This is a genomic window from Pedobacter sp. R-06 (assembly GCF_049913135.1).
Classification (GTDB): Bacteria; Bacteroidota; Bacteroidia; order Sphingobacteriales; family Sphingobacteriaceae; genus Pedobacter.
This window is the reverse complement of sequence record NZ_CP183977.1, coordinates 2,018,304-2,133,646: the sequence shown is the minus strand read 5'-3', so window position 1 is coordinate 2,133,646 and position 115,343 is coordinate 2,018,304. Positions and strand designations below refer to the sequence as shown.

89 protein-coding genes, 1 tRNA gene and 1 pseudogene (2 of these 91 cut by a window edge) are annotated in these 115,343 nt (G+C 37.8%); 37 read left to right on the top strand and 54 right to left on the bottom strand.

Going from position 1 to position 115,343, the window contains the following annotated elements; genetic code table 11:
• Positions 1 to 437, bottom strand: partial view of an NUDIX domain-containing protein gene (locus ACN9MR_RS08700; protein WP_426329211.1) — the 5' portion only. The gene continues 16 nt to the left of window position 1, outside the view; 437 of the gene's 453 nt are visible here — the first part of the coding sequence; its start codon is at positions 435 to 437; its stop codon lies off the left edge, out of view.
• Positions 424 to 1,410 carry a cation diffusion facilitator family transporter gene (locus ACN9MR_RS08695; RefSeq protein WP_426329210.1) on the bottom strand — a complete coding sequence of 329 codons (987 nt, stop codon included), beginning with the start codon at positions 1,408 to 1,410 and terminating at the stop codon, positions 424 to 426. The genes ACN9MR_RS08700 and ACN9MR_RS08695 overlap by 14 nt, the downstream gene beginning before the upstream one ends.
• A gap of 113 nt (positions 1,411 to 1,523) precedes the next feature.
• Between ACN9MR_RS08695 and ACN9MR_RS08690 the strand changes: the two genes are divergently transcribed.
• Positions 1,524 to 2,720, top strand: a complete 1,197-nt coding sequence (locus ACN9MR_RS08690; protein ID WP_426329209.1) for a pyridoxal phosphate-dependent aminotransferase — start codon at positions 1,524 to 1,526, stop codon at positions 2,718 to 2,720.
• 419 nt (positions 2,721 to 3,139) lie between these two features.
• On the opposite strand, the gene ACN9MR_RS08685 is transcribed toward ACN9MR_RS08690, so the two are convergent.
• Positions 3,140 to 4,384 carry an ABC transporter permease gene (locus ACN9MR_RS08685; protein WP_426329208.1) on the bottom strand — a complete coding sequence of 415 codons (1,245 nt, stop codon included), beginning with the start codon at positions 4,382 to 4,384 and terminating at the stop codon, positions 3,140 to 3,142.
• A gap of 201 nt (positions 4,385 to 4,585) precedes the next feature.
• On the opposite strand from ACN9MR_RS08685, the gene queA reads away from it, so the two are divergent.
• Together queA and ACN9MR_RS08675 are read left to right on the top strand one after the other, a co-directional pair.
• Positions 4,586 to 5,635: a tRNA preQ1(34) S-adenosylmethionine ribosyltransferase-isomerase QueA gene (gene queA, locus ACN9MR_RS08680; protein ID WP_108199008.1), complete on the top strand. Its 1,050-nt coding sequence runs from the start codon at positions 4,586 to 4,588 to the stop codon at positions 5,633 to 5,635.
• Positions 5,636 to 5,693: 58 nt separating this feature from the next.
• The gene (locus ACN9MR_RS08675; protein WP_426329207.1) at positions 5,694 to 6,359 is read left to right on the top strand and encodes a 2-C-methyl-D-erythritol 4-phosphate cytidylyltransferase; all 666 of its coding nucleotides are present in this window, start codon (positions 5,694 to 5,696) and stop codon (positions 6,357 to 6,359) included.
• Between the two features lie 101 nt (positions 6,360 to 6,460).
• Here ACN9MR_RS08675 and ACN9MR_RS08670 read toward each other — a convergent pair whose 3' ends face one another.
• The 6 genes from ACN9MR_RS08670 to ACN9MR_RS08645 all read right to left on the bottom strand — a co-directional run bounded on the left by ACN9MR_RS08670 (position 6,461) and on the right by ACN9MR_RS08645 (position 9,682).
• On the bottom strand, positions 6,461 to 6,619 hold the full coding sequence (locus ACN9MR_RS08670; RefSeq protein ID WP_109924584.1) for a lmo0937 family membrane protein: 159 nt from the start codon (positions 6,617 to 6,619) through the stop codon (positions 6,461 to 6,463).
• 189 nt (positions 6,620 to 6,808) lie between these two features.
• Positions 6,809 to 7,030: a DUF2795 domain-containing protein gene (locus ACN9MR_RS08665; protein WP_010603503.1), complete on the bottom strand. Its 222-nt coding sequence runs from the start codon at positions 7,028 to 7,030 to the stop codon at positions 6,809 to 6,811.
• 85 nt (positions 7,031 to 7,115) lie between these two features.
• On the bottom strand, positions 7,116 to 7,664 hold the full coding sequence (locus ACN9MR_RS08660; RefSeq protein ID WP_426329206.1) for a cob(I)yrinic acid a,c-diamide adenosyltransferase: 549 nt from the start codon (positions 7,662 to 7,664) through the stop codon (positions 7,116 to 7,118).
• Positions 7,665 to 7,731: 67 nt separating this feature from the next.
• Positions 7,732 to 8,490: an ABC transporter ATP-binding protein gene (locus ACN9MR_RS08655; protein ID WP_057934548.1), complete on the bottom strand. Its 759-nt coding sequence runs from the start codon at positions 8,488 to 8,490 to the stop codon at positions 7,732 to 7,734.
• 173 nt (positions 8,491 to 8,663) lie between these two features.
• Positions 8,664 to 8,954, bottom strand: coding sequence for an Asp-tRNA(Asn)/Glu-tRNA(Gln) amidotransferase subunit GatC (gene gatC / locus ACN9MR_RS08650; protein WP_029278731.1), 291 nt, complete (start codon positions 8,952 to 8,954; stop codon positions 8,664 to 8,666).
• Between the two features lie 2 nt (positions 8,955 to 8,956).
• On the bottom strand, positions 8,957 to 9,682 hold the full coding sequence (locus ACN9MR_RS08645) for a lysophospholipid acyltransferase family protein (protein ID WP_426329205.1): 726 nt from the start codon (positions 9,680 to 9,682) through the stop codon (positions 8,957 to 8,959).
• A 219-nt stretch (positions 9,683 to 9,901) separates the two neighbouring features.
• Between ACN9MR_RS08645 and trpS the strand changes: the two genes are divergently transcribed.
• The 3 genes from trpS (at position 9,902) to kdsB (ending at position 12,667) form a co-directional block, all read left to right on the top strand.
• Positions 9,902 to 10,900: a tryptophan--tRNA ligase gene (gene trpS, locus ACN9MR_RS08640; protein ID WP_426329204.1), complete on the top strand. Its 999-nt coding sequence runs from the start codon at positions 9,902 to 9,904 to the stop codon at positions 10,898 to 10,900.
• A gap of 102 nt (positions 10,901 to 11,002) precedes the next feature.
• Positions 11,003 to 11,617, top strand: coding sequence for a deoxynucleoside kinase (locus ACN9MR_RS08635; protein WP_025144984.1), 615 nt, complete (start codon positions 11,003 to 11,005; stop codon positions 11,615 to 11,617).
• Positions 11,618 to 11,878: 261 nt separating this feature from the next.
• Positions 11,879 to 12,667 carry a 3-deoxy-manno-octulosonate cytidylyltransferase gene (gene kdsB, locus ACN9MR_RS08630; protein WP_426329202.1) on the top strand — a complete coding sequence of 263 codons (789 nt, stop codon included), beginning with the start codon at positions 11,879 to 11,881 and terminating at the stop codon, positions 12,665 to 12,667.
• Between the two features lie 95 nt (positions 12,668 to 12,762).
• On the opposite strand, the gene ACN9MR_RS08625 is transcribed toward kdsB, so the two are convergent.
• Positions 12,763 to 13,716 carry a bifunctional helix-turn-helix transcriptional regulator/GNAT family N-acetyltransferase gene (locus tag ACN9MR_RS08625; RefSeq protein ID WP_426329201.1) on the bottom strand — a complete coding sequence of 318 codons (954 nt, stop codon included), beginning with the start codon at positions 13,714 to 13,716 and terminating at the stop codon, positions 12,763 to 12,765.
• A 172-nt stretch (positions 13,717 to 13,888) separates the two neighbouring features.
• Between ACN9MR_RS08625 and ACN9MR_RS08620 the strand changes: the two genes are divergently transcribed.
• The 9 genes from ACN9MR_RS08620 (at position 13,889) to ACN9MR_RS08580 (ending at position 27,585) form a co-directional block, all read left to right on the top strand.
• Positions 13,889 to 14,383, top strand: a complete 495-nt coding sequence (locus tag ACN9MR_RS08620) for a hypothetical protein (protein WP_426329200.1) — start codon at positions 13,889 to 13,891, stop codon at positions 14,381 to 14,383.
• Positions 14,384 to 14,443: 60 nt separating this feature from the next.
• Positions 14,444 to 14,986: a hypothetical protein gene (locus ACN9MR_RS08615; protein WP_426329199.1), complete on the top strand. Its 543-nt coding sequence runs from the start codon at positions 14,444 to 14,446 to the stop codon at positions 14,984 to 14,986.
• Positions 14,987 to 15,016: 30 nt separating this feature from the next.
• A complete protein-coding gene (locus tag ACN9MR_RS08610; protein WP_426329198.1) occupies positions 15,017 to 15,493 on the top strand; it encodes a DinB family protein in 477 nt (158 codons plus the stop codon).
• 143 nt (positions 15,494 to 15,636) lie between these two features.
• Positions 15,637 to 18,414 carry an outer membrane beta-barrel protein gene (locus ACN9MR_RS08605; protein WP_426329197.1) on the top strand — a complete coding sequence of 926 codons (2,778 nt, stop codon included), beginning with the start codon at positions 15,637 to 15,639 and terminating at the stop codon, positions 18,412 to 18,414.
• Between the two features lie 6 nt (positions 18,415 to 18,420).
• Positions 18,421 to 19,182, top strand: coding sequence for a GLPGLI family protein (locus ACN9MR_RS08600; protein ID WP_426329196.1), 762 nt, complete (start codon positions 18,421 to 18,423; stop codon positions 19,180 to 19,182).
• A 159-nt stretch (positions 19,183 to 19,341) separates the two neighbouring features.
• Positions 19,342 to 20,958 carry a CTP synthase gene (locus ACN9MR_RS08595; RefSeq protein WP_057934539.1) on the top strand — a complete coding sequence of 539 codons (1,617 nt, stop codon included), beginning with the start codon at positions 19,342 to 19,344 and terminating at the stop codon, positions 20,956 to 20,958.
• A gap of 20 nt (positions 20,959 to 20,978) precedes the next feature.
• The gene (yidC, locus tag ACN9MR_RS08590) at positions 20,979 to 22,772 is read left to right on the top strand and encodes a membrane protein insertase YidC (RefSeq protein ID WP_426329195.1); all 1,794 of its coding nucleotides are present in this window, start codon (positions 20,979 to 20,981) and stop codon (positions 22,770 to 22,772) included.
• Positions 22,773 to 23,131: 359 nt separating this feature from the next.
• Entirely contained in the window at positions 23,132 to 25,990 is a 2,859-nt protein-coding gene (locus ACN9MR_RS08585) for an alpha/beta hydrolase family protein (RefSeq protein ID WP_426329194.1), read from the top strand.
• A 323-nt stretch (positions 25,991 to 26,313) separates the two neighbouring features.
• The gene (locus tag ACN9MR_RS08580; protein WP_426329193.1) at positions 26,314 to 27,585 is read left to right on the top strand and encodes a nucleoside recognition domain-containing protein; all 1,272 of its coding nucleotides are present in this window, start codon (positions 26,314 to 26,316) and stop codon (positions 27,583 to 27,585) included.
• A gap of 195 nt (positions 27,586 to 27,780) precedes the next feature.
• Here ACN9MR_RS08580 and ACN9MR_RS08575 read toward each other — a convergent pair.
• Positions 27,781 to 28,074, bottom strand: a pseudogene (locus ACN9MR_RS08575) (SusD/RagB family nutrient-binding outer membrane lipoprotein); the annotation flags it as partial.
• A 357-nt stretch (positions 28,075 to 28,431) separates the two neighbouring features.
• On the opposite strand from ACN9MR_RS08575, the gene ACN9MR_RS08570 reads away from it, so the two are divergent.
• On the top strand, positions 28,432 to 28,911 hold the full coding sequence (locus ACN9MR_RS08570; RefSeq protein ID WP_426329192.1) for a hypothetical protein: 480 nt from the start codon (positions 28,432 to 28,434) through the stop codon (positions 28,909 to 28,911).
• Positions 28,908 to 30,227, top strand: a complete 1,320-nt coding sequence (locus tag ACN9MR_RS08565; RefSeq protein ID WP_426329191.1) for a C10 family peptidase — start codon at positions 28,908 to 28,910, stop codon at positions 30,225 to 30,227. Before ACN9MR_RS08570 ends, ACN9MR_RS08565 begins: the two co-directional genes overlap by 4 nt.
• A gap of 991 nt (positions 30,228 to 31,218) precedes the next feature.
• On the opposite strand, the gene ACN9MR_RS08560 is transcribed toward ACN9MR_RS08565, so the two are convergent.
• The 5 genes from ACN9MR_RS08560 to ACN9MR_RS08540 form a co-directional block, all read right to left on the bottom strand.
• A complete protein-coding gene (locus ACN9MR_RS08560; protein WP_426329190.1) occupies positions 31,219 to 32,676 on the bottom strand; it encodes a RagB/SusD family nutrient uptake outer membrane protein in 1,458 nt (485 codons plus the stop codon).
• Positions 32,677 to 32,693: 17 nt separating this feature from the next.
• Positions 32,694 to 35,864, bottom strand: coding sequence for a SusC/RagA family TonB-linked outer membrane protein (locus ACN9MR_RS08555; RefSeq protein WP_426329189.1), 3,171 nt, complete (start codon positions 35,862 to 35,864; stop codon positions 32,694 to 32,696).
• Between the two features lie 186 nt (positions 35,865 to 36,050).
• Positions 36,051 to 36,230 carry a hypothetical protein gene (locus ACN9MR_RS08550; RefSeq protein ID WP_426329187.1) on the bottom strand — a complete coding sequence of 60 codons (180 nt, stop codon included), beginning with the start codon at positions 36,228 to 36,230 and terminating at the stop codon, positions 36,051 to 36,053.
• A gap of 163 nt (positions 36,231 to 36,393) precedes the next feature.
• Positions 36,394 to 36,834, bottom strand: coding sequence for a PaaI family thioesterase (locus ACN9MR_RS08545; protein WP_426329186.1), 441 nt, complete (start codon positions 36,832 to 36,834; stop codon positions 36,394 to 36,396).
• A gap of 326 nt (positions 36,835 to 37,160) precedes the next feature.
• Positions 37,161 to 39,617, bottom strand: a complete 2,457-nt coding sequence (locus ACN9MR_RS08540) for a TonB-dependent receptor (RefSeq protein ID WP_426329185.1) — start codon at positions 39,615 to 39,617, stop codon at positions 37,161 to 37,163.
• A gap of 552 nt (positions 39,618 to 40,169) precedes the next feature.
• Between ACN9MR_RS08540 and ACN9MR_RS08535 the strand changes: the two genes are divergently transcribed.
• Complete coding sequence (locus tag ACN9MR_RS08535; protein WP_029274701.1) at positions 40,170 to 40,628, top strand: MaoC family dehydratase; 459 nt, start codon at positions 40,170 to 40,172, stop codon at positions 40,626 to 40,628.
• Positions 40,629 to 40,630: 2 nt separating this feature from the next.
• On the opposite strand, the gene ACN9MR_RS08530 is transcribed toward ACN9MR_RS08535, so the two are convergent.
• Positions 40,631 to 41,260 (bottom strand): hypothetical protein, encoded by a 630-nt coding sequence (locus ACN9MR_RS08530; protein WP_426329184.1) that lies wholly within the window; start codon positions 41,258 to 41,260, stop codon positions 40,631 to 40,633.
• A 1,095-nt stretch (positions 41,261 to 42,355) separates the two neighbouring features.
• On the opposite strand from ACN9MR_RS08530, the gene ACN9MR_RS08525 reads away from it, so the two are divergent.
• A complete protein-coding gene (locus ACN9MR_RS08525) occupies positions 42,356 to 43,048 on the top strand; it encodes a phosphonatase-like hydrolase (protein ID WP_426329183.1) in 693 nt (230 codons plus the stop codon).
• Between the two features lie 292 nt (positions 43,049 to 43,340).
• Here ACN9MR_RS08525 and ACN9MR_RS08520 read toward each other — a convergent pair whose 3' ends face one another.
• The 4 genes from ACN9MR_RS08520 to ACN9MR_RS08505 form a co-directional block, all read right to left on the bottom strand.
• Positions 43,341 to 44,933 carry a RagB/SusD family nutrient uptake outer membrane protein gene (locus tag ACN9MR_RS08520; protein ID WP_426329182.1) on the bottom strand — a complete coding sequence of 531 codons (1,593 nt, stop codon included), beginning with the start codon at positions 44,931 to 44,933 and terminating at the stop codon, positions 43,341 to 43,343.
• A gap of 12 nt (positions 44,934 to 44,945) precedes the next feature.
• On the bottom strand, positions 44,946 to 48,155 hold the full coding sequence (locus tag ACN9MR_RS08515; protein ID WP_426329181.1) for a TonB-dependent receptor: 3,210 nt from the start codon (positions 48,153 to 48,155) through the stop codon (positions 44,946 to 44,948).
• A gap of 153 nt (positions 48,156 to 48,308) precedes the next feature.
• Entirely contained in the window at positions 48,309 to 49,391 is a 1,083-nt protein-coding gene (locus ACN9MR_RS08510; protein WP_426329180.1) for a FecR family protein, read from the bottom strand.
• A 91-nt stretch (positions 49,392 to 49,482) separates the two neighbouring features.
• Positions 49,483 to 50,049, bottom strand: a complete 567-nt coding sequence (locus ACN9MR_RS08505) for an RNA polymerase sigma factor (RefSeq protein WP_426329179.1) — start codon at positions 50,047 to 50,049, stop codon at positions 49,483 to 49,485.
• A 371-nt stretch (positions 50,050 to 50,420) separates the two neighbouring features.
• Here ACN9MR_RS08505 and ACN9MR_RS08500 point away from each other — a divergent pair, with 371 nt between their 5' ends.
• Together ACN9MR_RS08500 and ACN9MR_RS08495 are read left to right on the top strand one after the other, a co-directional pair.
• Positions 50,421 to 50,783 carry a SnoaL-like domain-containing protein gene (locus tag ACN9MR_RS08500; RefSeq protein WP_426329178.1) on the top strand — a complete coding sequence of 121 codons (363 nt, stop codon included), beginning with the start codon at positions 50,421 to 50,423 and terminating at the stop codon, positions 50,781 to 50,783.
• Positions 50,784 to 51,207: 424 nt separating this feature from the next.
• Positions 51,208 to 51,786 carry a hypothetical protein gene (locus ACN9MR_RS08495; protein WP_426329177.1) on the top strand — a complete coding sequence of 193 codons (579 nt, stop codon included), beginning with the start codon at positions 51,208 to 51,210 and terminating at the stop codon, positions 51,784 to 51,786.
• 142 nt (positions 51,787 to 51,928) lie between these two features.
• Here the strand turns inward: ACN9MR_RS08495 and ACN9MR_RS08490 are convergent, their stop codons facing one another.
• The 3 genes from ACN9MR_RS08490 to ACN9MR_RS08480 all read right to left on the bottom strand — a co-directional run bounded on the left by ACN9MR_RS08490 (position 51,929) and on the right by ACN9MR_RS08480 (position 57,919).
• Positions 51,929 to 54,127, bottom strand: a complete 2,199-nt coding sequence (locus ACN9MR_RS08490) for a beta-glucosidase (RefSeq protein WP_426329176.1) — start codon at positions 54,125 to 54,127, stop codon at positions 51,929 to 51,931.
• Positions 54,128 to 54,169: 42 nt separating this feature from the next.
• Complete coding sequence (locus ACN9MR_RS08485; protein WP_426329175.1) at positions 54,170 to 56,986, bottom strand: TIM-barrel domain-containing protein; 2,817 nt, start codon at positions 56,984 to 56,986, stop codon at positions 54,170 to 54,172.
• A 234-nt stretch (positions 56,987 to 57,220) separates the two neighbouring features.
• Positions 57,221 to 57,919 carry a DUF1826 domain-containing protein gene (locus ACN9MR_RS08480; protein ID WP_426329174.1) on the bottom strand — a complete coding sequence of 233 codons (699 nt, stop codon included), beginning with the start codon at positions 57,917 to 57,919 and terminating at the stop codon, positions 57,221 to 57,223.
• Between the two features lie 258 nt (positions 57,920 to 58,177).
• On the opposite strand from ACN9MR_RS08480, the gene ACN9MR_RS08475 reads away from it, so the two are divergent.
• Complete coding sequence (locus tag ACN9MR_RS08475; RefSeq protein ID WP_426329172.1) at positions 58,178 to 58,657, top strand: hypothetical protein; 480 nt, start codon at positions 58,178 to 58,180, stop codon at positions 58,655 to 58,657.
• 97 nt (positions 58,658 to 58,754) lie between these two features.
• Here the strand turns inward: ACN9MR_RS08475 and ACN9MR_RS08470 are convergent.
• The 5 genes from ACN9MR_RS08470 to ACN9MR_RS08450 all read right to left on the bottom strand — a co-directional run bounded on the left by ACN9MR_RS08470 (position 58,755) and on the right by ACN9MR_RS08450 (position 63,529).
• Positions 58,755 to 58,828: transfer RNA gene (locus ACN9MR_RS08470), tRNA-Arg, on the bottom strand.
• 231 nt (positions 58,829 to 59,059) lie between these two features.
• A complete protein-coding gene (locus tag ACN9MR_RS08465) occupies positions 59,060 to 59,293 on the bottom strand; it encodes a hypothetical protein (protein ID WP_426329171.1) in 234 nt (77 codons plus the stop codon).
• A gap of 271 nt (positions 59,294 to 59,564) precedes the next feature.
• Entirely contained in the window at positions 59,565 to 60,734 is a 1,170-nt protein-coding gene (gene uxuA / locus ACN9MR_RS08460) for a mannonate dehydratase (RefSeq protein ID WP_426329170.1), read from the bottom strand.
• Positions 60,735 to 60,785: 51 nt separating this feature from the next.
• A complete protein-coding gene (locus ACN9MR_RS08455) occupies positions 60,786 to 61,610 on the bottom strand; it encodes an SDR family oxidoreductase (RefSeq protein WP_426329169.1) in 825 nt (274 codons plus the stop codon).
• An 89-nt stretch (positions 61,611 to 61,699) separates the two neighbouring features.
• Entirely contained in the window at positions 61,700 to 63,529 is a 1,830-nt protein-coding gene (locus ACN9MR_RS08450) for a glycoside hydrolase family 2 protein (protein WP_426329168.1), read from the bottom strand.
• A 349-nt stretch (positions 63,530 to 63,878) separates the two neighbouring features.
• Here ACN9MR_RS08450 and ACN9MR_RS08445 point away from each other — a divergent pair, with 349 nt between their 5' ends.
• Positions 63,879 to 64,895, top strand: a complete 1,017-nt coding sequence (locus tag ACN9MR_RS08445) for a LacI family DNA-binding transcriptional regulator (protein WP_426329167.1) — start codon at positions 63,879 to 63,881, stop codon at positions 64,893 to 64,895.
• A 144-nt stretch (positions 64,896 to 65,039) separates the two neighbouring features.
• Here the strand turns inward: ACN9MR_RS08445 and ACN9MR_RS08440 are convergent, their stop codons facing one another.
• The gene (locus ACN9MR_RS08440) at positions 65,040 to 66,269 is read right to left on the bottom strand and encodes an MFS transporter (RefSeq protein WP_426329166.1); all 1,230 of its coding nucleotides are present in this window, start codon (positions 66,267 to 66,269) and stop codon (positions 65,040 to 65,042) included.
• A 170-nt stretch (positions 66,270 to 66,439) separates the two neighbouring features.
• On the opposite strand from ACN9MR_RS08440, the gene ACN9MR_RS08435 reads away from it, so the two are divergent.
• The 3 genes from ACN9MR_RS08435 (at position 66,440) to aqpZ (ending at position 68,817) form a co-directional block, all read left to right on the top strand.
• Positions 66,440 to 66,883, top strand: a complete 444-nt coding sequence (locus ACN9MR_RS08435; protein ID WP_426329165.1) for a MarR family winged helix-turn-helix transcriptional regulator — start codon at positions 66,440 to 66,442, stop codon at positions 66,881 to 66,883.
• A 46-nt stretch (positions 66,884 to 66,929) separates the two neighbouring features.
• The gene (locus ACN9MR_RS08430; protein ID WP_426329164.1) at positions 66,930 to 67,766 is read left to right on the top strand and encodes an MBL fold metallo-hydrolase; all 837 of its coding nucleotides are present in this window, start codon (positions 66,930 to 66,932) and stop codon (positions 67,764 to 67,766) included.
• 343 nt (positions 67,767 to 68,109) lie between these two features.
• Positions 68,110 to 68,817 carry an aquaporin Z gene (gene aqpZ, locus ACN9MR_RS08425; RefSeq protein WP_426329163.1) on the top strand — a complete coding sequence of 236 codons (708 nt, stop codon included), beginning with the start codon at positions 68,110 to 68,112 and terminating at the stop codon, positions 68,815 to 68,817.
• A gap of 71 nt (positions 68,818 to 68,888) precedes the next feature.
• Here the strand turns inward: aqpZ and ACN9MR_RS08420 are convergent, their stop codons facing one another.
• The gene (locus ACN9MR_RS08420) at positions 68,889 to 69,401 is read right to left on the bottom strand and encodes a glutathione peroxidase (protein WP_057934336.1); all 513 of its coding nucleotides are present in this window, start codon (positions 69,399 to 69,401) and stop codon (positions 68,889 to 68,891) included.
• A 578-nt stretch (positions 69,402 to 69,979) separates the two neighbouring features.
• Here ACN9MR_RS08420 and topA point away from each other — a divergent pair.
• Together topA and ACN9MR_RS08410 are read left to right on the top strand one after the other, a co-directional pair.
• A complete protein-coding gene (gene topA, locus ACN9MR_RS08415) occupies positions 69,980 to 72,541 on the top strand; it encodes a type I DNA topoisomerase (protein WP_426329162.1) in 2,562 nt (853 codons plus the stop codon).
• A 93-nt stretch (positions 72,542 to 72,634) separates the two neighbouring features.
• Positions 72,635 to 73,039 carry a hypothetical protein gene (locus tag ACN9MR_RS08410; RefSeq protein ID WP_131031021.1) on the top strand — a complete coding sequence of 135 codons (405 nt, stop codon included), beginning with the start codon at positions 72,635 to 72,637 and terminating at the stop codon, positions 73,037 to 73,039.
• Positions 73,040 to 73,107: 68 nt separating this feature from the next.
• On the opposite strand, the gene ACN9MR_RS08405 is transcribed toward ACN9MR_RS08410, so the two are convergent.
• Positions 73,108 to 73,530 (bottom strand): nuclear transport factor 2 family protein, encoded by a 423-nt coding sequence (locus tag ACN9MR_RS08405; protein ID WP_426329160.1) that lies wholly within the window; start codon positions 73,528 to 73,530, stop codon positions 73,108 to 73,110.
• 213 nt (positions 73,531 to 73,743) lie between these two features.
• Here ACN9MR_RS08405 and ACN9MR_RS08400 point away from each other — a divergent pair, with 213 nt between their 5' ends.
• The 3 genes from ACN9MR_RS08400 to pbpC all read left to right on the top strand — a co-directional run bounded on the left by ACN9MR_RS08400 (position 73,744) and on the right by pbpC (position 82,524).
• Positions 73,744 to 79,335 carry an alpha-2-macroglobulin family protein gene (locus ACN9MR_RS08400; RefSeq protein WP_426329159.1) on the top strand — a complete coding sequence of 1,864 codons (5,592 nt, stop codon included), beginning with the start codon at positions 73,744 to 73,746 and terminating at the stop codon, positions 79,333 to 79,335.
• A gap of 132 nt (positions 79,336 to 79,467) precedes the next feature.
• The gene (locus ACN9MR_RS08395; protein ID WP_426329158.1) at positions 79,468 to 80,022 is read left to right on the top strand and encodes an REP-associated tyrosine transposase; all 555 of its coding nucleotides are present in this window, start codon (positions 79,468 to 79,470) and stop codon (positions 80,020 to 80,022) included.
• A gap of 120 nt (positions 80,023 to 80,142) precedes the next feature.
• Positions 80,143 to 82,524 carry a penicillin-binding protein 1C gene (pbpC, locus tag ACN9MR_RS08390; RefSeq protein WP_426329157.1) on the top strand — a complete coding sequence of 794 codons (2,382 nt, stop codon included), beginning with the start codon at positions 80,143 to 80,145 and terminating at the stop codon, positions 82,522 to 82,524.
• Between the two features lie 239 nt (positions 82,525 to 82,763).
• Here pbpC and ACN9MR_RS08385 read toward each other — a convergent pair whose 3' ends face one another.
• Complete coding sequence (locus ACN9MR_RS08385) at positions 82,764 to 83,456, bottom strand: lysoplasmalogenase (protein WP_426329155.1); 693 nt, start codon at positions 83,454 to 83,456, stop codon at positions 82,764 to 82,766.
• On the bottom strand, positions 83,446 to 84,663 hold the full coding sequence (locus tag ACN9MR_RS08380) for a sterol desaturase family protein (protein WP_426329154.1): 1,218 nt from the start codon (positions 84,661 to 84,663) through the stop codon (positions 83,446 to 83,448). The genes ACN9MR_RS08385 and ACN9MR_RS08380 overlap by 11 nt, the downstream gene beginning before the upstream one ends.
• Before the next feature lie 198 nt (positions 84,664 to 84,861).
• On the opposite strand from ACN9MR_RS08380, the gene ACN9MR_RS08375 reads away from it, so the two are divergent.
• Positions 84,862 to 85,212, top strand: coding sequence for a hypothetical protein (locus tag ACN9MR_RS08375; protein WP_426329153.1), 351 nt, complete (start codon positions 84,862 to 84,864; stop codon positions 85,210 to 85,212).
• A 5-nt stretch (positions 85,213 to 85,217) separates the two neighbouring features.
• Here the strand turns inward: ACN9MR_RS08375 and ACN9MR_RS08370 are convergent, their stop codons facing one another.
• Positions 85,218 to 85,718, bottom strand: a complete 501-nt coding sequence (locus ACN9MR_RS08370; protein ID WP_426329152.1) for a very short patch repair endonuclease — start codon at positions 85,716 to 85,718, stop codon at positions 85,218 to 85,220.
• Between the two features lie 458 nt (positions 85,719 to 86,176).
• On the opposite strand from ACN9MR_RS08370, the gene ACN9MR_RS08365 reads away from it, so the two are divergent.
• Positions 86,177 to 86,809, top strand: coding sequence for a phosphatase PAP2 family protein (locus ACN9MR_RS08365; protein WP_426329151.1), 633 nt, complete (start codon positions 86,177 to 86,179; stop codon positions 86,807 to 86,809).
• On the opposite strand, the gene ACN9MR_RS08360 is transcribed toward ACN9MR_RS08365, so the two are convergent.
• Positions 86,806 to 87,414, bottom strand: coding sequence for a Crp/Fnr family transcriptional regulator (locus ACN9MR_RS08360; RefSeq protein WP_426329150.1), 609 nt, complete (start codon positions 87,412 to 87,414; stop codon positions 86,806 to 86,808). The genes ACN9MR_RS08365 and ACN9MR_RS08360 overlap by 4 nt on opposite strands.
• Before the next feature lie 221 nt (positions 87,415 to 87,635).
• On the opposite strand from ACN9MR_RS08360, the gene ACN9MR_RS08355 reads away from it, so the two are divergent.
• Entirely contained in the window at positions 87,636 to 88,301 is a 666-nt protein-coding gene (locus ACN9MR_RS08355; protein WP_426329149.1) for an HAD family hydrolase, read from the top strand.
• A gap of 73 nt (positions 88,302 to 88,374) precedes the next feature.
• On the opposite strand, the gene ACN9MR_RS08350 is transcribed toward ACN9MR_RS08355, so the two are convergent.
• Positions 88,375 to 89,547 carry an aldose epimerase family protein gene (locus ACN9MR_RS08350; RefSeq protein WP_426329148.1) on the bottom strand — a complete coding sequence of 391 codons (1,173 nt, stop codon included), beginning with the start codon at positions 89,545 to 89,547 and terminating at the stop codon, positions 88,375 to 88,377.
• A 410-nt stretch (positions 89,548 to 89,957) separates the two neighbouring features.
• Between ACN9MR_RS08350 and mgrA the strand changes: the two genes are divergently transcribed.
• Positions 89,958 to 90,947, top strand: coding sequence for an L-glyceraldehyde 3-phosphate reductase (mgrA, locus tag ACN9MR_RS08345; RefSeq protein WP_426329147.1), 990 nt, complete (start codon positions 89,958 to 89,960; stop codon positions 90,945 to 90,947).
• 210 nt (positions 90,948 to 91,157) lie between these two features.
• Here mgrA and ACN9MR_RS08340 read toward each other — a convergent pair whose 3' ends face one another.
• Both ACN9MR_RS08340 and ACN9MR_RS08335 read right to left on the bottom strand, forming a co-directional pair.
• Positions 91,158 to 92,330: an ATP-binding protein gene (locus tag ACN9MR_RS08340; RefSeq protein ID WP_426329146.1), complete on the bottom strand. Its 1,173-nt coding sequence runs from the start codon at positions 92,328 to 92,330 to the stop codon at positions 91,158 to 91,160.
• 110 nt (positions 92,331 to 92,440) lie between these two features.
• Positions 92,441 to 93,607 (bottom strand): DUF3095 domain-containing protein, encoded by a 1,167-nt coding sequence (locus ACN9MR_RS08335; protein ID WP_426329145.1) that lies wholly within the window; start codon positions 93,605 to 93,607, stop codon positions 92,441 to 92,443.
• Between the two features lie 158 nt (positions 93,608 to 93,765).
• Here ACN9MR_RS08335 and ACN9MR_RS08330 point away from each other — a divergent pair, with 158 nt between their 5' ends.
• Positions 93,766 to 96,168 (top strand): TonB-dependent siderophore receptor, encoded by a 2,403-nt coding sequence (locus ACN9MR_RS08330; protein WP_426329144.1) that lies wholly within the window; start codon positions 93,766 to 93,768, stop codon positions 96,166 to 96,168.
• Between the two features lie 188 nt (positions 96,169 to 96,356).
• Here the strand turns inward: ACN9MR_RS08330 and ACN9MR_RS08325 are convergent, their stop codons facing one another.
• From ACN9MR_RS08325 to ACN9MR_RS08300, 6 genes are all read right to left on the bottom strand, one after another.
• Positions 96,357 to 96,554 carry a hypothetical protein gene (locus ACN9MR_RS08325; protein WP_426329143.1) on the bottom strand — a complete coding sequence of 66 codons (198 nt, stop codon included), beginning with the start codon at positions 96,552 to 96,554 and terminating at the stop codon, positions 96,357 to 96,359.
• Between the two features lie 103 nt (positions 96,555 to 96,657).
• Positions 96,658 to 96,978, bottom strand: coding sequence for a DUF6686 family protein (locus tag ACN9MR_RS08320; RefSeq protein ID WP_426329142.1), 321 nt, complete (start codon positions 96,976 to 96,978; stop codon positions 96,658 to 96,660).
• 134 nt (positions 96,979 to 97,112) lie between these two features.
• Entirely contained in the window at positions 97,113 to 97,409 is a 297-nt protein-coding gene (locus ACN9MR_RS08315) for a Dabb family protein (RefSeq protein ID WP_057934316.1), read from the bottom strand.
• A gap of 47 nt (positions 97,410 to 97,456) precedes the next feature.
• Positions 97,457 to 100,153: a DNA ligase D gene (gene ligD, locus ACN9MR_RS08310; protein WP_426329141.1), complete on the bottom strand. Its 2,697-nt coding sequence runs from the start codon at positions 100,151 to 100,153 to the stop codon at positions 97,457 to 97,459.
• 10 nt (positions 100,154 to 100,163) lie between these two features.
• A complete protein-coding gene (locus ACN9MR_RS08305) occupies positions 100,164 to 100,337 on the bottom strand; it encodes a DUF3606 domain-containing protein (protein WP_426329140.1) in 174 nt (57 codons plus the stop codon).
• A 106-nt stretch (positions 100,338 to 100,443) separates the two neighbouring features.
• A complete protein-coding gene (locus ACN9MR_RS08300) occupies positions 100,444 to 101,652 on the bottom strand; it encodes a glycosyltransferase family 87 protein (protein ID WP_426329139.1) in 1,209 nt (402 codons plus the stop codon).
• Positions 101,653 to 101,951: 299 nt separating this feature from the next.
• On the opposite strand from ACN9MR_RS08300, the gene ACN9MR_RS08295 reads away from it, so the two are divergent.
• The gene (locus tag ACN9MR_RS08295; protein ID WP_029280094.1) at positions 101,952 to 102,176 is read left to right on the top strand and encodes a DUF3606 domain-containing protein; all 225 of its coding nucleotides are present in this window, start codon (positions 101,952 to 101,954) and stop codon (positions 102,174 to 102,176) included.
• Positions 102,177 to 102,197: 21 nt separating this feature from the next.
• Here ACN9MR_RS08295 and ACN9MR_RS08290 read toward each other — a convergent pair whose 3' ends face one another.
• From ACN9MR_RS08290 to ACN9MR_RS08250, 9 genes are all read right to left on the bottom strand, one after another.
• Positions 102,198 to 103,334: a serine hydrolase domain-containing protein gene (locus tag ACN9MR_RS08290; RefSeq protein WP_426329138.1), complete on the bottom strand. Its 1,137-nt coding sequence runs from the start codon at positions 103,332 to 103,334 to the stop codon at positions 102,198 to 102,200.
• Positions 103,335 to 103,400: 66 nt separating this feature from the next.
• On the bottom strand, positions 103,401 to 103,862 hold the full coding sequence (locus ACN9MR_RS08285) for a VOC family protein (RefSeq protein WP_426329137.1): 462 nt from the start codon (positions 103,860 to 103,862) through the stop codon (positions 103,401 to 103,403).
• A gap of 481 nt (positions 103,863 to 104,343) precedes the next feature.
• Positions 104,344 to 105,174: an aldo/keto reductase gene (locus ACN9MR_RS08280; RefSeq protein WP_426329136.1), complete on the bottom strand. Its 831-nt coding sequence runs from the start codon at positions 105,172 to 105,174 to the stop codon at positions 104,344 to 104,346.
• Positions 105,175 to 105,352: 178 nt separating this feature from the next.
• Entirely contained in the window at positions 105,353 to 106,786 is a 1,434-nt protein-coding gene (locus ACN9MR_RS08275; RefSeq protein ID WP_426329135.1) for a TolC family protein, read from the bottom strand.
• Entirely contained in the window at positions 106,779 to 109,949 is a 3,171-nt protein-coding gene (locus ACN9MR_RS08270; protein WP_426329134.1) for an efflux RND transporter permease subunit, read from the bottom strand. Before ACN9MR_RS08270 ends, ACN9MR_RS08275 begins: the two co-directional genes overlap by 8 nt.
• Positions 109,950 to 109,973: 24 nt before the next feature.
• Positions 109,974 to 111,056, bottom strand: coding sequence for an efflux RND transporter periplasmic adaptor subunit (locus tag ACN9MR_RS08265; protein ID WP_426329133.1), 1,083 nt, complete (start codon positions 111,054 to 111,056; stop codon positions 109,974 to 109,976).
• A gap of 918 nt (positions 111,057 to 111,974) precedes the next feature.
• On the bottom strand, positions 111,975 to 112,472 hold the full coding sequence (locus tag ACN9MR_RS08260; RefSeq protein ID WP_426329132.1) for a hypothetical protein: 498 nt from the start codon (positions 112,470 to 112,472) through the stop codon (positions 111,975 to 111,977).
• Positions 112,469 to 113,689 (bottom strand): hypothetical protein, encoded by a 1,221-nt coding sequence (locus tag ACN9MR_RS08255; RefSeq protein ID WP_426329131.1) that lies wholly within the window; start codon positions 113,687 to 113,689, stop codon positions 112,469 to 112,471. The genes ACN9MR_RS08260 and ACN9MR_RS08255 overlap by 4 nt, the downstream gene beginning before the upstream one ends.
• A gap of 490 nt (positions 113,690 to 114,179) precedes the next feature.
• Positions 114,180 to 115,343: the 3' portion of a PLP-dependent aminotransferase family protein gene (locus ACN9MR_RS08250; protein ID WP_426329130.1), read on the bottom strand. It continues 249 nt past the right edge of the window; 1,164 of the gene's 1,413 nt are visible here — the last part of the coding sequence; its start codon lies off the right edge, out of view; the stop codon is at positions 114,180 to 114,182.

Below are 115,343 nucleotides of genomic sequence, written 5' to 3'. Positions count from 1 at the left end.
TATTGTTTTTTTAAAAGCTGGCCTACGGTTTTATCTGTTTTAAAGGTGATATCATCTATATTTAAATCTTCAATTTTCACCCACCTGAAAGCCTGAAGAATTTCACCTTCTCCATCGAAATCATAAATAACATCTTTAAAGGCCAGCTGTAAAGGAGCTTTTTCTTTAACGATATAATACACGCTAATGACCTGACTATCGTTAAATGAAGATTTTTCAAAAAAATCTGTGGTATAAAAATGAGATAATACTTCAATTTCAGCATCACACTCTTCCATAAACTCACGTTTTAATCCATCGATTAAGCCTTCGCCAAGTTCTAAACCGCCACCCGGAAACTTACTGAAACGAAAGCCATATTCTTCCTCATCACTTATCAAAACCTCATTATTCGGGTTAATTAACAATCCATAAACCCTAACATTAAAGTAGCTCATTTTCGAAATGCTTTTTATTTTTGATTACTATTTCTGGCGTCCATACAATTTCCTTTTTAAAGGCCTCTGCCCTCACCGGACATTCACTCATATGGCAATAATGGCAGCACTCAGGCAAACATGGATCTGCATGAATAAAGAGTTCAGCTTTACGAACGCCGTTTTTATTGATCAGTTCATCAATCTGCGAAATTTCGCGGTGAACTTTATTTAAGTCAAAATAATAAGGCAACGTTACATGGCAATCGATATGAAATTCAGGGCCGTATTGCTGGGTACGCAGATTGTGCACATCAATCCATGGGTTATGCCTGTTCTTTTGTAAAACATCTACTACTTCTTCAACAAGTGTAAAATCACTTTCATCCATTAATCCACCCACCGAACCACGGGTAAGTTTATAACCAGAATAAACAATGTAAAAGCCTACTAAAAAGGAGAGTAAACTATCCAACCAAATAATATTTGTTAGCTGAATTAATATTAAACCAACAACAATTGCTCCGCTGGTATAAGTATCAGTTAATAAATGTTTACCATCAGCTTGCAATGTAACCGAATGCTCATCTTTACCTACATTTATGAGGTATAGGCCCACAATCAGATTAATCAAGCCCGTAATACCAATAATCAGCGTTCCTGTTAATAGTTCCCCCACCAAATGAGGATAAATAAGGTTGTACGATGATTTAAAAATAATAACCACCCCTGCAATCAAAATCAATATCCCCTCGACAAAGGCCGAGAAAAACTCAACTTTTCCATGTCCATAAGGATGGTTTTCATCGCGGGGTTGCGTGCTCAGGTAAATGCTGTAAAAGGCAAAACTCCCTGCTATTACGTTTACAATACTCTCTGCTGCATCAGTTAAAATCGCATTTGAACCTGTAATAAAATACGCGACAAACTTGGCCAACATCAGCACCACACTCACCACCAGAGAAATTATTATTGCTTTCTTTTTTACCGACACAAGGATATTTTTTTCAAAAATACGCTTATAGAATAAATTAAATGAGAAAAACTATGTCTTTTTTAGTGCAGAATAATATTTGGTTTATATATTTGCGCTCAAAGTAATTAACCATGAGCACCTTATCCAAAAGAATCAACAGTCTATCTGAATCTGCAACCCTTAAAATGACCAAACTTGGCCGCGAATTAGCATCTAAGGGCGTTAACATTATTAGTTTAAGCGTTGGTGAACCCGATTTCAATACACCCGATCACGTAAAAAATGCTGCTAAAAAGGCATTAGACGAAAATTATACACGCTATTCGCCAGTACCAGGCTACCCTGACCTGCGCCAGGCGATCGTAAACAAGCTAAAAACAGAAAACAATCTTGATTATGATATTTCTCAGATCGTGGTTTCAACGGGTGCAAAACAATCTTTATCGAATGTTATTTTAACTTTGATTGATCCTGATGATGAGGTAATCATCCCAACTCCTTACTGGGTTTCTTATTCAGAAATGGTAACCCTGGCAGAAGGAAAATCTGTTTTTATCGATACCGACATTGAAAGTGATTTCAAAATCACGCCTGCTCAATTAGAAGCAGCTATTACGCCAAAATCGAAATTATTTATGTTCTCTTCGCCATGTAACCCAACAGGTTCGGTTTACAGCAAAGAAGAATTAGCAGCGCTGGTTGCCGTTTTTGAAAAACATCCTAATATCTACATCTTATCTGATGAGATTTATGAGCACATTAACTTTGTTGATAAACATGAATCTATTGCTCAATTCGATAGCATTAAAGACCGTGTAATCATTGTTAATGGTTTCTCTAAGGCTTTCGCCATGACGGGCTGGAGATTAGGTTATATTGCCGCTAATAAAGAAATCGCAGCAGCTAACGATAAATTACAAGGGCAAACTACTTCTGGAACGTGTTCTATTGCACAAAGAGCCGGTATTGTAGCTTACAAGCAGGGTTTAGCCAGTGTTTTAGAAATGAAAGAGGCATTTTTACGCCGTAGAGAATTGGTTTACAATTTATTAAACGAAATCCCTGGTGTTAAAACAAATCTTCCTGATGGGGCATTTTACTTTTTCCCGGAAATCAGTTCTTTTTTTGGTAAAAAAGATGCTGATGGAAATGTAATTAAAGATTCATCAGACCTGGCTTTATATTTATTAAACGTTGGTCATGTAGCAACCGTTGGTGGCGATTCGTTTGGCAACAACAACTACATCCGTTTATCTTATGCAGCATCAGACGAGAGTTTGGTTGAAGCCTTAAGAAGAATTAAAGAGGCTTTAGGTAAATTAGCTTAATCAACTCTCAGTTAACCGTTTGCAGTTAGCAACATCATCATAAAACCCCATGTTAATTAAGTTAACATGGGGTTTTATATTTATATCACCGTTATCTCAAGAAAAAAAGGTTCGTCATCTCGACTGAAGCTCAGTCCCGAATTTTCGGGAGAGAGATCTATTGCAACAGATTTAGCTTCGCTGAGCCTTCGGGTTCTCGACTACGTTGCACTCCGCTCGAATGACGATATGGTGTTTGGAAAATGAAAGTCAGTATTTCATCGGAGAATCCAGTCCTTCTTTCCGTTACAAGTCCTCGCCCGATAAAGGATCGGGCTTGCGGGCTTTCCACTTCAATAAGGTTTACCAGTAGTGGTTCAGCAATAGAAACCACAAACGCTGAATTTGCAAACTGAAAACTGTTAACCGTTAACTGGAAACTAGCTCCTAATCGCCTCTACCGGATCCAATCTTGATGCTGAATACGCTGGCCAAAAACCAGAGATAGTACCGATGATAATCGATATACCGATACCTAAGGCTATATTATTCAAGCCAAGTATAATGTGGAAGTCTGTAGCTGCACCAATGCCCAAGGCGAGCAGAAAGACCAGTAATAAACCCAGCAAACCGCCTAAAATACAAAGCGAAATCGATTCGAATATAAATTGAAGCAGGATAAAATAGTTTTTTGCACCCAATGATTTTTGGATCCCTATAATATTGGTACGTTCCTTAACCGATACGAACATGATATTGGCAATACTGAAACCACCCACCAGGATCGAAAACCCACCAATTACCCAACCGGCAATATTTACCATTTTAAACATCGAATCTAACTGGTTAGAAATAATGGTGGTTTTATTTAGTGCAAAATCTTCCTCCTGGCCAGGTCTGATCCTGTGGATAGAGCGCATTAAACCTTTTAATTCGCTTTCTACCTCTTCCAGGCTCACATTATCTTTACCACGGACAGTAATCTGAGGACCGTATCGCTCACTTTGAATATCTAGAATACCTTTCGCAAAAGTGATTGGAATATTTACATTTTTATCCAGAGAAACGCCTAACATATCTTCACCTTCTTTTTTGAAAACCCCAACTACTGTTAACCTTCTTCCTAAAATCTGTACTTGTTTGCCAACCGGTGCCTCTCCATCAAAAAGTCCATCAGCAATATCAGAACCTAAAATACAAACAGGTGAGCCATTTTTACTCTCATTTTCGGTAAAATACCGACCGTCCTGAAGCTCGAAATTCCAGGTTTTATTAAAATCGTGTGATGCAGCCCATACCGAAATCCCTTCTACTGAGCTACTTCTGTATTTGATCGTCCTATCGTTGGTCGATATTTCGAATGTAACGCCTTCTGCATTTTCAATTCTTTCGCGAAGGGCCTCAAAATCGCGCAATGAAGGCTGAGGGCGGTTCATATATTTCCACCAAGGGTAATTATCGCCAAAACTCCATGGCCATTTTTGAATATAAATAGTGTTAGAGCCCAGTTTATCTACACTGGCCTGCAATTTACCGCGGAAGGTATCTACTGCAGAGAATACAGCAATAATGGTAAAAATACCGATTGTTATAGCCAAAAGCGATAACATGGTGCGTAATTTATTCTGGCGCAACGCATCAAATGCAAAACGGAAACTCTCGCCTATTAGCCTAAAGATTATCATAATTAAAGGTTAGATGCAAAGCTTTTCAAAAGGTTACAGCTTATCTTCAAAACTAATTATTTTTTATGTCTACAATGCATTAATCGCTCTGTATTATTTGATTTAAAATGATTAAAACATAATATACATAAATTGCGTTTGATAAAATACGAAAAAGAAAAATTAAATTCGTATTTTTGCACCTCAAAAAATTCATCAAGAATGAAATTATCACAATTCAAATTCAACTTACCTGAATCATTAGTAGCCAACAATCCGGCAGAGCAACGCGACGAAGCTCGCCTAATGGTTTTACACAAAGACAGCGGTAAAATTGAACATAAAATTTTTAAAGACGTTTTAGGTTATTTCGATGACAAAGACGTAATGATATTAAATAACACTAAGGTTTTCCCTGCCCGTTTATATGGCAATAAAGAGAAAACCGGTGCAACCATCGAGGTTTTCTTGCTACGTGAATTAAACAAGGAATTACGTTTATGGGATGTTTTAGTAGATCCGGCACGTAAAATCCGTGTAGGTAATAAATTATACTTTGGCGACGACGATTTATTGGTTGCTGAGGTTGTAGATAACACCACATCACGTGGCCGTACCATCCGTTTCTTATTTGAAGGTACTGACGAAGAATTTAGAAAAAACGTTGAAATTTTAGGTGAAACTCCACTCCCTAAATACATCAAACGTAAAGCTACCGCTGAAGATAAAGAACGTTATCAAACTATTTTTGCTAAGCACGAAGGTGCCGTAGCTGCTCCAACTGCAGGTTTACACTTCAGTCGTGAGTTGATGAAACGCCTTGAACTTAAAGGCATAGAATTTGCAGAAGTAACTTTGCATGTTGGTTTAGGAACATTCAGAACTGTTGAGGTTGAAGACTTAACCAAACACAAAATGGATTCTGAGCAGTTTATCATTGAGCAAAAAGATGCGAACATTGTAAACAAAGCTTTAGAGGAAAAAAGAAAAATCTGTGCAGTAGGTACTACTTCCATGCGTGCTATTGAATCGGCTGTTTCTGCTAACAGAACATTAAAAGCGGCTAACGATTGGACCAGTAAGTTTATCTTCCCTCCTTATGATTTCAGTATTGCAAATTCAATGATTACCAATTTCCACACGCCAGAATCTACTTTATTGATGATGGTAAGTGCATTTGGCGGATATGAAAACGTAATGAATGCTTACGAAGTTGCAGTAAAAGAAAAATATAAATTTTACAGCTATGGCGATGCCATGCTAATTATATAAGTTTTGCGGTTGGCGTTTGGCGGTTTAACGCTAAACGCCACACCCTAAACGCTCAACTATGAAATACTACGCTATAATTGTAGCAGGCGGTTCTGGCAATCGGATGCAAACAGAAACCCCAAAACAATTTCTACTGCTTAAAAACCTTCCGGTTTTGATGCATACCATAAAAGCTTTTGCGCAAAGCGATACTCAACCTAAAATCTTATTGGTTTTAAACACAGATCAACAAGCATACTGGACACGGCTATGTGAGGAATTTAATTTCCATGTACCGCACCAGGTTATCGATGGCGGCACGGAACGTTTTCACTCTGTGAAAAATGCAATCCGTGTTATCGAAGAAGAAAGTTATGTTGCCATTCACGATGCCGTTCGTCCTCTCGTTTCCAAATCCCTTATAGATAACTGTTTTAAAGAAGCTAAGCTCCAGGGAAACGTTATTGCGGCCGTACAATCAAGCGATAGCGTACGCTTGCTTAGAGACGATAAAACGACGGCATTAAAACGCGATGAGATCTATTTGGTACAAACACCACAAACTTTTAACCTTAGCATTCTTAAAGAAGCTTACAATCAAGAGTTCAATGCTCAGTTTACAGATGACGCAAGTGTGGTAGAATCAATTGGTTATGAGATCAATATTATCGAAGGAGAAAGAGGGAATATTAAAATTACTTATCCAATCGATCTGGAGCTTGCCGAATTATTGTTAAAAAATTAAAATGTAAAAAAGGAGCTTCATTTTTGAAGCTCCTTTTTTAATCCATCTATTTCAGAGTACTCTTACTTCTAAAACCAATGAATATCGGTGCGATATATTTTTTACGCTGCCCGGCCAATTACTTTAAGCAGAATTGCAATAACTGCGATTACCAATAAAACGTGGATTATACCGCCTACGTCTCCGAAGCCGTGAAACACAAATCCTATTACCCATAGTATTACCAATACTACTGCGACTAAATACAATAAATTTCCCATAGTGTTAATTTTTTAGCAATGTTATATTATTGTTCTATTAACACCCAACTTTTCTCTTTTGTTTAAAAAATGTAAATTTTATTTCCCCAAGCTCATCAATCCTCATCGAAATATAATATATTAAACAAAAAATGTATGACAAAAAAAACCTCCCAGTTTAGCTGGAAGGTTTTTTATAGTTTCTAATGTTTAGTATTCATCCTCGTTAAAGAAGAAATCTTCTTTAGTTGGATAATCCGGCCAAATTTCCTCAATGGTTTCATAAGGTTCGCCATCATCTTCTAATGCCTGTAAGTTTTCAATTACTTCTACTGGGGCACCAGAGCGGATACCATAATCAATTAATTCGTCTTTAGTTGCAGGCCATGGTGCGTCTTCCAAGTGCGATGCTAATTCTAATGTCCAATACATATCGTCAATTCAATTAAATTCTTGTTCTTATTATTGCGCAAAGTATATTAAAATTTTTGAGCAAAACAAACTTATTTTTCCACTATTAAACCCGCGGAATCCAAATATTTTCTTCCGCCTTAAAATACACGGTCAGTTTTCGTGCCAAAACGAATAAATAATCGCTTAAACGATTCAAATAAACTGTTACACGCTCATCTACAAAGCTATTTTCTGCAAGTTCAACCGTAAGTCGTTCTGCCCTCCTACATACACATCTAGCAATATGGCAGTAAGAAACTACAGTATTCCCGCCAGGTAAAATAAAATGTTTTAAAGCAGGCAGCTTTTCGTTCATCAGATCCATCTCATTTTCCAACAAAGTAATATCAGTATCGTGTAGATCGGGGATCTTCATTTTAGAAGTTTCCGGGTCTGCCGCAAGCGATGAGCCAATAGTAAATAACCTATCCTGAATTTCTTTTAGCAGTTTCTGGTCGTGCACCTCAATATCCTGGCACATAATTAAACCTATGTACGAATTTAACTCGTCAACAGTTCCATAGGTTTCGATCCGTAAATGATATTTAGGTACACGGGTACCTCCTATGAGTGATGTTTGGCCCTTATCGCCGGTTTTAGTGTAGATTTTCATACCCCCTGCCCCCTTAAGGGGGAATAATATGGTTAGTCCTAAAAGTCCCCTTTAGGGGATTTAGGGGTTAATTAATTTTCTCCCAATCGCTGCCAGTATCTTTCAAAGCCTGCAAACGTGGAGATACATTTTTTATATCTGTATTTAAATAATCGTTTTCAATCAAACCATCACGCATACGTACAATACGGTGGGCGTGCTGCGCAATATCTTCCTCGTGTGTAACCAGAATAATGGTATTCCCTTTACTATGGATTTCTTCAAGTAGGCCCATTATTTCAATTGATGTTTTGGTATCTAAGTTACCTGTTGGCTCATCGGCCAAAATAATGGATGGATTATTGATCAAAGCCCTGGCTACGGCCACACGTTGGCGTTGACCACCCGATAATTCATTTGGCTTATGATCCATACGATTGCCTAAGCCTACGTTTTCTAATGCTTTAGCTGCTCTTGCATCCCTGTCCTTTTTACTTGTTCCTGCATAAATTAAAGGTAAGGCAACATTATCTAAAGATGTTGAACGTGGCAACAAGTTAAAGGTTTGAAAAACGAAACCGATTTCCTGGTTGCGCACCTCTGCCAAGGCATCATCACTCATGTGGCTCACATTGGTTCCATTTAAAACATATGTTCCGCTAGAAGGTGTATCTAAACAACCTAAAATATTCATCAGGGTTGATTTACCAGAACCAGATGGCCCCATCAATGCTACGAATTCGCCTTTATTGATATCTAAAGAAACTGATTTTAAAGCGTGAATCACTTCAGATCCAATAACATATTTACGGCCAATTTCTTTTATAGTAATGAGTGGTTTCTCCATGTTTTTTCTTTTTTAGACAAGCGTAAAGGGTAAGATGTTACAAGAGGATTAAAAATTACTGCACAAATGTTAATCTCGTAGGTGCTGATTAAATTACCTTCGGTGAGCTCGCTTAGGGCTCGGTTACTGCGTAGCTTTCCGCTGAACTACAGGTCAGCATTAAGATTACACCATTATTTTTCAATAATTTTTGGCACCATAAAAAATTGGTCGGTATGTTTTGCTGCATTTTTCAAGCCATCAGCTGTAGCTATTTCCTGCTTAACCACATCTTCTCTCCAAACATTTACCGATTCGTTCATGTAAACCAATGGTTTCACATTTGAAGTATCCAGTTCATTTAACTTTTCCATGAATGACAAAATTTTGTTCATTTCAGGGATCAGTGTATCCACCTGTTTTTCATCAATATGAATTCTGGCCAGATCGGCTATTTTATGGATGGTCTTTGCGTCTAAATTCATATTTATACTAACTTACTATCAATCAATCTGTAAACCTTTTCTTTCAATACATCCGAATCAACATCAGCCAAAGTTGATGTATTTATGGGTTTGTGGACGTAAATATCGCAAATTCCTGGCTTACTTCCATACTTTGCTCCATCATCCCAATTAATTTTCCAAACATCGGTAATACTCACAGGTACCAGCGGTATATTTTTATCGATAGCCAAACGGAACGGACCATTTTTAAACTCACCTAACTTTGGTGGGTAATGATCGTCTATCTTACCTTCCGGAAAAATAATCAAGCTCATCCCCTTTTCCAGGTTTTCGCCAGCCTTTTTAAATGCTTTAAAAGCCGAAATCTTACTGTCGCGGTTTACTGAAATATCGATGGTTTTAAAAAAAAGACCCAATACGGGATTATTCAACAATTCGTCCTTTCCCATAAAGTGAAATTTTCCATGTCCCATGATACAGAAAATCATGATATCCAGGTTAGAAGTGTGGTTTGCACAATAGATGTAAGTTTGTTTGGGATTTAGCTTTTCTTCATATTGATAACGAAAAAAAACACCAGAAAACAGACTGCACAAAAAACTGTTGGCTTTTCTGAAAAAATTGAGCGTACTGTAATACTTCTCATTACGTGAGGTAATGTAATATATTGGATAAAACAGAGCGAAAAAAAACAGTATCCAGAATAGAAACCATATCCGGTGTACTTGTCTTAGAAAATAAATCATAGATAACCAAAAATATAAAATAGTTTGATATTTCAAACAACTGATTGCATTGGGCTAAGGTTATGGTTGTATAATACCAATTACTGGCGAAACCCATTCTAAAGATCTCTCCGCTACGGTCAGGATGACGACCATAAGCATTACGTGTTAAAAAATCTTACCATTAAAAATGAAGCGATTTATGATTTGCTTGTATTTTATTTTTAATTTCGTGCCATTATGAAAGAAACAGTGGTGAGCGGTATCCGCTCAACAGGAAAATTACATTTGGGTAATTATTATGGTGCAGTTAAAAACTTCGTTCAAATGCAGAACGACTACAATTGCTACTTTTTTATCGCCGATTTACACTCCTTAACTACACACCCTACTCCAGCCGATTTGCATGGAAATATTAAACATGTTTTGGTTGAATATCTGGCTAGTGGAATTGATCCAGAAAATAGTACCATTTATATACAAAGTGATGTTCCGGAAATTGCTGAGCTTTATCTATACTTAAATATGAACGCTTATATGGGTGAATTAGAGCGTAGTACTTCTTTTAAAGATAAAGTGCGTGCCAACCCGGATAACGTAAATGCGGGTTTATTAACCTACCCGGTATTAATGGCTGCCGATATTTTAATCCATAAGGCTACCAAAGTACCTGTAGGAAAAGATCAGGAACAACATTTAGAAATGGCCCGTACTTTCGGAAACCGTTTCAACAGGTTATACAATACAGAATATTTCCCTGAACCTTACGCTTTTAGCTACTCTGACAAACTGATTAAAGTACCTGGTTTAGATGGTAAAGGTAAAATGGGTAAATCAGAAGGCGAAGCCAATGCAGTATACCTATCTGATGATCCTGAAACCATTCGAAAAAAAGTAATGAGAGCGGTTAGTGATGGTGGTCCGACAGAAGAAAACCAGCCAAAACCTGAGCCTATCCAGAATCTTTTTGATTTAATGAAAGTGGTTTCGAGTGCCGATACACTTGCGCATTTTGAAGATTTGTATAGCAAAATGCAGATCCGTTATGGCGATTTCAAAAAACAACTGGCAGAAGATATGATTATTACGACCGCACCTATGCGTGAGCGCATTTTGGATATTGCCAAAAATGATTCATATTTAAGGCAAGTGGCTAAACATGGTGCATTAAAAGCCCGCGAAAGCGCGCAAAAAACCATCAGAGAGGTTCGCAGTTTAATCGGGTTTAAAAGTTTTTAATAATTTTAATAGATTTGAGAAGTGAGACATTAGATTTGAGATATTTAGTCAAATACATCTTATGCCTCCAGTCTCACATCTCTAATCTCATAGCTAAAGAAAATGCACATAGCAATTGTAGGAAATATAGGTGCCGGTAAAACTACCTTAACAGGCTTATTGGCCAAGAATTATGGATGGGAAGCTTTATACGAAGCTGTGGACAATAACCCTTATCTGGAAGATTTTTACAGCGACATGAAACGATGGAGTTTTAACCTCCAGATTTATTTCCTGAATAGCCGTTTTCAGCAAATTACCGATATTGAGGTTAATAAACGTAACGTAATTCAGGATAGAACCATTTACGAGGACGCACATATTTTTGCGGAAAACCTGCACGATATGGCTTTAATGACTACCCGCGATCATGATAATTACAGGGCTATTTTTGATAATATTACCTCTTTTATTAAACCGCCAGATTTATTAGTTTACCTGCGTGCATCTGTACCTACATTGGTGAATAATATTCAACGCCGTGGCCGTGAGTACGAAGCAGGCATCCGTATCGATTACCTGTCTAAACTGAACGAAAAATACGAAGCCTGGATTAAGGGTTATAACCTGGGTAAATTATTAATTTTAGATAAAGATAAATTAGATTTCACCAACAATCCAGAAGATTTGGGTACGGTAATCCAGTCTATTGAGGCTGAAATAAATGGATTATTTTAACCCCTCGCTCCTAAAGGGGAGATGAAATCGTAATAAATGGTTTAAATATTTAATGTGATAAATGGAAAAAGATTTCGAACATGATCATCCAGAGAACTGGAAATGGGGTACTTTTTATTTCAATAAAAAAGATTCGACATTAATTGTTCCGAAGCGCGTAAAATTGCTCGGTTGGACATTCAATTTTGCATATCCGATATCTTATATTATCATCGCATTGATCTTCATATTTGTTTTTTATCAATTCTATCGAAATAATATATGAGTGATAGAGATTTAAACCCTTCTTTAGGAAATCAAAAAATTATCGGAATTATTCCAGCACGATATGCCTCTACCCGTTTTCCGGGAAAGCCATTAGTAGATATTGCCGGAAAAACAATGATCCAAAGGGTTTACGAGCAGGCATCGAAAGCTGAAAGTTTATCAAAAGTGGTTGTTGCCACTGATGATGTACGGATTGCAGATGAAGTAAAACGGTTTGGTGGAGAATTTATCTTTACCTCAACCAATCACCAAAGCGGAACAGATAGATGCGCTGAAGTAATTGAAACTTTACCTGGGTACGAGATTGTGATCAACATCCAGGGTGATGAACCATTTATAGAACCTGCTCAGATTGAATTATTGGCAAGCTGTTTTACTGAAGAAAAAGTACAACTGGCAACATTAATCAAATCTATTCAGAGTCAGGAAAGTGTGTACAATCCCAATAGTCCTAAAGTGGTGATCGATGTAAACGGTCGCGCCATGTATTTTAGCCGTAGCCCAATTCCTTTTATCAGAAATGGCGAACCAGGTGTATGGGCAGAAAAGCACCAGTTTTACAAGCACATCGGAATTTACGGTTACCGCACAGAATCGTTAAAAGCCATTACCAAATTACCTCCATCTTCTTTAGAAATTGCCGAAAGTTTAGAGCAGCTTCGCTGGATTGAAAATGGATTTTATATCCAAACAAAAGCAACTGATTTAGAAACAGTTGCAATAGATACACCAGAGGATTTACTGAAGCTTAATAAATTGCTTAAGGCACTGAAGTTACCTTAACTATTATATAAATTAAAAATACGTCACCCTGAATTTATTTCAGGGTCCTAAATTAAGATGCTGAAATGAATTCAGCATGACGTATCAAATAGCACCTATCTAATCACCAGTTCCATCTGAATATTACATCGCGTATACGGTGTTGGTTTACCTGCCACTTTTTGGAAACCTAGTTTATGGTAAAGGTTTATGGCTGGTTTTAAGATGGTATTGCTTTCTAAATAAATTTTAGATGCACCTAGTGACTTTGCTTTTTCAACAATAGCAGTTGCCAATAAAAACCCAACGTTTTTTCCCTGTGCTTTTGGCGATACTGCCATCTTGGCCAGTTCAAAATCATATTCGCCGTCATTCATTTTGATTAATGCACAAACACCTAATGGCTCGCCTTCGTAAAGCGCAACGAGAATAAAACCTCCATTATCTAAAATATAGCCCTGCGGATCGTCTAAGGCCTTATAGTCAGAATCCTCCATGGTAAAATACTTCGAAATCCACTCTACATTTAGCGACCTGAATATTTCCTGATATTTAGGCTGATAATCTACAATCTCAACCTTTAAGCTATCTCTTTCTTTTTTCTTTTCCATTACCCTTCTCAACAAGGTTTTTTGCTCCAATAAAAACTCCCACTCGCCTATTGCTTCCCAGAGTTTATTCTGCGACTGAGCCGAAATCTCTTCAATGGCAGCATTTACATCAATCAGCTGATCTTCAATTTTTTTAGAGATCTTTATCCCTGCCGGAGAAAGGCTCACCACATTCCTTCGACCATCGGTTTTATCCTTTCCCTCTTTAACGTAGCCCTTTTTTAGCATTTCGCTAATGATTTTACTCACCGATGGATGAGAATGACCAATATCTTTAGCCAGTTCGGTAATTGTTTTTTCTTTCTCTTGTGCCAGCGCATAAAACACAGGAAACCACTTTGGTTGCATATCAATATCATACAACTTATAAATCTGCGCTGCGTCTTCGGTTACTTTATCGGTTAGCATCCTTAACCTGCTACCTATGGCTATTTTACCAGTTTTTTCGAAAAAATTCATAAAAAAAATCAATTACGTAATTAGTTACGCAAATATAAGGAGTAAATTTTGTTTTGCAATAGTTTTAATTGTTGGCGTTTAGTATTTTAGCCCTTATATGAAGAAGAAAACGCTCCTATTTATATTCATTTTATTTGCACATCTCAGCTTTGCACAAGATGAGCCCAGTTTAATGATAAAGACAAATATTTTGAATTTAGTAGCTAAAAGACCTACAATAGCCATAGAAAAGACTTTTTCAAACCTATATGGTTTAGAGCTCGCATACACATCTGGCGAAATTAAAAATCTGGGCTACCGTGATTATCTCCATTACGAAGGCTTCTTGCTTCGTGCAAAGAAATACATCCGCCCGATGAAGAAAAGAGAAGCTAACGCTTTCTACGGTGGCTATTTTGGAAACCTGAATAAAACAATAGTTTCACATGGTACGATAGACAATACGGGCTTTTTTAGCTTTGGTCAAGATCGGGATTTTAAAGCCGGTTCTTTGCGTTATGGTGGAACTCTTGGCATATCCTTTATTCCAGCAAAACATTTTCTTTTAGAGGGCTTGACAGGCGTAGGCTATGGAGATTACTATCACGTTCAAAATAATTTAAAGAATAAGCTCCCAGGTGGTTATTTCGACTTTCATTTGTGGTTATCTATCGGGTATTCCTTTTAAATTTAAGGGATATCATTAAATATGGACATGAACTAAAACATAAAATTTGTAGTTTTGAATATGAGAAATATACTGCTCTTCGTTACTATCTGCCTGTTAACGCTTGTTGCATGCAATTCAAACAACAAAAAGGAAACCAATGCCATTGAGTTTAAAAACGTTAACCAAAGCCTTGCCAAGTCTTTTTCCGATTTAAAACGTTTGGATACTTTTAAGATCGAACTTATCGGCAGAAAACCGGAAGAAATGGTATTGAATTTCACGATCAAAAATGCCGACGGAAAAGAAATTTACAATACCAAAATAAAAGGAACTGAGTTATTGGGCAGCACCGATCCAAATGTTGATCTTTCAAAAGAAAAAGACCAGATTATTTTCTTAAAAACCATTGCTGATGATTTTTTCAGCGAAGATAACTTTCTTGAGCCGGCTGTAATGCCCGAAGATAAAGCCGATAATTACACCCCTGACAAAGCACTTTACGAAGAATTAAAAAAATCAGGATTAAATGGTTTTAAGTATCGCTTAGGAAAAGAAAACAACATTTATATTGCCTGGAGCCAAAAAGAGCAGAAAGTTAAGATTTATTATAACTGTTGCTAATAGATATAAATCACTGTCAAGATTTTAGAAATGAACAGATCTGAATTTATTGCCAACCGATTAAGGGAGGTTTTTCTAAATGGGTACTGGATTGCCAATACCAACTACAAGGATCAATTATTGAACATTACGTGGCGACAGGCTATACATCAGATAGCAGATTTAAATACAATTGCCGCTTTAACCTATCACATCAATTATTATCTGGTTGGTATTTTAAATGTATTTAAAGGTGGCCCTTTGGAAATTAAAGATCAATATAGTTTCGACATGGCGCCAATACAATCAGAAGAAGATTGGAAAAAACTGGTGGAAGAATTTTTGGCAAATTCAGCAGCTTTCGCTGATGACGTAGCGCATATGCCAGATGAAAAGTTAGATGAGGTATTTGTAGATGAAAAGTATGGCACCTATCTGCGTAACATAGAAGGTGTAATTGAGCACAGCTACTACCATTTTGGGCAGATTGTTCTCCTCAAAAAATTGATTTTGGCAGCAGAAAAATAAAATACCATCATTCTCTGTGTTAAGCTATCCCTCCTCCTTCCTTTATAAAAAATATTTTAATATTTATTTTTAAACTAAATAAATAGTTGTATTTTAGAGCACGTAACCACACACAAATTATTTAACGTTTCTCTACAACATACATGCTCAAGCAACTCTTCCCGGTTTTTATTCTTTCATTACTATTTTTTCCTGCATTGGCACAAAACGCAAGCATAAAAGGCGTTGTTGTTGATACCGTTGAAAAAACAAAATTACAGAACAGCTCTATCCTGCTAATAAGAAGCAAAGATTCCATTTTAGTTAAAGATGCACGGACCAAGGCTAACGGAGAATTCGAATTATCGAATTTAAAAAAAGGAAACTATACCCTGGTGGTCACTTTCCCCAGAATGGCAGATTATATAAGAGACATCCGATTGTCTGATTCATCAAAATTCAACCTGGGTAATATCGCGATGGATAGCAAAGCCACGCTTTTAAACGAAGTGGTAATTAAAGCCCAAAAGCAGGCCATTAGTATGAAAGGTGATACCATAACTTATCAGGCAGATAGTTTTGCGGTAAAACCACATGCTAATCTACAGGATTTATTAAGACGCTTACCTGGAATTGAGGTTGACAAAGATGGCGCAATAAAAGCGGGCGGAAAAGATGTAAATACGCTTTTGGTTGACGGAGAAGAATTTTTTGGCGATGATCCACTTCTGGCACAAAAATACCTGAAAGCCAATGCAGTGAGCGAAGTTCAGGTTTACGACAAAAAAACCAAAGAGGAAGAATTATCCGGAATAAAAGAGGGCGATGCCAAGGAAAAGGTAATGAACATCAAACTCAAGGAAAACGCTAAAAACGGGTACCTCAGTACCCTGGATGCCAACAGTGATCTTAAACATTATAAAAATATAGGTGGCATGGCGGGCATTTATAAAAACAAATTGAAGGCCGCTATATTTGGATCCAACTCTAACACCAATCAGGATTCGAAGGCAAGTGCGGCCATGAGCAAGCTAAAAGGCAATGATTATGATGTGATTGAAGTTGGCGATGACGGCAGTACGGTGATGATCAGCTATAGCGGCGGCCGTGATGAAGATGATTTTTCACCATCAAGCGGCCTACCAGATGTAACAGGATATGGTGCCCACTTTTCTGACAAATGGAACGAAAACAAAGTTGGTCTAAAACTCAATTACAAAGGTAGTGACAGAAACATATTGGACAGAACAACTTCGAAAAACCAATCATTACTGCCCAACGGAACGAATTTCTTTAGCGAAGGCAGCTCGAACAGCGAAACCCGAAACACTGGCCAGAGTTTAAAAGGCAGTGTCGATATTAAACTGGATTCGCTTTCTACCTTAAAAATATCCTTCGCAGGTAGCAAACGAAAAAACAGCAGTCAGTATATCAGCAAGAACGAAACTAAAAATGACGCAGGGATATTTGTAAATAATAGTGATCAGTCTAATGATAGCAATGGCGACAACGACTTGTTTAACGGAAATATAAACTACTCCAAAAAGTTTGTCAAAAAAGGAAGAACACTCTCTATCGACGTACAACCTGAAACCAAAAACAGCACCAGTTTAGGCACCAGTTTAAGTGTAACCAATTACTACGATGGGAATGGGACAATGAATAGAACTGTTAACCAAAACTTTCTGAACGATAATTCGGGTAGTGAAAGCTCTCTTGGTACCAGAATATCGTATACCGAACCTTTGGGCAGGCAATTTTCATTACAAACAGCCTACAGTTTTAAAACGGTAACATCAAATAGCCATAAACTGGTATTCGATAAATCATTAAATAATAAACGAATCGATTCACTGAGCAACAATTTCGATTTCAATAATTTTTCGAACATTGGTAAAATTGTGTTGCAATACAGATCAAAAAAGTTCACGCTATCTGGTGGTGCAGAAGCTACCGAAACTACATTCGAGCTGAATGATCTGGACCGAAACAATAAATTTAACCGAAACTATCTAAACTGGGCCCCACAGAGCAACTTTAACTATAAACTTGGCAAAAACACAAGTGTATCGTTAAACTACAATGGTAATACCCGACAGCCGAGTTTAGATCAGTTGCAACCTATCAGACAAATTAACAATCCACTTTACGAAATAAGAGGTAATCCAAATTTAAAACCATCTTTCAACAATAATTTTGGCTTTAATTTTAACACGTATCAGCAAAAATCGCAGATGTACGCGTATGTGTATGGTGGCTATAGCTTTACCAAAAATGCCGTTGTAAGCTCAAGAACAGTAGATGATGTGAATAAAACCGTTAGCAGTTATATCAATTTAAATGGTAATAATAATTTTTATGCGGGTGCGAGTTTTAATAAAAGTTTTAGCAAAATCGGTTTTAACACAGGATTAAATGCCAGTTTCAACCATTCGAACGCTGTATCGATCTTAAATAATAAATTGAATGAGAATGTGAACAATAGTATTAATATACGCCCTCGTTTTAGCTATTATGGCGATAAAGTTCAAATCCAGTATAATCCGTCGGTTACTTTTTCAAACAGCCGTTCATCAATCGGTTCGATAAATGATGGTAAAAACTTTAGCCACAACCATGATATTTCTGGAAACATAGAACTTCCATATAATACAGAATTTAACACGTCAATATCCTTGTCATATCAACCAGCAAATTCTTCGTTTAGCACACCAGTGAATATTGCCTTGTGGAATGCCTATTTATCAAAAAAGATGCTCAAATCACAAGAATTAGAGCTTAAAGTATCCATTTCTGATATTTTAGCTGAAAAAATCGGCTATAACCGTTACGTTGGTGGCAATAATATCAGTGAATACACTAACAGTTTTATTCCCAGGTATGTCCTAATTGGCATCACCTATAATTTAACCGGAAACTTTGTTAAACAAGACAAAAAATAATAGAAGATGAAAAATTTAGGACTAACCATAATCTTGTTTTTTGCCGTAATAATACTGCGTGCACAAACTGTTTTCATCAAAAGTGCTAAAATAACTTTCGAGAAAAAGATCAATCAAAAACAGCAATTGGCATCAAACACCTGGATATCAGACGATGCCAGGGATAAAATGAGCAAATACAGAATCTCCAATTGGGATTATAGTTTTAATGACAGTAGTTCCATTTATAAGATTAAACCTAAAGAGACCTTGAACGACAATAATTTCTTCTTTATTGCTGGTGATAATACGAATGAATTGTATACCGACTTTAGCAAAAAAGCAAGAGTAATAAGAAAACCAATAAGAGGTGAAGATTTTATTTTAAAAGACACTATCCCCCATCTGAATTGGAAAATCATGCACGATGTACGCCAGATTGCAGGTTACGAATGCCGTAAAGCAATAGCAGTAATAAACGATTCGGTTACCGTAGTGGCTTTCTATAGTGAAGAGATTTTATTAAGAGGCGGCCCTGAAGGATTTACGGGCTTACCTGGAATGATATTAGGCCTAGCCATACCTCGGTATAATACCACCTGGTTTGCCACTAAGGTTGAAGCTAAAAACGTTCCTATTTTAAACATTGTTCCTCCTGCAAAAGGAAAAAGAACCGATACGGAAAAAGATTTCAAAAAAATGATCGACCTCTATACCCGTTATGATGATAAAAAGAATCCCAGAAAGATAGAAGATATTAAAAAAGAACTTTATACGCTGATACTTTAAGTGGCATCTTACCTAAAACAGTCAATATCAAGTACATAAAACCATTAAAAAATATTCATGCAAAACCTGATCGAGTGATAATTTTTTGTACCTTTGTATCCCGTACAAAAACAATTAAACAGGCTTAAAACACCTGGTTAATTCCACAAATTATCAATCATGACAAAGTATATTTTTGTTACGGGCGGTGTTACTTCCTCTTTAGGTAAGGGCATCATTTCCGCATCTTTAGCTAAACTTTTACAGGCACGTGGCTACCGTGTAACCATTCAAAAATTCGATCCGTACATTAATATCGATCCAGGAACTTTAAATCCATACGAACATGGCGAATGCTTTGTTACTGAAGATGGTGCTGAAACCGACCTTGATCTTGGTCATTATGAGCGTTTCCTTAACGTTCCAACCTCTCAGGCAAACAACATTACTACCGGACGTATTTACCAGAACGTAATTAATAAAGAGCGTAAAGGTGAGTATCTGGGCAAAACGGTTCAGGTTGTACCCCACATTACTGACGAGATTAAACGCAACATGCGTATTTTAGGTGATAGCGGAGAGTATGATATTGTAATTACAGAACTTGGTGGAACTGTTGGTGATATTGAATCGTTACCATTTATTGAGGCTGTTCGTCAGTTTAAATGGGAAGAAGGCAGTACCAATGCTATTGTTATCCATTTAACCTTAGTACCTTATTTAGCTGCTGCAGGCGAGTTAAAAACCAAACCGACACAACACTCAGTTAAAGCTTTGTTGGAGTACGGAATACAGCCAGATATACTGGTTTGCAGAACAGAGCACCACATCAGCCCTGAGATCAGAAAAAAAATTGCTTTATTTTGTAACGTTAACATCAATGCGGTAGTCGAATCGATGGATGCATCTACTATTTATGATGTGCCATTGTTGATGTTAAAAGAACAATTGGATAAAACTGTTTTATCGAAATTAAAATTACCGACCAAAAGCGACCCTGATATGGAAAGCTGGAAAGATTTCCTGGGCCGTTTAAAAAACCCTACAGCAGAGGTTAAAATTGGTTTAATCGGTAAATATGTAGAATTACCTGATGCTTATAAATCAATTATCGAATCTTTTGTACACGCAGGTTCGAAAAATGAATGTAAGGTTAAGGTAGAATATATACACTCTGAAGGTCTTTTCCCTGATAATGTAAAAGATAAATTAGGTCACTTACAAGGCGTTTTAGTTGCACCAGGTTTTGGTAGCCGCGGCATTGAAGGTAAAATTGATGCCATAAAATATGTTCGTGAGAACAATATTCCTTTCTTCGGAATCTGCCTGGGTATGCAGTGTGCTGTTATCGAATTTGGACGTAACGTTTTAGGTTTAAAAGACGCACATACTACAGAGATTGAAGAAAATGCTGCCAATCCGGTAATTAACATGATGGAAGAGCAGAAAAAAATAACAAATAAAGGTGGAACAATGCGTTTGGGCTCTTATCCTTGTGATATTAAGAAAGGAACAAAAGCTTTTTCTATTTACGGTAAATCGCACATCAATGAGCGCCACCGTCACCGTTACGAATTTAACAATGCTTATTTAAAGCAATATGAAGATGCAGGAATGATTGCATCAGGTATGAATCCGCAAACCAATTTAGTTGAAATTGTGGAGCTTAAAAATCATCCATTTTTCGTTGGCGGACAGTTTCACCCAGAATTAAAATCAACAGTTGCTAATCCTCACCCACTTTTTGTTAAATTTGTCGCCGCTGCGATGGAGTTTGCGAAAAAGAAAACGAATTAAAAGCAGTACATACATAAATAATGGATAGAAATACCTTTACAGGACTGTTCCTGATTATGATCATTTTGGCAGGATCATTCTACTTTTTGAAGCCGAACGAGGCTGAAATGAAAAAAGCCAAAGAAACAGAGCGTTTAGATTCTTTGAAAAAAGCTGGCGTTACACCAGTACAAAAAGATACCACTAAAACAGCGGCAATTGCTAACCCAGCTGTAGATTCTTTAGCCCTAAAAGGCCCTTTTGGTACCGCAATTACTGGCACTGAAGCCAATACAGTTCTAGAAAACGAGAATTTACTGATCACTTTAAGTAATAAAGGTGGTAAAATTACCTCAGTTGAAGTTAAAGGACAGAAAACCTTTACCGGTAAACCACTGATTTTATTTGATGGAAACCAAAATAAATTTGGTTTAAACCTTAATGCCGCAGGTAAAGTAATTAATACCAACGATTTATACTTTACACCGACAAAAACCGGAAATACAGTTACCATGCGTGCCAATTATGGCGCCAACGCATATGTAGAGTATGTATACGATTTAAAGGCGCTAAGTAACAAAGTAGCTTTCAACATCAATTTAGTTGGCTTACAGCAAGTAATTGCTGGTAATAACATTGGGTTAAACTGGCAGACTACCTTACTACAACAAGAAAAATCGATCGAAAGTGAGCACCGTTATTCTGCACCATATTACAAATATTTAGATGGCGATGTAAACCACCTTAGTGTTTCAAAAGATGAGAAAGAAGAATTATCAAAAGGTAAAATTCAATGGTTCTCCTTCAAGCAGCACTTTTTCTCAGCTTCTTTAATTTCGAAACAAGCTTTCGAAAAAGGAAGTTTAGAAGTTAAAATCCCAACAGCGCCTGGTCTGGTGAAGTTTTATGATGCCAATATGCAATTGCCATACGCGCATACCGCTAACCAGGTTTATGAGATGGAATTTTATTTCGGAACCAACAAATTCTCTACTTTAAAAGCACAGGGTTATGATTTAGAGCAACAGGTTGATATGGGTTACTGGCCATTGAAATACATTAACCGCTTTATTGTACTACCTGTATTTAATTTCTTAAATAACTTCAATTGGAACTTCGGTCTAATTATCCTGGTATTAACCATCTTATTAAAACTTGCTTTATCGCCACTTACTTACAAGTCATACCTATCAATGGCTAAAATGAGGGTATTGAAACCAGAGATGGACGAGATAAAAGCTAAAGTAGGTGAAGATAATCCAACATTGGTTCAACAGGAATATTTAAAACTATATAAGAAAGCGGGGGTAAATCCGCTGGGTGGATGTTTACCAATGGTATTACAGTTGCCTTTGGTAATGGCCTTCTTCTTCTTCTTCCCGAACTTATTCGAGTTACGTGGGGAGAGTTTCTTATGGATGAAAGATTTATCAACCTATGACGAGTTTATCAAATTTGGCGTAAAAATTCCTTTCATTGGCGATCACTTGAGTTTAATGTGTGTATTGATGACCATCTCTACATTGATTATGACTTATTTTAACAACCAGGTTTCTGGAGCTACAGGCCAAATGAAATACATCGGCTACATTATGCCAGTTATTTTCTTAGGTGTATTAAATAGCTACCCTGCCGGATTAAACTATTATTATTTCTTGGCCAACTTAATGACTTTCGGACAGCAGTTCTTAATCCGTAAAATGGTTGATGATGATAAAATCCACGCTTTGATCCAGCAAAACAAAGCCAGACCAGCTGATGAGAAAAAGAAAAAATCTAAATTCCAACAACGTTTAGATGATTATATGCGTCAGCAGCAACAAGCTAAAAAGTAATACTTTTAAATTACACGGAATCCCCGATTACTTCAAAGTGATCGGGGATTTTTGTTTAGAGCGGAGCTATAAACGCATGGCGTTAGGCGTTAGGCGTGAAGCGCGAGATCTAAAAGAAAGGGCGTCATCTCGACTGGAGTGCAACGGAACGGAGCGATCTATCTCGATAGATTTCTTTTGTCCATAATTGATCACTAGTAATTATTAGTTTCCATCATCCATTTTACATCTTACATTATCCATTTTGCTTCCTCAATTCCCTTTTTAATTGTAATATTTGACATACAAGTTTCCTAATAAGCTAAAAAATTCCAATTTTAGAAGATTAAATCTCAACCAACAAATTAATAAATCTAAAAATGCAAAATAGACTAACTATTATTCTGTTTTTTGTTGTCAGCTTTGCCTACGCACAAAAGAAACCCTTAGATCATTCGGTATATGATACTTGGGAATCAATAGGAACAAAGCAATTATCAAATAATGGTCAATGGGCGATGTACAGCATCTTACAACAAGAAGGAGATGCGCAATTGTACCTTACCAATATTAAAACGAATGCGAAGATTAATATACCAAGAGGGATGAACTCGCAGTTTAGTAACGATTCCAAGTTCGCTGCTTTTAACATCCGTCCCTTAAATAAAGATTTACGTCAGGCTAAAATTAAAAAGAAAAAGCCAGATGAATTACCAAAAGATTCGTTGGGTATTGCCAACCTCACCACCAGTGCCATTACAAAAGTGGCAAGGGTAAAATCTTTCAAATTCCCTGAAGAAGGTGCTGGTGTAATGGCTTACCTAACCGAAAAGCCAGATACAGCAAAGAAAACTGTAAAACCAGCTGAGAAAAAGGATGATGAAATGGATTTTGCAGATGATGAACCTGCCGGAAAAGGTAAAACCGATGAAGGAACTGATTTAGTGGTAAAAAATCTTTTAACGGGCACAGATAAAACTTATAAATTCGTTACCGATTATTATTTCAGTAAAGATGGCAAACAGTTGGTTTTTGCCTGTAGCGGATCTAAAAAGGATAAAACGGCCCCACAAGGTGTATTCTTGCTAAACACAGAAAAAGGCACATTAAAAACCCTAATTAAAGGTAAAGGAAGTTTTAAAAACTTCACTTTTGATGAGGAAAGCGAGCATGTGGCTTTTGTGGGCGAACAAAGTCCGGAGAAACAGGAAATTAAAGATTACAATATTTATTACAACTCCTTAACAATTGATACAGCGCAGATACTGGTTGATTTTGATATGCCAGGACTACCTGCAAAATGGTCGGTTAACGGCGATGGTAAAATAACTTTTAGTAAAGATGGCAAGAAATTGTTTTTTGGCATCTCCCCTATCAAAAAACCAAAAGACACCACTATTGTAGATTTCGAGGTGGCTAAAGTTGATGTTTGGAATTACAAAGACGATTACCTGCAGCCTATGCAGCTTAAAAATGCAGATAGGGACAGTAAAAAAAGTTATTTATCGGTGATTGATGTTTATAGCAGTGATCCAAAAGTAATTCCATTAACGGATTTAAAATTACCTGATGCCAATCTGATTGCTGAGGGTGATGCGAATCAGGTTTTAGCATCTACAGACTATGGCCGCAGGATCGAATCACAATGGAGTGGTTCTACCTCAAAAGATTATTACCTAGTTGATACTAAAAACGGCCAGAAAAAGAAAATCATTGATAATTTAAGCGGTTATGCAATGGCTTCTCCTGGCGGAAACTATGTTTTATATTTCGATAGAAAAGCAGGTAGCTGGAATACTTATAGTGTAACCACTGGAAAAATATCCATACTAACAGCAGGTTTAAGCGAAAAATTCGTTGATGAAGAAAATGATGTACCGGATTTACCTTCTGCTTATGGTTTAGCTACCTGGACTGAAGGTGATAAAGCTGTTTTAATTTACGATAAATACGACATCTGGTCGTTCTCACCAGATGGAAAATCGGCACCTAAAAATATTACAGCTGGTTTTGGAAGGGCCAATAACCTTACTTTCCGTTATGAGAGAGTACAACAGGATAATAGATTTGAACGGAATGCAGATAGCAAATTTGTTAAAGCGAATGAAACGGTTTGGTTAGATGGCTTTAACCATTTAACTAAAGAAAACGGATTTTACCGTACCAACGTAGGTTCAGCTAAAGCGCCAGAATTGGTAGTAATGGCTAAGTTTAAATATTCAAACCTGCTAAAAGCGAAAGATGCTGATGTTTATATTTACGATAAAGCCAATTATGTAGAATCGCCAAATGTTTATATCACTACCGATTTCAAAACTGAAACCAAATTAAGCAATACTAACCCTCAGCAAAAAAACTACAATTGGGGCACGGCTGAGCTGGTTAAGTGGACTACGCCGAAGGGCTACAAAGCTGAAGGTATACTGTACAAACCGGAAAATTTCGATCCAAATAAGAAATATCCGATGATTGCGTATTTCTACGAAAAACTAACGGATGGTTTGTACACTTATCAAGCGCCCGCACCTACTCCATCGCGCTTAAACATTTCTTATTTCGTGAGTAACGGATACCTGGTTTTTGCGCCAGATATTAGCTACGAAACTGGTCACCCAGGTAAATCTGCAGTTGAATTCATCAATTCGGGTGTAGAAAGCCTGAAGAAAAATAGCTGGGTAGATGGCAGTAAAATCGGTATTCAAGGTCAAAGCTGGGGTGGTTATCAAGTGGCTTATCTCATTACACAGAATAACATGTATGCCGCAGCGTGGGCCGGTGCACCTGTAGTCAACATGACTTCTGCTTATGGTGGTATCCGTTGGGAAACTGGTATGAACCGTCAGTTCCAATACGAAAAAACACAAAGCCGCATCGGTGCAACCCTTTGGGAAAAACCAGAATTATATATAGAGAACTCGCCACTATTTATGTTCCCTAAAGTAAATACCCCTGTTGTGGTAATGGCTAATGATGCAGATGGTGCTGTGCCATGGTATCAGGGAATTGAAATGTTTACCGGTCTGCGTCGTTTAGGTAAACCAGTTTGGATGTTGAACTATAACGGTGAAGCACATAATCTGGTTCAACGTCAGAACCGTAAGGATATTCAAATCCGTGAGCAACAATTTTTCGATTATTATTTAAAAGGTGCAAAAGCGCCAGCCTGGATGACAAGCGGAGTACCTGCAACTGAAAAAGGAAAAACCTGGGGTTTTGAACTAACAGATGATAAACCATAGTTAGTCGGAAGTCCAGAGTCAGAAGTCCATGGTTGATAGTGAATAAACTATTGGCGATGGACTTTTCTTTTGGTTAAAGGTTTGATAGTTCGTGGCTGACGGCCTAACAGTTTATAAATCTGATAGTTCATTCCAATACCCATAATCATGAAGATATTGCTTAAGGACCTTGGCAATCAACCATTAAACTATCGACCATAAACCATTTTTTAGTATGCAGCATCTGACTTCGGACTAAAGACTGCTGACACAGGGCTCTCCCACTATGAACTTTCGACTAAAAAAGGTATTTTAACCCCTTCAAATAAAACTAAACAACCCTAATGGCATTAAGCAGAATTTGGTCAGCATTTATTATCGTGGCTATTGTAGTAGCAAGTATTAAATGTTTCTTTTTCGGACATACCGATATCTTTAACTGGATGGTAATCGGTAAATCATCAGATCCATTAAACCCTTTAAAATTAGACGGCATTATCGAAACCTGCTGGATTGCGGTTGACCTTTGCATAAAATTAATTGGAACACTAGCTTTATTTATGGGTTTAATGAGCATTGCCGAAAAAGCAGGGGGTATCCGTTTATTATCGAGGATTATCGGCCCATTTTTCTCTAAACTTTTTCCCGAAATCCCAAAAGGACACCCATCTATGGGCCATATGATTATGAATTTTTCTGCCAATCTGTTAGGTTTAGATAATGCAGCCACTCCATTTGGTATCAAGGCCATGGAAAGTTTGCAGGAGCTCAATCCCAATAAGGATGTTGCCAGCAATTCGCAGATTATGTTTTTATGCTTGCACGCCGCAGGTTTATGTTTAATTCCGGTTAGTGTAATTGCCATTAGGTCAACTCAAAATGCACAAGACCCAACCGATATTTTCATCCCGTGTTTGATTGTAACTTTTGTTGGTACCATGGCTGCCATGCTCATTGTATCCTTTAAACAAAAGATAAACTTACTTCAACCCGTTATCATTACCTGGGTATTAAGTATCTCAGCAGTAGTTGGTTTACTGGTTTGGTACGTAAGTAAGTTAAATGCAGAAAGCATAAAATCATTTTCAGGCTTATTAAGCGGTGGAATAATTTTATTGATCTTTTTATTGATTGTATTGGGTGCACTATATAAAAAAATAGATGTTTTTGATGCGTTTATTGGTGGCGCCAAAGGTGGATTTGAAACGGCGCTTAAAATTATTCCTTATTTAGTTGGAATTTTAGTCGCTGTAAGTATGCTGAGAACCAGCGGAACTTTTGATGTGATCATGAGCGGGATTAAAAGCATGTTTGTATTTTTTGGAGCCGACACCAAATTTGTTGATGCGCTGCCCACAGCTTTAATCAGGCCATTAAGTGGTGGTGCCGCCCGAGGAATGATGGTAAGCACTATGATCTCGAGTGGACCAGATTCATTTGCCAGTAAATTATCGGGTGTTTTTCAGGGTGCTTCTGATACAACTTTTTATGTAGTAGCAGTTTACTTTGGATCTGTTGGAATAAAGAATACACGTTATGCTATTGGTTCGATGTTATTGGCTGATTTAGTTGGCGTTTGTACAGCTATAGCGCTCAGTTATATGTTTTTTGCGTAAATCGAGGTTCATTGGTCATTGGTTCATTAGTCAATAGTACGTTGATCCATCCATCGTTATTGCGAGACTGATTCACCCATTGCATTCAGAATAACCAAGAAAGCGCTGAACAGCTACAAAAAATCCCTGCCAGAAAATATCTGGAAGGGATTTTTAATAAAACAAGAGCCATAATTTACACCTTAACAATAATTCTTAAGGTTTATCCCACCAAACCCGGGCATTCAAATCATCGCTTCCAAGATAAGGAAAGGCTGCAATTGCAGCTTTGTAATTCTCGGTATTGTTAGCCTGTTCTTGTGTAGGATAACCTTCTCTTCTCGGTATCGGTTTGTTGTTGTTGTTTGGTGCTGGAACCAAAAAGCTAGGGAAACCAGTTCTACGCCATTCGGCCCAGCCTTCATAACCATGCATAAATAAATGAACCCAACGCTGATTTCCAATCTGCTCTAATGCAGTAAGTGGGTTGTATATTACTGAAGCATTTAATTTATAGGCAGCTAATCCTCAAATTATCACAAATAGCAAAACTTTTTATTGATCAATCTTAATATATCCCAAGGTATCGGACAACGTAGTCATTTACCGAAATAACATGTATGTTTAGTTACAAATAATTGACTTCTTAATCATTAATTTTGTTACATTATATTGTCATTTTATATTAAATAATATAATACTTTTATGTAATCGAAAACTTAAAACATCTCTTATGAAAATTAAAACCTCTCTTCTCAATTTAGTTTCAACTTAATCGTGATCGCATAAGTTTCTGTTAAGAAAAATATTCTTGTTATAATTCATAAATAAAAATCTTTTAATTTTTTTTTAAAATGTGAAGCCAATATGAAATATGTCTTATTTTCTTATCACATAGTAATAGCTATGGGATTAATGAATATAATTTCATGTAAAAAACAGGGCAGTAAAGACAGTCCAGTACTTGATTTACCTGTTTATTTTATATATTCCGATTCCATCGGCAGTCCTCTTCTTTCTGAAGCTTATATAGAAAACTTGACAGTAATATATAATTTAAACGGGCAGGAAGTTCGTCCTAGTAAAACCACTGGAAGTGAGAAAGGATATGAATTAATACTTGGTCCATCAAATGAAAAAATGTTAAAGGTTTATCCATTTCCTTTCCTTAATATGGATGAGGCAACGGTAATTTTAAGGTTCAAGAATAATACCGAAGATAAAATTGTTTATAAATATTTACATCCAAATCGCAATAGTGCCCTGACCGTTAGTGTAACTTATAATGACGTGGTGGTGTGGACAGATACGAATTCTTCAAATAAAATAATTAATATAATTAAATGATGAAAAAACAATTAACCACTCTCATTCTTCTTGTATTTCTGTTCGGATGTGCAAAAGAAAAAAACAACTTAGAAATAACAAACAAGATACTCAAAGATTCAAATTTTGTAGATCTTTCAACAGCAAAATCCATTGCTATTCAAGAATCATTCAATACATCGAAGGCAAAAATAATGGCATCTAAGAACACAAAGGCGTCGGCAAAGGCCAAAATAATTAAACAAGCATTTACAATCGACCCAAATAAATCTGAACCTAGCTTTTATATATTAAATTATGATGACGGCGGTTTTGCGATTGTTTCGGCTGATAAACGTGCGATTCCGATACTGGCATATGCAGACAAAGGAAACTTTGAAGTAAGTGAAAAAATAAATTATCCCCCTGGTTTGGTTGCATGGCTTCAGCAAACTAATGATGGTATCACAGAAATTAGAAAGAAAAATCTAAAGCCGACTGAAACTATCAAAAAGAGTTGGAAAAATCTTTTAGAGAAAGCTCCAATAGTTTCGAATCAAAAAAAACTAAGTCTTAACGGACGAAGAAATGAGTTATCGTCCGTGGATTTATGGAACTTCCCTTGTGATCGGTTTGAAGAAGGGAACCAGCTGTCTATGATAGTAGCCCAAGTTGGACCATTATTGCAAACGCAATGGGGTCAGGGTACCGGTTATAACGATCTTTGTCCGCATATGGGCTGTTCTAATTACTCAAATGGTCGTGCTCCGACTGGTTGTTATGCAACTGCCATAGCTCAAATCTTGAGATACCACGCAAAACCATCTATGTTTAATTTTAATTGGACTGGGATGAGTAACAACTATGGCAATGCGGATGTCCAATACCTAATGTCATTGGTCGGTCAAGCTTGCTCTATGGACTATGGCTGCGATGGTTCAGGTGCTACAGACGGGGAGGCGATAATGGGTTTACAAACCTTCGGATATGGCCAAAGTACCGCTGCAAACTACAACTATAGTAAAGTTAAATTCGATTTAAACCTAGGAAGACCGGTTATTTTAACGGGCGGAAAACAAGGTAAATGGTGGATTTTTAATAGTTACGAAGAAGGGCATGCATGGGTATGTGATGGGTATAAAGACACCTACATGTTTGAATGTATGTTAACAAATGACCCAAGACCAGAACCAGGAGCAAGCCCATGGATGTACATTTTTCAGGTAGGTTATGGTCATTTATCAATGAACTGGGGATGGAATGGTTCTTATAACGGTTGGTATGCATTTGATAATTGGAATCCAGCTCCTGGATATACCTTTAATTATAAAAAAGGAATGATCACAGATATATATTAAGATATCACCTTAAGCCTCTGCAGTGCCCCAAAAAGCTAGACACTTTAGGAGGTGGTTTGATCTGTCAATGCTTTTGATGGTACCCAATATGGCATGAAGCTCGTTTTATTACTATATGAAGCGTAATAAGGTGATTGGTACGTACGAAGTAATTGGAACACGCATCATTGCACTTGCCAAACAGCATAAGGATAGATGTAGATACGGCTATAGGCGGATGCTATTTCAACTAAAAAAGAAGGGCATGCCATCAATCACAAAACTGTCCTGAGACTAACCGCCGAGATGGTTGTCAAGCTTAAGAAATACAGAGCTTACAAAGGAGAAGAAGAGAAGAATACACCTAATATAGTAAAAGGCAGTTTAATGCAAATGGGCCGTTTGAAAAATGGGCTACCGATCTCGCTAAATTCAGTGTAGCGGGCAAAAAACTTTATCTCTCTCTCCCGTAATAGATTTATTCAATGGGGATATTATAAGCTATTCACTATTTCTAGTGCCGAATTTCGGGCATATTACCGATATGTTGTCCAGTAAACTTTTTTGTGTGAATTTTTACCGGACAGCCTAACCGCAAGCTGCTGCAATATTTATATATTAAGAGGATATTTTGCTGGATATTTGAGCCATAAATGGTTTAAATGATTAGAACTTCAACAAATGAATAGTTTTTTTACCTGACAACTGGATTTAGATAAGAATTTTTAAAATTGGAAAACAGGGGCTTGCCTTTTAGAAGCGGGACAAAATCCACTTTTTCAGCTTAATTTTAAAGATTTTCTTATTAGTTTAGACTTTAACCGGACAGCAGTGGAAGAGTTTCGGAATGATATTGACAAGTTACATCAATTACTAACATAATGATAGAATCGGGTTGAATCTAAAGGAATGAGCCCAGTGGAATACCGGGCTCACAGTCTAAGTAGTTAATTGTTACGTTTGTCCAAACTTTTATGGACGGTCTATTCAAATCGGTTTTTTTTAATAATAGCTAATAACCAGGATTCTGCTGTGCCTTTATTCCAGGGTTCGCATTTATTTCTGTTTGTGGGATCGGAAGAAGTGTTTTGTTAAATGTTCTATCAATTGTTTTCGGTCGGGTACTGATGGTTAACCCACCAAATTCATCATTGTACGTAATTGATTTATTGGTCCGGATTAAATCGAAGAAACGTTGGCCTTCGCCATACAGCTCTTTACTTTTTTCATCTAAAATCATGTCAAGAGTAACTGTAGCTGGCGTAGCCAGTACTGAAGAAGGATTTCTTTGACGTATTGCATTCAAATAATTAGCTGCCTTTGTAGTGTTGGTTGAAAGCGCTGCTTCTGCGGCAATTAAATAAACTTCAGACAGTCGAACTACTTTAATATTAACAGCAGTATTATTTGCAGTACTTTTATCACCAGCTAGTGTTGTACTGCCAGAATATTTATATAATGCGCCTAATCTTGTTGCCGAACTTTCGTCTCTAGCCATTATTCCACGACGTATATCACTGGTTCCTTGATTTAATCGGGTTAAAAAGTCTGTGCTGGAATAGAAAAAGCCTAAGGCAGCTGTAGTACCCACTCCCTTATTTCGCTGATAAACGCCTAGTGATGCGGCTCCCAGATCATTTTCTAAAGGATTAACACCCAATTCGAAAATAGATTCAGATCCATACTGACTTTTCCACGAATCAACCCAATTTGCATTAGTATACAAAGTATATAAAGCTGTAGCTCCAATAACTTCTTCAGCCGCTAAAAGCGATTTTGGCATATCGTTCATATATAAGTATACTCTCGCCTGAATCGCTTTATTTGAATAATAATTGATATAACCATTTGTTTTTGTTTTTGGCAACAACGGCGCCGCATCATTCAAATCTTTAACAATTTGATTGTAAACCTGTTCTACTGTCGATCGCAGTGGTTGTGCTTCGTATTCCTGCCTGGTTAATATTAAAGGAACACCAAAAGATTGACTATTATCCGTATATGCTTTACCGTATAGCCTAACCAGATCGAAATACATTAAAGCCCTAGCAGTTAAAGCCTGTCCCTTATATGCAGCAAAACCTGTAACTCCTATAGCCTCTTGTTTGGCTATTTCTTCGAGCAGATAATTGGTTTGCAGTATGCAATAATAAATTTGTGACCAAAAACCAGAAAAACTGTTTGTATTAGCATTTTGATTATAATTATATAATGCATCCAAGCCTCGGCCTTGGGAATAAACAGTCATATCTCCTCCTTTAACATCGCCATACAGGAAGAAATTTCTGCCATAATACGAGGCATCTGTCATTTGATTCATCACACCATTGATCACTATCTGTGCATCTCTAGGTGTTTGAATAGCTTTATTCGAATCGGCCGAATTACTCGGCGTCATATCTAAAAACTTTTTACATGATAGTACACTTAACATGAAGATACTGATCAGTAGTATATTTATTCTTTTCATATTTTGAATCTCCTATATTAAAAACTAACCTCTAAACCAAAAGTATAAGTCTTTCCAAATGGGGTTTCCCAACCTCTAGTACTATAATTTCCAACCTCAGGATCTGCTTCTTTGTATTTCGCGAAAGTAAGCAGATTAGAACCATTAAAATACGCTCTTATATTAGAGGCGCCGAGTTTAGCAACTATTTTTTCAGGTAAACGATATGCAAACAATACGTTTTTTAATCGCAAGAAACTCGCACTGTGTAATTGACGAGAGCTATACTGCATGGCATCGGTAAGGTCATTTCCATCAAGCTTTGGTTGTGTACCAGAGGTATTTTGCGGAGTCCACATATTGTCATAATAACTTTGCGACCTGATTCTTTCCCAGTAGTAACCATCGTCTGCTACATCTTTATAAGCTCCATCATAAATTTGTCCACCAAGTTTGTAGATAAAGTTTAAGCCTAAACTAAAACCTTTATATTCAACGTCTGTATTAATTCCACCAAAAACATCTGGATTACCATCGCCTATTACTACCCTAGCAGCATCATTGTAGTTGTAAGTTGCTTGCCTTCCATTAAAATTAAAACTACCTGATGCTGGAGCCGCACCATTTAAATACCAAACATTTTTACCATTTGCCGGATTTACACCAGCCCATTCGAAACCATAAAAACTAAGCATTGATAAGCCTTCACTATAGAGGAACTGAGCTCTTGCATCTGCACCTGTAGGATCGTTCCATATAATATCATTTCCACGTGCTGTTCCTTCAGGTTTATACAGCTTGGTTACTTTAGACCTTGTAAATGATCCATTAATACCTAAATCCCATTTAAATCCGTTTTTATTAATTAGATTAGCATTCAGATCAAATTCGAGACCTTTATTGTTAATTTCTCCAATGTTTCTTAGCGTTGAACTAAATCCCGTAGTCATTGACACTGGTACACCAAGTAATAAGTTTTTTGTATCGCGGTTAAAAAACTCGATTGTACCCGTAATTCTTTTGAAGAGACCAAACTCTAAGGCTATGTTTGTTGAATAACTATTTTCCCAGGTTAACAGAGGGTTAGAAAGCGAAGCATACAATGCTGCTGGTTGGCCTAAGTATTTACTGGAAAATGAAGTCAACTCACGCCAATCGTAGTTGTTTGATGGTAAAGTTCCATTTGTACCGTATGATCCTCTTAATCTTAAATTGTCAAGAAAAGATACATTTTTTAGAAAATTTTCGCTATTGATTTTCCATGATCCACCAACCGACCAAAATGTACCCCATCTATTAATATCCCCAAGCCTTGAAGATCCATCCCTTCTCAAGGAAGAAGTAACAAAATATTTCTGGTTGTAATTATATTCCAAACGAGATAAACCAGAAACAATGGAATTCCCCCAGTTATATGCAGAAGATGAAGTTGTACCGGCAGTTGAAACACTTTGCAGTTCACTGCTTCCTAAATCAACGCCTGTAGCTCTTTGAAAGTCCGTAACATTTTTTTCAGCTTCAAAACCTGCCAAGAAGCTTATAGAATGCAAGCCGAGCTGTTTGCTGTAGTTAATCGTACTAGAAGAAACCATTTTATTATAGTTTGTTGTGATTTCATTTACGCTTCCATTATTGGTTAAGCCATTAAAATGAAGTGCGCTATAATAAATATGATCGTTTACCTGTGAGTTATCATAAGAAAACACTGATTTTACAATTAGCTCTGGTAATATATTTACCTGAATATAAGGATTGGCAACAAATCTTTTTGTAATTGATTTATTATCCCATTGATTATCATAATAGATGTTATTCTGTGCTAAACTTCCGTACCTGGCCGTAAAAGGCTGACCGGTTTTATAATCGGTTGGCCAATATAGTGGCCATAATAGATTCCTAGTTTGGAAGTAGCTATTTGAGCCGGTATTGCGTGTATCATTATAGCCACTTTGTGCCGATCTGGTAATACTTACGTTCGAACCAATTTCAACATATTTACCCACTTTTTGGCTTAAATTTATCCTGCCCGAGTATCTGTCAAAATCATTTACTTTAATCCGACTTTGATCTCTGGTGTAAGAAAATGACGAATAATACTTCGTCTTATCGTCACCGCCACTTACTGACAGATCGTTAGTTTGGTATTTTGCTGTTCTAAAAAGTGCATCTTCCCAATCAAAATATCGCCCTTCGCGATTCTCTATTCCATCAGTCATACCAAGAATATTCACATTTGCATTTAAACCTGTCCCATCAGTAGTAAAGCGATAACCATGTCGGTTAAATTTTGTATTTAGCTGCGACAAGGCATAAGTATTTCCCGCTGCTTCACTCTGTCCAGAAGAGGTGCGTACATCATGAAAAATACGATATAACATATTGACTTGTTCTTGTACACCAGCTGTTTCATAATTATCTGTTGCCCAGCTCGGTGTTAAGCCTAAAGATGTTCTAAATTCAATTTTAGGTTTACCAGATTTACCACGTTTTGTATTGATCAATACTACCCCATTGGCTGCCCTTGAACCATACAACGAAGAAGCAGCAGCATCTTTGAGGATAGTAATACTCTCAATATCAGCGGGATTTATTGTATTCATGATATTGTTGGTAGAGAAAGTATAATCGCTTCCTTGGCCAATATTACCCGAAACAACAGGAACTCCATCAACCACATATAACGGATCGTTTGACGCATTTATCGATCCTATTCCCCTTATTCGGATGCTCGGAGTTGATCCTGCCTGACCAGAAGATGCAGTAACCTGCACACCAGCTGCCCTACCTGTTAAAGCATTTTGAAAGGAGGTAGATGGTGCATCCTTGATTTTGTTTTGATCGATTACGGCCGCCGATCCAGTGTAACTGCCCCGTTTAGCGGTACCATAAGCTACCACCATTACTTCATCTAGTTTGTTTTCTTCATTAGATAAGGTAACATCAACCTGAGAACGGCCGCCAATAGCTACTTCTTGGGTTACAAAGCCTATTGATTTAAAAACCAGCGTAACGTCATTTGAGGTGACAGAAATACTATAAGTACCATCACCAGCTGTAGAAGCACCATTTGTACTGCCATTAACCAGTACACTTACGCCTGGAATACCAACATTGTTTTCGTCTGTTACCTTACCCTTTACAATTGTTTGGGCATAGGAAAATACGTAACAAGTCAAAATTCCTAATAGCATTAGTAATTTTTTGTTCATAATGAAAGATTTAGGTTATTGATTAGTTAAGTTGTTTGTTAAAATACACAATTTAACCCATCAAAATCCATTATGAACTTTGTTTTAGAGGAAACTCAACGAGAAAAAGAGAAAATACCGCATAAAACAGCAAAATCCTGCAGGTTAGAACCGGAATTTATGCTGCAACATTTTTATTACGCAGTATTAGCAAGATGGTTGAGGGATAGATATCCTGTTGATGATTTCATCAATAGCATCCGGATCAATCGCTACGTTTTTGGAAGCACACCACTTTTCTGTTTTGTTATCTAACCAGATACAGAAAGAATGGTAACCATCTAAAACAACAGCATAAGTTTCGTGAAAATCATCTTGAATACGCATGCAAAATCCCTTAAAAATTTTGCCTCTAACAATGAATTGCAAGGTGGAATAATTTTCTAACATGGCTCATTATATTTTTGGTTAATTTACAACAAATTATAATCGAGAATGTTTCGTTAATTTAAAGGAATTAATAATTAATTCTTAAACTACCAGAAAAGACTTAACCTATGTTTAACATGTTCGAATAGCCTTTAGCTATTAAACGCTTTTTTGAAGGTAAAAATATTTCGCATTGCAGATTTAATATCGTGCGTCCTCTTTTTACAATCGAAGTTTCTGCAACAACTTCGTCGCCTTCGCTTGCAGTGGCAAAATAATCGATATAGTTATTTACAGTGGTATACCGTTCGTTTAATCCCATGGTAAAAACCGTTGCCCCAATTAGATCATCAATAATACCTGCTGTTACACCACCATGTAAGATTTGATAGGGATTGGTCATTTCTTTACGGATGGTATATCGGCATACCAATATGCCATGCTCTGCTTTAACTAAAACAGGAGCCAGCCAGTTCATAAAGTTAGATGGCGAATTGGTAATTACCTTGCCAATTGATTGCCTTAAAAAAGTTAAACGCTGTTCGCTTAAGGAAGGTTCCATATCGGATAAAAATAGGTAAAATAGTTTATTAGTCCATAGTCCATAGTCCATAGTCCATAAGATGGAAAGGTTGACAGAAAAAAGGTTTAATGGCAAAAAGGAAATGGAAGATATAAATACCCTCCATTTCCTAAACGAAACATTTAACCCTAAAACACGATTATATAATCTTGCTATAGTTCTATTAGAAGCTTATGGTCAATGTTTTTTTTGGTCAATAGTTTATAGCTTATGGTCCACATTTCTATCTGCAGATATTTTATTGATCATAAGCCATTAACTATCAACCATGATCCATCAACCATTTCATCTTACATTCTCCATCCTTAAATTGGAATAATAGCTTTAAAACTTAAGTTCCTGCCCATATTGTAAATTCCTGATCTGCCATTGGGCGAACGGTTATAATATTCGAAATATTTTAATCTGTTTAAATTTGATTGGTATGCGACATTGAAAATATTATCTGCCTGAAGAAAAATATCACATAAGGTTTTTCCTTTTTTGGTTTTTAGTGTCGATCCTACTCCTCCGTTAATTAAGGTATAACCTGGCGTAAAGGTTTCGGTATCATCTAAAGCATAAAATTTATCCTGATCAGCGAAAAAAGCAGCATCAACTTTAATATAAGGCTTATGAAAAATACCTATAACCTTTTGGGCGGTTGCCTTGATCTCTGTTCTCACCTGCAATGGCGGAATAAAGGGCAGATATTTAGCTTCTCTACCGTGCTTATTTAATAATTCCTGATTCTGGTTTAACCCAACTACATAAGCCAAGCTATTGTTGAAACTTAACCATTTCATAGCTGAAGGATGTAGATTTACCGAAATTTCTGCACCGTATAATCTTGCTTTCGATTGCTGATACTGATAAGTTAGGTTTCCAGGAACTATAACCACTGGATTTCCGTTGGCATCGGTTAAGCGCGATTGATAAATGTAGTTCTGAATATTGTTATTAAACAGTTCCACACTTATTTCAGCATCTTTTAAGTAGGCAATAACACCAATATCTTCCTGAAGGTTAAACTCTGGTTTAAAGGTCCTGTTGCCCAAATACACAATGTGTGCACCGGGATCTAATCCATTAGAACCGATTTCTGTAATGTTTGGTGCACGGTATCCCCTGGCAATATTGGCTTTAATGAGCAGTTTTTCAGAAACGTTATAGGTTAAACCCAAACTTCCTGACAAGCCATAATAGTTTTTATCAAAAGAAGGGAATTGCAATTTTCCAGTGGCATCAGTTGAGCTCACCTGTTTACCAAAACCTGTTTGTGCATCGGTACCGACATAAAAATCACTCCAATGTATATTTCTTCTGTCTATCCTGATTCCTCCCGAAACATCGATTTTACCCATCGATTTCTTTGCGAAATAAAAAGCACCGATATCGAAAAGATCATAATCGGGAATAGGAAAATCGGTAGCAGCCTTGCTCCTGTTTCCCTGGTACATGCCATTTACCCCGATGGTACTTTCGATACCGGCAAAATCTGGCAGGTTGTATTTGAGATCATAATTAAAAGTATTTAAAACTACATAAAGCCCAGCCTGACTTGGCAATGTTGGGTGGTTATATTCTCTCCTTACACTTTGCTGTCCGCCAATCAATAAATTTAAATCACTTGTTCCAAATTTAAACTGACTGGTGTTATAAAACCGATAATGTTGAATGTGCTGATGCAAGGGATTAATGGAATAGGTATTCAGATCACTTTCAGGCACAATAGGTCTGTTTTTAATATCATCTCCATCATCCAAAACCTGCCTGGTAAATCTTCTAGACAGAGAATCTCTGCTACCATCAGGGATTTCCATTAAATTATCATAGTAGGTAATGGCAGTTTTAGAAGAACCCCAGGCTTTATCTACCCTGGCACTTGCAGATAGATTGTATTCCCTAAAAGCTGTTCCGTAAACCAGTCCATCAATTTTGTTTTGGTAATTATGTGCTGTTTTCCCAGTTGCCCTAAACGTATATTTCCAATCGTTTTTAATATAGGCTAATCCGAGCGACGAACCGATCATCCCATTATTACTTTGGTAATTTGCAGTAAAATCGCCTTTCAATTTTCCATCTTCAAAATTCGGTGTATAAGGAATCATATTAATTACCCCAGCTAATGCATCAGAACCATAGGTTAAGCTGGCGGGACCTTTTACCACTTCGGCCCGGGTAATGCCATATTCATCCACCTCAATCCCATGTTCATCACCCCATTGTTGTCCTTCTTGCCTTAAGCCATCATACAAAGTTAATACGCGGTTATAACCTAAGCCTCTTATGAAGGGTTTAGAAACGTTTGGACCAGTGGTAACAGCTGTAATTCCGGGCACGCCTTTAACAATAGCTTCTATCAGGTTCGTATTTACATTTTGGTCCATTGATTTTTTGGAAAGCACGGCAATAGGCACAGGGCTTTTCCGTAATTGTGTGGCCCGGTTAACCCCTGTAATTACTACATCGCCTAAATCAGATGCTACGCTTAACAGATCAACGTTAAGCAGTGCCGTATCTCCTTTTAGCGTTACTTTAATTCTTTTGGATTGATAACCTATGCCTGAAAAAATGAGGTCATAATTTCCAGACGGAATACCATTTAATTGATAGGTACCAGAAACATTTGATTTGGTGGATCTATTAGATCCTAAAATTTTAATAGTGATATTTTCTAAAGGTTCATTTTGCGAGGTGACCAAACCCTTAACCATAACTTTTTGTGCGATGGCATTTAGCGATATAAAAAAACATAAACAGTATAGTAAGAAGGGTTTCATGAATATAAATGGTTTATCTAAATATAATTTTAGACAAATCTAAATTTTAATTTAAATATATCAAATAAAATATTTAGATAATATTTAACAAGCTTAAAATCAAAACATTTAAACAAAAAACAAAAGCTCTTAATATTGAGTGAAGCGCATTTTTTTCGAACTAGAATAATATTTAGGAAGACATTCCATTATCCATTTTATATCTCCCATCTTACGTTCTCTATCTCATGCACATTACTACAGTGCCATTTGTTAGTCCATGGGTCGGGTTAGCATCTTTCGTTTTCAGTTGCTTCTTTTTTGAAAAATTTAATCGATTTTGAACAAACGGCAACAATACTTATCTAGCTGATTATAAACAGCCTGCACTTGCTGTTCACAAATCAATACAAAATTGGCAGAAAAATCTTTTGAATATTTTCGGCCATATCCTGCAAATACACCGTTATTATGATTATCATTGAATACAAAAGACTGAATGAAACTATAATCCCTGAAGGATTGTTGTACCTAAAAGAGTTGTAAACAGTCCTAATCCTATAAACACAATATATGTTGGTGATCAATAATTTCGAAGAGTATGAATCGCATCTAGGTAAAGAACTAGGTGTTTCGCAATGGCATACCATAGACCAGGAACAGATTAATAAATTTGCCGATGCAACCTTAGATCATCAATGGATCCACACCGATCCTGAAAAAGCTAAAAATGAAGGGCCATTTAAGGCAACAATAGCACATGGATATTTAACCCTATCCTTAATTCCATATTTATGGAAGCAGATTGCAGATGTACGCAATATTAAAATGGAAATCAATTATGGTATTGAACGTTTTAAATTTGGTCAGGCAGTTTTAGTTGATAGCGAAGTGCAACTAAAAGCAAAATTAAATTGCATTAGCAATTTGAGGGGAATAACTAAAGTAACGATTCAAGCTACGCTTGTGATTAAAGACCAACCCAAACCAGCATATGTGGGTGATGTGGTATTCTTGTATCATTTCATCTGATATCATTCAATTTTGGCTATATAATTACGCTTAGTCACACCTAGATTCTTGATTTCGGGTAATTTGATTTTGGCTAGTAACATTTCTATCAATATAGATGCATTCCGTTTCTTGGCTTCGGTTGCTATGCTTGAGGTGATATTTTTTAAGGTATTTAGTGCGGCAAAATACTGACGATCCAGTGTTTTAATAGCATTCATATCGCGATTTTCCTGTTGGTATTCCAGGTTTGCTTTTTCACAACAATACTGCTGAATCTGATCTAAGTTTGCTAACTTTTCGGTTATTATGAATAGTGCTGATATAGACAGATTAAGTCCTTTAATATCAACAACTTTACCATCCTTAACTAAATAATTTAAGCCATTGAACGATATGGTTTTGAATGGAGTATTGTTAATGATTGTTGTGGGTTTTGGAAGCTGTTTTTTTGAATTAAAACCATCTTCAATCAGCGCTTTGTTGTAACTAAACCGATCGGCTAAAAGTGAATCAATTAACTTGTTGCCATCCTTTATTTGCTCAGATATAATTGTATCGATAGTATGTACAACTACCAGGTTCTTATTTGACTTGCAACTTATACAAATGAATAAAACAAACCATAAAAACGGCAAACTTTTATTTTTCATGTTCAACAATTAATCAAATGCAAATTATGGAATTAACGGTTTATTGTACTTCACATTTGCTGGACAATTTGTTTTACATTTTTTTAAACTCTATTGTAGAAAAGTACAGTCTTGTCTGCAATGATGTTGTTTTAATGGTTAATTTCATTTATAAACATTTAAACGCAATTTCAATTTTCACTTTGGTTATTTAGGTTACCGAACCTAAAAAACTGATTTTTTTTTAGATGACTATTTTACAGCACCAAACAAACAATTTTAATGTATGCGAAAAACTAGTATAACTTATGTCCTATGTGAATAAATAAAAGCTATACCGACAAATAGCGGGGTGAAACTTCCTGTTAAAAAGGGCGCTCTCTTTCAGCAATCCTTAATGTTGGTCTTCTTATAGAAGCCAGTTTATCGCAAACATGAGAATACAAAAATGGACCAGCCGTGCTGAGCTTCAAACGCTCCGGGAGGGTGATTATATTACATACGAATCATATTCGGGGCGGATAAAAAAAATAGAAGTGCATCACTTTAGAAACGAACAACACTTTTATATCAAGCTTTACAATTTAAAACAAACCATACTGATTATCGCATGATCAATATCTAAAAAAGCAAAGATCATTTTTAATGATCCACATATAAATTATTCTAATTCTCAAGTTAACCAAATCTTGCATAGACAGGCGTATCTTTTTTTCGCACATTTATGTCAGAACTACGAACAGTCTATCGTACTGGCGAATGCACAAGACGATCTGTGTAATTTTGATATTTTTGATTTTACAATTAACGCCCCGCCAACCTCTTAAGTTAAGTGGCTCTTCCGGATACTTTCTTTGAGCAACGTAAATTCGTAACTAATGAGGGTTGCATTTTTCATACTTATCTTTTTCTGTTAATAAAATCTAGCTATTCTGGTTCGCCCTCTCTTAATCACGAAACAATAATGCAAAAATGGATTTTTAATGTTTAGCTAAAGTAAACAAATGTTAACCTAAATGTTAACTATCACTAAACATTTGTTTAGTAAATTTACTGACAGTATATTTGGCGACGAAAGTTCAAAAAATTAATTTATCTAATTTAATAGAAAGCAAAATGTACCCTGAAATTAAAATGGTAGTATTCGATATGGCTGGCACTACAGTGAATGAAAATAACCTTGTTTATAAAACGCTGATGAACGCAATAAATGCCGCTGGTTTTTCTTATACTCTTGATCAGGTTCTTGCTGTTGCAGCCGGAAAGGAAAAGAAAGAAGCAATCAGATCGGTACTTAAAACTTACGAAGGTTCTTTTGATGAAGCAATGGTCTTCGATATATATGAAGAATTTATTGGAAAACTGAAACTGGCATATGAAACTGAGGAGATTTTACCTCAACCAGGTTCAATTGAACTTTTTGAAAAACTTCGAAAAGAAGGAATAATTTCTGCGCTTAATACAGGTTACGACAGGGTTACCGCAGAGGCTATTTTGAGCAGATTGGGTTGGAAAGCAGGTACAGAATTCGACACACTCGTTACTGCTTCGGAAGTTAGCCAGAATAGGCCTGAACCTGATATGATTTTATTGGCAATGAGACACCATGGTCTTACCGATGGTAAATCGGTTGTTAAGGTTGGAGATTCAAGTATTGATATTGAAGAAGGCAAAAATGCAGGTTGCGGCTTAAGCATTGGTATTACAACCGGGGCCCATACACAAAAACAATTAGAAGAAGCTAAACCTGATGTGGTAATAGATAATTTAATGGAGATCTTGGCCTTGGTAACCAACAGAACCAAATAATGGAAATCATTAAATAACAACAACCATATTTGCTAACATACAAATGAGAGGCAACGATTGGAATTAAACATAAAAGGCTTCTAGTATTATACCAGAAGCCTTTACTTTAGAAATTACAGTAAGCCCTCGAATGTAATTTCTGTATCCTTATTTCTTGAATACTCCAAAAATTTCTACACTGTGGTTGAGATGATAAGCTGTCGCCGGCACAACAATGTTTTTCTAAAAACGAAACCCTTCTGGATGAAAATCTTACCTTGTGATAGTGCTTCTTTTAAAATCCAAAAATCAACTAGTTGTAGTTAGGGTTCTGGGTCATCTGAGGGTTAGCTAGCAATTCCTTTTGTGGAATTGGCCATACCATATCCCGGTTGGCCTTTGCTGACCTAACCTCCACATTTACGGGTTGATTGGTTACAGGATCTATAGCACCGTAAACCTGACCGTTCATTACCTGTTCGAATATTTCCCATCTGCGGATATCATAATAACGCACACCTTCGAAAGCCAGTTCTACCCGCCGCTCTCTCCGCACCAATTCCCGGAGTTTTTCCTGGGTATTGTATACTGCTGTGTTAACATTTGGCATACCCGCCCTATTTCTGATCTCATTGAGGTATTTAACCACATCGGGGTTACTATAATCATTAAGTTCTACCAGACACTCCACATAGTTTAACAATACTTCAGCGTAACGCATAATCATATAATCCAAAGTTCTTGTGCCTGTCTTATCCTTTGGATCGAGATATTTATTTACCCAATAGCCTGTTGCAGTAGAGTTCTGATCTCCCAATTTATCAAGACCAGCTTCAAAAGGTTTCAGCACCACGCCAGTGTAAGTACTGCCTGGCAAGATAACTGAAGCGATAAGTCTAGGATCGCGATTGTTTTTATAGTTTGGCTCTTTGGCGTATATAGCCAATGAATCGGGACCAAGCTCTGCCAAAGTTTTTCCTTGTTTAGTTTCATAGGCATTAACCATTGACGCTGTTGGCGAGACAACGGTTTTACCACCTGTACCCTGTGGCGCAAAGGTATTCCATTGGTTACCTCCACTGGTAATTTCTCTAAAAAAGATGCGTTCGTTGTTAATCTCGCCAGTATAGAGAAACAAGTCTGCATAACTGGTTTTTATCGTGGTACTTTTGCGCAAGCTGTAATCTCCCATATCGATAATCTTTTTGGCAGCATTTTTCGCCAGTTCATAATCCTTGTTATACAATGCAAATTTAGATATCAAGCCCCAACAAGTGGCAGCTGAAATACGTTTAAGATCCACATTATCTATGTATTTATTAGGAAGAGCACCGCTGTTTGCGCATTCAGTAAGTTCAGAAACCACAAAATCGTATACTTCTTTGGCAGTACTCCTCGGAAGATAACTTCCTGCAGGGGTTACCGATTGTTTCATGATGGTAATTCCGCCAAAAAACATCGATAGTTCCATATGGTAATAAGCTCTCAATGCCCTGGCCTCTGCCAGATATTGATTTTTTAGTTTTTCAACCGGCATATAAGCCCTATCGATATTCTCCAAAAAGCGGTTTGCTCTTCTAATATCGCGATAATCGTCATCCCAGATTCCTGTTCCCACCGCCCAATTGGCACCTTGAAGGCCTTTTACATAAGATTCGTAATCGCCACGAAGGCTCTGTCTGGCTACAGCGTTATCGCTGAGTGCATCCAAAAACATCAATTGCCTGCCAGATGATCCGTCGGGAATTCCGGCATAGATCGAGTTCAATGCGGCAGTAATGTTTGCCTCGGTATTCCACCAGGTTTCATCATCTACATCTGTCGGATTATCGTGCGTTAGAAATTTTTCGCATCCACTGAAAATGATCAGCAGAAGAGAGAAGAATAAATAATATATCTTTTTCATGTTCTTTAAAGATTAGAATTTGATGCTAAGTCCAATAGTATAAAGTTTTACCAGTCCGTAGGTCCATTGGTATCCCCTGCTTTCGGGATCGGTAATCTTAACAGAAGTGAAGGTGAAAGGATTCTGGGCATTGAAATACGCCCTTATAGAATTTACTCCTAGTTTTTTTACTAGCGGAGCTTGAAAACTATAACCAAGCTGAAGATATTTTACCCTTAGATAAGAACCATTCTGGAACCAGAAATCGGAAGATACCTTGTTGTTGGCCGGTGCGATGTTAAGCCTCGGGAAACGGGCATCTGTATGCTGTGTTGTCCAGTAATTATCAGCATAATAAGTGGTTGGAACCCCGCCATCGGCACTAAAGTCGAATGGATAGGCAAACATGCCATATAGCACAGCGTCTGATTTTCCTGTTCCTTGAACAAGTGCTTCCAGATCGAAATTCTTGAAGGCGATACGGAAATTGGCAAAATAGGTAAGCTCGGGCACGGGGTTACCAATAAGCCCTTGATCGCCCAAACCGATTACTTTATCTCCGTCGATATCCAGATATCGGATATCACCTGGTTTTGAATTAGGCAGAACTGGTATTAAGGGTTTTCCGGTAGCGTCGAAATCACTAGCCTGCAACAAGCCGTTTGTGCGGTAGCCAAAAATACCATTAATAGGTCCACCCACTCTTGATATTGTTGTGGTGGTAATGATATCGCCGCCTTGAAGTTTGCGAACTTCGTTTTTGTTATAAGATAGTCCTGGTCTGAACGAAATATTAATGTCCTGCCCAAGCCTGTCATTGTAGTTCATTGATAATTCCCAACCGCTGTTCCTTACCTCCCCTGCATTTACAGGAACATCAGATTCGAAACCACCAACCAGCGGAAGGGTTGGATTAAGGATGATATCCTTAGTGAGTTTATCATAATAATCGAAGGTCAATTCGAGTTTATTGTTCTTAAAAAGTCCTACATCCAAACCAAGATCGAGCATGTTTACAGATTCCCAGGTAATATCTGGATTACCATAGGTTGTTTCTACACCGCTCGAATTATTGATCAGCGTTTGATAACGGTACAAACCTATGTTATCGTTACCAAGCCTACCGTATGAGGCCCGGATCTTGAAATTATTGATCAAGCTACTTTCTTTAAGGAAGTTCTCATTGTGGAGGTTCCAGCCGAGTGCAACAGAAGGAAATACACCAAATTTATTTCCGGGACCAAACCGAGAAGAGCCATCTGTACGGATTGTTCCTTCCAGCAAATACTTGTCTTTGTAAGAATAATTTAATTTTGCATAACCCGACATAATGGAGAATACCTCCCAGGCCCCGCTATTAGTTTCTTCCTGCGAATAGCCACCGAGTGCAAATAGCCTGTGATCACCCCAGTCAAGCGTATAATCTGCTGTTAAACCAGCATAATAGTAAGTAGTCCTTGCCATGGTGGTAGCCCGCTGCAAAGCCCACGTACGCAGCAGGTTGCCTGTAAAGTAATCAAAGTGATTAAAGTTCTCTCTGGTATCTCGTGTTACGTCGCTGTTCAGACGGAAACTAAACTGTCCTTTCAGGTTAAAGTTTCTGAACATCTCCCATCTAGGCTGAAGGTTAATACTGGTTTGTCCAAACTCTGCCGCCCGTTTACCGCCCACTTCGGCATAGGCCAGTGGATTTACGATATCAACATATTGGCCATAGAAAGTCCTTCCATCCTTTTCAGGGAATTTCGGTATAATGGTTGGTGGTACCCGGTACATATCTTCCAGAAGCCTGTTTCCGGTATTGCCGGTTGCACTGATTCTATTGGGCTGCTGGGTATCTCTTTTGATGGCAAGCAGGTCCAGGTTAACCTGAAACTTATCACTTAGCGAAATGGTAGTATTTGCGCGGATATTGAAACGCTTCATATTACTTAGCGGAATAATGCCTTTCTGATAAGTATAATTGCCGGTAAGGGCAAAACGGGCGATACTACTTCCTCCACTGAGCGATAGTGAGCTACTCGTAATGGGCGCTGCATCATCTATAAGCATCTCCAACCAATTAGTATTGGCAAAAGCCCTTCCATTATTAGCTACAGGATCCATCCCATTTCGGGTGTTATCAATCTGTTCCTGAGTAAAAGGCAATGCATTGGTGGGATTGTTATTATAACTTGCCTCATTATACATTCGCATATAAGTAGGCGCATCAACCGTGGCTGGTAGCGCTGAGGCATGTTGTACGCCGTAATAACCATCATAAACTAAGGATACTTTTCCGGGTACACCACGTTTAGTGGTCACTACGATTACCCCGTTTGCGCCACGAGAACCATAGCTTGATGCCGCAGCAGCATCTTTAAGTACCGTAACACTCTCAACAGTAACCGGATCGATATGATTCATATCCATCGGTATACCATCTACCAGCACCAATGGATCGGAGTTGCCCAATGTGCTTATTCCTCTGATTTTAATGGCTGCGGCATCTCCTCCAGGGAGGCCTGATGATTGGGTTACATTTATCCCGGTAACCCCGCCCTGTAACGATTGTGAGAGCGTGGTAATGGGTTTCCCTTCAATACTCGATTTAACATTTAGCGAAGCAATAGAGCTGGCAATATGTTTTTTCTGCTGCTCATTAAGACCAACTACTACCACTTCATTTAGGGCAGAAACATTTTCTTTTAGTGATAAGTTAAGACTTCGGTCTGCCTTTACCACCGTATATTCAAAACTAGAAAAACTAACCATTGAAAAGACCAAAACATCGCCTTTTCTGGCCCTTATGGTGAAATATCCATCTCCATCGGTGCTCGTTCCGCTTGATGAGCCTTTTATCCGGATGCTTACCCCAGGCAATACCCCTGGCGGTTCGTGGGTATCGTATACACGCCCCCTTAAGGTGAGTAAACTATCTTGAGGTACACTTTCACTTCTTTCTTTGGAGAGGATAACTACCTGCCTGCCTGATATTGCATACGTCAGGCCGCTATCTCTTAGCGCAAGGTCTAGGATTTCTTTTAAGGTCTTATTGTTCAGCTTCAGGTTAAGTTCTTCGTATCTGTTGAGTTTGATGAAATCGTCTTTATAGATAATCTGATAATTGCTCTGCTTCTGAATCTGCTGAAATAACTGTGGCAGATTGCCCTTAATGAGGTCTATATCTATCTTTTCCTGGGCACTGGTACTGGCATAAGCGCTCATCATTCCTATCCATAATAAAACCATCGTTACTTTCATAGTTCTTATTATTTTAGTTTTGAGCCTGAAATAGCGTGCATGAGGTTCACATACATGAAGTTTTTTCATATTTTTGTTAATGAGTTAAATAATAGCTTGAATTGGTTATTGTTTGAAGGAGATGTTGCCGCATCTCCTTTTTTATCAAATTGGTTAGCGTTTTTTCAGTTCCAACCTCCTTTCTCTGTCATTGTAAGTATATGGTGTACCTAAACATAAGGTTTGTATCACATCAGCCACGCTGCGCTGCAGGTCGAGTCTTCCAGAGAACCGCTCTCCCGAAAGGTCCAATCCGCTTGTACTGATTTCGATATGGTAGTATCTGGCTATGCGTTGTATAATTTCATCAAGGGGTTCGCTCTGCATATCCACATAACCTGCTTTCCAGGCTTCGAATTCGGTTGTTTTAACCTGCGAAACGTGAACATTGTTACTTTTAGCATCAATGCTAATCTGTTGTCCGGGCACCAATTTCTTTTCTACCCTGTTTAACCAGTTGCCTGTAGAAAAGGCGATACTGCCCTGAACCAATACAGCATAATTCTGATCGCTTTCTGTATTGGAACTCACGTAAAATTCTGTTCCCAAAACTTTTATTTCCATGTGTTTTGCCCTTACAAAGAAAGGATGTTGTTTATCGTGGCTAACATCAAAATAACCCTCGCCCTCCAGATATACTTCTCTTGTATCGCCTTGAAAGGTTATCGGGTAGATTAGTTTTGAGCCTGAGTTTAACCATACTTTTGTGCCATCGGGAAGACTAATAGCAGAACGCCTGCCCTCGCCAACCACCACCGTGTTATAATCATTTGTGGTAATGATATCATCGTCTAAGTATATATCGGTAACTTTACCCGTTTTACCTTTTCGGGCTTCTATTATCTGATCAGGGCTCTTTCGACTTAGATTCTGTGCCGCAAATTCCATTAGCTTATGGGTAGGTGTATTTTTGCTGTATTGCCAGAATCCGATCCCAAACGCTACCAACAGCACTGCGGCTGCCTTTAAATACGGTATAAGTGAGAATCTTTTAGTCTTAAGTGTTGTGCTTTCTGCTATTTTCTCCCAAAGCGCTGCCGTTTCCAATGGTTCCAGTTTTTCCTGCCCTGCACTTTTAACTGTTATCTTAATCTCATCTGCGAGTTCGCGTTCACTATCGGAAATGTGGTCTTCCTCTCCTTGGGGTATACGCCCTGAAAGTAAATCTTCAGCCCTGTATCTGTTCTTCGAATCCATGTATATACTATATAATAAATCACAGAGTGAAGAATCGGAATTTTATAGACGATAAATTGAAAATATTTTCAAAAAGGCTAAATAAAGCCCCTCAGGCCAGTATTTTATAGATATGGCTTACCACCATGCGCTCGCGTAGCTGCTTTATTCCGCGATATACCAAAGTTCTACAGGTTTCTAAAGAAACATTCATAATAGCTGAAATCTCTTCATAATCCAGTTCAGAATTGAACCGAAGGTAAAGTGCTTCTTTCTGTCTGCTAGGGAGCAGTTCAAGCTGCCTGCTGAGTTTTCCCAATAGCTCCGATTGGCGCTCATCATTTATTATTTGCTCTTCCGTACTACCAGATAACAAGAAAGGGATTTCAAAATGCTGGTTAATCTCGGCTGCTTCCTTTTTCAGCACCAAACATATCTTCCGTTTAAGCGAGGTGAAAAGATAGGATTTTACATTTACCTTTATAGCAAGTGTACGGCGATACTTAAAGAGGTCAACAAAAAGGTCTTGTATTGCATCCTTTACCAGTTCGCTATCTGTGGTAAACCTAAGTCCGAAAGAATAAAGCATATCAGCAAACTCCGTATACAACAGTTTCATGGCGCTATCGTCGCCGTTAATAAATGATGTCCATAAATCTCTATAGGTCTCTTTCGACATCGTTTGTTGTTTTTTCAGGTATATACATCCGGCCGATATACCAAGGATCTGAACGTTATGTCAATATTAAGAAAAAAAATTTAGACCCGGGATGTTTAAGCCGCAACCTACATTATCCGTTTAAATTTAAGGGCAAGCCAGGATTAACAATTTGTTAAACTCCGAAATGGGAAATTAAAAATATTTTGTTTGATGATATTTTACCAGTTTCTGTGATCGTAATCCTATTTACGTAAGACTAATTTTATCACGAATTTGGATGGCTGCAATCTTTTCGTTAACACTTCAAGTTAACTTAAACTTAAACCTTTTAACCAGGTAAAACGTTTATTTTTAGATAACTTAGATCACACATAACTAAATATAAGCATATGAATACTCAGGAAATAGCTGACAAACTGGTGCAGCTTTGCCGTGAAGGCAAACACGAGCAAGCCATTGATGAACTTTATGCCGATAACGTTGTAAGCAAAGAGCCTAAAGGCTCGCCAATGGAATTAACAGAAGGCAAAGATGCCGTTAAAAAGAAAACCATACAATGGGAAGAAAGTGTTGAAGAGATACACAGCTCTTCTTGCTCAGAACCAATTGTAGCAGAAAATCATTTTGCTATTGTAATGAACATTGATGCCACTTATAAAGCTCATGGAAGAATGGCCATGAGTGAAATCTGTGTTTATGAGGTTAAAGATGGAAAAATTGTAGCCGATGAGTTTTTCTACCGCATGGGTTAAAATATAAAAAGCCCAGATATCCATCTGGGCTTTTATAATCAACTAACCTAAACTTATAAATACTAACCAAATATTTATACCGCAAAACTAATGACCGATTATTAATTCAGTGTTAAATATTTATCACGTGTTATCTGAAATTGGTTACATCACAATAAATCATAAAACGCTTAAAATTGTTGACAATGCCCAATCAGCAAAACCTTTCAAAAAAACACCAACTCATTTCCGACCTGTTTAAATGGCCGACAAAAGCTTCTGGGTGTGAATAATACAACCTCAGTAAAGGTGATTTAAATATAAATTAACCAATAAGAAAAAAATTAAATACCTCATGGTGATCTCTTTACAACAAAAGTATCAATTCGTTTGCCTTTGACACTTTATATCACTTCAACGAAGCCGTACATTTGTAAAAAAAACAATGAACGATATTACAGATTACCCTGTCTTGGCATATGTTGTTAAACTCATTAAAAACACCATAACAGACATCAAAACAGAATATATTGCCCCAGCTAGCGTGGAACTTAAGGACGGCAATGACACAATACACCTCCAACAACGACCTGATGAAAATGGTAACCCTTCAACAATTTTCATTAACGACCCTAAGGATATCATCTTCAGTGAAGACTTGCTTCCCTCTTTGAAGAACCTACAGGAAGGAACTGAAGGAAAAATAGCACAAGAGCTATTGAATGCCAGGGTGATCATCAACGAATTGGATGTAGAAACACACCTGATCTTCCATGCAGTAAAGGATCATTTTGACGAGATTAGCAACAGCTATGAATTTTCTAAGGCAATTGAAAAACAGACAGACAAAATAAAAAGCAAATTTAAGTTCGGGAGTCATGCCTTTGAGCTTACTGTGACCAATCATACGCAGCTGATCTCAGTTACAGCAGCATTCCCCCCTTCATTTGACGAGTCAATCAAAAAAACTATCGAAAATGACGCAGCTAAGGTTCAACTTGCCGTCCAAAAAATATTTAGATAAAGTAACGATAGCAGCATATTAAAGATTGAAACTAAAAAGAAATGCCCTGACCTGTGGTAAGGGCATTTCTATCCAAATAACTGGTATTAAAAGCAGCAATACCGCAAACTACAATATTGCTCTAGCCTCCGACTAATGCCGGCTACTTAACAGTTATTTTCAGTTTCTGGGAAATATTACCCGATGAATTTCCAAGCTGCAGGATAAAGTCTCCAGATTCAACATTCCAATCCTTTTTACTTTCATCATAGAAGGCAAGCTCTGAAACTTTTACACCCATTTCTACAACTTTCGTTTCCCCTGGCTGCAGGAACACTTTTTCAAAGGCTTTCAGTTCCTTTACTGGCCGCGGAACACTGCAAACAGGATCGTTCACATACAACTGAGCAACCTCAGCGCCATAACGCGCTCCAGTGTTCTTAACAGTGAATCTGACCCTAATGATATCGTCTTTACTATAAGCCAATTTGTCTGCAGAAAGCGCGCCTAAATTAAAGCTGGTGTAAGAAAGGCCGTATCCGAAGGCGTATTGAGGTACGATTTTTTTAGTATCAAACCAACGGTACCCGACCAAAATATCTTCCTTGTAATATTGGTTAATGCTGTCTCCGGGATAGGAAATTTTACCATAAAAGTGTGCACCGTTATCTTCCAGCTTTTTTGGAAAAGAGAACGGCAGCTTACCTGAAGGGTTTACCTCGCCCGAAATAACATCAGCCAATGCAGATCCAGCCTCTGAACCAAGATACCATCCCTGAATAATAGCAGGCACCTTGTTTACCCAAGGCATTGACACTGCATTGCCGCTAAGCAGTACTACAGCTGTGTTTTTATTTACTTTCAATAATGCATCGATCAGTTTATCCTGGCCGAAAGGAAGGCTTAACGATTTACGGTCGCCACCTTCGCAATCCTGAAAGTGGTTTTTATTCAGTCCTCCGATAAAAAATACAATGTCTGCATGTTTAGCAACTTCGATCGCCGCATCCATCAAAGAGTCAGCATTTAGCTTAGATGGTTCTTCACGACCGTAAAGTGATGGCCCCGAAGCATATCCAAGACTGTAAACCACATGATCTTTCCCATATTTAGCAATCAATCCATCCAATGGCGATTTTTCATAAGCCACCTTCAGTGATGATGACCCACCACCGATTACCAGACTGCGATCGGCATTTTCACCGATAACAGCAATCTTTTTGAATTTACCATTTGTAACAGGAAAAAACTGTTTGTCATTCTTTAAAAGCACAATTCCTTCCTGAGCAATTTTACGCGCAGCTTCACTGTGTTCTGGAGAAACAAAACGGCCAAAGGGCCTGTTGGCGCTCATGGTGGTACGGAAAATCAAACGTAATATCCGGCGGGCTTTATCATTAAGCAAAGCAATATCATATTTTCCTTCTTTAATCCCTTTAAGAAACGGATTGGCCAGATAGTATTCAGAGTAAGGAAACTTTCCCTTCGTTGTTAAACCATCAGTGTAGGTACCCATTTCCAGATCCAGCCCGTTGTTAACCGCCTGATCGGTACTATGTACACCTCCCCAGTCGCTAATCACCACACCATCGAATTTCCAGTCTTTTTTTAGAATTTTATTCAAAAGCAGGTCATTGTGACAACAATGCTCGCCTCTAAACTGATTGTAAGAACCCATAATCGACCAGGCTTTCCCTTCTTGCACAGCTGCCTTAAAAGCAGGTAAATAAATTTCATACAGTGCACGGTCGCTCAGATCAACATTGATATGCCCACGCCATTCTTCCTGATTGTTCAGTGCAAAATGTTTTACACATGCCGCTACGCCGATGGATTGAACGCCTTGGATGTAAGGCACTACCATACGTGAACTGAGATAAGGGTCTTCACCCATATATTCAAAATTACGTCCGTTTAATGGTGTACGGTAAATGTTTATTCCAGGTCCTAATAATACGGTTTTATTGCGATAACGCGCTTCTTCTCCGATTGACTTGCCGTAAAGCAGCGATAATTTAGGATTGAAGGAAGCTGACAGACAGGTAAGTGCCGGAAAGGCTGTACAAGAATCGTTTGTCCAGTTAGCACCACCCCATTCATCCCATAAAACTTCCTCACGGATTCCGTGGGGGCCGTCATCGGTCCAAACTTCAGGAATTCCTAAGCGGGGTACGCCTTTTGAACTAAACTTAGACTGGGCATAACAAAGCGACACTTTTTCTTCGGTGGTCATTGCCGAAAGTGCATTTTCAACCCGCTCTTCTATGGGTTTGTTTATATCAAGGTAAACCGGCAGCTTTTGTTGCGCATTAACCATTAACCAGGCTCCTGTTGCTACTACAGTTAAAAATATCGATTTCATTTAATTATATTATTTTGGTTCCGTTTTTTTATTGCTTATTGATTAAAGTTTCACCACTGTTTTAGCACCATTGTATTGAACTACTTTGGCCTGTGTTGTTGTATTACCAATGGCAACCACGCGAAAAATCCGCTTAGTTAACATTCCTTCGTAACTACCCTCACGATTGCCAATAGTAAGTGTGCCGTTGGCATGGTTATATTCAAAATTGATCATTGAAAATGCACCCTTTTCGTAATTATAGTTGTTTCCTTCATCTTCGTATAAACTAAACTTGCCATCTTTACCTTTGTAAACCCTGATCTCGACATCATCAGCTTTCTTTTCTGAAGTATATTGCATCACATCACCAACTGGCAAAATAGTACCTGCAGGAACAAAAAGAGGAATACGCTCAAGCGGCGCTTCTACATCTATCTTTTGTCCGCCTTCAATCTGCTTGCCTGTATAGAAATCATACCATCTGTTTCCCGATGGGAAATAAACTTCGCGGCTACGCGCTTTGTAACTATAAACAGGACAAACCATCAATCCTGAACCTAAAAGGAACTGGTCGCTCACGCCGTAAGTTTGTTTATCGGTAGTATAATCCATTGCAAGCGATCTCATTAGTGTATAATCCTTATGATATGCCATTCCTGCCAACGAATAGATGTAAGGCATTAAACGGTAGCGTAGTTCATCGTAATAAACCAGACTTTTGTAAACCGGATGGCCTTCCGGAGCCAGGTTATAGATTTCGCGGTAGGGAAACTGGCCATGACTGCGGAACAGCGGACAAAATGCCCCAAACTGGAACCAACGTAGATTTAGTTCACGCCATTCTTTCAGGTCGGCATTCTCATTGCCTGTCTCGTCAAAAATAAGCTGGCCATCTCCATAACGTTTCTCCACACAGAAGCCACCAATATCCATTGTCCAGAACGGAATACCCGACATTGCAAAATTAAGCCCGGCAGGAATCTGCGCTTTTAGGTCTTCCCATCTTGATGCGATATCGCCACTCCAGGTAGCGGTAGAATACCTTTGTAAACCCGCAAAACCAGATCGCGTTAACAGAAATACCCGTTTGTTATTATCCGTTTCACGCTGCCCGTTATAAATAGCGTTGGCGTTCATCAGTGCATATGCATTAAAGTATTTTGTAGAAGAACCCAGCGCAGTAGGCCCGCACAGCTTCTTGCGATAGTCCATATCGGTACAATCGCGAATGTTGGGCTCAGAAGCGTCCATCCACCAGGCATCGAATCCCTTTACGTAAAGGTTTTCTTTCATCTGTTTCCAAAAAAGTTTTTGCGCATCAGGGCTATAGGCATCGTAGAAAGATCCTACATAACCCGTACCTATCCAATCGCGCACACTGTCCTGCACTGCCTGCATGTACATCCATCCTTTTCGGCTAAATTGTTTAAAATGATCTGTTGTGGTATAAAATTTTGGCCATACAGATATCATGATATTTGCATTTTCCTTATGCACGGTGTCTACCATTCCTTTGGCATCAGGAAACCGTTTGAGGTCAAACTGGTGGCTTCCCCAGGCATTTTCGGGCCAATAACTCCAATCAAGCACAATATTATCAAGCGGAATCTTACGCTTCCGGTATTCACTTACCACGTTTAATAGTTCATCCTGGGTTTTGTAACGCTCACGGCTCTGCCAAAAACCCATTGCCCATTTGGGCATAATGCTCGCCTTGCCAGTCAGCGTGCGGTAACCACTGATTACTTCGTCCATGTTTTTGCCGGCCACGAAATAATAATCCATCTTATCGCCCATTTCTGACCAAAAGGATATATTGCCATTTTTTTCTATCGGAGATGAAGAAAGTGCTTTAAGGCCAACATATGAAACACCTCCATCAGGTTTCCACTCCAGTCTGATTTTGGTGCGTTTTCCCTTTGTTAATGAGAAAGGAAACCTATAAGTATTCGGATTCCATGAAGTTCTCCAACGCTCAGGTACTACCAATTTTCCATCAAGCCATACTTTAGTATAACCTGCATAATAAAGACTAAATTTGTAAATATCAGTTTGGTTAGCAAGGATTTCTCCTTCCCAGACCACAGAACCATTGTTAAAATTAAAATCTGCAGGAAATTTCTTTACAGTTGTGAGGTTTTCATAGTCAATTGTTGACTCCTGACGGATAATGGTCGCGTTATTTTTTTGATTATATGTAGCGGTAAGGAAACCTTTTTTGCCTTGTTTATTAAAGAGGGTAAACTGGTTCAGGTCTTTATAATCTCGGGGATCGCCGTATTTGCTCTGCGAATAGTTATCCCACAATATACCATAGTTGTTTGTAGACATGATGAATGGCACAGCCACTTTCGTATTGTACTGGAAGAGGTCTTCGCTTTTATGTTTATAGTTAAAATCGTCAGACTGATGCTGCCCTAGCCCATAGATGGCCTCTCCAGGGGTACCCGAAAAGACCTGTTGTATGCTATATCCCTTATCGTTTTCGACATTAAAAGGACTAAAACTTCTTTTTGCCTCCTGTAACAATACTTTCCCAGATTTATCAGTAAATGAAACCTTACCTGTAACAAGGGAAACCCTGACAGTAAGTTCCTGAGTAGAGAGCTGGGCAAATTCTTTATTTCCTGTTACTTTGAAAGGAACTGTCGGATTCAATCCGGCTACTACGCAAAGGCTTGGAACCTGAGGAATTGTATTTTCAGGTGAAGCCTGCACCCTAACAATCCTGTTGTTGATCACATTTATTTCAATAGTTTTGGCAGCTCCTCCCTTTGGGTATACCTTCATCCCGTTCTGCAGCGTTTCAACAGCTTCAGCTGCTAGCAGTCTCCCGGCAACAAATAACAATATAATAAAGAAAGAGAATCGTTTCATAACGGAACAAAGTATTAATTGGTTAGAATATGGTGGTATGTTTTTATGACGCAAAACTACAATGCCATATGATGAGCACAGAGCAGTAATGTTAAATTAGTAAGCAGAAATGTTAACTAAGAAACTTTTCGAGGGGTATTTTTTAAACAGAAAGATTATCCCTTTAGCTAATTAAAAAGATATAACCTATCTGATTAACACCCGATAAAGGGATTTAGATTAAAAAAATTAATTTTAGCAGATCAAAAGTAACCTATACTCACCATCTTTTTCGTCGGGTGCCCTGTGCACGCATGGTAAAACCTGTTTATCAGGATAATCTACTGCCAACCTCCATAAATGACCCAATCCCAAATTGATGCCCCTTGCATCAGCCTTGGCCTGGTAATGCAGGTCAAAATAATGCTCCATCAAAAAATTTTCAAATTCCGATTCCGGACCGTTATGCAACTCTTTGAGCTTTTGCCGGATTTCAGGGACCAGGATTTTTTGTTTAGCCTGATGATTAGCTAAGATTTCACTGGCAGCACCATGATAGGTACATAAAAAAGTATCAGTACCAATGGGCGAACGGTCTATATGAAATGAATATACATCTGTTGAAATGAAACCAAGTTCCTCATCCCGCTCGTAACTTTTAATTAAATTGAGCGAAGGCGATGCTCCGAAATCTGCCAACAACTGAAAATCACTTGAAATAACATCCCTTGCCATACTACCTTGTTCCGATAGCTTAAGCGCATGAAGGTCTTCCATAGAAACTTCCGTGAGATCAGCTTTTAGTTCAAGTTTGGATACAATTTCCTTAAAGTTGCCAACCAGGTTTCTCTGCCAGCAAACTGCGTTTACATCTCCCTTAAAATCCGTATTTAAAAGATCAGAAAAAGTGGAAACCACCGCAATCTGTTTGTCGTTAGAAAATCTATTATCCATTACTTAATTAAACCATTTGGCCATAATCTCGGGCAAAAATAAGGATAGCTGAGCGGATAAATGAAAATGAAATCTATTTTTCAAAAACCATGGCTGATCGGAGTATCATTTTTACCTGTTAGTGATAGATGTAAAGCAATGATAAGTGCCTCATTTTCGGCTACTATGCATAAGGGCCGGTGAAAGGCAGTATAGCGAAACTGCAACCCTACAAGGCATGAAACAATACTAATCTATCCTAAATGTTTATCTTCACTTATGCAAACCAATCGCCCTCTACTTTATCTTTTTACTGCCCTAATTAGTTCAGTTTTAGTCTTACCAGCCTGTGGACAGTCCAACTCCAAAAAAACACTGGAACAGGGAGACCTAAAATCCATAGACAGTACCCAAACCACACCAAAGGATTTGAATAAACTGCTCGGCGATCTTAAGACATCAATGATATCTTATCTGCAGACTGCTAAACCTTCCTATACCATGGATGACATCAACAGCTGTGAAACGATACTCAAGCAATACTTAGCTGATATGCTTACTTCCAAAAACAAAAAAGCTGGTATGAAAATAGTCAAGAAAACCATACTAACCCTCAACAAACTCAATAGCAAAACGCAGGAAACGCTGATCGAAACAGGAGAACGGGAACAGATTGCAGAAATCATCATTCTCGCCGCAAGTCGCAAAGGCTACAACTCGGTGGATGAAGACATAACCGAAGAGTGGCGGCAGTGGTAAAAAGCAAACCTAATCTTTGAACTTACCCTACTGAAACAAAAAAAGGATTGCCCTAAACTGAACAATCCTTTGAATCTTTGACAAACATGTCTTTATGTACCCCGGAAGGGATTCGAACCCCTGACCCACGGTTTAGAAAACCGTTGCTCTATCCAACTGAGCTACCGAGGCTCATTTTTTAATGAGCTGCAAATATAGAAGTTCTATTTAATATGTAAAAATATATTTTAAACTATTTAAAACGTACTTTTTCTATTTCAAATAAGTATTTAGAAACGAAGCAATTAAAATCGAATTTGGGCGAAATAAATTTGACTTTTGATCACAAAAAACAACATAAAGATTCTTATACCATGCTAAAAACATAGAATAAGTTACAGAAAACATGATCGAAAGTTTAATTTATGCGTCTTCTCCGTTCCAAATATCATCATCAGCATGCCGAATTTTATCGTGGCTGGTGGTTACACTCTTTAATTCTTCATGGTGATAATTTCTTTCAGGATTTTCCGGCAATCCACTGTCATGATTTAGCGGCACCTTCCGTAAATGCTCAGGCTTCTTAACCTCAGGTAAATCATCATGTACAACAGAAGGCGTTAAGATCTTCTTCTTGGGGTTATTGCTGTTTTCCATAATTTTAAGAGACTCAAATTTCAAGCCACAAGCAAAGGTGAGTTAAAATTTCGGGAATTGATGTGTATTTATGGATAATAAGGACCCGTGATAAGTGTTTGGTGGTTGGCGAAAGACGGATACAAGTTCAGCCATTACAAAAAATGCGCACAAATAAAACAATGTTTATCTGTGCGCATTCTGGGAAGACCCTGAAATGAATTTACTGCGTAGCTTTCCGCTGTGCTACAGGTCAGGGTGACGGCCGCTTATTTAATTTCGATACACTGGGTTAATAATTCCCTGTAACGCCTATTTCTAAGCCTCTTAATTCGGCCAAACCTCTTAATCTGCCAATTGCAGAATAACCCGGATTAGTTACTTTTGCCAAATCATCCAACATTTGGTGACCATGGTCTGGACGGAAAGGAATTGATTTATCGCGTAAAGCATTTTCTTCTGATAAGGCTTTCATAATTTCGTACATATTCACATCTCCACCTAAATGATCTGCTTCGTAAAAACTACCGTCCTCATCTTTTTTAACATTACGTAAATGCGCAAAATAAACACGTTCCTTAACTGCATTGAAGATTTCTAAAGCATTATTCCCCATTCCGGCACCTAACGAGCCTGTGCAAAAGCAAACACCGTTAAAAGCCTGATCTACTTCTTTAATGATATAATTAAAATCTTCGAGCGTACTCGCAATTCTTGGCAAACCTAAAATAGCATAAGGAGGATCGTCAGGATGGATGGTCATTTTAATGCCTTCTTCTGTACAAACATCAGCAATAGATAACAAGAAAAACTTCAAATTTTCTTTTAAGCCCTGTGTTCCAATGGTTTTATATTCATTAATGCTATTACGTAAAGTCTCCAGCTCGATTTCTTTTTCGGTTGGAATACCCATCAATACATTTAAGCGGAGATCAACTAAATCCTGCGGTGTTAAAGTAGCGTATTTAACTGCAGCCCTATCTAAAATAGATTGCGAATAATCTGCTTCTGCACCTTCTCTCTTCAAAATATAAAGATCAAAAATGGCCAGATCGATCCAGTTAAAATAAAGGGCTTTCGATCCATCGGTCATTTCCAGATCCAATTGTGTACGTGTCCAATCTAAAACTGGCATAAAGTTATAGCACACAATCTTAATTCCGCAGGCCGATAGGTTACGCAAAGAGGTTTTATAGTTTTCGATATACTGCCCGGCATCTGCCCTACGCGTTTTAATCGCCTCGTGCACGGGAACACTTTCTACTACCGACCAGGTTAAACCCGCTGCCTCGATAATGGCTTTTCTTTCCTGAATATCATGTAATGGCCAAACTTCACCATGTGGAATATGATGCAGTGCGCTTACAACGCCCGTAGCTCCTGCTTGTTTAACATCCTGTAGACTAACTGGATCGTTCGGACCATACCAACGCCAGGTTTGTTCTAATTTTTTATATTTCATTTTGTATGGGATAATACAGTTTTAATGATTAAGCAACTTAATATTTAAATTTTAAACTCCAGAGAATGCAGTAAATCCACCATCTACTTTAATATTTGCACCGTTTACAAATTTAGAGGCATCGCTTAGCAAATATACCAAAGCACCAATTAGCTCTTCGGGATCACCAAAACGTTTAAATGGTGTTTTATAGATAATGGCCTGTCCCCTTGCGGTTAAACTACCATCTGCATTGGTGAGCAAAGCCCTGTTTTGGTTGGTGATAAAAAAGCCTGGAACAATTGAATTGATCCTGATTTTATCCTGATAGCGGTTTGCCAGTTCTACAGACATCCATTTGGTATAACAATCTATAGATGTTTTGGCCAATGAGTAACCCAGTACGCGTGTAATGGCCTGGTCAGCAGAAACTGATGAAATATTCACAATACTACCCCCATTTTTTGCAATTTCTTTACCGAAAATCTGTGTAGGCAAAATAGTTCCAAATAAGTTGAGGTCAAATGCCTGTTTTAGGGCTGGAATATTAAGATCAAAAATATCACTTCCGGGCTGAATAACGGCTTCCGCCACATTTCCACCTGCTGCATTAACCAAAGCATCTATACGGCCAAATTCTTTGATAATGATTTCATTCGCATTGAGCAGATTCTGCTCATCCAATACATCTGCAATAATATAAATAGCCTTTCCTCCTGCGTTTGTTACATCAGCAACCCTTTGTTTTGCAGCGTCTTCATTTCTTCCTATAACAACGATTAGAGCACCAGCTGCACATAATCCATTTACAAAAGCCTCGCCCAAAACACCTGTAGCACCTGTAACTACTACAACCTTGTTTTTCAGCGAAAACAGGCTTTCTACTTCTTTTACCATTTGTTTAGTTCTTTTTTAAGTTTATTCAACAGCACCATCGAAAGCATTATTTTAGAAACAAAACTAGTTTTCGGTAAGCTGTTCATATTTTATTTGTATTTGACCTGCATCTGGTCGTAAAAATCCTTCAGTACGAAGAAGGCTTTCTTTTTCTTACCTGTTTCGCTGATCAGGCCTTTACGGTTCCAGAAATTCTGATAAATAGGATGTTGTCTTCTTGGTGATCTGAAATCAGTTAAAATCCACGGTGTCATGCCGCGTAAAGCACCAATTTTGCTTAACATCGCGATCTGATTTTTGTACAGTGCCTCTTGGTATTCTTCGCTCCAACGTGTATTTTCATCGGCGTGGAAACCGCCCAAAGCATCGCCGCCAAACTCAGTAATTATCACAGGTTTCTTATATTTAATATCGAAATTATATTTGGTAATTTCGGATGGATTACCTCCCCAGTACCAGCCAGCATATTCATTAAAGCTAACCAGATCGATTTTTTCACCTAAAGGATCATTTAAAATGATATTATTTCCTTCGCGGTGTACTTCTAAGGCAGCAGCCACTAAACGGGTATCATCTAACGAGCGGGCAGTCTCTGCCAAATTGCTCATAAAACTTAAACGGGCATCGCTTAATGGGGTTTCGTTACCGATAGACCAAACGATTACACTTGCCCTGTTTTTATCGCGTACGATTAAATCCGTCAATTGTTTTTTTGCATTTGCATAAGTTGCCGGATTGGTCCAGCTGATGGTCCAGTAAACAGGAACTTCAGCCCAAACCAATAGGCCCATTTCATCAGCCAGGCGGATCATTTCTTCGTTATGCGGGTAATGTGCCAGGCGAACGTAGTTACAGTTCATATCTTTTGCCCATTGCAACATCATACGCATATCGCCTTCTGAGCGTAAACGGCCAGCTAAAAGCGGGTTTTCATCATGTAATGAGATTCCTCTTAAAAAAACAGATTTACCATTTAACAGAATGCTATCACCATCAACCTGGATGGTTCTAAAACCAATTTTATCGTTAATATTTTCTTTATCGGTTTTAATATTTATCGCATATAATTTTGGTGTTTCTGGCGACCATAAACTTAAATTGTTCCAGGTAAACTCATCTGCAATTTTACCCTCGCTATCTGTTTTGTATTTCTTTTCGAGCTTAAGCTCTGGAATAAAAAGCGTAATTTCCTGTCCAGCGGTTGCATCAGCAAGTTTTACCGAAAAATTTAACAGGTTGTTGTTTCCTTTAACGAGCTGAAGTTTATAATCGCTGATAAAATGTTCAGGGAATTCAGCTAAGTAAACATCACGGGTAATGCCGCCATAATTCCACCAATCGGTATTTACAGTTGGAATTTCATCCTGTTTACGGATATTATCAACTTTAAGCACAATGGAGTTTTCGCCGACTTTTAAGTTATTGGTTACATCGAACTGGAAAGGCGTAAAACCGCCTTTGTGTACACCCAGTTTTTTACCGTTGAGGTAAACATGGGCTTCGTAATTTACTGCACCGAAATAAACGAAGTATTTTTTCCCTTTTTCTGGTTTTGCATCAAACTTTTTGCGCAGCCAAACATTGCCTTCGTAAAGTTCTAATTTTTCTGATTGAGAGTTCCAATCGCCAGGAACATTCATTTGAGGCGAATGATCGAAATCATATTCAATCAGTTCTGACTTATCTTTCTGAATTTTATCATCGTAATAACCTCCGGTTCCGGTTTTCGACTGATCGAATGGATCGTGACGATAATCGTAATAACCGTTTTCGTAAGGATCAACAATATAATTCCATTTACCATTAAGGCTCTGCACTTTCCGGGCCTGAATGTTCTGTATAGCGGTAACCTGACCGTAACTGATTGATGAAAGGAGCGAAAAGCAGATTAAAAATACGCTATAGGTTGTTTTTAGCATAACTTAAGTTTTAATATTAATTAATTGATCGTTTCAAAACTAACAATTAATTAACAGACGGTGTTTCCGCCACCCTCCTAAATTTGAGCAAAATTTAGTTTTTCGACAATAACGAGGGATTTTCCCAAAAAGCATAAGTTAGGTTTTTGGCAGCATTTACTGGCAGCAGGTAATGATTTCATGTTGTTTATTTGGATAGTTTGTGCTAGTAATTACGAATTTAGAAAAGCTTAAAAAATTAAATGTTTTAAAATAGGCCGAAACGTAATAAAATCCACTGAGACTATATTTCAAACGTTTGAAATAATTGCATTTTTTTCTTAACTATGCATTGAGATTGGAAAAGATAATGAATAATACCCCTGTTACACTAAAATTCTTGGCTGAAAAGTTAAAGATGTCAGTATCAACAGTATCAAAAGCCCTTAATAACTACCCAACCATAAACGCGTACACGAAACAACGTGTTCAGGAAATGGCCCGCGATTTGCATTTTACGCCCAATAAATCAGCTATTAATTTAAAGGAAAAGAAATCGCACATTATTGGTATCATCTTACCCAATCTTTTAGATCACTTTTTTACCAGAAGTATTTACGGTGTAGAGCAATTTGCTACACAAAATGGATATAATGTAATCATCAGCCAATCTCACGATGATCTGAAAAAAGAAATCCAATCTGCAAATATGTTATTGCGTAGCCGGGTTGATGGTTTAATTGTGGCCATTTCGAAACACACACAAGATTTTGCTCATTTAGACCAGTTCGAAAATATGGGCATTCCGGTGGTGTATTATACCCGAAACCCGAGTTTTAACTTAAGCTGCCATAAAGTACTGGGCAATACTTTTCAGGGCTGTTACCAGGCCACAAAGTTTTTAATTGATAGAGGACATAAAAAAATTGCTTATTTAGGTGGACCTAAAATGATCAATTTTACGCACGATCGTTTTAATGGCTATATCAATGCTTTAAATGATAATCAAGTACCTTTTTCATCAGAATTAGTTGCTTATACCAATTTTGATAAAGAAAGTACCATCTCGGCAATTAAGAATTTATTTGCCAACCCAGAAAATACGCCTACTGCGCTTGTGGCTTTTAAAGAAACTATTTTGTTTGATGCGATAAAATACCTGAAATCGATAAACTATCCTTACTTTAACGAAATTGAATGTATAGGATTCGGGAACACCTCTTTCATCGCTTATCTCGATTCACCCCCCATTGCCTCTATCGAAGAAAACCCCGAATCAGTAGGTGAAAATGCAATTAAACTATTGATACAATTGATCAACAAAGAAATTGATATTCATAATTACCAAAAAGTAATGGTGGATTGTAAGTTGATCGTGCATGGGTAAGGGTTTAGCGTTTCGTGCACAATGTTGTATCCACTCGATCGCCATGCTGAATTTATTTCAGCATCTTTATCTATTTATTAAGACCCTGAAATAAATTCAGGGTGACGACCACTCATACCCAAATTAAAAAATCAATAATACATATTAATTTAACGACATTGCACTACTATTCAATTGATTCCTATGTTTTTCGTTATACACAAACGCCGCAACAATCAACAACCCCGCAACCCCTTCAAAAGCCACAACAATCTGTGTACCAAAAAGATGTGCCAAATACCCCATCAACAAACTGCCGATTGGCAATACACCCTGATAAGCCATAATATAATAACTTAAAGTCCTGCCCCGCATTACATCATCGGCGTGTGTTTGCAAGTAGGTATTAATAGATGAAGTTTGCGCCATTAAGCCTAAAGCAGCCATACTGGTACAGATTAAAGCCAGGATAAGTGAAGGTGATATAGCCAGTGCCACAACAGAAATAGCCAACAGTACACCCGACATCATTACGATTTTCTGTAGACTCTGACCTGCTTTCCGCGTAGCCATATAAATTGCTCCGAAGAAGGCGCCAAGTCCTGCAGCACTTTCAAACCAACTAAATGTTGTGGCATTTCCATTAAAAATATCTTTAGCAAAAACAGGCAATAAAGTAGTGAAAGGGATTACCAATAAACTTGATGCAGCCATCATCAATACCATAGAAGCCAAATCTGGTGATGATTTAAGGTAATCGTAACCTTTTTTCAGGTCGATCCAGATATTTTCCTTCGATTTTTGATGTGCGGTGAGTTTAAGCTTCATCATTACCATACAACCTAATACCGCAATAAAGCTCACAAAATTGATCAGGAAACAGATATCTTCACCCAAAGTACTCAAAATTACCCCTGCCAACGCCGGGCCGATTAACCTGGCTGCATTAAACATGGAAGAATTGAGTGCAATGGCATTTGGTAAATCTTCTTTATCATCAATTAAATTTACCATTAACGATTGACGGGCTGTAACATCAAAAGCATTTACCAAGCCCTGAACCAGCGAAAGTGCTGCAATCCAGAACATATCGTACACTTTAAACCAGATCATCAAGGCCAGCGCACCAGCCTGCAGCATCAGGATCACCTGGGTAATCACCAATATCTTATACTTATTATGCCTATCTACATAGCTCCCAGCATATGGTGCTAGTACCAGCGAAGGGATTAAACTCAAAAAAGTAATCAATCCCAGCAAAAAAGCCGATCCTGTTAAACGATATACCAACCAGCTGATGGCTACACGTTGCATCCATGTACCAATTAATGAAATAGCCTGACCTGTAAAAAATAACCTGTAATTGTAGTGCCTTAGCGAACGAAAAATACTCATGTTTAAAATAGTAAAGTAACTTTACAAAAGTACAAAACTAAACTCAAATCAAAAAACCAAAAACATAAAGTTTTATCATAACAGGATCACATTTCAAGCAAAACAAACCCACGAATTAGTTTATCTATAAAATTAAAAGCTTATATTTGTAAAGTTTATTTACCATTAAGATGCCTACGCAAACACAAGATATTGCTGCAAAACTAAGAAGCACTGTTACCCGCTTAACCAGACAGCTACGCAAACAGAACGTAAGTTCAGACTTTAGTAACGCTGAACTGTTAACCATGTCGCTCCTCGAACAACACGGCAAAATGTTATCTACAGAGCTGGCGGATATGGAAAGAGTATCAAAACAGGCTATTTCGCAGATCATCAACCGCTTGTTTGATGCCAAATGCGTGGAACGCTTTCCAAGCAAAGAAGATAAACGAAAGGTTTTTATCGGCTTAACCAAGCTTGGTGAAAAACACATTATTGCCAGCAGAAAAATAAAAGAAGAATGGCTGGCGCAAACGATGGAAAAAATCTTCTCTTCGGAAGAAATCAACTTAATCCAGGCTTTCCTGCCCCTCCTTTCGCGCCTGGTAGAACACAATGGCACAAGAGTATAGTTTTCCTTTTTCCTTCGCCAAATAAGCCTTATCTTGCAGGCTGAAAATGGCACTATATTTTACATCAATTAATTCGGGCAGTAATGGTAATTGTTACTATGTAGGTAATGACAATGAAGCAATTTTGATTGATGTTGGCCTAACCTGTAAAGAGATTGAAACACGGATGAATCGTTTGGGTTTATCAATTAGTAAAGTAAAAGCCATTTTTATCTCGCACGAACATAGCGACCACATTAAGGGGCTAGCGGTTTTTGCTAAAAAACATAAACTTCCAGTTTACATTAGCACAGCTACCCTAAAAAGTAGTCGGTTAGTTTTGGATGCAAACAACACCTTTTCATTAAATCATTTGCAACACATTCAGATTGGCAACTTAAAAATTTCTGCCTTTTCTAAATTTCACGATGCAGCTGATCCTTATAGTTTTACTATTGAATGTAACGAGGTGAGAGTAGGTGTTTTTACAGATATAGGCTCGGTATGTGATCGTTTAATTACCCATTTCAAAAATTGCCATGCCGCTTTCCTAGAAGCTAATTACGATACAGAGATGCTGGAAAATGGCCGATACCCTTATTTTTTAAAGAGGAGGATCACAAGTGGTCACGGTCACTTAAGTAACGCACAGGCGCTGGAGCTTTTCATCAACCATAAAGCACCGTACATGAGTCATTTGTTATTGAGCCACTTATCAAAAGATAATAACGACCCGGAGCTGGTTGAAAATCTTTTTAAAAATGTTGCTGGCAATACTTTTGTTAAAGTAGCTTCAAGATATGAGGAAACAGAGCTGTATTACGTAAGCAATGCTCAAAACATCCCCGAAACTTACAATTTCGACCCTAACCTATACCAGCCAGAACAACTCAACCTATTTTAACATCCTAAAGTCAAAAACAGCTGGCTGTTTTCTATTAATTTAGTTACAGTAGGGCTTATTATGATCAATAAATGGCAATTGACTTGACAAAACCATAATTATCCGCAAAAATTATAAATAATTTAATTTTCATAAAAACATTTTATTCAGATATGGGTTTTATATAAACTTCATAAATAGTTTGTTTGGTTTATTGGGGCTTATGGATTTAAGCCCCTTTCTCTTGTCTAAAATTTCGTAATTCAATCAGGCTAAAACACCAGCATTTTATATTCTAAATTTTAGTTATATTCGATTGACAATCATCCTGATATAATATTTAAACCTTTAAATAATAAATTATATGGAGACAAGTAAACTTTCTAAATTCAGTGCCGAATTTCTAGGCACGCTCGTGTTGGTTTTAATGGGTTGTGGTAGCGCGGTTATAGCTGGCGCAAATGGCACAACCGGCGTCGGCTTATTAGGCATATCTTTTGCCTTTGGCTTATCAGTTACGGCCATGGCTTATGCTATTGGGCACATTTCAGGCTGTCATATTAATCCTGCAATTTCAATCGGAATGGTAATCGCTGGCCGGATGAAAATTGCAGAAGCCGCTTATTACATTGTGGCACAGGTATTAGGTGGCATTGCAGGCGCATTTATTTTACTGCAAATCGCATCGGGGAAAGCTGAATATTCTTTGGCAACAAATGGATTAGGGCAAAATGGTTTTGGAGCACTATCTCCACAGCATTACAGCTTACACGCTGGCTTTATTGCCGAAATTGTACTCACCTTTATTTTCTTACTGGTCATTTTTGGCTCAACCTCTACTAAAAATATCAACGGCGGCTTTGCAGGACTTGCAATTGGCTTAAGTTTAACGCTGATCCATATTGTTGGCATTCCTGTAACTGGAGTATCCGTAAATCCGGCAAGAAGCATCGGCCCCGCACTTTTGGTTGGTGGAGAAGCCTTAAGCCAGGTTTGGCTGTTTATTGTAGCGCCGATTATTGGTGCCGCACTAAGTGCTTTAGTTTGGAAAACTGTTTTGGAGAAGAACTAGGTTAAAAAAAAGATGCAACAGTTTAGGGTTTAGAGGTTAGTATTTAAACGCTAACCCCTAAACGCTAAGCTTTATAAGTTCTTTACAATCGCTTCGTCAGTAGGTTTTGTTTTAGAACGGAAACGGTGTACCAATTCTCCTTTTTCGTTGATTAAGAATTTCTCAAAGTTCCATTTAATATCACCCTGCTCTTCCGTATTGGTCTGAGAAGTTAAGTACTTAAACAATGGACTGATATCATCACCTTTAACACTGCTTTTCTCGGCAAGCAAAAACGATACATTGTACTTTCCGGTACAAAACTCTTTAATCTCTGCATTGGTAGAAAACTCCTGTCCACCAAAGTTACCCGCAGGGAAACCAATTAATACTACCTTTTTGCCATATTGCTTTTGAAGTTTTTCTAAATCTTCATATTGTGGGGTAAAACCACATTTAGAAGCCGTGTTAACAATTAAGATTTTTTTGCCTTTAAATTTCGATAGTTTAATTTCTTTACCATCAATGGTTTTAAAGCTAAAATCGTAAACATTTTTTGGTGGGGATACCAATAAGTTTAATAGGATTAAAATTGTGCTGATCATCGTTGTTTTATTTTTATATACGAATATAGTCACAAATAGGTTGTGTTAACGTAACGTTGTTGTAAATTATGGGATATGGATAGTTAAAGCGCTTAAGGTTTTGAGTTTGAAAATGAAAGCAGGTATTTCATCGCTCAAATGAAAAGTCTTTTTTTTGATTGGGAAATGGAAGGCAGTGGTTCTTGGTGGTTTACCGCCCAGCTATCGCTTATAGTCCTCGCTACGCTGTGGGCTATTCCGCTCTATCTGGTTTAATTAACAAAGCCTGATGCCATTTTGCGCCTTCAGCTTGGCACAACGCCATTAAAACCTAAATAGCATTACTACACAAGCCACCTAAACCCGACCGAAGTGAGATGCTGATTTTCCATCGGCAGAAACGGGGGCGGGACCAACCTTAGCCTAATAGCATTATAGCATTGCTATTGCTTTTCAAAAACAAAACAATTAAAACCACATTAAAATTCTCCAGGAAATCAACATATTTTGACAACCTTTCAGAAAAAAAATGTATTAAATTCTCCTCAGGTTTGGATTTATGCTTTAATTATAGCTTTATTTGCACAAAAACGTATTTCATGGCCAAAAATTTATTAATCGTCGAGTCACCCGCAAAAGCTAAAACTATAGAAGGCTACCTAGGCAAAGATTTTCTTGTAAAATCTAGCTACGGTCACATCCGCGATTTAGTTAAAGGTGACATGGCCATTGATATAAAAAATAATTTTGCGCAGACATACGAGGTACCCGCCGACAAGAAAAACATTGTCGCCGAGTTAAAAAAACTAGCTAAAGAAGCCGAAATGGTATGGCTAGCATCCGATGAGGACCGTGAGGGGGAAGCTATTTCCTGGCACTTATTCGAAACTTTAGGCCTAAAAGTGGAGAAAACAAAACGCATCGTTTTTCATGAAATTACCAAACCAGCAATTTTAAAAGCTATCGATAGTCCACGGGGAATTGACTATAATCTGGTAAATGCCCAACAGGCACGCCGTGTATTAGATCGGTTGGTGGGTTTCGAACTTTCTCCTGTTTTATGGAAAAAGGTAAAACCATCATTATCTGCAGGCCGCGTACAATCAGTTGCCGTGCGTTTAATTGTTGATAGAGAAAGAGAAGTTTTAAACTTTAATGCAGCTGCTGCCTATAAAATCACTGCTCAATTCTCTACAGGTAAAGGAAGAGAAATTGTAAAGGCAGAATTGCCTCAGCGATTCGAAAATGAGGCTGATGCTGAAAAATTTCTTCAAGACTGTGTAAATGCTAAGTTCGACATTACCAGTTTAGAAACCAGGCCGGCAAAACGTAATCCTGCTGCCCCGTTCACCACCTCAACTTTACAACAAGAAGCTTCGAGAAAATTAGGATTTTCGGTAGCCAGAACCATGCAGGTTGCACAAAGACTGTACGAAGCAGGTAAGATTACCTACATGAGAACAGACTCTGTAAACTTATCAGAAACGGCATTAAATGCTGCTGCTGCTGAAATTAAATCTGCTTACGGCGATAAATACCACCAACACCGCGTTTATAAAACAAAATCGGCCGGCGCCCAGGAAGCGCACGAAGCCATCCGCCCTACTTATTTCGACAGACATAGTGTTGACGGCGATATTTCAGAAAAACGTTTATACGATTTAATCTGGAAACGATCTATTGCTTCACAAATGAGCGAAGCGTTATTCGAAAAAACAACCGCTCAGATTACTGCATCAACCCGAAAAGAACACTTGGTTGCTGAAGGTGAGGTATTAAAATTTGACGGTTTCTTAAAAGTTTATCTGGAATCCACTGATGATGAAGAAAACGAAGAAAAAGAAGGTGGTGCAATTTTACCTCCATTAAGCAAGGGACAAGAACTATTTTTAAAAGAAATGCAGGCAACCGAGCGTTATTCGCGTCCGCCGGCAAGATATACAGAGGCCAGTTTGGTTAAAAAACTAGAAGAACTGGGCATTGGCCGCCCGTCTACTTATGCACCAACCATTTCTACAGTACAAAACCGTGGTTATGTGGTTAAAGAAGATCGAGATGGCAAACAACGTAAGTTTACATCTATCATTTTAGCCGATGGACAAGTAAAAAAAGAAATAAAATCAGAAATTACCGGCGCTGAGAAATCAAAACTCTTCCCTACCGATATTGGTGAGGTAGTAAATGATTTCCTGGTAGAACATTTCAAAGGCATTGTCGATTTTAACTTCACCGCAAAGGTGGAGAAAGAATTTGATGAGATTGCGCAAGGTTTACAAGAGTGGACTAAAATGCTACACTCGTTCTATAATCCATTTCATACCGAAGTAGAAACGACACTTGAAACGGCAGAACGTGCCACTGGCGAGCGTTTATTGGGCTTAGACCCTGCTACTGGCAAAAATGTATATACCAAGGTTGGTAAATTTGGACCATTGGTTCAGATTGGAGAGCTTGATGAAGAGGAAAAACCTCGTTATGCCAGCTTAATGCGGACTCAATCTGTTGCAACCATTACTTTAGATGATGCCCTGGAGCTGTTTAAACTTCCTTTTCAACTTCCTGATTTTGAAGGAAAAGAAGTAATGATTGGTGTCGGCCGTTTTGGTCCATATGTTAAATGGGGCGAAAGTTTTATCTCACTTCCTAAAAACGAAGAACCTTTATCGGTAACTTATGAAAGAGCAGTTGAAATTATCAGGGAGAAAATGGATGCCGATGCGCCTATTGCTTTTTACGAAGGCTTAGGAGTAACCAAAGGCAAAGGCCGCTTTGGCCCGTTTATCAAATGGAACGATCTCTTCATCAATATTCCTGCAAAAGGATACGATTTCGACAATTTAACACAAGAAGATATTAATACCTTAATCGGCAAAAAAGTAGAAAAAGAGGCCAACAGATACATTAAAACCTGGGATGCTGAAAAAATTTCTATCGAAAATGGCCGTTGGGGACCATTTATCCGTTTCGGCAAGTTGATGCTTAAATTAAGGAATAACGAGTCTACCAAGCAAAAATATACACCAGAAGAATTGGTTGATATTGATCTGGAAGTAGTTAAAAAAATGATTGTAGAGCAGGTACCTAACGCTTTCGAAACGAAGAAAAAAGCACCGGCAAAGAAAAAAGCCCCAGCTAAAAAGGCTGTAGCGAAGAAAAAATAGGCCAGGATTAAATGATTTTAGGATGGTAGGATTCTATCATTCTAAAATAAATTATACAGTTAACCGATTAAGCAGTTTAAACAGTTAAACCAATTGAAAGCAGATTTACCAGAAAATACAGTCGAAGATATTGCAATGGCCGTGGTATTGATGGGCGAAACACCTGAAGTAAAAAGCTGGACGGTTTATCTCGTTAATTTAAAAAACGAACCGATAACCAATGTATTGATCAGCTCTAAAGGTTATGGAGAAAAAGATGGAAAGCAGGTAAAAACTTCTGTTTTAAGGCATTTTGTAGGCGACATGGAAGCAAATTCTTTTGCAGGAGTGGAAGCCATAGATCCTGAAGTTTTCGGCTTAACTAACGAATATTGGCTAAGCTATTACATTGGTAGCACTATTTACGATAAGAAATTCATTTTCTTGCCTGAAAGCATCATCGATTCTAATCTGATTAAAATTCCCTTGGTAAACAGACCTGGGGTGATGATAAAGTAGTCATGGGTCTTAAGTCCTTAGTCTAGAGTCTTTGACTACCGACTTAGAACTTAAGACTAGGGACTCAACTAAGGCACTTTAACCGCTTGTCTTCCAATTAATTTCCAGCCAGACTTTTCTTTACTCCAGATTAAAAGAATATACAATTTCACATTTCCTGGCACATTTTTATCATTTGTTTTGGCATTTAGAGTATGACGAACCAAAGCTGTTTTGTTTTGAACTACAACAGTCTGATCAGTTAAATTAATATCCACAAAATCAGATTCTCCAGAAAGTAATGAATGCATAAATTCCTGCTTGGTTTGAATCTTTCCACTCGAATGCCCGTAGCTCAGGTTATTCAAAATTATTTTATCAAGCGCCAAACTATCAGGTGTAACCATTAGTTTGGTTAGTTTGCTTACGGCATCTTCTACTTCAGTTTTTTGGGCAAAACAAAAACTGGCCGAAATTAACAGGCTCGAAAAAATCAAGAGTTTCTTTATCATATCTGGTTCTATTGGGGTTAATATTGTAAACTTATCCAAAACCATGCAAAGGAACAAACCCTAAGCGTTAATTTTCAACATAATTTATTTTAACGTGAATTTTAGTTAATTTTCGGATGAAATATAGGGTTTCGGTTGCAAAGGATAAATTGCGGCACATCTATTGCTTTTACCGCACCATTATATTTCCATTTATCTTAACGAATTTCAAACATGGAACAACCATCTACCTACCAATCCTCCTCTAAAAAGAAATTTATCTTTATCGGATTGCTTGCTATTTCTATAGCGGCAATTGTATTCATCTATTTCAATAGAAAGAAAAAAAATCATGAAGAAAATCAGGCTTATGCAAAATATATCGAAGCCTATACCTCTGGAACCATTTCCAAAAAGAGTTTTATCAGAGTTCATTTAGCCAATGCGGCAACAGGTATGCAGGACCTGGGCAAAGCAGATTCACGCGAACTTTTCGACTTCTCCCCTTCTATCTCGGGCAAAACCTATTGGATAGATCCGCAGACGGTTGAGTTTAGACCTGATGAAAATCTCAAACCTGGCAAAAACTACGAAGCCACATTCAAACTTTCGGAGGTTTCTGCCACAGAAAAAGGCCTTGAAGATTTCGACTTTGAATTTAAAGTAATTACCCCCGGAATGATGCTTTCTCAAAACGGATTGGTTTCGCAGAACAATACTGCGATGGATTACATGAAATTAACCGGCGAGGTGGCTACTGCTGATGTGGAAGAAACCAGTAAAATAGAGAAAACGATTTCTTTAGATTTTGACCAAAAGTTAAAAATCAAATGGCAGCACGATCCGGCAAAAAACACCTCGAAATTTACCATCGACAGCATAAAAAAGACTGGAAACGACCAAAATTTAAAAATAGATTGGGATGGCGATGCCATTGATGCAGAGCAAAAAGGAGAAGTAGAAATCCGTGTTCCGGCGATAAATAAATTCGAAATCCTGGACATGAAGGCTATTCAGGGCGAAGAAGACTATGCATTGGTACAGTTTTCTGAACCAATTGGAGTAGGACAGGATTTAACGGGTATGATTACGCTTGGCAATCTGAGCGACTTAAGGTATACCATTGATGCCAGTCAGGTTAAAGTTTATGCTGCCGAAGAACTTAAAGGCAATTATACTTTAAGTGTAAATGCAGGGGTTGAAAACATCAATGCGAAAACACTTCCAAACGGTAAAGTAGCCAATCTTGTTTTCGAGGATAAATTACCAGCGGTGACCATTGCAGGTGCGGGTACAATTTTACCGAACTCCGGAAAGCTGGTTTTACCTTTCGAAGCGATTAATTTAAAGGCTGTTGATGTTACTGTGATCAAAATTTATGAAAACAACATACCGCAGTTTTTTCAGACTAATAGTTATAAAGATGGTAACGAATTGCGTAGGGTGGCAAAACCTATTCTGCAAAAAACGGTAAGATTAGATGAAGATAAGGCACTTAACCTTCATAAAAAGAATCGTTTTACCCTCGATCTTGATAAAATGATCCGTACAGAACCAGGTGCCATGTACCGCGTTACGATTGCTTTCAGACAGGAATACAATGCCTACAACTGTAAAACCGGGGAAGAAAAAGCCGATGGTAGTGATGAAGAAGCCGAATATGGAGATTACGAAGGTTATGGTGAAAAAATTGATGAGGACGATGATTTTTGGCAGCGTTATAATAATTATTATCCGCAAAATTACAGGTGGAATGATAAAGACAATCCATGTACACCATCATTTTATACTAACCAGCGCTGGGCCAGTAGAAACTTAATTGCTTCGAATATTGGCTTGGTAGCCAAACGTGGTAACGATAACAGTATGCTTATTGTTGCAACAGATCTATTGACGGCAAAACCATTGAGTGGGGTAAACCTGGAGTTGATGGATTATCAGAAACAGATCATATTCACTACTAAAACTGATGGTGATGGTTTTGCAAGTTTTGACCTGAAACGTCAGCCTTTCTTATTGATCGCTAAAAATGGTTCAGAACGTGGCTACCTTAAATTAGACGATGGAAGTTCACTTCCGCTAAGCCGCTTCGATGTGGGCGGTGATGTAGTTCAAAGTGGCTTAAAAGGCTTTATTTATGGCGAGCGTGGCGTTTGGCGACCAGGCGACAGTTTATTTGTTTCTTTCGTGCTGGAAGACAAACTAAAAAAACTCCCTGCCAATTATCCGGTAACCATGGAGTTCTATAACCCGAAAGGTCAGCTTTATAAAAGATTGATTAATGGCAAACCTTTAAATGGGTTCTACACCTTTAAAACCGCCACTGAAAGTACAGCACCTACTGGTAACTGGATGGCGAAAGTTAAAGCAGGTGGTGCTACATTTACCAAAACCTTAAAAATTGAAACCGTAATGCCAAACCGTTTGAAAATTGATTTCAACGTTGGCAATAGAACATATTTAAGCGCTGGAACATCAGCCGCTACCCTATCGGCCAAATGGCTATTCGGTGCCGTTGCACAAAATTTAAAAGCTAAGGTTGATGTAAACTTAAACACTACGGAAACCAAATTTAAGGGTTTTGAGGGCTTTAGTTTCGATAACCCAACGGTTAACTTCGAATCGCAGGTTAAAACCATTTTCGAAGGTACTTTAAACCAGAACGGTACAGCTCAGATTAACACCAATCTCAATGAGAATAATACCGCTCCTGGCGTGTTGAGGGCAAACTTTACGACCAAAGTTTTCGAACGAGGAGGTAATTTCAGCATCGATAATTTTAGCATACCTTATCATGTATACAGCAGTTATTTGGGCATCCGACCAGAAAAAGGTGACCGTTTAAGTGGTATGCTGGTTACTGGTAAAGAGCATAAAATCGAAATTGTAAATGTAAATACCGATGGAAAACTGTTGAGCGGAACTAAAACCGTCCAGGTAGAATTATATAAAACACAATGGCGTTGGTGGTGGGAACAGGATGATCAATATACCTACGCCAACTTTACCCAAAACCAATACAACAAATTAGTTGAAAGCCATCAGGTAAACTTGTTCAACGGAAAAGGAAGTTGGAATTTACGCGTTGATGAACCAGAATGGGGCCGTTATTTGATTTTAGTACGCGATGTTAATGGTGGGCACGTTACCGGAACGTCTGTTTATGTAGATTGGCCGGGCTGGGCACAGCGCGAACAGGGCAGCAACCCAACTGAGGCATCTATGTTATCTTTCACTGCTAATAAGGAAAAATTTACCGTTGGAGAAGACATTACTTTAACCATCCCAACTGGTAAAAACGGTAGAGCATTAATCTCCATTGAAAATGGAAGCCGGGTATTAAAAACCTTCTGGGTAGATACCAAAGCCGGACAAACGCAATTTAAGTTTAAAGCCGAGAAAGAAATGGCGCCTAATGTTTTTGCCAATATTACTTTATTGCAACCGCATGCACAGACGGTTAACGATTTACCAATTAGAATGTATGGTGCTATTCCACTTTCGGTTGAAGATCCGCAAACGATCTTAAAACCAACCATAAAAATGTTGGATAAAATCAAGCCTGAAACCGAAAACACCATCACTGTTGGTGAGCAGAACGGCAAAGCAATGACCTATACCATCGCCCTCGTAGATGAAGGTTTATTAGACTTAACACGTTTTAAAACACCCGATCCACATGGTGCATTTTATGCCCGCGAAGGTTTAGGCGTAAAAACATGGGATTTATTCGACTATGTGTTAGGCGCATGGGGAGGAAATTTAGAGCGCATTTTAAGCATTGGTGGTGATGGTAGCATCAACAAGAACTTAAATCCTGCAAAAGCCAACCGTTTTAAAGCGGTGGTTAAATTTATGGGGCCATTTACCATTGGCAAAGGCGAAAGTAAAACACACAAATTTAAATTACCACAGTACATTGGTGCAGTAAGGGCTATGGTAGTTGCCGGACAGGATGCTGCGTATGGTTTTACCGAAAAATCGGTTCAGGTTAAAAAGCCGTTAATGGTTTTAGCTACTTTGCCAAGGGTTATCGGTCCGGGAGAAAGTTTCACCTTACCGGTAACTGTTTTTGCCACAGAGAATAACCTTAAAAATGTATCAGTACAACTCCAGGCAAGTAATTTAATTGTTCAAGGCAGTAACAAACAACAGCTTTACTACAAACAAACAGGCGAACAGATGACCTATTTCGAAGTGAAGGCGCCAAACACGGTGGGTATTGCCAAAGTAAAAGTGATTGCACAAAGTGGAGCTGAGAAAACAGTTTATGATGTGGAGATGGATATCAGAAATCCAAACCCATATGTAACCAATGTGGTATCTGCAACGGTTCAGCCGCATACTAAATGGGCTGTAAACTATTTGCCAATTGGTATGGCGGGTACAAATTCAGGTTCACTCGAGGTCTCTTCTATCCCCGCGATCAACCTTGGTAAAAGATTAAGTTACCTCATCCAATATCCGCATGGCTGTATCGAGCAAACTACTTCGGGTATATTTCCTCAGCTCTTCTTGGATAGATTAAGTCCGTTGAATGAACAACAAAAAGCCACAACAGAGAAAAACATTAAGGCTGGTATAAACAGGCTAAAAGGTTTCCAAACTACAGATGGAGGCTTGTCGTACTGGCCTGGCGAGGGTACTTCTGATGAATGGGGAAGCAATTATGCCGGACATTTCCTAATTGAAGCACAAAATGCTGGTTATACCCTTCCTGTTGGCCTTTTGGATGAACTGTTGCGTTACCAAAAATCAAAAGCGACAAATTGGGCACCAAACAGCAATAATTTTTACGGTGGAGATTTGTCTCAGGCCTATCGTTTGTACATGCTTGCATTAGCTAAAAAACCCGAAATGGCAGCAATGAACCGTTTAAAAGCTTTTGAATATTTATCAATTGCTGCAAAATGGCGATTGGCAGCTGCTTATAAACTGGCCGGACAAAATGATGTTGCTCAAAATATGATCAGAGGTTTAGATACATCCATTCAGGTTTACAAACAATTGGGTGGAACTTATGGCTCTGACGTACGTGATGAAGCCATGATTTTAGAAACGCTGACCTTACTTGGTCAGAAAGCAAAAGCCGCGGGTTTACTACAACCTTTAGCTGCTAAACTTGGCGAAAACACCTGGTACAGCACACAAACGACCGCTTATAGTTTGTTGGCTATTGCCAAATTCTGTGGTTCAAACCAATCGGCAAATAAACTGCAATATCAGTATGTGTTGGATGGAAAATCAGCACCTGTAAATTCAAATCAATACATCAACAGTACGCCTGTAAGCTTTAAAGGAAATACAGCTTCTGTTGCCAATAATGGCAATAATGTATTATTTGTTCGTTTGGTTTTAGAAGGACAGCCAATTGCTGGTCAGAACAATTTCTTACCAAACCGCCCAGAAGTATTGGATATGAGCGTGACTTACAAACGTTTAAACGGTAAAGTTTTAGATCCAACTACTTTAAAACAGGGAACAGATTTTTATGCAGAGGTAACCGTAAAAAATCCTGGCAGAATGGGTTATTATGAACAAATGGCGCTAACACAGATTTTCCCTTCAGGTTGGGAAATCATCAATACCCGCGTTAACGATAATCAGAGCATTTTAGCCTCATCTCCTTTTACTTACCAGGATATCAGAGATGACCGTGTTTTCACCTATTTTAATGTAAGGGAAGGTGAAAGTTTGGTTTATAAAGTGTTGCTTAACGCATCTTATCTGGGCAAATATTATCTATCGGCCGTTCAATGCGAAGCGATGTACAATAATGATATTTCGGCAACTGAAGCTGGCAAATGGGTACAGGTAGTGAAGTAAGGGATTGGTGTAAATTGCAGATACTGGTCGTAGCGTCTCGCTACGACCTATAAATACATTAATGTTGAGTAGATTAATACTGACGAGAGTCTTAGCGAGACGCTAAGACTAGATATTTTTTGTAAAATAAAAATGGGAAGAAAGTACAAATTTCATGATAATACTAAACTCCATTTTGTGACTTTCACCGTTGTAGATTGGATTGACGTATTTACAAGGCAAGAATACGTTGACATTATTTATGATAGTTTAAGGTTTTGTCAAAAACAAAAAGGATTAGAATTATATGCCTATTGCATTATGACAAATCACATTCATTTAATTATTGGAACTGAAGATGGTGGAATTTTATCTGACATTGTACGAGATTTTAAAAGTTTTACTTCGAGACATTTAAGAAAAGTAATTGAGAATAGCTATACTGAAAGCAGAAAATCATGGATGTTAGACATTATGAAAAAATTAGGAAATCAAAATGAAAGAAATAAAGATTTTCAATTTTGGCAACAGCACAGTCACCCCATAGAACTCGATATTAATGAAATTTTAGACCAGCGTTTAAATTATATCCACCAAAATCCTGTGAAGGCAGGCTTTGTAGAAAAAGAAGAAGATTGGATTAACAGTAGTGCAGGCGATTATTATCAAATTAGAAAGGGACAAATCGATCTTATTATTATTGAATAACTTTTTAATATTTTGAAATAATAAATGTCCAGTATCTAGTGATAGCGTCGTGCTACTACTTTCGGAAAAAATATATAATAAATGTCTTAGCGAGACGCTAAGACTAGAGTTAATAATTAAATGAACAAAATCCCAAAAGCTTTCCTCATTTCCGATCTCATCTGCTTTGTCCTGCTTTTGGCTTTTCTTTTTTCGTTACCCTCAAAACTGTTTAAAACACCTACATCATTTGTAATTGAGGCCCGCAATGGTAATTTATTAAGTGCGGCCATTGCCAGCGATGGACAATGGCGATTCCCTGTTGCAGATAGCGTACCCGTAAAATTTAAGGATTGTATTATTGCTTTCGAGGATAAGCGGTTCTATAGCCATTTTGGCATCGATTTTTTGGCCATGAGCAGGGCTATGCGGCAAAATTGGAAGGCAAAGAGTGTGGTAAGTGGCGGCAGCACATTAACCATGCAGGTAGTCCGTTTATCGCGAAAACAAGACCGAACCGTTTGGCAGAAGTTACTGGAAGTAATTTTAGCCATGCGCTTGGAAACAAAATATTCAAAAGAGGAAATTATAGGCCTTTACGCGGCAAATGCACCATTCGGCAGTAATGTTGTGGGTTTAGAAGCAGCAAGTTGGCGATATTATGGCCGCAATGCCAAAACCCTCTCGTGGGGTGAAATGGCAACATTGGCTGTATTGCCTAATAGCCCTTCTTTGGTTCATCCGGGTAAAAACTCGACAAGATTAATAAAAAAAAGAAACGATTTATTAGATAAGCTGGCTAAACTAAAATACATCGATCAGGCAACCGCTAATTTAGCTAAGCTAGAGCCGGTTCCAGGCAAACCTATGCCCCTGCCTCAGAATGCGCCGCATCTGTTGAACCGTTTTAAAGTAGAACGAGCAAGTCTTAAAATCCCCTCTACCAGAATTACTTCTACACTGGATGAAAATATCCAACTAAAAGTTAATTCTATATTAAAACGGTACAATAACCGTTACCGGGCAAACGACATCAATAATATTTCGGCGCTGGTACTCGATGCCAAAAGCGGTGAAGTAGTAAGTTATGTGGGTAATATCTATCAGCCGGAAAATGCCAACCTACAAAGTCACGTGGATATGATTAAAGCGCCACGAAGTCCTGGCAGTACCTTAAAACCTTTGCTTTATGCCAGTATGATGAATGATGGCTTTATATTACCACACACCTTAGTTCCCGATATTCCAACTCAAATAGCAGGTTATTCGCCTCAAAATTACGACTTGGGCTATGATGGTGCCATTGCTGCCGATAAAGCGCTGAGCCGCTCCTTAAACATCCCTGCAGTGAAAATGCTGCAGCAATACAAATACGAACGCTTTTACGATAAACTAAAAAAACTGGGAATAGGAACACTTAACCAACCAGCAGATCATTATGGTTTGTCGTTAATTTTAGGCGGTAGCGAAGTTACGATGTGGGATTTGGCCAACACCTACATGGGCATGGTGCGCACATTGAACCATTTCAATACCTATAAAGGTTTGTATAACCCTGAAGATTATAAACCTGCAAGCTATTTCAATAGCGAAAATAAAGATGAAAAAGATTATCAACGTACTTCCTTTTTAGACCATGGCTCGATTTGGGCTACTTTTAATGCAATGGAAGAGGTAATGCGACCTGGTGATGAAGGTTTATGGGAGCAATTTTCTTCATCGCAAAGAATTGCCTGGAAAACAGGAACGAGTTTTGGTTTTCGCGATGCCTGGGCCGTTGGCTTAACGCCAAATTATGTGGTTTGTGTTTGGGTAGGTAATGCCGATGGAGAAGGAAGACCTGGCCTGGTAGGGATTGAAGCAGCTGCTCCCGTTCTATTTGATATTTTTAGATTATTGCCTAATGGAAAATGGTTCACAACACCAGTCACCAAACTTAAAAAGATAAAAATATGCAAACAGAGCGGTTACAAAGCCGGAGAATACTGTACAAACGTGACAGAAGAACTAGTGCCGGTTGCAGGAGAGAAAACTGCCGTCTGTCCTTTCCATAAATTGGTCCATTTGGATAGAACAGGTACTTTTAGGGTTAGCGACCAATGTGAAAGCATAACCCATATGCAGCACAAAAGCTGGTTTATTTTACCGCCAGCAATGGAGTATTATTACAAAATAAAGAATAGCGACTATAAATCCCTCCCTCCTTTTAAAGATGGCTGCGACTTTGCGGGGGGAAATAGTGTAATGGAGGTAATTTACCCGAAAAACAATGCAATAGTTTACATTCCTTTAGAACTAGATGGAACAAGAGGCAAAATTGTGATTAATGCAGCCCACAGAAATTCAGCTTCTAAAATATATTGGCACATTGATAATGAATATGTTAGCACTACTACTAATTTTCATCAACTGGCCATTAGTCCACCGCCCGGTAAACATACTTTAACCCTGGTTGATGAAAACGGAGAAAGGCTGGTGCAAACTTTTACAGTTTTAGACAAGGAAAAGAAAGGTGGAAGGTAGAGGGTGATAAGGTGGAGGGTTTAAGCGCTCAAGCACTAACACCGTTTTATATTTTGCTTGTTTCAACTGTGCAAAGTTCTATAAAACCTGATCAAGTGGTAATCCTTTTTAATTTCCAGTAACTTACCTTTTTAGCGCAGCATTAAAAAGATTGGAACTAGAGCTAGACTGCTGCAACCTATTACCGTAGAAACCTACTTTTCTAAAACTTCAAAAATTAAATGGCTTATATAAATCTGTTATACTTCAGTTCTTGTAACCACTAACTGCCGCGAAATTGTTCCATAAACGATCAGATACTGCGCAATCATGTAGGTTGCCATAATTAAAGCTCCACTTTGTGGAATGGGCTGAGCAAATTTATTCACGGCCAACACACTATCAGACAATAAGAAAAACAACGCACCATATAGAATGAGTTTAAAGCTGAAAATATTCACTTTCCCATATCGGTTAACAGCCATAATAGCCATAACCGTGATAATAATGGCATACATTAAAACGGGGAATTGCATAGCTCCCAGTTTTGGCTGCAGATAAAAAAACAGACCTGAGCAAAAAATGGCAAAAGCGCCTACGGCCCACAAAAAATAAGGCGTTTTGTGGTTGGGATTCGATCTATGATCAAGTGTAAATGCCCTGATGTAAAAAATATGGCAGACCACAAAGGCGATTAACCCATATATAAAAAAACTTGGTTTACCGCTTTGAAACATCAGCAAAATATCACCAGTCCAAGCAAAAATTAATCCAATGAAAATTCTCTTGTGGAAACGCCCTTTCAAGTTTGTGCTGAGATAAAGCCATACCAAAAGTACCAGCACAATTAATGGCTTAGAGAAATTTCGGAGCTCAATATTATTGGCATATTCGGCATATAGCTGAATTACAAATACGAGGAAAAATATAAATGAAAATAGCTTAGTCTTCATCAGGATTAGGATTTGCCTTTTGCAAATTAAAAAACCAAATTACGGATATTAACTGGATAGCCGCAAAAATTACTTGATATCCAATCGGGAATTTCAAAAATAAAACGAGCAAAACACCAAACAGCAACCTAAAATACTCGAACCTAATTTGCCATGTCTGTTGTTCTAATAATGCACCACAGGTAATTAATGTAAATATGGTAAAAATAGATCCAGCAACTAAAGGAATGGTTTCCATTTCATGGTAAGAAAATAATATAGCAGAACCTGCAGTTAAAGCAATTAAAAACTGAATCAGAACATAACCCGTTAACTTTGATTGATAAACTGGATTATACTTTTTATAGGTTTCTACATTTATTTCGGGCGCATTTTGAAATCCACCCAGATGTGCTGGAAACCAGCCTGGAGGCTTAAGAAAAACTTTAACCTTATCACTTAATTTAGGTGATTGCTTTGCTGTTTTAACCAGGTCATCCCAATAATGAAGGTTTGCCCAAACGGGATTCCAGCTGGCCAAAGGTTTGGTGATACCATAATAAACCTCTTCTTCTTCTTTCTGAAAAGTACCAAAAAAGCGGTCCCAGATAATCAATGTACCAGCGTGGTTTTTATCGATATATTTTGGATTAGAGCCGTGGTGTACCCGATGATGTGAAGGTGTATTAAAAATATACTCTAAAAAACCCATGTTTTTAATGGCTCTGGTGTGAATCCAAAACTGATAAAGAGTATTGAAAGAACTTAATGTTAAAAACATAATCGGATCAAAACCAACAAATGCCAAAGGAAGGTAAAATACCCAGCTAAACCACCCCTGAAACCAGCTTTGCCGTAAAGCCACGGTTAAATTGTATTCTTCTGATTGGTGGTGTACAATATGTGCTGCCCATAAAACATTTACTTCGTGGCTCATCCGATGAAACCAATAGTAGAAAAAATCGACGCCAATAAATAGCAGTATCCAAACCCATATAGTTTTGGGTAATTCAAATAAGCGCCAGTGCTCAAAAATATACTTGTAACCAAAAAACAATGCGGTTTTCATAAAAATACCGGTGAGCTGCTGCCCTATACCCTGACTTAAATTGGCAATACTATCATTAAGTCTATAATAATTTAATTTTTTATAAAAATTATAGGCCAATTCTATTCCGATCAGAATAAAAAAAACGGGTACAGATAACGCAATGTAATCTACTTTCATATCAACGCGAAGAAAATATTTGGCTAGCAATATTTACCTTACAATTTAGAAAATTTTCAGGTTAACATAAAATCTAATTCATGTAATATTTATGCTTGTTTGGTTTTAATTATTGATTTCTATCAAATTCAGCTTAACTTTGAAAGGCTAAACTAATGCTTTTGGCGTTATTAAATTTTCATTTAAATCATCCCATCTATGAAAAAATTATCCCTCCTTTTGTTGCTAATTGCCTCGGCATTTTATGCAAAGAGCCAAACGCTAGTCTTAGCCAAAGATGCTGCTCAATATATTGGCAAAAATGTAACCATTTGCGATTCGGTGTACAGTGCAAAGGCTTTAGACAAATTAACTTTAATTAATTTAGGTGGCGCCTATCCAAAAGAGCTGATTACCGTAGTCATTAATAAAGAAGATGAGCGTAAATTCCCTTCAGAACCTTCGAGCATGTTTATGGGAAATAAAATCTGTGTTACCGGAATTATATCTGATTATAAAGGCAAAAAACAGATTTTAGTTACCGATCCGAAGCAGATTACTGTAAAATAAACAGCCTAATCATCGAACTGCGGTATTATTGCCGATTTAGCCGCCTCGATATAAAGTAAAACCTGATTAACACAAGCTGTTAAACTTTCTTTTATCTCGTGTTCCCAAAACCTCATTACCGTATAACCTTGAGCATGTAGTTGTTGGTTAATATGTTTGTCGCGTTGGATATTTCGTTCAATCTTCGGAATCCAAAAACCCGAATTTGTTTTTAAAGTTGATTTCTTTTCATCCCATTTGTAACCATGCCAAAAATCGCCATCCACAAATATGGCAAGCCTGTACTTATTGATAACCAGATCGGGTTTGCCAGGAAAATTTTTAGGGTGTATTCTGAACCTAACACGTTTGCGCCAAAGTGCCTTGCGTAGGTTCAGCTCGGGCTGGCTATTTTTTGCCCTAATTTTAGACATGTTCTTACTCCGTTGTACAGTGGTGTAAAAACCGGCACTTTCTTCAAAGCGGGGCACTTTAATATCCTCATCTTTATATGGCTTAGGCTCCATACCAAAGAAAACCACGAATAGTTGTAAATTGTTTAAAAAATTGGCGGCAGAAAGGGACAATGTTAATCAACCTAAGCACCTTCCTTATTTAAAGGAGGGGGCTTCGGCTGGAGCGTTAATACAAAACGTATAATTTTTGAGTAAATTGTCGAATGGAGTGCTTCTTCAGTCGGCAGGAAATTAATCCTGCCAACCTCGTAAGCATAGATATCCTTATTATCTGATTCGAAGATTAAAAATCATTTCAACATATCATAGCGGATTATACAGATAGGCGTATTTCCTTGATGAATCGTTTTATTTCCTTGATGAATATTTTTGGTCTTGTAGCTTTTCTTATACTTAAATTTACACTTTCAGAGATTTTGATCTCAAATTGCATCCATTTTAAAAAGCTGAAACTTTTTGCATCTATTGGTATAAAATCCATAGTTTTGGTTTTTGATCAACCTATACCTATGCTTTTAAAACGAAATACGCTAATTTTTATACTCATTTTACTAATTGCTTCATTTACTTGTTTAAGTTTTTTCATTGCGCAGCATCCAATACTTGATTTTGATATTAAAACTTCATTGTTTATGCAGCAATATCATGCAGATTGGTTAGATAAATTGATGTTGGCCATCAGTTTTTTTGGAGAGCTCCCTTATTCATTACTTTCGGTAGTAGTGGTAGCAACCATATTTTATCAACAAAAGTATAAACGCGAAGGCCTATTTGTTTCTACGGTGCTATTGTCTGGCTTAATTATCCTGGGTATAAAAAATGTGATTAACCGCCCACGCCCTACTGCATTTTATGTGCGACTGGTGGAAGTAAACCGGTTTCAGAGTTATCCCAGCGGGCATGTACTTTCTTATACCCTCTTTTTTGGCTTCTTAATTATTTTGATGAATACGCTGAAAGACGTGCCAAAGTTAACTAGAAATATAGTAACTTATTTATCAGCCTTTTTGATGATCACCATTGCACCATCCCGAATTTATCTGGGTGCACATTGGTTTACCGATACAGTTGGTGGTTTTCTGTTAGGCTTAATTTGCCTTTTCCCGCTTTGTTATTTTTATTTCAAAAGGAAAGCAAATTAATCCTTTTCTTCTACCTTTTCTTTCTTTCTGATCCTGCTTAGAGTTTCGATCCGCATCCCCAGGTAGCTGGCCAAAAATTTTAGAGGAACCCTAGACTTTATATTGGGGTACCCGATTTTAAACTGTTTATACCTTATTTCTGCTGAAGGGATTCGCGATAAAATAGATCGCTCTTGTGACATATGGTAATGTATGGCCAATAATTTTCTAGCCAAAATGTTGGTTTCAGGAAACTGTGCATATATATCATCAATTAAACGATATGGGAGTATAAGCAGTTCAGAATCTTCCAGTGCCTGATATTGTTCCTGATAAGTTGGGATAAGTGTTCCCGGGTTTCGAATACTACCAATAAGGTGATTTTCATCCGTTAACCAGGCGGTAATGTCTTTTCCTTCATCCATTATAAAAGCCCGTACTAAACCTTTAACAATAAAAAATAAACAATCGCTACCAACATCACCAAGGTTTGGCAAAACTTCATTCTTACGCACAAAGATTTTGAACGTTTCGGTTTTTATCCGTTCAATTATTTCTTTTCTTAATGGCTGCAGCTCATTTAAATACTTAATAAGGGGATCACTTTCATGATGGTCAGCAGTCATAATAATTTATCCGGGATTTTAAAACTATGCAAGCTATCGCTTGAATATCGGATTTCCAAATATGAAAACGCCTGTTACAACCAAAAAATTACAGTTGTGGAAAATTTATTTTTCACATTATCCATTCTTGGCACCACTTTAGGGAATAATATTCATTAAATTTTCTCTTTGAAAACTATATTTTAACTTAATCATAAAAAAAATCTGATAATTTTGCCGCCATGACGAATAATAAACCCAAAGCTTTTCTTTTCGATCTTAATGGGACCATGATTAACGATATGGCTTTCCACAATCATGCCTGGCATAACATACTTACAAAAGATTTAGGAGCAAGTATTAGCTTCGATGCAGTTAAAAAACAGATGTATGGTAAAAACCAAGATCTGTTAGAACGTGTTTTTGGTATAGGTCATTTCTCTCAGGAACAGATTGATCAGATTTCTATCGAAAAAGAGCATAGATATCAAGCTGCTTATAAGAAACATTTAACGTTAATTGCAGGTTTAGACGATTTTTTAGAAAAAGCAAAACAATCAGGCATTCAAATGGCTATCGGATCGGCAGCAATTCCCTTTAATATCGATTTTGTACTCGATAATTTAAATATCCGTTCTTATTTTAAAGCCATTGTAAGTGCCGAAGATGTAGTAAATAGTAAACCCGACCCGGAAACTTTTACCAAAGGAGCTGAAATTTTAGGCGTTCCAGCCACCCAATGCATAGTTTTTGAAGATGCACCAAAAGGTGTTGAAGCAGCACAGAATGCCGGGATGAGCTGTGTCGTGCTAACAACCATGCATGCTAAAGAGGAATTTGCAGCTTACAACAACATTATTAATTTTATAGAAGATTATACAGACCCTGTTTTACAAAAACTTTTCTAAATAAAAACGACCTGCATTTCCTACAGGTCGTTTTTATTATATCATGGCTAGGATATAGAGATTACCAATGCAATTATTTGGTAAATTTATATACCGAGCTTGTTTTATACACTTGTCCAGGTTTTAAAACCGTTGATGGAAAAGCGGGTTGATTTGGTGAATCTGGAAAATGCTGCGTTTCTAATGCAATTGCTGTTCTAAAATCATCTTTAACACCAGTTTTAAAAGTGTTTTTACTTTGCATAAAGTTGCCGCTATAAAACTGTAAACCTGGCTCCTGCGTATAAATATCCATCACTATACCCGACTTATCTCCTTTAACCGTAGCCGCGTGGAACATGCCCATCGCTTTGGTTTTATTAAGCACGTAATTATGGTCATAACCTTTCCCGAAAGTTAACTGTTCGTTTTTATCGTTTATACGCGCACCAATAGTAGTTGCCTTGGTAAAATCGAAAGGAGTTCCTTTAACCTTTTCAATTTTTCCTGTTGGGATCAAGGTAGAATCAACTGGTGTGTATTCATCCGCGTAAATCTGCAGCTCGTGGTTCAAAATCTCTCCGCTTCCATCACCATTTAAATTAAAGAATGCGTGGTTTGTTAAATTTACGATAGTGGTTTTATCGGTTTTAGCCTCGTAGTCCATTTTCAATTCATTGTCATCCGTTAAGGTATAAGTTACTTTAACATCTAAATTGCCTGGAAAATTTTCATCGCCATCTTTTGATAAGTAATGCAGCACTAAGGTATTGGCAGCTGGCTGAGTGGCATCCCAAACAACATATTGATAGCCTTTTTTTCCCCCATGAAGGGTATTCTGTCCGTTATTGGTAAACAGCGAATAGGTTTTACCTTCGAGCATAAATTTACCCTTTGCTATGCGGTTGCCATATCGGCCAATAGTTGCACCAAAGTAGGGCTCGATTGATTTTTCATAATCATTAACACTTTTAAAACCCACAACCACGTCAACTAACTTACCATCTTTATTGGGTACCAATAAGCTAACCAGGCGACCACCGTAATTGGTAAAAATAGCTTCTGCATTATTCTTATTCTTTAAAGTGTATAATGCTGTTTGTTTACCATCAATTTCCTTTTTAAAAGAATCGGCAACAAGTTTTACAACTGCTGATGAATCGCTTTTTAAACTATCGGCTGATGAAGATTTTTTGGTTCCGGATTGACAGGATGCAAAGCCAATTACTGCCAGCATACCGAGGCTCGTTAATGATTTTAGTTTCATAAAATGGGATATTTGGTTTAGATTTTTAATTAAGTTTTAAATATAAGTATATCACATAACTTTACAAATAAAACGATTTAGAAGAATTCAAATACATATATTAAAGAATATTTTGCACTAAACACAAGCAATGATACGATTTGTAGAAGTGATGATAACAAAATGTAGAACGATTAAAAATCTCTGATTCACCTCCATCCTCTCCCTGATCTGATAATCATTGGATTTATATCAGGATCATTTTTAAAAGATTGGGCTAAATACAAGGTGTAGATACGGGTTTGGCGTTAAGATTACTTTACAACTTAATTGAACTTCCAGTATTTTTTGCTTATTTGACGATAATATTAACCTAATACCAAGTAAAATCCGGTAAAACTGATTATTATTGCGGCAATCAAATCCCAAATATGAATCAAATCATTTCAACAGATCGTTACGACAAAATGCTATATCGCCGTTGTGGAAACAGTGGTATAAAATTGCCTGCAATATCGTTGGGTTTATGGCATAATTTTGGACATGTAAACGTTTTTGAAAACAGCAAAAACCTAATTTACACGGCTTTTAATAATGGAATTACCCACTTTGATTTAGCAAATAATTATGGCCCGCCCCCAGGTTCGGCTGAAGAAGTTTTTGGAAAAATTCTCCATGAAGATTTTAGGGGCTATCGTGATGAAATGATTATTTCAAGCAAAGCCGGATATACCATGTGGGATGGTCCTTATGGCGACTGGGGTTCGAAAAAATACCTGGTTTCTAGTTTAGACCAAAGTTTAAAACGCATGAAACTGGATTATGTTGATATTTTTTACCATCACCGTCCAGATCCTGAAACCCCGCTTGAAGAAACCATGGGTGCCTTAAGTCTCTTGGTTCAACAGGGAAAAGCTTTATATGTTGGTATTTCGAATTATAAAGCGGATGAAGCCGCAAAAGCAATCAAAATTTTAAAAGATAACGGAACGCCATGTTTAATCCACCAGCCTAAATATTCGATGTTTGAACGTTGGGTTGAAGACGGTTTACTTGATGTTTTGGCACAAAATGGAGTGGGTTGTATTCCATTTTCACCATTAGCGCAAGGTTTACTTACCGATAAATATTTACACGGTATTCCTTCCGATTCGAGAGTAGCCACCAGTGGTATTTTCCTGAAAGAAAGCAATATTACGCCAGAGAAATTAGCTGTGATTGCCAAACTAAATGATGTTGCCAAATCGCGAGGGCAAAAATTAGCCCATATGGCTTTATCGTGGATACTTAAAGATGAAAGAATTACGACTGTATTAATAGGTGCCAGTAAACCAGAGCAGATTACGGATTCAATTAAAGCTTTAGATAATATAAAATTTAGTGATACTGAAGTAAAACTGATTGATGAAATTTTAAGTTAAAAAAAATCGATCGTCGTTTCGACGGCAGTATTCCAAAGGAACTCCTTCAGAGGAGAAATCTTTGAACAATCCAATAACCATGGTTCAAAGATTTCTCTTGCCGACTTAATGTCGGGACTATACTCCAGTCGAAATGACGATTATCTTAACCTGTTATGCAATCTTTTGCTTTTTTGTTAAACCAACCTCGAAACTTCTATTGTGGTTTAATCATGCGAGATTAGGGCTTTGATTCGAATAGTCCTTTAAAGGGAGCGAAAAGTGAAATGTAGAACCGGCGCCATAATTACTTTCTGCCCAGATTTTACCATGGTGTAAGTTTATAATCTCTGCACTTAGGTATAAACCAATGCCAAAACCTGAAATGGTTTTAGTTTGCTGGTTTTCTACGCGATAAAAACGATCAAAAAGTTTCTCCAGATCATGAGCCTGGATACCAATGCCGTTATCTGTTACAGAAACATGCATTTCATTTTCCAACGCTTCTGATTGAACAAAAACAGTACTGCCCTGATCTGAATATTTTACAGCATTGCCAATCAAATTGGAAATTACAGAGCCAATTTTATCTTTATCTGCGTATACTAATTTAGGTTCACCCTCTGCAAAATTAATCTGATTAGTGGGATGGATCAACCTTAGATCTTCTACAACATCACAAATCAGTTTATCAAGATCAAAATGAGATAGGCTTAAATGAATTTCTCCTGATTCTAAACGCGATACATTTAAAAAAGAAGTGATCATAGAACTCATTTTCCGGATCTGTTTTTGAACTTTATTTAAAGTATTTACGACAAAAAGATCTGTTAAACTCCGATGCTGCATCAATTGTACATAAGCACTGATAGAGGTTAAAGGCGTTTTTAACTCGTGGCTTACCATACTGATAAAGTCATTCTTTTGCCGCTCTTCCTTTATACTAATTAGAATCTGTTCCTGATCTAGTGCTTCCCGTTGCAGTTCAGCCTCTTTAATGGCTTTTTTCGCATTAACCATATCGGTAACATCGCTTGCGGTATGAAGAATACAATAAGGTATCCCAGCCTCGTCCTTAATGGCGCGGTATTCGTAAGTATAATAAGCTGTTTGTAATCTCCCATCCCTTAGGGTTTCAGCTGGAATAGCGTCTCCTTTATCCGTAATCCCGGTTAGCAACACATTTTTCAGCATATTGATAAAAGGCTGTCCTTTTAGCTCAGGAACAGCATCTTCTAAAGGTTTACCAATAATAGATCGGTCTTTTCCCCAAAATGCAATCATGGCATCATTAGCCATTTCGATTACAATATGCTCGGATGTGTATATGGCTGTTGCATCTTTTGATAAGGAAAGAACCTCTAAAAGTTGATTATTATTTAAAACCCTTGAATAACTTTCCATTTATACTTTAAAAATTAAAACCATCCTATGCTGATATTTATGATAAATCAAATTATACTAAGTATCATACAAGTAGCCTTTACAAATGTTTGGTTATTATTAACCTTTTATCATCTGGCATTTAATTTATCGCGTATTTTCTTTTTAAGTATTCCCGCGGCCTGAGTATATCCCCCATCTGCTCCATCAACAAAATGAATGTGATCATCCTCCAGATCCCTAACATAGCAAGACATGATCGATTCACCGCTAACATAGAGGGCGTATAAAATTTCATTATTTTTTTCGAGCTGATCAAGCTCTTTCTGTAATATTAACCGCTGCTGTGCAGTTCCGGTAATTACAGTATTTATTCTACCGTCTATCACCAGCGTATCCGACATTTCTACAAGTTGTTTAAGGTATTTTTTACCCCGCTCCGTCCGGAAATAGATATAGCCATAAATATTGATGAACCATGATCTGATCAGTTCAAAAAGTTTAATTTTTCCAATTCGATGTTTCATTTCTTTCCCTAAACTGTTGAAACTTGTTTTGAAAATCAATTTAGAAACTGAAATCGGCTGACGCTTTTCAGGTGTTCCATAAATTTGATCGAGGTGATGGATCACTTTACTAAAGGCCATTGCCTGTTGTTCTGTTTCTGAAGCTATAACGATTAATGTAACCACCTCATCACTGTTTTCGGGTGGTTCTATCTTATCCCAGCGACATTGCATACCGCTTAAATCGATTTCGTCACTTGCAGTATCATGGCCGGTTAACAGGTAATTCTCCCCCTTGATAATTTGCTCGGCATAAGCCAGGCCATCGCCCAAAACAATGGGGATAGAAAATGTTTCAGCACTGCTGAATCTACAAATGTTAAGCGTACAGCCTTGTTTATAAATTTCCTCAACAGGCATAATCCCTGTCCTTAAATCAAGATTAAAATTCAGTAAGGTGTTATCTTTGTATTTCAACAGCGATTTCATCACCTCATCTACAATACTCGGCGGAACAATAAAAGTGGCTCCATCACCACCAAAAAAGAATGGAACCGAAATGTTTGCTTTAAATGCAATATTAAGCACGGCAACAATACTTCCTGTCGCAATAAGATTAACACTTTCGTGTAAACCTGAATTCACAGCCGCTGTTGAACGCTTAATATCTGTGATGATTACACACCAGCTCGCAACCACTTTTTCAAATAATTGATTTTTAATCAATAACTGATGTAATGGCATTTTATAAATGGGCAGATTGGAATAGAAATGGTCTTCGCTATTTTGCATAACTGGATTTAAGGACATCCTAATATACGCATTCAAAAGCGTTGAGTATTTTAAAAGTCGATCAAAATCTAACCTTATTTAGAACAAATAAAAATAATTTTGTTATTCCGCTTCAAAAATGGTTCCTTTGCGGCAACTAAGAATTAATCTAAATAAAGATGGATAAAAAATTTACTTTTCTTTTAAATAGTATAGCTTTTTTCCTGCTTTTAGCAGGAAATACCATGGCACAAAGCAAAAATGGATCTGTTTCAGGTTCGATTAAAACCAGCGATGGCAATCCTGCAAGCTATGTAAGTGTTGGTTTAAAAAACATAGGTAAAACTACACAAACTGACGAGAAAGGTAATTTCACCATTAAAAATGTAACACCAGGCACTTATACGATCAAAACATCCGCTATCGGTGTTTCTGCCCAGGAAAAATCAATTACTGTAGCGGGTGGTGAAACTGTAACTGCTGATTTTACCATAGCAGAATCTTCTTCGCAATTAGACGAAGTAGCCATTAACGGTTATAAAACACCAAACAGGAAGCCAATTGACTTAGGCAAAATTGCCATTGCACCGATGGATCTTCCACAGGCGGTACAGATTATTGGAAGACAGATTATTACTGACCAACAGGTAAATAGCTTGGGAGACGTAATGAAAAATGTAAATGGAGTAGCTTTGGGTGCTAATCGCGGGGCGGTAGGTGAAAACTTCTTTGCAAGAGGTTATAGCCTAGGTAGCAATAATATTTTCAAAAATGGTTCAAGAACAACTATTGGTGGTAGCCCCGAGGCGAGTACATTAGAATCGGTAGAGGTTTTAAAAGGAAGTGCCGCTTTGCTATATGGCGGGGTAACTGGTGGGGCAGTTGTGAATATGGTTACTAAGAAACCTAAATTCGAAAATGGCGGTGAGGTAAGCATGAGAACTGGTAGTTATGATCAATACAAACCAACGGTTGATCTTTATGGCCCAATATCAAAAAAACTTGCTTTTAGGGCAATTGGTACTTACGAAAATGCCGGAAGCTTTAGAGATGTTGTAAAATCAAAACGTTTTTATGTTAACCCATCATTATTATATAAGATAAGTGAACAGACAGAAGTTTTGGTTCAGGGAGATTATTTGAAAAGTGATTTCACTCCAGATTTTGGTGTAGGATCGGTAAACAGTCAGATTGTAGATTTTGGTCGCGATAAATTCATCAATACGCCTTGGGCTTACAATAAAACGAATACCACTACAGCTCAAGCCAATTTAACCCACAAGTTTAACGAAAACTGGAAATTAAATGCAATTGGATCTTTTCAGGCTTATAATCGTAACTATTATGGATCGGATCGTATCCAGGCAAATACAGCAGGTATTTCTGCAAGAAATCTTTCGAGGGCACTAAGTAAAGAATACACTTACAACCAACAAATTAACATTAACGGAAGTTTTAGTACAGGAAGCATTAAACATACTGTTTTGTTTGGTGTAGATGCAGATCAGTCGAGGGTAACCAGCAATGCATTCGCTTATGGCAAAGACGCTAAGGGGGCTTACATTACTACTTTTAATTATGGAAATGTCAATGTTTTCGATGAATCTACTTATTACGGTTCTGGATTAATGCCTGAAGCCTTTGCGATAACACGCACACTTGCCCCAATTTATAGATATGGTGTTTTTGTTCAAGATTTAATCGAAGTAACGGAACAATTTAAAGTATTGGCAGGCTTACGTTATACAGATCAGAAAAATGCAAGTTCAAGAGCCTTAAACTTGGAAAGTGGAGTAACATCACCAGGTGCAACAAAGTTTGATGATGCTTTTTCTCCCAAATTAGGTTTAATATATCAGCCTCTTAAAACCATGTCAATGTATGTAAGTTATGCAAATAACTTCATTCCTAATACTGGTGTCGATATTAACAATAATGCGCTTCAACCATCAACAGTAAACCAATATGAAGCGGGGGTTAAAAACGATTTCTTCGAAGGTAAGTTATCAGCAAATTTAACTTATTATAAAATCATCAACGACAATATTTCGCAGGCAGCTATACTTCCAGATGGAACCACTAGCACTGTATTTAAACAATTAAATGGTCAAACTACTAGTGATGGGTTAGAACTTGACATTAACGGAAATCTTGCTAAAGGGCTTAATTTTTTAATGGGGTATAGCTATAATTTTATGCGTTATACCAATACAGCTGATGTTACTGGCATGATTGAGGATGTACGTTTAGTAGGTACTACCAAAAATACAGCGAACGCCACTTTATTTTACACTTTCCAGGATGGCGCAGTAAAAGGTTTAAAATTAGGTGCATCCGCATTTTATACAGGCAAGCGTAATGGGGGCTGGAACGATGCTAAAAATGCAACAACTTTGAGGCTTATTCCGCTAAGTGCGTTCACTACTGTAGATTTTTCTGCAGGGTACAACTGGAAAAAATTCTCACTTCTTGCTAAAGTTTCGAACCTTACCAATGAGTTAAACTATTTTGTACATGAAAACTACAGCGTAAACCCTATTGCTCCACGCCAGTTTGTAACAACATTATCTTATAAATTCTAATTACAAGAAAAGGTTAAACAAAAAGCTCCAGGTCAGCAGATCTGGAGCTTTTTGTTTTTACAAAGCAGGCAATGTTCCATCGCTGTTATTTTACGCCAAAACAAAGTAAATGATGAGCAATACAAAGCCGGTGGTTATAAGATATATCCTCATAACAACACAACCAATTGGTTAAGGCAAGAAAGAAATTAAAGAATAATTAAGATGGTGCCCGATTTAAATAATTTAAAATAATAGTGAAATTCACCATGGCGGTTTACTTTTTCGATTTCGCATACTTTACCCGATTTGCCATATTCATCAGATAATAAATCACCAATTTTAATGCTGTCTAACTGATTTGCGTTAAGGGATGCTCTTTTAATTAGTGTAGCTGTTTTTTCCATAAGATTGCAGTTTAGAGTATTTACGTAACCAAAAACACTTTGGTTTTGTAGTATCTTAAATTACTTATTAATAAGTAGCAAACATACAAAATTGTAGTGTTAATTAGCAATACACAATTTCATAAACCCGTTTCATATACAAGGCTTCATCTATTTTAGTAAAAAATTCGTACCATTCTTCCCTGGTAAAAACCAAACTGATATCAGGAAATGGGGTTGATAAAATAACAACCTGCCTCCCATCGGGCGTATTCTCCAAATAATCGTCGAAATCAAGTTTTTTGGTAGCCACATAAAAAGCATCAAACTGATCAAAAGAAAAGTTCATTAAAACGCCCGAGCGCCATATATTTAAAACTTTGCAATTATTGCATTGGGCGATGGTGATGTTTTTGTTTTGAGCAAGTACGGTTGTTTTACACATGGCTTTTACAGTTTCAGATAATCGATAGATTTAACAAATATCCTACTATTTAGAATAATTCCAAATAATAAATCTGATTTTATTAAAATAAGCGATAAAAAAAATACCCCCGATTTCTGCCGGAGGTATTTCTTTTATTCTGCATCGTAGATTACTACCTTTTCGAAGTAAACCCTGAATTCATCCAGGAAAGCTTTATGTAATGGATGAACCTGATAAACATCATGTGCAGCTAAATCTTCAAATAACAGCAAAAGGCTAAATGTATAAGTAGTATCTACAACTGCACGCTCAATCGGTGCTGGTACGCCAATGTGAAAAGTTTTAACAACGTCAATATTTTCTAATGTTTGTAAGCTATTGCGGAAAGCAACTTTCTGCTCGTCGGTGGTATCGGCTTTTAGCCAGAATAAAACGTGGTGTGCTATCATTTTTTAATTTTTTCCAAATATAATGAAAGCAGGAAAAGATCGTGAGTTTATCCAAAAACACTTTTAGCTTTATCAATAGCTTTTAATAAATCAATTCCTTTACCCAATACTCCTTTAAACAGATCTCCTTCAACTTTCAAACGATCGATGGCATTAAAAATATTAAAATCTTTCATTTTTAAACCGGGTTTAACTTCATCCCAATGTAATGGCATTGATACCGTTGCACCAATTTTTGGCCGTAAAGAATAAGGCCCTGCTATGGTTGCCCCTGGCCTATTCTGTAAAAAATCGAGGTACATTTTTCCTTTTCGGGCGGCCACCATACGCTCGAGCGAAGTATATTCCGGTATTTGATTATGCACCAGGTTAACCACTATTTTAGCAAACATCTGACTTTGCTCATAACTATATTTGGCATTTAAGGGAATGTAAATATGCATGCCTGTTGAACCTGATGTTTTACAATAACTGGGCACATTGATTGCATCTAATACTTTTTTGGTTTCCAGCGCAGCTTCAACCACCTGATCAAAAGTATGTTTATCGGGATCTAAATCAATTACGCAGTAATCGGGATTATCAGGGCTTTGCACCCGGCTAAACCAAGGATTCATTTCTATACAGCCTAAACTCGCCATCCAGAGTAATGAAGCTTCATCAGTTCCAACAAGGTATTCCTTTTTTTCACCTTCACCATTTTCATAAGGAAAAGTTTCGGCCCAGTCTGGTGCTTTCCCTTTAACATCTTTCTGGTAAAAACTACTGCCATGAATTCCGCCGGGAAAACGGTTAAGCGATTGTGGGCGGTCTTTCAGGTAAGGCAAAATGTACTCAGCAACCTGATAATAGTAATTAAACATATCTCTTTTGGTTACTTTATCTTCAGGCCAATAAATTTTACTCAGGTTGGTAAATTTAAGTTCGTGACCTTTAATTTTCCTTACCTGCGTTTCGTCTTTTGGGTTCAATAAAGTTTTAGGCATTTTACCTTTCGGCGCTTTTATTGCCTGTGCATGTGGGTTTTCTTCATTAGTGTCGTCAACAATTTTTTCTGTTGGTACTTCTATTTCTCTTACCACTTCTTTGGCCTTTTTATCTTCACGCATGCCCTGGAAAGATGGGTGGCGAAAAACACCATCATCAGTTACTTCTGCAAAAGCGACTTCACATACCAGTTCTGGCTTTAACCAGGTTGCTTTCGCTTTTGGTGGGTTTGGCCTGAAGCGCGAGGGTTTATTTACATCAGGTATACTTTCGAAAGGGCTTTTGTCGATAATAATTGGCTTAAACTGCTCCATCATTGTTTTCTGCAATTTATCCGAAAACCCTGTTCCAACCTTACCTACATATTGCAGTTTTCCTTTTTCATAAACGCCCAACAGTAAAGAGCTAAAAGATTTAGAGGTATCGGCATTTCTGGTAAAACCCGCAATAATCACTTCTTGCCGTTTCTGTACCTTAATTTTAAGCCATTCTTTTGATCTTCGGTCTGTTGCATAAGTACTATCTGTTTTTTTAGCGATAATGCCTTCCAGGCCCATTCTCTTCGCCGCATCAAAAAAATCGACACCACTCGCCTTAAAAACCTTACCGAGGCGCACACGATCATCATCAGTTGGCAGCACTTCATTTAATATTGCTTGGCGTTGATAAAGCGGCAGCTCCATCAGGTTTTTACCCTCATACCAAAGGATATCGAATACATAAAAAACAAGTTCTCCGTCTGCCTCACTTCTCCAATTCTGGAGTGAGCCAAAATTAGATATGCCTTTATTATTTAGCACCAAAATCTCCCCATCAAATACCGCATTCATTTTCCAAGTCAAAAGCAGATCGTGAATGGGATAAAATTTTTCGTTAAAGGATTTATTATTCCGGGAAAACAAATCAACCGCTCCTTTATTAATAAAAGCCAGGGCACGGTAACCATCCCATTTCACCTCATACTGCCAATCCGGATCGTCGAAAGGTTCGTCAACCAGGGTAGCCAACATAGGTTTCACCCCTTTTGGGATAGCTGTTTTGGGTGCTTTCTTTAATATGCTTTTCACATCTACCGTTTGGTCATCGCCCACTGGCGTGGTTTCTTTCTTTACTTTTTGCTTCGGGCTTTTTTTTTCAGTTTTTAAATCCTGCTCCTTTCCTCCTTTCCAGACCTTATCGGATGTTTTTTCCATGCTTTCGATTGTTTTTCCGGAAAGCACAGATTTATCTTCCTTGGTAATGTCTTTTGTAGAAGCATAATTGTCTTTATGTTTGATTAACAGCCAACCGTTTTCGCCCATGCCATGTGTTTTAACAAGGGCAAACTCGCCGTGAAGCTTTTCGCCATTTAATTTGATTTTTAAAGAACCATCTTTTAACTGACCTAACAGATGCTTTTCTTGCGCTTTTTTGCCTTTAATCGATTCTATCGGCTCGTAAGTTCCTTCATCCCATACAATAACGGTTCCGCCACCGTATTCACCCTGTGGAATAATGCCTTCAAAATCTTTGTAATCGTATGGATGATCTTCTACCATCATAGCCAAGCGTTTGGTCTTAGGATCTGTTGATGGCCCTTTCGGTACAGCCCAACTTTTTAGAACGCCTTCCATTTCAAGTCTGAAATCGTAGTGCAAACGTGAAGCATCATGTTTTTGGACTACGAAATGTAATTTGTTCCGATCGCTGCTTTTACCCGACTTTGGTTCGGTAGTTTTTGAGAAATCGCGCTTGGCAACATACTTTTTCAGACTCATAATAAATATTTTACTTTTTCAAATAATCTTCAACTGCGCGGGCAGAGGTACCAACCGTTTGCACTACGGCTTTCAGCTTATCTTTGCTTACTCCGAATTTGTTAGACCAATAATCTACCTCATAACCTTCGTTAATATTGATCCTAGCCCGATCAGCACTACCGTTTTTTTGTTTATCATCCATAACTATTTTTTGATTAGACAGTTATAAAACAGCCGAATAATAAAAAAGGTTTTAACAGCCATTTTTACAAACGGATATTAAAACCTTAAAAAATAAATTTTAAAAGTTAATCTGTTAGTGCTGTAACCATCTTTGGTTCTGTTTCTTCTTCATGAACGAGTTTATTCTTTATAGCGATATTGATAACCCTCAACCACACCAAAAAATAAGGAAAACTAATGATAGATAATGATAAACGATGTGCTTTTGCAAAAGTTGGAAAAAGTAGCAAAGGGAAATTGCAGGTGATGAAAAGTAAAATTGGCAACAATACATTTTTTAGCACTTTATTATTTTCTTTTACATACCAAATGCCCACACCGATTATCGAAATAATAAAAGTACAATCTTCAGCTCCTGTACTAAATAATACTGGAAACAGCAACACCGAAGAAAGAATCATTAATTGAAACTTACCCTTCGAAAAACTTGCTGTACGACTAAAAGGTAACATAAATATCAAAGAACCGATTGTTAGAAAGAGAAAATTGGAAATTCCTGGCTGATTTAAAAGTTGCCTAAAGAAACCCATAATCGAAATATCTCCTCCACCTGAAACATTAATCATATTTTTCCCAATCAGTGAATTTTTCCAATCGATATAACTTTGCGCAACAAAATCTGGAGCGGCAAATAACATTGGCAATAAGAATATCACGATAGACCACACGATTAACCACAATACAAAAGCTGGTTTTTTCTTAGCGAAAAAGAAGAATACTAGCCCCACAACACCATAAAGCTTAATAAATGTACCCAGCACAATACAAAGCGCAGACCATATCCCTCTACCTTTATTTATTTGCGTATAACTTAATATCATTAAAGCTGCGGCACCAGCATTAAACTGCTGGTTAAGCATCGATTCTATTAAACAGGGAATGGCAATATAACCGATAACTACCTTTTTATCCTCACTTAAAGGTAAGGTTTGAATAGCTTTAAAAAGCAGGAAACAGTTAAACAGATTCCAAAAGAGTAAGCCAACCCAATTATGCATTAAGGCAAATGGCGCAATTAAAACACTAAAAATAGGGCCATAATGATTGGCATCTTCGTGATAAGCCGGGTACCATGCATAAAGAGATTTTTGTTGAAGAAGATTCCTGAAGGTATTCTCAAAAATAAGGTAATTATTATACCGATGCGTTACCCAAGAATCAATTACAAAAATGAGTGTAATCAATACCCAAAGAAATAATACAAAACGATTGTTCTGATAATATTTTGGGCGATGAGATAAACCAGTAGCGTTGGTTAGAAAATGATTTAGCATTTGTAAAAATTATATTACAATACAATAATAAAAAGGCTAATTGAGAATTCCTAGGGTTTTGTAAGAAAAATGTTACTCTTTTTTGAAATAAAAATAACCTTCAAAAAAAATAGGCCTAAATCGATTTTTAAGACCAGTTTTATATTCGGTTTAGCGTAATTAAGGGCTTTCTCTTTACGATCGTTAACCAAAAAGCCTTTACACAGCTATATTTGATCACCTAATTGGCAAAATCCCAAAACCAAATCAGAATTATCGGTGTTTATATAAGATATTAACTAACCAAAAATCAGTAAAAGATGGAATATCAAATTAATTCGATGAATGCCCGGAAAGAGTTTATAGAGATTGCTGATGAGCAAGATCGAAATTACTGGGCAGCCAGATTAGGCGTTACAGGTGAAAAACTAAAATCGGTAGTCAAAGCCATACAGAGCATGGAATTCTCTATTGTGAAAGAATATTTGACCATGGAGAAAATTAAATCCGGAAATGCTTATAAACGCTTTCTTAATCCTTCATAAGTTTAAAGATTTAATTTAGGTTTAATTAATAAATGCCTGATACAAGCTGTTGATAGCTGCCCTACTAAAATCAGGGAAGCCATCTGTATGGGTGGCATTGATACCGTTTGTAATGATAACGAAGCCAAATTTTTCTTTCGGATTAAAAAACATGGTGCTAAACAAACCATAAGCTGAACCGGTATGTCCCTTCAGTTTTACCCCTGGAATAAGCTGGTCTGCAGTCCTGATCGCCAAACCATATCCTTCATCCTCAGTCAAGGCAGTCTGCATCTTTTTCGCACTCTTTTTAGTGATTATCTTAACCCCATTTGATGTGCCATAATTCATGTGCATGATCATGTACTTAGCTAAATCAGCAGCCGAAATTTTCATGCCACCTGTTGGCGAAAAAACAGGCGTACTATACCCCATTATGTAATTTGCAATTTCTGTCCTTCGTGGCGCGTATGCTGTTGGCGACGGTGTATAAGTTTTTGTATCGGCATGATATTCGTATAAATTAACAAAACGCGTGCTATCTAGAGAATCGATGCAATAACCTGCATAAAGCCCTAAGGGTTTCAACACATGGTTTTTCACGTAATTATCAAAGCGCTCATCCGATTTCTTCTCGATGATGGTGCCGATCAGGTTAAAATTAAGATTGCAATAATCAAATTTGCTTCCAGGCGCGTAATCGTTATAACATTTGGCCCAGTTTGGATTTTTATCCGGATTGATCACATCCAGATTTAAATAGCCCTGAGAATCGTTTAAACTTGAAGTATGTGACAAAGCCATTTTTAAGGTAATTTTCTGATCAGGAAATTTTGGATTCCTGATTTTAAACCCCACCAGATCACCAAAATCATCATCTAAGGAAATCTTACCCGCCTCTACCAGCTGCATAATTGATGTTGCCGAAAAAGATTTAGAAATCGAAGCGATCCTGAAAATATCCTGATCAGTTAAAGGCTTTTTATTTTCTAAATCCTTTAAGCCAAACGCATGGGTATAAATGATCTTGCCATCCTTTACTACGGCCACAGCAGCACCAACCGCACTAAATTTCTCCATTATCTGTTTGAAATCTGCTTCTACTTTTTCATTTTGCGCTTTTAATGGTGTGCGTAAACCAAGGATCAAAAAAAACGCAAAAAAATATTTAAGGTTCATGGCTTTATGGGATAAGAAATAAATATAAACGATGTGACAAAACAAAGTTCTGACGTACCAAAAAATTTACTTAGCGTCGTTTACTTCCAACCAATGTCCATCTGGGTCTTTAAAATAAATCTGCTTTACACCATCTACCCGCAACGTAATTCCTTTTTCTTTCCCGGCCCAATCTTCAAAGCTGATGTTTTTGGCATTCAGCTTTTTTACAAAGTCATCAACTGATGGAACACTGAAACACAAATGCCCATTTTTATCAAAAACCTCATTTCCTTTTGCTCCCTGAATTAAATGCAACTGTCCGGCTGGCCCTAAAGTAAACCAGGTATGGCGGTTATCCTTGAAAGGTTCGGGAATGATTTTAAGGTTAAACACACTTTCGTAAAAACTTGTTGATTTGCTTAGATCAGCCACATAAACAGCGATATGATTTAATACGGCAGGTACATTTTCGGGTTTATTTTGCGCCATGGCTTTTTGAAAAATGATAGAAAATAAAATAATGGTAAACAGGAAGATTTTTTTCATGTTTAAATATCAAACTTATAAAGGAATAATTTTAATAAAAGTTAAACATTATTTAGCTAAGGGCAGCGTATTTAACCACAGATAAAAAGGATACGCACAGATTATGTAATTTAGTTAGCATTTTTATTTGGAGCTGCTTCGACTCTGCTCAGCACGACAAATGTGTACCGCCCAAAGAGTGATCTTTTCTCGACTGAAGCAACGCGTAACGGAGAGATCTTTGAACTTGATCATCTATCGCCTAAAGATCCTGAAACAAATTCAGGATGACGAAACGAATTGATGTATTCATGCTAAAAAATTTGCCTCGCAGCGCTTTTGGGTTATTTGCTGCGCTACCATTGAATGATTTCAACAAAAAAATCGTCATCTCGACTGGAGCACAATCCCGACATTAAGTCGGGAGAGAGATCTATGTAGACAGACTTCTCGACTGCGTTGCACTTCGCTCGAAATGACGATCGCGGGGAATTTTCCGTTCTTATTTCGCTAAACTTTCAAATTCTGCATCGGTTAATTCGATCTCTGCAGCTTTTAGGTTTTCTTTTAAATGTACAATAGATTTTGTTCCAGGTATTAACAGAATATTTGAAGATCTTTTTAATAACCAGGCCAGTGCAATCTGTGCTGTAGTGGCCTGATGTTTTTCGGCTATTGCTTTAATTTTATCTTCTAATTTTGCAGGGCCAGAAGCCAGTGGAAACCATGGAATAAAAGCCAAACCTTGTTCAGCCGTAAAATCCAATACACTTTCCCATTGTCTATTGGCTAGATTGTACATATTTTGAACCGATACAATTGGCAAAATATCCTGCACCCGTTTGATCTGATCGATGGTTACTTCAGACAGGCCAACATATTTTATTTTACCCTCTTTTACCGCTTCTATAACTGGTGCAAGGGTATCGGCTACATTAACTTTAGGATCGATACGATGCAGTTGCCATAAATCAATCGAGTCTACTTTTAAACGCTGTAAACTTCCTTCAATATCTTGCCTGATTTTTTCGGGATTACCATTCGGAACCCAATTGTTGGGACCCGGTCGGTCAAACCCACCTTTGGTAGCAATAAGGAGATCGTGTTTGTAAGGATGTAGTGCATCAGCAATTAAAGATTCGTTTAATTTTGGCCCATAAGCTTCTGCTGTATCAATAAAATTAACACCATTTGCTACGGCTTCCTGCAAAACTTTTATTGCATTTTCGCGATCTTCCACTTCACCAAAAACACCGTTGCCAGTTAGCTGCATTGCACCATAACCTAATCGGTTAATTTCTAATTCGCCTAATTTAAATGTTGTATTTCCCATGTGCTTTTAGATATGATAATAATTTCTATATGATAAAGATAAACCCTAAGTGAGTGGCTTTGTTTTTAAACTAATTTTTATGATAAATAAATGAATAAAGCGAAAAAAGGCTACTTCAATAACCCGAAGCAGCCTTAATAGAAATATAACGATAATATGAATTGCGATTATACTTTGCTTAGTTCCATCCCCCACCTAAGGCGTGATAGATATCTACTACCGCATTTAACTGTTGTTTTTTGGTTTCGATCAATTCTAATTTTGATTGCAAAGCATCACGTTGGGTCATCAATACCTCGAAATAATCAGCTCTTGCCGATTTAAACAAATCGTTAGAAATATCAATTGACTGGGTAAGTGCAGCTACCTGTTTCGATTTCAAATCATAGCTTTTTTGCAGATTGCTGATCTTTGACATCTGATTGGCCACTTCGATATAACCATTCAAAATTGTTTTTTCGTAATCATAAACGGCCTGCAACTGTTTTGCATTTGCGGTTAAATACTCGGCTTTAATGGCATTCCGATTAATGAGCGGTCCGGCTAAATCTCCCGCTAAAGAGTAGATTAAAGACTCTGGCGTTCTCAATAAATAAGATGGATTAAAAGCCTGGTAGCCAATAGCGGCAGAAATACCCAATGATGGATAAAACTGTGCTTTAGCCACTTTAACATCTAATTTAGCAGCAGCGAGCTCTAACTCAGCCTGTTTAATATCAGGGCGGTTGGCTAATAATTGCGAAGGTAAACCTGTCTGTACTGTTGGTGGTACCAAGTCGGTAAAACTCGATTTATCCCTAACGATGGGCTGAGGAAAACGGCCTAACAGAAAATTGATCTTATTCTCCGTTTCGGTAATATTTTGCTGAATATCAAATTCCAGGCTCTTAGAGCTTAAAACTTCAGCCTCAAATTTACGTACTGCAAGTTCGTTAACCCTACTGGCCTGTTTCTGGATTTTCATCAGTTCTAAGGCATTTTTCTGCAGCTCAATGTTTTTTTTCACTGTCTCTAACTGATTATCTGCAGCTAGCAATTCGTAATATGAATTTGCAACCTCAGCTATCAAATTGGTTACCACAAAATTTTTGCCTTCTACCGTTGCTAAATAATGACTTATGGCCCCTTTTTTCGCATTGCGCAATTTATGCCAGATATCGGCTTCCCAATTGGCCTGTAAACCGAAACGATAATCGGGCAATACTTCAGGTACTTCTTTACCTGGCGTAATTTCTGTAGAAGCATCGCCAGCGCCCGAACTGGTGTAGCGACCCACTTTATCAAAGCCTGCACCAACGCCATAGGTTACACTTGGCAAAAGCTCTCCCTTTTTAGCCTTGATCTCATTTTTAGCAATCTCGATATCCTGAAGCGTAATATTCAACTCCTGGTTATTTTTTAATGCGGTATCGATCAGGTTTACCAGATTTGGATCGGTAAAAAACTTACGCCATTGTATACTGGCTGTACTTACCGTATCCTGCGCGCCACCAAAGGCTGCAGGAACACTTTTATTTTCGGTCCGTTGGGCCACTTCTGGCAATTTACATGCGGTATATGCAGCACATATCAGCACTAAACCAAGGCCTTTATAAATATTTTTCTTAAACATTATCTTCTACTTCTTCAGTTAATGGATGTTCTTCTTCAATTTTGATCAGCTTGTGTTTTGCTGCTATTGATCCGAATATGTAATACAGTCCAGGGATTACAACTACCCCGAAAATGGTACCAAAAAGCATACCTCCGGCAGCAGCCGATCCAATAGTTCTGTTACCGATTTTTCCAGGTCCTGATGCAATCATTAAAGGAATCAAACCTGCAATAAAGGCAAAAGAGGTCATTAAGATCGGGCGAAAACGCACACTTGCTCCCTCCATTGCCGCTTTTAATACCGTTGCCCCCTGGGCATGCCTTTGTGCAGCAAATTCTACAATCAACACGGCGTTTTTACCCAGTAAACCGATCAGCATCACCATCGCAACCTGTGCATAAATGTTGTTTTCCAATCCTAATAATTTTAAGAACAGGAAAGCGCCAAAAATACCTGCTGGCAAAGAAAGGATAACTGAAAGTGGCAAAATAAAACTTTCGTATTGAGCTGCGAGAACCAGATAAACGAAGCCCAAGCAGATCAGGAAGATATAAATGGCTTCGTTACCCCTCGATACTTCATCTTTAGATATACCAGCCCAATCGATACCAAATCCCCTTGGAAGTGATTTTTTGGCTACTTCGGTAATGGCCTTGATGGCTTCACCAGAACTGTAACCCGGAGCAGATTGTCCACTGATCTCTGAAGCATTATACATATTGTGTCTGGTAATTTCGGATAACCCGTACACCTTCCGCATTTTGATAAAAGCAGAGAAAGGCACCATTTCATCACGATCGTTTTTAACCGACAGTTTTAAAATATCTTCCGGTAAGGCCCTGTATTGCGGCAATGCCTGTACAATTACTTTATATTGGTGATCATATTTAATAAAACTGGTTTCGTAATTACTCCCTACAAAAGTTGACAGTGTATTCATTGCATTATCAATACTCACTCCTTTTTGTTGCGCAATATCATTGTCAACATCTAACATGTACTGAGGGAAACTCGCACTGTAAAAAGTAAATACTGATGATAGCTCTTTGCGTTTGTTCAGCTCTTTTACAAAATCGTTGGCAACGGTTTCCATTTTTTTGTAATCGCCACTACCTGCTTTATCCAATAAACGAAGCTCGAAACCTCCCGCAGCACCATAACCCGGAACGGCTGGTGGCTGGAAAAATTCGATAGTTGCCCCTGGAATAGATTTCGATTTCTCTTCAAGCTCTTCAATAATCTCTACTGCCGAATGTTTACGTTCGCTCCAGTCTTTCAGGTTGATTAAACAGGTACCGGAGTTCGATCCCGTACCTTCAGTAAGAATCTCATATCCTGCTAAAGATGAAACCGACTTTACGCCATCAATATCTTCGCACATTTTCTGCAGTTTCTCAGCAATCTCATCAGTACGCTCCAAAGTAGATCCCGGAGGCGTTTGGATAATGGCATAAACCATTCCCTGATCTTCGTTCGGAATAAAACCCGACGGCACACTTCCACTTAATCCCCAAACACCTAAACAAAAGACTACCAGAATACCAAAAGTTAATATCCTGCGGCTTACTACCTTGGTTAGCACCAGTTCATATTTACCCGAGAGTTTAGCAAAACCATTATTGAAACCATCTAAAAAGCGATCAATAATAGTTTTCTTTTTCTTGGATCCATGGTTATTCTTTAACATGATGGCACACAATGCAGGGGTAAGTGTTAAAGCTACAATACCCGAAAGGATAATTGCCGTTGCCATGGTGATGGAGAACTGACGATAGAAAATACCTACCGGCCCAGACATAAAAGCTACCGGAATAAATACCGATGCCATTAAAAAGGTAATGGCAATAATTGCGCCGCCAATTTCTTTCATGGCCTCTTGAGTGGCTCTCAATACTGAGAGTTTTCGGTTATGCTCCATTTTAGCGTGCACCGCTTCAATTACTACAATGGCATCATCTACCACCACACCAATCGCTAAAACTAAGGCGAACAAGGTAATCAGGTTGAGCGTAATGCCGAAGAACTGCATAAATACGAAAGTCCCGATTAAGGATACTGGAACAGCAATGGCAGGAATAAGGGTTGAACGCCAATCGCCAAGAAACAGAAATACCACTAAACCCACCAGAATAAAGGCTTCGACAAGGGTGTGGATTACTTTTTCAATCGAGGCATCCAGGAATTTAGAAACGTCGTAACTTACTTCATAATCTAATCCTTTAGGGAATGAGCTCGATTTAATCTCGGCCATTTTCGCTTTCACATCTTTAATTACCTGACTGGCATTACTACCGTACGATTGCTTTAATACAATAGCTGCAGAAGCCTTTCCGTTTAACGTAGAATATAAATTGTAAGCAGAAGCACTAAAATCTACATCGGCAACATCTTTTAAACGAAGTAATTCGCCATTAGCACTTGCTCTGAGTACCACATTTTCGTATCCTTCTTTTGTACTAAAGCGTCCGGAATATTTTAACACATACTCAAAAGCCTGAGAGCGTTTACCAGAGCTCTCACCGGTTTTACCTGGAGAAGCTTCTAAACTTTGCTCATCAAGTGCTTTCATCACCTCATCTACTGAGATTTTATAAGCCTGCATACGATCGGGTTTAAGCCAGATCCGCATGGCGTAATCCCTATCGCCCAAAATATCGGCAAAACCTACACCATCAACCCTTTTCAACTCAGAAAGCAAGTTGATATCGGCATAGTTGTACAGGAAATTTTGATTCATTTTAGGGTCTTTACTGTACAAATTGATGTACATTAACATATTAGACTCCTCGCGGGTGATTTTAACCCCCTCACGAACCACTAAAGGAGGAAGTTTATTGGTAACAGCTGCTACGCGGTTCTGTACGTTAAGCGAAGCTTGGTTAGGATCGGTACCTAAATTAAATACGACCTGAATGGAAGCTTCACCATCATTACCGGCATCAGAGGCGATATATTTCATGCCCGGTACACCGTTAAGTGCACGTTCTAGCGGAATAACCACCGATTTGATCAATAACTCGTTATTTGCCCCTGGGTATTCTGCCGTAATATTAACCTTAGGCGGTGAAATAGAGGGAAATTGTGTAACGGGCAGATAGCTGATGGCCAACACCCCAAGAAACACAATGATAAGCGATATTACTATAGAAAGGACGGGCCTTTGTATGAATTTACTAAACATAAAATAAGTATGGAGGGTGGTAGATTATTCAGTTTTCAATCTTAATTGTTTCATCACTTCCTGAGGCTGTTGGAATTTGAAGGTAATTTTATCATCGTCTTTTACTTTCTGCACCCCTTCAAGCAATATTTTATCATCCGTGGTGATGCCATCTCCTACAATGTATAAATCAGGAAGATCGCCTGCGATGGTAATGGCTCTTGAATGTACTTTGTTATTTTTATCAATCACAAAAACATAGGTTTTGTCCTGAATATCGTAAGTGGCTTTTTGTGGAATCACTAAAGCATTTTTCAGGGGCACTACCATTTGAATTTTACCGGTTTCACCATTTCTAAGTAAGTTATCCGAGTTATTAAACCTTGCCCTGAAGGCGATGTTTCCTGTTTCGTTATCAAATTCACTTTCGATTACTTCAACTTTACCTTTCGATTTCAGCAACTCATTATTCGCCAATAACAGACTAACTTCTTGCTGGCCTTTTGCTTTTGCTGTGCTCTGGTAGTTCAGGTATTCTGGCTCAGATACGTTAAAATAAGCAAAAACCTGACTGTTATCTGAAAGACTGGTTAATAAAGCGCCTTCATCAACCAAACTACCCAGTTTTAAAGGAATACGGTCGATGGTACCATCAAAAGGTGCTCTGATTTCGGTATTGGATAAATGGAATTTGGCCAAAGAGGTTTCGGCATTTGCTGATTGCAGTTTGGCTTTAGCCATAGCCAGCTCGTTTTTAGAAACAATGTTTTTATCAGACAGTAACCTGGTATTTTCAAGCTCAATTTCTGCCGATTTTGTTTCGGCTTGTGCTTTTAACAACTCTGATTGTGCTGCTTTAGGCATAATCTTAAACAAAAGCTGACCCGCTTTTACATGCTGGCCTTCATCTACATAAATATTTTGGAGATAGCCTTTTTCCTGGGCCCTGACCTCGATATTCCTCACAGATTTAATCTGCGAAACATATTCCTTGGTAAACGAAGTATCCATTCTTAACGGCGTGGTTACCGCATAAGTAGCTACTTCTTCTTTTTCTTCTTTTTTCGAGGTACAACCCGTTACGTAAAGCAAAGTACATAAGCCTAAGCACATGACAACTCTTTTCATTTTTTTTTTGTTAAATGGTTTTAATCTGATTTATTTTTTCTCTAATTAGTCTCCCCTTGCAACCAATTCATGATAAAAAGCAGTCTACAACTGATGTGCAGATACCTAACTGACTTCAATAAATTATGGTTACGCAATGATTTAATTCGAAAGCGAAATAAATACAGATTTATGAAGTTATAATGAAGTTGAACTTCAGGTTTGGATGCGGGAAATTGTGTTTTAGTGAATTAAAAGATGATTTATTGCAACAAACAGATCATTTAGCACCGCTTTTTGAACGGATTATCAGTTAACTGCTAGAATTAGATGAAGAAATGACGATTTCTAACACAAAAACCCGTTCTAAGTTATTTGTCAGTTATTTTCAGAATGATGTATAAATACGATTTATTGACGACAAACTAACATAAAGTTAACTACCGAGACTGTCATTTTGAGCGCTAATCTTTTTATTTTTAGTACCGAAGCAGGAAATATGAATGGTGATTTGTCATTTTAAACATCCATGTGCAGTCAGATGTTACCATCTGACTATCGACTATTAAAAAAGGGAATATCTAGAATATATGTTTTTAGTGTCAGTTGGGAACAACTGACACCACAATTAAACATCCATCTGCAGTCAGATGTTACCATCTGACTATCGACTGTTAAAAAAGGGAATATCTAGAATATGTGTTTTTAGTGTCAGTTGGGAACAACTGACACCACAATTAATTCATATTATCCAAAGATCTCTCCACTCCGCGTTGCGTCGGTCGGGATGACGCCAATTTTCAGGATCTATCAATTGTAGTAGAGAGGAAGGATTTTTTAAGTCTGTAAGCACTTAGTCTATTTAAAATAGTCTTTGCCCTGATGTCTTAATGACCTTTATTTCTTAATGATCTGCAAGATGCTAACGAAAATCACTTATTAAAAGTAGCCCTTAATTACCGAGGAAACATAAATCAAAATTACCCAGCCTGCCAGCACAAATTTTGGCCATGCGATAAAATCTGTTCGCCAAAATTCAGCCATATTTCCCGGGTGATGGAAACTGTGTAATAGCCTGATATTTTCAATTACATCCAGTGAGCCAATTAAAAATGCCAGAAATAAATTAAGCCGCAGCAATTCGTTTAGCCAACTTGTTTGTTCTCTTTGCATTTGCGAATTAGATAGCGTCATGATGAGCACTACATATACCAAAATAAAAAGAAAATCGAGGTGTGTATTCTTCTGAGCGATGCTTAAAAGTGTCTGGTCGCCATAAAGTGTATCGCTCCAAAGCGCAATAATTTCTACTCCTGTATCTTTGTTGGCAAGCTCCAGGTTAATGATTCCTTTTCCGCTGAAGTGTTGAAGTACCTTTCCCTGATAGGACATTATACCACAAACGATGATAAATACTAAAATCAATATCTTCTTCATTTATGCCCCCCTTCCTGTTGTTTTACAACTTCTATAACGGCACTTCCGTTTTTATTTGGGTTGTTAATACAGTGAATAAAGGCCGCTGCTGTTTTTTTGAAATGTTGGGGCAATGGATGCAATTCATCCGTCCAACCATTTTTGCCAACCGATCCTCTTGAATCGATATGGAATACCCTATTCTCACCTAACATTTCGCTAAAAATGCGACCGATATCAATCATCATTTCGTTAAAGAGGTAAATCATGGCATAAACAATTTTGCGCTGATCTTCGGGATCGTAAATCCCCCTGAGCTGCAAGGGTGTTTTTAGCCATCCCCCATGTCCGAGAAAAGTTCGCGCAAACAACCGATACCATTTGAGTGGATTATATCCCGCTATCTTTTTATCACTTGGAATGGCGTAATCATAACCTTGGGTAATAATCTGTATCCCAGGAAATTTACCGTTTTCTCCCTTGCCTTTACCTCCAGTGAGAATCCCATTTATAATAAAGTAATATTGGAGCTGAAAAAAGGCCAGCAATGCATAAAAATCTTTGGATATAAACTGTGTACCACGTTTAAAATCTTCTGGTTTATCGGGTGGGTTAGCAGCGTTTTGATAGAGGTATTTCGCAAATGCACTATTTTCAAATTCGTTGGAATCTCCCTTATGCGTAACCATGGCTGCTATTCTCCGGTTTCCAACCAGGTCGTTTCCTCCTCCGCTAATGATAAATACATCGGGTTGAAGTGTAGAAAGCTGTTCGACATATTTTTTAGCGCTAACCATATTCATCAGCCAATCGCCACCAGAGGCCAGACTATAAACGGCCATATTTTCTTCCATAGAAATCCAGTCGATCACATCGCTTAAAAGAATAGGATAATTGAACCACGAATCGCCCTCTACTACTACTACCCTGTTTTTAAGACCGTTGTGTTTAGCCGTATGCTTACGGAAATTATTTTTCACCTTTTTTATAAAACGGGTATTGCGCTGGCTGTTTTTTAATGCATCTACTTTAGCCATAACAGGCGCTAATGCCGCTATTTTCCGTACCTGCTCAAGATTCAGGTCGTAAATATGCTGAATAATTTCAGAAAGATCGAACTCGTTAATTTCAGGCCTCAGTTCAATAAGTTCGCTAACTGAGATATTGTTATTGAGCAGTTTGTCGATAAGATCTTTCTTTATAGCAGGATCCATGGCTTTTCGATCGTTGTATATCATCTTCTGTTTATTAAATATATGTTTAGCATGGGATATACTGATATAAAAGTAAATCAAATCAGAAAATACTGCATTCTATTGGAAGCTAAAGAGATAATTATTGTTAAATATGTAAATATAACACAACGCCGTAGAGATTCCAATACCGATTATTGGGTATACTAACTATGCATCTCAAATACATCTTCCTTAACATTTAGGCAACAGTAAACTTACATTAAAGGATTACCTTCGTTAACACAAAACCAGCCTTTCTATGTTTTAATAAATAGATTAAAGCGGTACAACATGGAGAACGAAATACAATCTGACAGGGATATCCAATGCGAGTTCCTAAATATTTTTAAATTTATATGGGCAGCTTGCGGAATAGCACCCTTAGGCGAAACGCCGAGTACACCTGACTCTGATAATGCAAATTCTTAATCAGGCATAGATTATAGGTATTAAGCTATTATTGACCATAACTTCTGCACAGGCCATTATCCGGTCACATCATTTTAGCAAGATTGCCCAACAGTTTTAGTTTGAATTTAAGCTCATCCGACCATGGAAGGCCGATACAAAGACGGATACAGTTCTGATATTGGTCTTGCAAGGTAAACATCGGACCCGGGGCAATGCTGATTTTTTGTTTCATTGCCAGTTTATACAGTTTTACAGCATCAACTTCTTTGTTAAATTCTATCCATATGGCCAGTCCACCTTGCGGCCGGGTTGTTCTTGTACCCTCGGGAAAATATTCGGTAACCGCATCGATAAAATGCTGATAGTTATGCTGCAAGGTACGACGGAGCTGATGCAAATGGCGATCATACCGACCAGTTTTTAGAAAATTGCCAACAGCTTCGTGAATAACAGAAGTTGAAGCAAGGGCATGTACCAATTTTAGTTTAAGTAATTTTTCTTTATACTTTCCAGGAGCTACCCAGCCTACGCGGTATCCTGGCGCCAAGGTTTTAGAAACCGCGCTACACCATAGCACATTTCCTTCTGTATCAAATGATTTACAGCATCTTGGTCGTTGCGTACCGAAATAGAGATCGCCATAAATATCATCTTCAATAAGCGGAATATCATTTGCTGCCAAAAGCTGAACAACTTCTTTTTTATGCGCATCGGGCATACAACTACCCAACGGTGTATTAAAATTGGGAATTAACAGGCAAATATCAATTTTCGACACCACTTTCCTAAGCGCATCTATCTCAATGCCCGTAACCGGATGCGTGGGCAATTCGAGTACTTTTAAACCTAAACTAATTACCAGCTGGAGAATTCCGGGATAACATGGACTTTCTATGGCCACAGTATCGCCTGGTTTGCCTAAAGCCATCAGGCAAAAAGATAATGCATTCACTCCACCAGCAGTAGTAATCAGGTCATCTTCATGAAGATTTCCGCCCCAGCTTAACGATCGTACTGCAACCATTCTACGCAATTTAACATTGCCTTGAAGTGGCTCATATTCTGTTCCCCCTTCTTTAAGCGCCCGCGTAGCATAAAGTATCTCCTTTTTGAGTTTTGCCAATGGTAACAGGCTGCCTGATGGGACACCAATTGAAAAAAGGGTTAAATCATCGCGCCCAATGCTAGAATACACCTGGGTACTCAGTTCGCTCGGTTCATGACGATTTGCAATTAGTGAAGGCTT

Excerpts from the sequence above, each read along its gene's own strand:
- queA (WP_108199008.1), top strand. The coding sequence starts at position 4,586 with ATGAAATTATCACAATTCAAATTCAACTTACCTGAATCATTAGTAGCC.
- ACN9MR_RS08675 (WP_426329207.1), top strand. The coding sequence starts at position 5,694 with ATGAAATACTACGCTATAATTGTAGCAGGCGGTTCTGGCAATCGGATG.
- ACN9MR_RS08365 (WP_426329151.1), top strand. The coding sequence starts at position 86,177 with ATGCTTTTAAAACGAAATACGCTAATTTTTATACTCATTTTACTAATT.
- ACN9MR_RS08465 (WP_426329171.1), bottom strand. The coding sequence starts at position 59,293 with ATGGAAAACAGCAATAACCCCAAGAAGAAGATCTTAACGCCTTCTGTT.
- ACN9MR_RS08300 (WP_426329139.1), bottom strand. The coding sequence starts at position 101,652 with ATGCTAAATCATTTTCTAACCAACGCTACTGGTTTATCTCATCGCCCA.
- ACN9MR_RS08495 (WP_426329177.1), top strand. The coding sequence starts at position 51,208 with ATGAACGATATTACAGATTACCCTGTCTTGGCATATGTTGTTAAACTC.
- ACN9MR_RS08270 (WP_426329134.1), bottom strand. The coding sequence starts at position 109,949 with ATGTTTAGTAAATTCATACAAAGGCCCGTCCTTTCTATAGTAATATCG.
- ACN9MR_RS08570 (WP_426329192.1), top strand. The coding sequence starts at position 28,432 with ATGAAATATGTCTTATTTTCTTATCACATAGTAATAGCTATGGGATTA.
- ACN9MR_RS08430 (WP_426329164.1), top strand. The coding sequence starts at position 66,930 with ATGGCACTATATTTTACATCAATTAATTCGGGCAGTAATGGTAATTGT.
- ACN9MR_RS08440 (WP_426329166.1), bottom strand. The coding sequence starts at position 66,269 with ATGAGTATTTTTCGTTCGCTAAGGCACTACAATTACAGGTTATTTTTT.
- ACN9MR_RS08620 (WP_426329200.1), top strand. The coding sequence starts at position 13,889 with ATGATAAAGACAAATATTTTGAATTTAGTAGCTAAAAGACCTACAATA.
- ACN9MR_RS08400 (WP_426329159.1), top strand. The coding sequence starts at position 73,744 with ATGGAACAACCATCTACCTACCAATCCTCCTCTAAAAAGAAATTTATC.
- ACN9MR_RS08690 (WP_426329209.1), top strand. The coding sequence starts at position 1,524 with ATGAGCACCTTATCCAAAAGAATCAACAGTCTATCTGAATCTGCAACC.
- ACN9MR_RS08660 (WP_426329206.1), bottom strand. The coding sequence starts at position 7,664 with ATGAAAATCTACACTAAAACCGGCGATAAGGGCCAAACATCACTCATA.
- ACN9MR_RS08265 (WP_426329133.1), bottom strand. The coding sequence starts at position 111,056 with ATGAAAAGAGTTGTCATGTGCTTAGGCTTATGTACTTTGCTTTACGTA.
- ACN9MR_RS08685 (WP_426329208.1), bottom strand. The coding sequence starts at position 4,384 with ATGATAATCTTTAGGCTAATAGGCGAGAGTTTCCGTTTTGCATTTGAT.
- ACN9MR_RS08545 (WP_426329186.1), bottom strand. The coding sequence starts at position 36,834 with ATGGAACCTTCCTTAAGCGAACAGCGTTTAACTTTTTTAAGGCAATCA.
- ACN9MR_RS08605 (WP_426329197.1), top strand. The coding sequence starts at position 15,637 with ATGCTCAAGCAACTCTTCCCGGTTTTTATTCTTTCATTACTATTTTTT.
- ACN9MR_RS08525 (WP_426329183.1), top strand. The coding sequence starts at position 42,356 with ATGTACCCTGAAATTAAAATGGTAGTATTCGATATGGCTGGCACTACA.
- ACN9MR_RS08490 (WP_426329176.1), bottom strand. The coding sequence starts at position 54,127 with ATGAAATCGATATTTTTAACTGTAGTAGCAACAGGAGCCTGGTTAATG.
- ACN9MR_RS08355 (WP_426329149.1), top strand. The coding sequence starts at position 87,636 with ATGACGAATAATAAACCCAAAGCTTTTCTTTTCGATCTTAATGGGACC.
- ACN9MR_RS08340 (WP_426329146.1), bottom strand. The coding sequence starts at position 92,330 with ATGGAAAGTTATTCAAGGGTTTTAAATAATAATCAACTTTTAGAGGTT.
- ACN9MR_RS08585 (WP_426329194.1), top strand. The coding sequence starts at position 23,132 with ATGCAAAATAGACTAACTATTATTCTGTTTTTTGTTGTCAGCTTTGCC.
- ACN9MR_RS08475 (WP_426329172.1), top strand. The coding sequence starts at position 58,178 with ATGCAAACCAATCGCCCTCTACTTTATCTTTTTACTGCCCTAATTAGT.
- ACN9MR_RS08455 (WP_426329169.1), bottom strand. The coding sequence starts at position 61,610 with ATGGTAAAAGAAGTAGAAAGCCTGTTTTCGCTGAAAAACAAGGTTGTA.
- ACN9MR_RS08450 (WP_426329168.1), bottom strand. The coding sequence starts at position 63,529 with ATGCTAAAAACAACCTATAGCGTATTTTTAATCTGCTTTTCGCTCCTT.
- ACN9MR_RS08665 (WP_010603503.1), bottom strand. The coding sequence starts at position 7,030 with ATGTATTGGACATTAGAATTAGCATCGCACTTGGAAGACGCACCATGG.
- ACN9MR_RS08435 (WP_426329165.1), top strand. The coding sequence starts at position 66,440 with ATGCCTACGCAAACACAAGATATTGCTGCAAAACTAAGAAGCACTGTT.
- kdsB (WP_426329202.1), top strand. The coding sequence starts at position 11,879 with ATGAGTGATAGAGATTTAAACCCTTCTTTAGGAAATCAAAAAATTATC.
- ACN9MR_RS08500 (WP_426329178.1), top strand. The coding sequence starts at position 50,421 with ATGAATACTCAGGAAATAGCTGACAAACTGGTGCAGCTTTGCCGTGAA.
- mgrA (WP_426329147.1), top strand. The coding sequence starts at position 89,958 with ATGAATCAAATCATTTCAACAGATCGTTACGACAAAATGCTATATCGC.
- ACN9MR_RS08540 (WP_426329185.1), bottom strand. The coding sequence starts at position 39,617 with ATGAAACCCTTCTTACTATACTGTTTATGTTTTTTTATATCGCTAAAT.
- ACN9MR_RS08320 (WP_426329142.1), bottom strand. The coding sequence starts at position 96,978 with ATGTGTAAAACAACCGTACTTGCTCAAAACAAAAACATCACCATCGCC.
- ACN9MR_RS08325 (WP_426329143.1), bottom strand. The coding sequence starts at position 96,554 with ATGGAAAAAACAGCTACACTAATTAAAAGAGCATCCCTTAACGCAAAT.
- ligD (WP_426329141.1), bottom strand. The coding sequence starts at position 100,153 with ATGAGTCTGAAAAAGTATGTTGCCAAGCGCGATTTCTCAAAAACTACC.
- ACN9MR_RS08645 (WP_426329205.1), bottom strand. The coding sequence starts at position 9,682 with ATGATTTATTTTCTAAGACAAGTACACCGGATATGGTTTCTATTCTGG.
- aqpZ (WP_426329163.1), top strand. The coding sequence starts at position 68,110 with ATGGAGACAAGTAAACTTTCTAAATTCAGTGCCGAATTTCTAGGCACG.
- ACN9MR_RS08370 (WP_426329152.1), bottom strand. The coding sequence starts at position 85,718 with ATGGAGCCTAAGCCATATAAAGATGAGGATATTAAAGTGCCCCGCTTT.
- ACN9MR_RS08655 (WP_057934548.1), bottom strand. The coding sequence starts at position 8,490 with ATGGAGAAACCACTCATTACTATAAAAGAAATTGGCCGTAAATATGTT.
- ACN9MR_RS08375 (WP_426329153.1), top strand. The coding sequence starts at position 84,862 with ATGAAAAAATTATCCCTCCTTTTGTTGCTAATTGCCTCGGCATTTTAT.
- ACN9MR_RS08485 (WP_426329175.1), bottom strand. The coding sequence starts at position 56,986 with ATGAAACGATTCTCTTTCTTTATTATATTGTTATTTGTTGCCGGGAGA.
- ACN9MR_RS08505 (WP_426329179.1), bottom strand. The coding sequence starts at position 50,049 with ATGTCGAAAGAGACCTATAGAGATTTATGGACATCATTTATTAACGGC.
- ACN9MR_RS08335 (WP_426329145.1), bottom strand. The coding sequence starts at position 93,607 with ATGCAAAATAGCGAAGACCATTTCTATTCCAATCTGCCCATTTATAAA.
- uxuA (WP_426329170.1), bottom strand. The coding sequence starts at position 60,734 with ATGAAATATAAAAAATTAGAACAAACCTGGCGTTGGTATGGTCCGAAC.
- ACN9MR_RS08555 (WP_426329189.1), bottom strand. The coding sequence starts at position 35,864 with ATGAACAAAAAATTACTAATGCTATTAGGAATTTTGACTTGTTACGTA.
- ACN9MR_RS08610 (WP_426329198.1), top strand. The coding sequence starts at position 15,017 with ATGAACAGATCTGAATTTATTGCCAACCGATTAAGGGAGGTTTTTCTA.
- topA (WP_426329162.1), top strand. The coding sequence starts at position 69,980 with ATGGCCAAAAATTTATTAATCGTCGAGTCACCCGCAAAAGCTAAAACT.
- ACN9MR_RS08595 (WP_057934539.1), top strand. The coding sequence starts at position 19,342 with ATGACAAAGTATATTTTTGTTACGGGCGGTGTTACTTCCTCTTTAGGT.
- ACN9MR_RS08515 (WP_426329181.1), bottom strand. The coding sequence starts at position 48,155 with ATGAAAGTAACGATGGTTTTATTATGGATAGGAATGATGAGCGCTTAT.
- ACN9MR_RS08315 (WP_057934316.1), bottom strand. The coding sequence starts at position 97,409 with ATGATAGCACACCACGTTTTATTCTGGCTAAAAGCCGATACCACCGAC.
- ACN9MR_RS08385 (WP_426329155.1), bottom strand. The coding sequence starts at position 83,456 with ATGAAGACTAAGCTATTTTCATTTATATTTTTCCTCGTATTTGTAATT.
- ACN9MR_RS08510 (WP_426329180.1), bottom strand. The coding sequence starts at position 49,391 with ATGGATTCGAAGAACAGATACAGGGCTGAAGATTTACTTTCAGGGCGT.
- ACN9MR_RS08445 (WP_426329167.1), top strand. The coding sequence starts at position 63,879 with ATGAATAATACCCCTGTTACACTAAAATTCTTGGCTGAAAAGTTAAAG.
- ACN9MR_RS08480 (WP_426329174.1), bottom strand. The coding sequence starts at position 57,919 with ATGGATAATAGATTTTCTAACGACAAACAGATTGCGGTGGTTTCCACT.
- ACN9MR_RS08380 (WP_426329154.1), bottom strand. The coding sequence starts at position 84,663 with ATGAAAGTAGATTACATTGCGTTATCTGTACCCGTTTTTTTTATTCTG.
- gatC (WP_029278731.1), bottom strand. The coding sequence starts at position 8,954 with ATGAATTTAGACGCAAAGACCATCCATAAAATAGCCGATCTGGCCAGA.
- ACN9MR_RS08580 (WP_426329193.1), top strand. The coding sequence starts at position 26,314 with ATGGCATTAAGCAGAATTTGGTCAGCATTTATTATCGTGGCTATTGTA.
- ACN9MR_RS08635 (WP_025144984.1), top strand. The coding sequence starts at position 11,003 with ATGCACATAGCAATTGTAGGAAATATAGGTGCCGGTAAAACTACCTTA.
- ACN9MR_RS08625 (WP_426329201.1), bottom strand. The coding sequence starts at position 13,716 with ATGAATTTTTTCGAAAAAACTGGTAAAATAGCCATAGGTAGCAGGTTA.
- ACN9MR_RS08290 (WP_426329138.1), bottom strand. The coding sequence starts at position 103,334 with ATGAACCTTAAATATTTTTTTGCGTTTTTTTTGATCCTTGGTTTACGC.
- trpS (WP_426329204.1), top strand. The coding sequence starts at position 9,902 with ATGAAAGAAACAGTGGTGAGCGGTATCCGCTCAACAGGAAAATTACAT.
- pbpC (WP_426329157.1), top strand. The coding sequence starts at position 80,143 with ATGAACAAAATCCCAAAAGCTTTCCTCATTTCCGATCTCATCTGCTTT.
- ACN9MR_RS08520 (WP_426329182.1), bottom strand. The coding sequence starts at position 44,933 with ATGAAAAAGATATATTATTTATTCTTCTCTCTTCTGCTGATCATTTTC.
- ACN9MR_RS08530 (WP_426329184.1), bottom strand. The coding sequence starts at position 41,260 with ATGAAAAATAAAAGTTTGCCGTTTTTATGGTTTGTTTTATTCATTTGT.
- yidC (WP_426329195.1), top strand. The coding sequence starts at position 20,979 with ATGGATAGAAATACCTTTACAGGACTGTTCCTGATTATGATCATTTTG.
- ACN9MR_RS08255 (WP_426329131.1), bottom strand. The coding sequence starts at position 113,689 with ATGATATACAACGATCGAAAAGCCATGGATCCTGCTATAAAGAAAGAT.
- ACN9MR_RS08295 (WP_029280094.1), top strand. The coding sequence starts at position 101,952 with ATGGAATATCAAATTAATTCGATGAATGCCCGGAAAGAGTTTATAGAG.
- ACN9MR_RS08395 (WP_426329158.1), top strand. The coding sequence starts at position 79,468 with ATGGGAAGAAAGTACAAATTTCATGATAATACTAAACTCCATTTTGTG.
- ACN9MR_RS08565 (WP_426329191.1), top strand. The coding sequence starts at position 28,908 with ATGATGAAAAAACAATTAACCACTCTCATTCTTCTTGTATTTCTGTTC.
- ACN9MR_RS08285 (WP_426329137.1), bottom strand. The coding sequence starts at position 103,862 with ATGAAAAAAATCTTCCTGTTTACCATTATTTTATTTTCTATCATTTTT.
- ACN9MR_RS08350 (WP_426329148.1), bottom strand. The coding sequence starts at position 89,547 with ATGAAACTAAAATCATTAACGAGCCTCGGTATGCTGGCAGTAATTGGC.
- ACN9MR_RS08305 (WP_426329140.1), bottom strand. The coding sequence starts at position 100,337 with ATGGATGATAAACAAAAAAACGGTAGTGCTGATCGGGCTAGGATCAAT.
- ACN9MR_RS08615 (WP_426329199.1), top strand. The coding sequence starts at position 14,444 with ATGAGAAATATACTGCTCTTCGTTACTATCTGCCTGTTAACGCTTGTT.
- ACN9MR_RS08550 (WP_426329187.1), bottom strand. The coding sequence starts at position 36,230 with ATGCGTATTCAAGATGATTTTCACGAAACTTATGCTGTTGTTTTAGAT.
- ACN9MR_RS08260 (WP_426329132.1), bottom strand. The coding sequence starts at position 112,472 with ATGAAGAAGATATTGATTTTAGTATTTATCATCGTTTGTGGTATAATG.
- ACN9MR_RS08600 (WP_426329196.1), top strand. The coding sequence starts at position 18,421 with ATGAAAAATTTAGGACTAACCATAATCTTGTTTTTTGCCGTAATAATA.
- ACN9MR_RS08420 (WP_057934336.1), bottom strand. The coding sequence starts at position 69,401 with ATGATCAGCACAATTTTAATCCTATTAAACTTATTGGTATCCCCACCA.
- ACN9MR_RS08360 (WP_426329150.1), bottom strand. The coding sequence starts at position 87,414 with ATGACTGCTGACCATCATGAAAGTGATCCCCTTATTAAGTATTTAAAT.
- ACN9MR_RS08670 (WP_109924584.1), bottom strand. The coding sequence starts at position 6,619 with ATGGGAAATTTATTGTATTTAGTCGCAGTAGTATTGGTAATACTATGG.
- ACN9MR_RS08535 (WP_029274701.1), top strand. The coding sequence starts at position 40,170 with ATGTTGGTGATCAATAATTTCGAAGAGTATGAATCGCATCTAGGTAAA.
- ACN9MR_RS08275 (WP_426329135.1), bottom strand. The coding sequence starts at position 106,786 with ATGTTTAAGAAAAATATTTATAAAGGCCTTGGTTTAGTGCTGATATGT.
- ACN9MR_RS08405 (WP_426329160.1), bottom strand. The coding sequence starts at position 73,530 with ATGATAAAGAAACTCTTGATTTTTTCGAGCCTGTTAATTTCGGCCAGT.
- ACN9MR_RS08560 (WP_426329190.1), bottom strand. The coding sequence starts at position 32,676 with ATGAAAAGAATAAATATACTACTGATCAGTATCTTCATGTTAAGTGTA.
- ACN9MR_RS08330 (WP_426329144.1), top strand. The coding sequence starts at position 93,766 with ATGGATAAAAAATTTACTTTTCTTTTAAATAGTATAGCTTTTTTCCTG.
- ACN9MR_RS08280 (WP_426329136.1), bottom strand. The coding sequence starts at position 105,174 with ATGGGAAATACAACATTTAAATTAGGCGAATTAGAAATTAACCGATTA.